This is a genomic window from Bartonella sp. OT172YNZD, from assembly GCF_042193725.1.
In the GTDB taxonomy this organism is placed as follows: Bacteria; Pseudomonadota; Alphaproteobacteria; order Rhizobiales; family Rhizobiaceae; genus Bartonella; species Bartonella grahamii_A.
In genome coordinates, this window is record NZ_JBHILZ010000010.1 from 1 (window position 1) to 91,498 (window position 91,498).

Here is a 91,498-nt window from a genome sequence, read left to right on the forward strand (position 1 = left end):
CATATGTTTTTGTTATCTGATCAATTTTATTGAAAAGTTGCGTGAACACTGTAAAGTTCATGGAATTCCTCTTTAACAAATTTTCAACTTTATATGATTGTTAAGCATTGTTCATTGAGTTTTTTAGGATAGAATTAATTTTCGTAGATCTTTTCAGTTTATGAGAGAGTACTGAATATTATGCATTAACTTTTGCTTTTTACGAGCATAAAGGAAAAATAATACACGAAATATTGTTATAAAAAACCTTATCTAATAAATCTTATGGTAGGCATGTTCGTATTTTTACTATTCAAAATTTTTATGTTATGTTTGTCCTTCTGCTGTTTGATAAGTGTATATTCAGCGTTGCGTAAATGTGTGACCATTTGTAGTTTTGCTGTTTCATTTTGTAGCATAGCGAGCATTCCAATTATATGTGCTTGTAACTCAGCAATACTTTTTAGATCTTTTGTTGTTTTGATTTCGTTTAATAGTTCTTCAATTTTCTGAAAACGATTTTTTGCTTCTTCAAAAGTCTTTAAACTTACGGCTTTATCAGTGATGGCTGTATATCGGATACGCTCGTTGATAAAACTGCTAGATTCATGGACAGAGATAGGAATTTGTTCTTCCTTTAAAATATTTTTAAGTGATGCAGATAGAGCAGAAGATTTATTTCTATTGTAGAGCGTTTCTGGATTTTTGAGAAAAAAACTGCTGTGATCTGTTTGTGCATTTCTAAGTTTTTTAGTGTCGAATTTTTGGCTTCCCGTTATAGACTCGTGTATCTTTTTTGTTTTCTCAAGTTGTTTTTTTAGCGTATCGAGAAGTTGGGCATCAGGTTGTGAAGGTTTTTTAGGCGTTGATGTATTTGAAGATGAACTTCCAAAAAAATTGGGCCACATCGTTGGAACTGATGCTCCCAAATCTGCTGCTCCAGCGCCCCAAACCCAAGCTATTGCTGGGTTTGAAATCCCTAAAGTCATTACAACTACTATTGGAATGACCCTTTTTTTCATGTTTCCCTCCTGTCATTTTTTGCGTGCTGTAAGAAAATTGGTAACCATATTGCCGGATCATCACCAACTTCCGCGATAATGCTTTCGGCTAATTCTGCGTTATCAGGTGTACCTGATAAAACCAAGAGCTCGTCACTAAAGTCGTGTTCGATGGTTTTTCCACCGCTTGTCAGATGGAATTTACTAAGATTCAGTTCTGCAAGCGCAGATTGATCACCCTGCTTAATGAGAAATTGGCGACTAAACTCACCAAGTCCTTTAACGAGTTCAAATTCGGTATCTGTTAATTTAAAGCCTTTTGTATAATCTTCATAGTTTGCTTTGGGATTAGCTAGAAAAATGTAAGTCGCACACTGTTGAATAAGTGTTTTGGCAATATTACTTTCCAAGGCATCGCTAGGCTCTTGTGTTGCGTAAACAAAAATACCATTTTGTTTACGGATAGTCTTTTGTTTATTTTTCGCTAAATCTTCAAAGTACGAATCTTGCAAAGGCTTCCAAAACTCATCAAAGATATACATAAATCGCTGTCCGCTAATCATGCCTTCTGTGCGGTAAAGCAAATACATCATCACTGGGGTGCGAGTTTCAAAATTATCTAAAAATTCCGTAATATCAAAGCCGTAAATTTGATGTGTTGAGAGATCAAGAGCATCATGGGGATTATCAAATAACCATCCATAATCACCACCTTCACACCATTTTAGTAAGCGAGCATGAACAGATGGGTGAGCATTATAATCACTTAAACGTGGATTTGGTAAAAATTGTACCAGAAAGGACAAACGACGGAGTGATTGGTCAATGTTACTGCTCATAACAGACATAACCGCTTTATTAATTTCTTCCTCGTCGTGATGCGTGACCTCACCACCAGTTTCTGCCAATTTTTTAACAAATTGTTTCAGAAAAATCAGATTTTCTTGTGTGGGTGGGAGTTGGAAAGGATTGAAACCACTTTTCCTGCCTGGCTTGAATGTTAAATATTTTCCACCCATCGCTCGAATGGCAATTTCCATGCCACGATCTTTATCAAAAACAACAGTTGTTGGCTTAAATTTTTGTGCTTGTGCTAACAAAAAGCCGAGTAACACGGTTTTACCAGAACCAGATTGTCCGATAAGTGCGGTATTACCAAGCAAACGTTTATCTGTCGAGTCCTCTTCAAGTTTGGAGGCATGAAAATTGAAATAAAGCGGTGTTTTACTGGTTGTTTTAAGAATTGTGACGGCTGGACCCCATGGGTTGCCAGTGGGTTTTCCTGACATAAAATTATGAAAAGATGAAAATGATAAAAAGTTCAATGATGTAATCGGAGCAGGACGTGGTCTCCATTTCCAATTGCCAGGAAGTTGTGCCCAATAGCCAGCTTCTATCGCTAAGTCTACAGGTTTGGGCAGTACCGCAACGTCTAGTAATGCTGCACTTGCTTTGGCCATATGGTCGCGAACTTGTTGAATTGTATCACCATAGATAGTTAATGTGCAGTGATGTTCTCCCATGATAAAATGTCCACTGATAAGCTGGTTTAGTGCTTCGTCAATTTGTTCAATTTGGCTCGTTGCTACATCTCGTGCATCAATAAGATTACGCTGATGCCGTTGTAAATAGTCTTTAGCAGCATGTCGGGAGAGCACCGAAAAGCTCTGCGTCAATACGAACTCAAAGTCACTTTCCAACAAAACATTTAATTGTCCTGGTTTGGTTGTTGCATCATATTCTTTAATTTCCAGCATTCCAAATCGACGCATTCCATTGGTTGTTCGCAGTTCACCAAGAGCACCCCATTTTGAGAAAAAAGGTCGATTGATAGACATATAGTCAGAAAAACGGTCTTGGCAAATTGGCATGGGGCGATATTCACCATTGACAAGCATTCCAAGGAACTCAAGTGCAGAAGAATAAGCATGTCCATTTTTTTCATAAGCACCAAGAAGTTCTGCACCGTAACGGTTTAAAGATTGACCTAAAGTACGATTGATGTCATTGAGTTCTTTGATACATGAGTCTTGTCGCATCTTTTTTTGATCAAGCGTTTCACGTTCATGTTGAGAAAAGAACGACATAATTTTATCCGCTATCGGTTGAAAAATGACAGTCAGATATAAATCATTGACCATCAAATTATAGCCAGTAAAGCTTTGCCGATATTTTTCATCAAGTTGATAGCAAAACATTTGATCAAATGTTGAATCAGGATATTCATAAACACGGCGGCGCACAATATGCGTCCAAAATGATAAATTGGCCGATGCGATACCCCGTAGAGTGTTGTTAAGTTCTTTTATCCATTGAAAAATATCATCTTCTGAAGCACTTTGATGCGAGCGTCCGTCAATCTTCCAAATCGACAGATACTCTGCATTTTTAGTAGAGATAATCGTATCTGTAATGTGATGTGAATAAGGCAGGAACAGACTTACAGGTGTCTCTGATATAAGACGTTTGCTGCTTTCAACAGCTGTCATGCTTATCTCCTTTTATTATAATTAGAGGGACTATAACTTGATGCGCCCCAAAAACCTTTATTGCGATTACGAAATTTGGTATCGATCCATAACCACCAGATACGAAACGCTTTATCATCGTTTTTGGTAATTTGCGCCATAATAAACCATAATGGCGGCGCTATAACCCACAAAAAGATATTTATTGTCATAGCAATAACAGCGACCCCCATAACCATAACGATAAATGGCATCATGGGGACACCCCATATAGTTGGAACACGTGTTGCTCCCTTGAATAAGGGGAATTCTTTTTTTTCTTGTGATTTCATGGGATGTTCTCGTCACTGGAGGTGAAATAATATATGGCTAATATAGAAAGCTGCACCAGCAATAATAACACTGAATGCCCATCGAATAAATGTAGCTCTTGCGATGATGCGAAATATATAAATAAGCAAAAGTAATAAAAGAATGATAGCAGCAGCGATAGGAATAATTATACTTAATCCATATTGCATCCCTATGAAAACATCTAAACTCTTTGTTTCTGTCTGAGCATATGCAGATTGAGTGACTAAGAACATAACTGAAGTGATAACAATAGCACTAATCTTACATATTTTTGATTGAAGCGTATTTAATTGTTTCATATCTTTTATCCCCTTTTAATTCAAGTTGCTATAAATAATATTCCTTTTTTCGTAGTATGAGTGACATTATTACTGGTGCAAATCCATAATCGACGAGTATTAAAAACATTATGTATTATACTAATTCATGCTTGACCTGTAAATAGCATTGTAGAAAGCTGGGTTGCTGAGCCAGCAATGATAACACCGATTGCCCATCGTATAAATGTATCCCTTTCAATGTAGCGTCCTGCGTAACCAATTGCTAAACACAAAAGTATAACAGCAGCAGCAACAGGAATAATATTGGTAGTAAGATCTTTTTTCAGAGCCTCTAAAGCGTTTTTAGCATTATCTATTTTTGCATATGCAGGATGCGTTATAAAAAAAGCAGCTATAGTTGCAGAAATTGCAATGATTCTGTTGTTATTTCTTGATTTAAAGTTGATTAGTTGTTGCATATTTTACTCTTATTATTAGATGAGTTCTTACATTAAAAACATTATGTATTATACTAATTCACGTTTGATCTGTAAATAGCATTTTAGCAAGTTGGGTTGCTGAGCCAGCGATGATAACACCGATTGCCCATCGTATAAATGTATCCCTTTCAATGTAACGTGCTGCGTAACCAATTGCTAAGCATAAAAGTATTACAGCAGCAGCAATAGGAATGATATTAGTAGTAAGATCTGTTTGGAGACTTTCTAAAGCTGTTTTAGCATTATTTAACGCTGCATATGCAGGATTTGTTATAAAAAATGCGGTTATAATTGTAGAAATTGCATTGATTCTGTTGTTATTTTTTAATTTGAGGCTAATTAATTTTTGCATATTTTACTCTTATTAAGTTCTTATGAATGCTTTGTATTTACTATTACAAATGGAATAGCATTTTGCCATGTTAATAATTACTGGATGAATTTTTATCTTAAAAACATTTTGTATTATATTTATTCATGGTTTGAATAGCATTGTAGCAAGTTGGGTTGCTGACCCAGCGATAACGACACCAATTGCCCACCGTACGAATGTATCTTTTTCGATGTAGCGCCCTGCGTAACCAATTGCTAAACATAAAAGTATAACAGCAGCAGCAACAGGAATAATATTATCAATAAGATCTGTTTTCAGAGCCCCTAAAGCTTTACTAGCGTTCTCTATTTTTGCATATGCAGGATGCGTTATAAAAAATGCAATTATAGTTGCAGAAATTGCAGCAACTCTGTTATTATTTTTTGATTTGAGGCTAATTAAATTTTGCATATTTCTCTCATTAAGATTTAAATAATATTTTTATATGTTGCCATAGTTAATTTCAAACTGTACCTGTGAATAATAGCTTAGAAAGTTGGGCTGCTGAACCAGCGATAATAACACCGATTGCCCACCGTATAAATGTATCTTTTCCGATGTAGCGCCCTGCGTAACCAATTGCTAAGCATAAAAGTATAACGGCAGCAGCAATAGGGATAATATTTTGAATGAGGTCGTCCCGTAAAGCCTCTAAAGCAGTTTTTGCATTTGTTAATTTTATTTGAGCATATACAGGATTGGCCATAAAAAATACAATTAAAGCTGCAGAGGTTTTAGTAATTTTATTCCGAATTATTGTTTGAAGAATTTTTGATTGTCTCATATTGTTTATCTCAATTTAGATTTATTCTTTAGAATAAAAAGATATTTTCTACTGCATGACTTTGAATAGCCATTCTCATTACACGCCGTTGAATAACATATTTGCGAGTTCAGCTGCTGAACCTGCGATAACGACTCCAATCGCCCATCGTACAAATGTATCTTTTCCGATGTAGCGCCCCGCATAACCAATTGCTAAGCACAAAAGTATCACGGCAGCAGCAATAGGGATAAGCAGCTTTAAGTCATCTCGGAGTTTTTCTAAAGCAGTTTTTGCAGTTGTTAATTTTTGAGCATATACAGGATTGGCCATAAAAAATAGAGTTAAAGCTGCAGAGGTTTTAGTAGTTTTATTCCGAATTATTGTTTGAAGAATTTTTAATTGTCTCATATTATTTATCTCAATTTAGATTTATCTTTAGAATAAAAAGATATTTTATACAATATGATTTTAACAGTCATTCTCATTTTATGAATAACATATTTGCAAGTTCAGCTGCTGAACCTGCGATAACGACCCCGATAGCCCACCGTATAAATGTATCTTTTCCGATGTAGCGCCCTGCATAACCAATTGCTAAGCACAAAAGTATCACGGCAGCAGCAATAGGGATAATCGCTTTCAAGTCTGTTTGGAGAGCAGTTAAAGCTTTGTTTGCAGGATCTAAAACTACTGCTTGAGCATATACAGGATTGGCCATAAAAAATACAGTTAAAGCTGCAGAGGTTTTAGTAATTTTATTCTGAATTATTGTTTGAAGAATTTTTGATTGTCTCATATTGTTTATCTCAATTTAGATTTTTCTTTAAATAAAAAAATATTTTATACAACATGACTTTGAATAGCCATTCTCATTACGCGCCCTTGAATAACATATTTGCAAGTTCAGCTGCTGAACCAGCAATAACGACCCCGATTGCCCACCGTACGAATGTATCTTTTCCGATGTAGCGCCCTGCATAGCCAATTGCTAAGCATAAAAGTATAACGGCAGCAGCAATAGGGATAATCATTTTTAAGTCTGTTTGGAGTGCTTTTAAAGCTGTATCTGCGTTTTTCAAACCTGTTGCTGCTTGAGCCCATACGGGATTGTTCATAAGAAATGCAATTAAAGCTGCAGAAGTTGCGGTAATTTTATTATTATTGTTCAATTGAAAATTGATTAATTTTCTCATATTGTTTAACCTTATTGAATTGTATTCAGCGTAAATAGTTTTCCCATGAAATAAAGAATAATTTTATTGATGTGCAATAAAAGTAGTGAAACCTAAATTTCTTTTTTACGAAAGAAGCATTTCATGTTTCAAAAGATTTATCAGCTGGGTTTAAATAATAAACTGGCAAGTTCAGCTGCTGAACCAGCGATAATGACACCAATTGCCCATCGTACGAATGTATCTTTTCCGATATAGCGCCCTGCATAACCAATTGCTAAGCACAAAAGTATCACGGCAGCGGCGATAGGGATAATCGTTTTTAAATCTTTTTGGAGTTCCTCTAAAGCCTTTTTTGCAGTACTTAAACCTGCTGCTTGGGGACATACAGGATTGGTCATAAAAAATACAGTTAAAGCCGCAGAAAATGCAGCAATTTTATTACGAGCTGTTGTATGAAGAATATTTAATTTTTTCATGTTCTTTATCCTGATTAAGATTAAAACTCCCACAAATGACCCCTCTTTTATGAAGAAACTTAAAAAGATATTTTGGATCAGCCCAAGTTCTTAGTTTTCCTCTTTGTGTAAGTAATGTATATTTATTTGGTTTTCCGGTGATTGGATCATCAGAAATAAACGTGAAATACCATTCTCTTTCTGAAAGCATTACGACTGTAATCTCACGTGCTGCTTTTTGACTAAATGCTATATCAACGCTGTTTTGTTCTATCATTTTCATTATCTTTGCCCTCAATTAGAAGAGATTTTGTTCAATCTTACTAATTAGAGCTTTAACATTTTCTTATCTACCTTTCATTATAATATCCTATCAAAATTCTAGGGTTTCGTGAAAATGTCAGTCATCACTCTAGCGATCCTCTCGATGAAGAAAAATCTTGAGCTGAAAAAGCATCGAGGGTGCTACTTTCTTTATGTGTAAATGCATCTTCCTCTTCTTTTGAAGAGAGAGGAAGAGAATCTACTTTAGTTGTCTGTTCTGGTTCTTCTTTTTTAAGCTTTACGGGCTCCTGCAAATCTTCATTTCCTCGTACAGCAGCTTTTACTCCAATATATGAAGTAACTTTCTGTAGATATGCGTGGTTTGAGTTTTCTGTGTTGTAAAAATTCAGCACAGACTGCAAAGTCGCTTTTTCAAAGATGCACTTTGATGTTGCTTGTTCATAGCAGTAAGTTAAAGCAATTTGTAAAGCTGTAAGATTTTTGCAAAAATCAAATGCATCAAAAAGAGAAAACAATTTCATATTTCTAACATCAATTTGTCCTAAAATTGTGTTAAAATTATGTTTACCCTGTTTAAACTGTTCAGTTGTTGCGATTGTTTCCTTAAGCTGAGATGATTGATAGAACAAGTTATCTTTATCATCTGTTGCATAGACATTGTCCGGCGCTTCTTGTTCGGCGATAACTGAAAATGTTATAGGAGGCATATTGGATATGTATGCAGCAGCAAAAAATGTGAAATCTGGAACAATCATTAGCAATACACCTTATTATGAAAAATTTTATTAATACAAATGCTAATTCTTTGTAGTGCTTTTTCTCGTTGTCTTTTGACTTTATAAATTTGCAGAACGAGATTATTTAGCTTAGAATGTTCCTTGTGATTATTGCTTTGTTCTCGTCTAAGAATATTTCTAATATATGCGAATATCCAACCAACAAGATAAAAGTGTGGAATAAAATAGAGTACATTACGCCAATCAATATTATTGGAATTACGAAAAAAGACGCCGCTTTTAAAAAATAATAATCTTTGATACTGTATTGAAGTTGCTTGTTTTATATAATTCCCTAGTTGCAAAAATCCTTTCAAAAAATATTTATACGAAGTAAAAAGCCCTTGTGTTTGAGGGAAGGTTTTATTGTTATAATGAAATACACTATCATTATACAGAGAGGGCTTGTTCTTTGTTGCGTATTGCCATAATTTATAGAGTGACGATTTATATTTACTTTTGACTACTGATTCATGAGAGTCAGAGAGGTGTGATGGCGTTTCAGTACTGCATTTAGTCGTTCCAACGAGTGAACTGAAAAAAGATGCAGTGGTGGTAATTGATATACCAATAAACAGCTCTTTGTGGTTCAAAGCACATCTCCGTCAAAGTGATATATGTATCGTAAATTTAATTTCGATAACAAATGGACAGAAATTGTCTATAATTGTGTTTAAAATATGGCAAGAAAAAAATCTTTTTTGCAAGGGGAGTAATTAAGGTGAATGAACTCAAAAATATGAATTTTGATGAACTACAAGAGATGCGTACACAAATCGATGTAGAATTAAAAAAACGGCAAGCAAAGGAAAAGCAAAATGCGCGACGAAAAATTCTTGAAATTGCTAATGCCCATGGAATTGATATCGCTGATCTTGTGAGCAAAGAGCGCCATTATAGAAATCCCAATAACCAATGGGAATTATGGAATGGGCGTGGACGTAGACCTAAGTGGATTAAAGAGTGGTTGGAGAATGGGTATACACTCGATGAACTTGAAGTAACATAACACATGTGCGATCTTTACAAGATAAGAGGGAATACCAAGGAATGTAAATGCAAGAAGTATGCTCTTTTGGGTAATTTGATTGTATAAGCATAACGAATATATTAAAGTATTGAGTGATCAAATAAAATGATAGGGAGCATGAACAAATGTATTTAAATGCAAAAGGTCTTATTGTTATAATCTGGCAATCATAATGACAATGCCAGATTAAAATATTGTAATTGCTTTTGGCATTTGAGAGAGAGGGATACTTCACCTCTTTTTATAGTTTTATTGACGTTGCTCTTTGTAGTCTATGTTAATAAATTAGCATACTTATATTTTTGAAATATTGTTCTGTAGAACAATCCTGATGTTATAGATTTTGTTTGGTCTTTTTTCTGTAGGATTATATATGAGGCATTTACTTTATTTATCGTTCGTTTAGTTAAGATGAGTTAGTGTGTAGGAAATGAAAATTTCTATGGCTGTTATGGCTTTTATAGAATTTATGACATATTTATGAGCGTTTGTGATTAAAATTCATTTATGAGCATTTATGAATAATGAATAAAGAGCGTATTTGAAAATAAAAGGATTGAGTCATTTCTATTGCGGTTTATCTTTTTTTTATGGTGTGAAATAGGGGGTGGTCTATAAGTTTACAATTGTGTGTGATGGTATAGAGTACGGAACACTTTGTTATATATCAGAATATTTTTTTCTAAAATCGTGTGGTATTCCACAATAAGTTAAAGGGTTTTTCTGAGAAACAGAATGCCCCAAATGGAATACATTAGTGTTGCTAATTTAGCGCGCCTTTTTTAAAGGAAAAATTTTTCAATGCAACTAAGCTTATTTTATGGCGCTTCTCGTGAATAGTATAACGTAAAAGTCCCTATGATCATATAAAACCCATTGTACACCACCATTTTACTTCAATAAAAAGTGTAAGCTGGCGCCATTATACACTTTATTCGCCTCCAATGGTGCTAAAGCCCTTAGTACTTGAGAGGGTGAGGCTTTTTATTCCTTTGTATTTATACGACACTCTCGCTTGTGATGTGCAAGCGAATGATTTTGATTGCTTCAACATGAGAGAGATTTGAAATAAAGATATTTTATGATCTTTAGATTTCTTATTCAATATGAGAACAATGAATTTATTATTTATAAATAAAAGTGTTGTGTGCTAAAAAAGTCTTGTTTATTTTGTTTTGTCGCAAGGTGTGGTGATATAAGGCAATCTCTTTGAGACATTAAATGTTTTTTTCAGTGCGTGGTGAATATTCTTAGAATGTAGCTTGCTTGTCGAGTCTTATGTTAAGTGAAATATGGGAGGAGATAGTCAAGAGAAAATTACTCTACAGGAATCCGGTTTATAAACAGATTAGATGAGATAGGAATTTTTTGTTCTTTGAAGGAGGGAGGCAAAGGTTGTAACAAAGTGAAATAGTATGAATTTTTGTTTAAAGTGGGGAGCCGTGTAGAAGACGTGGGGCATTTGGAGTGAGTCCGGCAGCTTCTTGAATGAAATATTTTTTTATTTTTGGCGCTTGATTAACGATTCCCAGGCCGGTATCGCGGAGCATCCGTAAAAGAAGGCTATCATTAGAAAAGAGTTTATTAAGCCAATCATTGCTTAAAGCCATACGGACAATTTCAAAACGTCTCCAGCGTTGATAGCGCTCTAAAGCAGTTAGGGAGCCAATGTCAAGACCTAGTCGTGCTGTTTCAATAATCACTTCAGCGAGGGCAGCGCTGTCGCGTAATCCTAAATTGAGTCCTTGTCCTGCAATGGGGTGGATAGTGTGGGCGGCATCGCCAACGAGAGCAAAACGTGGTTTAATGAATTGACGTGTTAAAGAAAGACTCAAAGGAAAAGCTTGACGTTCGCCATTCCAAGAGAGTTTGCCTAATCGATGGCCAATGCGTCTTTCGAGTTCTGCTTCAAAAATAAGTGCATCAGCTTTGAGATAATATTGCGCAGTTTTATGATCTTCATTCCACACAATAGCGGATCGGTTGCCTTTGAGAGGGAGAAGAGCAAAAGGACCGGCAGGTAAAAAATGTTGAATTGCTTGACCATTATGGGGTTTTTCATGTTCAACTGTGCAGATGATCGCTGTTTGTTTATAGGGATGAGAAAAGTTTTTAAGACCTGCTTTTTGGCGTAATTTCGAATGGGCTCCGTCGGCTGCAATAAGCAATTTTGTTTGCCAAACCTCTTCATTATTTAAGGTGACGGTTGTATGTTGGTCTTCTTGATGAAAATCAATGACAAGCGTGTTTGCAATAACAGGGATATTGAGATCTTTGACACGTTTTTTTAAAGTGTTGATGAGTTCTCTATGCTCTACCATAGCAGCAAAGGGCTCACCGGGGTTAATGTCGCCTTCAAAGGTTAAAAGAGTGGGTTTGACAGGATCACTTGTGCTTGTATCTGTGATGATCATTGAATGAATGGGTTGCGCATAGGGTTTTATAGGTTTCCAACATTGTAATTGTTTTAACATACGAATAGAAGCAGCAGCAAGGGCAATGGTTCGTATGTTAGAAGCAGGAGTATCTCTTTGTGGAGCAGCATCAACAATTTTTATTTTCAGATTAGGAGCTGTTTGCTTGAGTGCTATCGCTAGGGTTAAACCGACAGCTGCCCCCCCTGCAATGAGCAGATCACATTGTTTAGTTTTATGAGATTTAATTTTTTTATTGGGTTGTACGTCTTTATTGCGATTAGAAAACACAATACTTCTTCCATTGTTTACAGTTTGCTTTCTTTTAAAAAGAATATCTTTTTAAATTGTCTAAAATATCTTAACTTTTACTTTTCTTTCTACTTTACAAAAAAGAGGCTTCTTTTTGGCGCTAATCTGATGACAGATTGGTTTTTCAGAGTTCTTCTGCTTAATCATTTCTGTGATTTATTTTACAGATTTATCGGATACGCTTTTTTTGAATATCCTCTTTAATTCTTTTTACACTTGGTTGATGAAAAAGAAAACTAAAAATACACAAAGATGGTCGTGTGTTTTTTAAGTTGTATGAGTTATTTTAGTGTGCCTGTCCTGAAAGGGTATATTTAATTAGTATGATAGATAAAAATTGTGTTCATTCGTGATGGTTAAAACAGTATTCATATTTTGCCGTTATCATGATGTAGCGTAAAAACATCATCTGTTTAGGAAGGTGCTATAGGACCCATGTAAAACTTTATACATGAGGTGTTTTTTGGTTGATTGTGTGATAAATATTCAGGGAGAGCTTTTTGTGCGTCTTATGAAGGATTGTCTCTTAGGGTAGTGATATATGAATAATATGAGGTGGTTAGAAGGTAGAACGTGTTAGATAAGAAGTCGGATTGTTTACAGACTATTTGTTTACAGATCGGCACAGAGTTTAAGCTTCATCCGTTTTTAAGAGAGAGGAAGTTATAACTCTTTAAAATGTGAAAGTTTTGTATTTGGAATTGATAGATGCACCGAAGTTCTTCTCCTTATGATTCATTAAAAGTGCGAAATTCTCAAGGTTCGCGTCTTATTGAGATGTTTTTGCGTCAGATAGGGGTATTTATTGGGCTTGGGCTTTTGGGCTTTATTATTTTTTGTGTGTTTGCTTTGGCGACGTGGAATGTTGCGGACCCATCTTTAACCCATGCAAGTACAAATGAGGTTACAAACCTTATGGGGTGGATGGGGGCAATTTTTTCAGATTTTATTATGCAGTTTTTTGGCTTAGCAAGTCTTGCTGTTTTGTTACCGCCATTATTTTGGTCTTTTCTCTTGTTGGCGCAAAAGAATATCTACAATTTGACTTTGCGCTTTTTTTTATGGTTTCTATCAACGATTTGTTTTTTAATTGCTTTTGCCCTTATGTCACCTGTTGCTTCTTTTACTTATTGGCCATTGCCAACGGGATTGGGAGGGGTTTTAGGAGATAAAGCTTTGAGTTTTGCTTCTTCAGTCTTTCCTCTTTTTCTTTCTCCTCTTTACACAGTGTTTTTCAGTGTTGTTTTTATTCTTTTAGGTTTTTTCACTGCTGCTTTTGCTGGCAATGTGATATGGCGGCGTCGAACAAAGAAAAGAAAAGAAAAAAGCATTCCAAAAGACGAAATCGTTAATTCAGTCTTTGAGTTGGAAGAAAATACGGAATATGCCGCAGAAGATGATCGTGAAAATAATGGTTTTTTTGTGACAACTTGTGGCGCTCTTTTGCATCTTTTTTATTTTTTACAAGCGCGTTTTTTTCATTTATTCTGTTTCAAAAGGCTTTTTCAGAGTAAAGGGCAAGGAAAACCATTTGATCGGATTGAGCCAACTTTTTTGGGTGGAAAAGTAAAGTGTGAGGAAAATCAAAATAAAGCCTATGTTTCTCCTGTTAAAAATCGAAAGTCTTTAACAGCTTCTTCGAATGGTGGTTTTGTTCTTCCTCTTGTAGATTATCTTTCAGTTCCACCATCGTCTGTTAGGGATGCAAAACTTTCTCCTGCTGTTTTAAGAGCAAATTCTCAGGAACTTGAAGGGGTTTTGTTAGATTTTGGGGTCAAAGGAAAAATTATAGATGCTTGTCCTGGACCGGTGGTAACTTTGTATGAATTTGAACCCGCTGCTGGCATTAAGTCTTCCCGTATCATTGGTTTGGCAGATGATATTGCACGCTCGATGCGTGCGATTTCGGCGCGTGTTGCGGTGGTTCCAGGACGTAATGTTATTGGAATAGAATTGCCTAATGCAAAGCGTGAGATGGTTTATTTACGAGAGATATTGCAGGCGCAAGAATTTATTGACAGCAAAGCAAAGCTAGGGCTTGCTTTGGGTAAGACAATCGGGGGGGAAGCCGTTATTACAGATTTAGCAAAAATGCCCCATCTTTTGGTTGCTGGTACAACAGGATCGGGAAAGTCTGTTGCTATCAATACGATGATTTTATCATTGCTTTATCGTATGACACCTGAACAATGTCGTCTCATTATGGTGGACCCGAAAATGCTTGAGCTTTCGGTTTATGATGGCATTCCTCATTTATTAACACCCGTGGTGACAGATCCTAAAAAAGCCGTGATTGCTTTAAAGTGGGCTGTTCGTGAAATGGAAGAGCGCTATAGTAAAATGTCAAAACTAGGCGTTCGTAATATTGATGGGTTTAATGCACGTCTCAAGGAGTCAGAAAGTCAAGGAGAGACAATGGTGCGTACAATTCAAGTGGGCTTTGATCATGAAACTGGTGAGCCTCTTTATGAAACGGAAACACTTGATTTTAGTCCGATGCCCTATATTGTTGTCATTATTGATGAAATGGCTGATTTGATGATGGTTGCTGGTAAAGATATTGAAGGCGCGGTTCAACGTTTAGCACAAATGGCACGTGCTGCCGGTATACATGTAATTATGGCGACACAGCGTCCTTCCGTCGATGTTATTACTGGGACGATCAAAGCCAATTTTCCTACACGTATTTCTTTTTCTGTGAGTTCAAAAATCGATAGCCGAACAATTTTAGGTGAACAGGGGGCCGAGCAATTATTAGGACAAGGAGATATGCTCTTTATGATGGGAGGAGGACGTATTCAGCGTGTGCATGGGCCTTTTGTTGCAGATGATGAAGTGGAGCAGGTTGTTGCGCATCTCAAAGCGCAAGCGCGACCTGATTATTTGGAAACAATTACGCAAGAAGTGGAAGAGGATGGTGCTGATGTTTTTTTGGCTTCTCCTTCTGAAGATGATCCCTATAGTCAAGCTGTTGCTATTGTGCTTCGTGATCGTAAAGCTTCAACCTCTTATATTCAACGTCGTTTAGGCATTGGTTATAACCGTGCTGCGACATTGATTGAGAGGATGGAAGAAGAAGGTATCATTAGCCCAGCAAATCACGCAGGGAAACGAGAAATTTTAGTGCCTGCCGAAGAAGAACGCTTTTGAAAAATCTATATAGTTGTTTTTTTATCATATCTTATAAAATAAGTATTTATCTTACTGCATCGTAGAAAGTCTGCATTTTCATACACTAGTTCTCAATTTGCGATGGCTCCTTGACACTTGAGACTCTTTATAAGGGGCTTCTTTATTTTATATAGCTTTTATCCACACACCAATCTTGCTTGTAACGTGCAAGCAAATGATTTGAGTTGATTCAATATGAGAAAATCTTACTGTATTTGGTGTTATGATTTAAGTTAAAAAGATAATTTATTATAAATCAATATCTTGGTATAAATAATGTCATTGCGAGTGTAGGGGTATAAAAGCATGTAAGGCTTGATATTTAAGTATCTTTTAAAGTGCGCTCTGAGTATTTAGGGCAAGGCTCTGATCTGTCGAGCTTTATATAAATGAATCATATAGGGTGGGAAGCCAAGTGAAATCTGCTAAATTCCAAACTGTTTACAGACTGGTTCAGGTGAAAATTTTTATTCTTTTGGGTTGGAAGGAAGTCAAAAAAGAATTTTTGCTACTTGTAAAGAGTTTTCAGGTTCACGAGTAATATGTTTAGTACTTAATCCGTTATGTATTGACTATAATTTATGTTGCTTCATAGATGAGAGGTGGAAAATAATATATTATGCGTTTAGAAAATCAGCAGAAAAGCAGGAAATTTGGATGATTTTGGAAACTTAAACGCAGACTGATTATTTGGAAACGATACTGCAAGAGATCGCAAGAAATAAAGAAGGATTTTTCTTGAGCAGGTGATCCCTCTTGTCAAGCTGTTGCCATTGTGCTTCGTGATCGTAAGGCTTCACTTCTTATATTCAACATCGTTTAGGCATTAGTTATAACCGTGCTGCAACATTGATTGAAAGGATGGAAGAAGAAGGCACATCATTAGTTCAGCAAATGATATGGGTAAGCGGAAAGTTTTGGGGACTATAGAAGAAGAATACTTTTAAAAATCTTTTGATAGTTTTTTCAAACAGTATCTTATATCTTATAAAGAAGGGTATTTATTCAGCGTTGATCACTTAAGTTATGAATTATAAAGTTAATGAAGTATTGCTTGGGAGCATTTTTTATGAAAACGTCTTTTTTACCGCAAAGAAGAGTCTTTGGGTTGGTGGGAATTATTATCTTTTGGTGTTTAACTTTTCCTGTTTTTTCGCAAGCATCTAATAAAGTGATAAAGGCGCAAAATGTTGTGAATCACTTTGCGGCAATCAAAACAATGACAGGTGATTTTATTCAGTTTAGTCCAAAGGGAAAAATGTCTCAGGGGACATTTTATTTAGAGCGTCCAGGGAAAATTCGTTTCATTTACAAAAAAATGCCTTTACAGATTATTGCAGATGGCCAATTTGTGGGTATTAACAATCGGGCTTTGAATACTTGGAACTTTTCACAACTTTCGCAAACGCCAATGAAGTTTCTGTTAGATGATAAAATTGATGTATCTTCTGGGCGCTTGTTGGCATTTCGCGAAGATCCAGGGGCTGTGACGATTGTTCTGCGTGATAAAACGATTGGGGTAGGGCAAATAAGGATGGTTTTTGATTCTAAAGGCTCTGCTTTGCGCCAGTGGACAATTGTTGACCAACAAAATTTGGAAACTACTGTGCAGGTTATGAATGTGCGGACAGACGTCCGGTTCGCTAATGGAATGTTTACACTTCCTTCGAAGAAATAGAGCGGTGTTGTTTCATTGGGATTGAAATGGATGTTCTTTCGTATTGCAACTTGGAATATTAATTCTATTCGTTTGCGTCTTGCGCAGGTTTTTCAGTATTTGGAACTCTTTTCCGCAGATGTTTTGTGTTTACAGGAAACAAAATGTCCAGATGCTTTATTTCCAGTGGAGGCTTTTGAAGCAGCGGGTTATAAGCATATCGCATTGAGTGGACAAAAATCTTATAACGGGGTGGCTATTATTTCTCGTTTGCCTTTTAAAAAGGTAGAAAAACGTTTCTTTTGCCAAAACCAAGATTGCCGTTATATCTCAGTTATTGTGGAAGCCCATGGGAGAAGCTTGCGGATTCATAATTTTTATGTTCCTGCTGGGGGAGATATTCCTGATGCTGATGTGAATGAAAAATTTCGTCATAAGCTTGATTTTTTAGAAGAAATGTCCTCCATACGTGCGGATCAAGGAGATGGTCTTTCTTCTCTTTTGGTGGGCGATTTGAATATTGCTCCTTTGGCAGAGGATGTTTGGTCTCATCAGCAGTTGTTGAAGGTTGTAAGCCATACTCCTATTGAAACTGAGCGTTTAAAAGCTCTATGCTGTCAAGGTGGATGGGTTGATCTGATGCGGTTGCATATTCCTGTTCCTACCAAGCTTTACACATGGTGGAGTTATCGCGCACGCGATTGGGAGCGCGCTAACCGTGGACGGCGGCTTGATCATGTTTGGTCTTCTCACGATTTAGCACCTTTTGTAGTAGATCTTTCGATTTTTCGTGATGCGCGCGGATGGGAACGCCCTTCAGATCATATTCCTGTGCAAACTGTATTTGATTTTTCACGTCAAGTTTGAAATAAGAGGTAAATAAAGTATTAATACTAAATAATGATTCTGAAAGAATGCGGGAGAGTAGATGTATATCAGAAATTTCAAATGGGGCGCTTCTCGTGGATTACTTTCTAGTGTCTTGTTGTGTTTGCTTTTGTCAGGATGTATGGTTGGTCCTAATTACCAGAAAACATCTTTTCGTGTTCCAGAAGTTTGGGGACAAAAATCTGCACAGGCGTCTGGGCAGCCAGTTGCGCTTGCCGGATGGTGGCGGCGTTTGAATGACCCTGTTTTAGATGCGTTGATGGATTATGCGATTTCTGGAAATAATAATGTTGCTGTTGCCAAAGCACGAGTACGTGAGGCGCGTGCGAGTTTGGGACAAGTTGTGGGAACTTTGTTGCCAAATGTATCCAATTCGATTTCAGGAACCCGTAGTCGTTCTGGGCAGTCTGATGCGTTTTTAAACCAATATCGTAGTGGTTTTGATGCGAGCTGGGAGCTTGATTTTTTTGGTGGGCATAAGCGAGCGGTTGAAGCAGCGCGTTATGGTGTTGAAGCGGTTATAGAAGATATGCGCGCTACCATGGTAACACTGTTGGGAGATGTGGCAACAAATTATGTGCAAATGCGTGGTTGGCAACAAAAGTTGCTTATTGTGCGGGAAATTGCTTCATCGCAGCGTAAAACTTTTGAATTGATGCGTGCTAAATTGGCAGCTGGTGATGTTTCGGAGCTTGATGTGTCAAATGCAGAAGCGCAAATGGCGAATACAGAAGCAGATATATCACAGATGGAAGCGAATTTGGCAATGAGTATTCATCGGCTTTCTGTCTTAACCGGTCGTGTGCCTACGGCATTGAAGGATCTTTTACAAAAAAGTGCTAGGCATGCAAAGATTCCACAACCACGTTGGCCGTTACCAGCCGGAATACCAGCCGATATTTTGTTAACACGTCCCGATTTACGACGGGCAGAGCGTCAATATGCGCAAGCGACAGCGCGGATTGGTCAACGTGAAGCAGATCGCTATCCATCACTTACTTTAACAGGTAATATTTCGACAGCAGCAACGGCAATTGATCAATTATGGAAAAATTCAACGATTGGATGGTCTTTTGGACCAGGTCTCCGTTTACCTCTTTTTAATGGAGGTCAGATTAAGGCTTCTATTGCGGTTGCACGTGCACAGCGAGATCAAGCTTTTATTGCTTATCGAGCTGCTGTTTTGGAAGCTTTAGAAGATGTAGAAAATGCGCTTGTAAGATTAACCAAAGAACATCAACGCCTCGAAAAGCTTATCGTTGCGAATAAGGCTTTTTTTCATTCTTTAAAACTTTCACGGAGCCTTTTTGAAAATGGAAATACCAGTTTTCTTGAATTGTTAAATGCTGATCGCTCCTATTATTCTGCACAAATGGCGCTTAAAGATAGCCGTGTTTCTTTGGTTACGCAATATATTACGTTGATGAAAGCATTGGGAGGGGGCTGGGATGGCGTTGTTGATGTATCACGTCCGGAAGTCGTTGATGGTGCACCTTATTCGCGTGCAAAGGTAGGGAAATGAAAAAAAGCTTACTCAAAAATTTCATTACAAAACACAAAAAACTTTCCTTCTTTTTAACTGCTATATTCCTTCTTCTTTTGTTGTTATGGTTGCGTTCTGTTTTTTTTGGAACATCTAGCCCAACTTATGTAACAGCGGTGGTGAAGCGTGGGGATATTGAGGAAAGTATTTTAGCTTCCGGTCTTGTACGTCCTTACCGATTGGTTGCTGTTGGTGCGCGCGCGACAGGGCGTGTGGTGTCAATGCGTGTTTTTCCTGGAAGTGTTGTGAAAGAAGGGGATCTTTTGGCAGAAATTGATCCTACGGATCAGGAAAATGATCTGAAAAGAAAAAAAGCAGCATTAGCTCATTATTATGCTAGTTTAGTAGAGCAAGAAGCTTATCTTTCTCTTGCCCAGAAAAATTTAGAGCGTCAGAAAGAAATGATCAAATCACGCGCAATTTCACGGGCTAACCTAGATGATGCTGCAACACAAGTGAAAATACGTGAGGCGCAAATTGCTCAACTTCAGCAACAGATTGTGCAGGCACAAATTGATGTGGATAGTGCAGAGGTTAATTTAAGTTATACGCGGATAACTGCTCCTTCAGCGGGAACTGTTTTAGCAACAATTGTGGAAGAAGGGCAGAATGTCAATGCAGTTCAGTCGGCGCCAACAATTGTTATTTTAGGTGATTTGACAAAGATGACTGTCAAAGCACAAATTTCAGAAGCTGATGTTCTTAAAGTTCGTACTGGACAACCTCTTTATTTTACGGTTCTGGGTAATTCACAGCGTCGTTATGAGGGAAATTTAGAAAGGATAGAACCTGCTCCTGAATCAATTCGTGGTGATGTAAGTATTAATCCTAGTGTGGTAGGGGGATCTAGTTCTTTAGTGTCGTCGGCTATCTATTATAACGGGATTGTGCATATTGATAATAAGGACAATTTTCTACGTACTTATATGACTGCACAAGTTCATATTATTTTAGGTCGTGCTCAGAATGTCTTGTTGGTTCCAAGTGATGCTTTACGGGATGAAACAAAAGAGCGTAAAGCGTGGGTTTCTGTTTTGGAGGGGCGAGACAAGGTGGTGACTAAACAGGTGACAGTTGGGCTCAATAACAAGGTGATGGCAGAGATTGTTTCAGGACTTAATGAAGGCGATGTCGTTATCACCGGCTCGTCTGATGGGGTGATGCCGGAGTCTTCTGATATGCATAATGACGAAGAGATTTAAGCCATGAAAACAGAGCAAGCAGATGCTGTCTTCGTCTTGGAAAATATTGTGCGTAAATTTCCTGCAGGCGAAACGTTTGTTACCGTTTTGAAGGACATCAATCTCACTATTAAACGCGGTGAAATGGTGGCGATTGTGGGAGCTTCTGGTTCAGGAAAATCCACCTTGATGAATATTTTAGGGTGCCTTGACCGCCCAAGTTCGGGGAATTATTGGATCTCTGGTAAAAAAACGGCTTCCCTGTCTGCTGATGAATTGTCAGCTTTGCGGCGTAATCATTTTGGTTTTATTTTTCAACGCTATCATTTGTTAAATGAATTGACAGCTCTTGGTAATGTTGAAATTCCAGCTATTTATGCAGGATGTGCTGTGGAAGCAAGGAAAAAGCGTGCACAGGATCTTTTAACACGCTTGGGCATGGGTGATCGGGTGAATCATCGTCCAAATCAGCTTTCCGGTGGTCAGCAACAACGTGTTTCTATTGCTCGTGCGCTCATGAATAATGCTGAGGTTATTCTTGCAGATGAACCAACTGGTGCATTGGATAAACAAAGTGGCCAAGAAGTATTGCGTATTTTGGATGAGCTGCATCAAGAAGGGCGCACTATTATCATTGTAACCCATGATATGCAGGTGGCTGAAAGAGCAGAGCGTATCATCGAAATCAGTGATGGAGAAATTATTGCCGATAAGCAGTCAAAGGTTGCAAAAAAAAGAGCTATGGGGGCAAAAATAAAAACGGATGGTCAATCTTTGCGTGAACAAAAAAATCTAAAAGGCCAACAAAAATTGGGTTTTTTTCGTTCTTTTGTCGAGCGGTTTCGTGAGGCGTTTATCATGGCTTTGTTGGCGATGAATGCACACCGCATGCGGACTTTTTTAACAATGCTTGGAGTGATTATCGGTATTGGGGCGATTATTGCTATGGTGGCTTTGGGAAATGGTACACGAGAAAAAATTCTGGAAAACTTTAAAAGTTTAGGTGCTAATACATTAACAATTTTTCCTGGCAAAAGTTTTTCTGATCCACAAGCAGAGAAAATAACCAGTTTGGTTGAGGCTGATGCAGAAGCCTTGTCTGGGTTATCTTATGTTTCTGGTGTAACACCTCAGATTTCAGCAAGCTCGAAAGTGCGTTTTGGTGCAGTTGAAGTCAATGCTGTCATTGTAGGGGTAGGAGAACAATTTTTTCAGACACAAGGGCTCAAAATTTTCAAGGGACAGTTTTTTGATCAAAAAAGTGTATATAATCGAGCAGTTGATCTCGTGATCGAGAAAGAAGCATTGCCTGTTCTTTTCCCCCATAGTCATGAGAGCCCCCTTGGAAAAGTGGTGCATGTGGGTAATGTTCCAGCACGTATTATTGGTGTTGTTGATTCGCAAAATCACGCAAGTGGAAACACATCAAATACATTACAGCTTTATTTACCCTATACAACAGTGCAAACGCGTTTTCTTGGCACAACAGAAGTTCGTGCAATTACTGTTAGGATTGCTGATGATATTGATTCACATTTAGCGGAGACCATGATAAAACGTCTTCTCATTATGCGGCATGGCGGGGAAGATTTTTTCATTAAAAATTCCGAATTCTTCCGTGAACGTATTATGGAGAGTACACATATTTTAACACTTTTAATTTCTTCAATTGCAGCTATTTCATTGATTGTGGGTGGAATTGGGGTCATGAATATTATGCTGGTCACTGTTTCTGAGCGGATCAATGAAATTGGTGTGCGTATGGCAGTTGGAGCGCGTCAGAGTGATATTTTGCAGCAATTTCTCATTGAAGCGGTTTTGGTTTGTGTGATTGGTGGTGGTTTGGGAATCTTGTTTGGATTTTCTATCGGTGGCTTGTTTCTTTTGTTTAAGGCACCTATCCATCTTATCTATACCATTGAATCTGTCATTATGTCTCTTACTTTTTCAACCCTTATTGGAATATGTTTTGGCTTTTCACCCGCGCGGCAAGCTTCACGGCTTGACCCTGTTGCTGCCCTCTCACGCGATTAAGCACCAATCATTGCAGTGGGTATGTTTGTTGTGTTGCTTTTCACTTAGATGAAGCGTTTAGGAAGTGAAACATGGGTGGAAAAAGTTTAGCATTATTGGTCACTTTTTCCTAGAAAACGCTTTATTCGTTAAGTGGAGGGTGCTTTATTAACGTTAAAGGATGAAGTTTTACGGTACAACGTATCATGAATAAATTTCTATTATATTTTTTAGCTATACAGAATAAGGTGTACGATAACTTTAGGATTTTAACCTAAAAATAGGAAAGAGAAGTGGATAGTGTGTCTGATAGCAAATAAGATAATAAAGAAGCAAGTTTAAACAAAACACAGCTTATATCCAAAAAATGAACTGGTATGCGAGGCGTGTTGGTTTATATAGTTTTTCTTTTCCTTTTGTTTATTCGTACCGGTTCTTTTTTCACAATTTGTATGGCAAAAGGAGGGGCGTTAGTTAGTATTAGCAACGCTTGGTTTAGGATTCCTTATGACTTTATGCAACGGAGATATAGCTTTTCACAAAGCTCCAACTTTGTAGCGAGAACGAGATGAAGACACTTATGGGCTCATGCTGCTGGGAATGTTAATTGCTATATTCATTATTATGTGTATTGGTATAGCTGTTAGTTGGTTTTACGAAATATTTTTATTGCGTTTAGCTCCTCCTGAATATCGGCTTATACTCTATTCAATAGATGAATATCATAAAGAAGTTTACCAAAATAAGATAATGAAACAAATCTTCATATTCTAATGGGTTATTACGTGATATTTATCAGGGATGTGGGGAAGCAGATTCCACTATTTTGCTGATAAGTAAAACTTTATTCATTTGTTTTGCTTAGTACGTATTCTATTATAAATATCGGTTAATTCAGTAAATCGAGTAAGCTAAAGTATTTTGAATTGGGGGGGAAGCATGACGCTGCAATCGCTTTTACAGAAATATCGTGATGAAGTACGTACCGAACGAGACAAAGGTACATATTTTGAGCGTTTTGCTCTTGCTTATCTGACACATGATCCTCTTCAGTTTGATCAGTATGAAAAGATTCAAAACTTTAAAGATTGGGCTCATGAAAATGGTTGGGATGGTCGTGATACTGGTATCGATCTTGTGGCAAAGATTCGTAATGGAGAGGGTTTTGCGGCAATCCAATGTAAATTTTATGATGCAGCATATCGGATTAGAAAAGCAGATATTGATAGTTTTATTTCAGCATCAGGGAAAGCTCCGTTTAAGCGACGTGTTATTATAGACAGCACTGAGAGTGCTTGGAGTGATAACGCTGAAACAATGATACGGGGGCAGGATATTCCCATTATACGGATTAATCTTTCCGATATACAGCAAAGTCCGATCCGTTGGGAGATTTTTGCAGCCCAGGGCAAAGTTGTTTTGGAGGATAAAAAGAAAATCCGTCCACATCAATTGGAGGCATTGCGTGATGTGCGTGCTGGGTTTATGGAAGCAGATCGGGGTAAGCTTATTATGGCTTGTGGTACTGGTAAAACATTTACCAGTCTTAAAATTGCTGAGGATTTGGCAGGTGAAGGCAAGTTTGTTTTGTTTCTTGTACCATCCTTGGCGTTGATGTCACAGACGGTTCGTGAATGGACAACGGATGCAGAAATCGGATTACGATCCTTTGCTGTCTGTTCAGATACACAAGTGGGAAAGCGTCGTAAAAATAGTGATGATGTTGCTGAAATTGATGTGTTTGATCTTGCTTTTCCGGCGACAACCGATGCTGCTAAACTTGCAGAATGTGCGAGCAGTGTTGTTGCTGATAGGATGACCGTTGTGTTTGCAACCTATCAATCCATTCAGGTGGTTTCTGATGCTCAAAAAAAGTATGATTTGCCAATATTTGATCTTATTATTTGTGATGAGGCGCACCGTGCAACAGGGGCAACGCTGGTTGGAGAGGATGAATCCAATTTTGTTAAGGTGCATTCTAATGATGTTATTTGTGCTAAGAAGCGCCTTTATATGACAGCGACACCACGTATTTTTGGTGATAACGCAAAGAGTCGTGCGAATGAAGTTAATGCCGTTCTTGCTTCGATGGATGATGAAAAGCTTTTTGGTAAAACACTTTTTTATCGGGGGTTTTCATGGGCAGTCCAAAATGACCTTTTAACGGATTATAAGGTTATTGTCTTAGCAATGGATGAAAAATTGGTCAGTTCAGCTGTTCAGAAGCGTCTTAGTGATGACCAGTCTTCGCTTGTTCTTGATGATGCAACGAAGATTATTGGCTGTTATAAGGCGCTCACAAAACAAGATATGAAGGCTGATGTTGGGACAGATCCACACCCCATGCATCGTGCTTTGGCGTTTTGTAAAACTATTAAAAGTTCTGAATTGGTACGTGATGAGTTTTCTGCGGTTGTTAGAGAATATCTTGATTATACGAAAGAGGATACGGAAAATGGGTCATTTCTGAAGTGTGAAATTGAGCATGTTGATGGCACGTTCAATGCGAAGGATCGTGGTGCATTACTTGATTGGCTGAAAGCTGATAGTGGTGAGGGTGTTTGTCGTATTTTGACCAATGCACGGTGTTTGTCTGAGGGGGTGGATGTTCCGGCTCTCGATGCGATCATGTTTTTAAATCCACGCAAGAGTCAGATTGATGTTGTGCAAGCGGTTGGGCGGGTGATGCGTCGCTCTGAAGGCAAAAAGATGGGGTATGTCATTTTGCCAATTGGGATTCCTTCTGGGATTCCAGTGGAACAGGCTTTGAACAATAATGATAAATATCGGGTTATCTGGCAAATTTTAAATGCTTTGCGTGCGCATGATGATCGTTTTGATGCGACGATTAATAAGGCATCGCTAGGCCAAGATATCAGCAATGTGATTGAGATTATTGGGGTGACAAAGAGCACTGAGTTACAGGCTGTTACGGCTGTTGTAGACAATCTTCCACTACGCGCACAACCCGCACGATCGGGAATTGGAACACCGGAATATGATTTCACTCGTACAGAGAAAATACAAGGGCAGCTCTCTTTTTGTGTGGATGAACTTTCTCGTGCGATTCTGGCAAAGATCGTTAAGAAATGTGGGACACGTGATTATTGGGAAGATTGGGCGAGCAACATTGCTGAAATTGCTAAGAACCACATTACGCGCTTAACAGGTATTTTAGCAGAGCCAAACACTGAGGCGCGTCAAGCCTTTGACAGGTTTTTGGTAGAACTGCGTGATGATTTAAACGACGCGATTACAGAGGCTGATGCAATTGAAATGTTAGCACAACATATTATCACGCGTCCTGTCTTTCAGGTGTTGTTTGAAGGCTATCAGTTTACACGTGAGAATCCTGTATCGCGTGCGATGCAGTGTATGCTTGATGTGCTTGATGAGGCGAATCTTGAGAAGGAATCCAAAGATCTCGAGAAATTTTACGCAAGTGTAAAATTACGAGCAAGTGGTATTACGGATCCAAAAGCAAAACAAAAGTTGATTGTAGAGCTTTATGATAAGTTTTTTCGTTATGCTTTTCCACGCACTGTAGAAAAACTAGGCATTGTTTATACCCCCGTTGAGGTTGTGGATTTTATTTTGCACTCTGTCAATGATGTCTTAGAGCAAGAATTTGGGCAAACGCTTGGCTCATCTGGTGTGCACATCATGGATCCTTTTACAGGAACGGGGACTTTTATCACGCGGCTTTTACAATCGGGTTTGATTACACCAGAAGAAATAAAACACAAATTTTGTCATGAAATTCATGCCAATGAAATTGTACTTTTAGCGTATTATATTGCAGCCATTAATATTGAGATGACCTATCATGGTCTTGTGGGGGGAGGTTATGTTCCTTTTGAGGGAATTTGTTTAACCGATACATTTCAGCTTTATGAGCAAGAAAAAGACCTGATCAGTGATTTGTTGGTGGATAACAGCACACGTCGGTCACGCCAGAAAGAACTGGATATTCGTGTTATTGTTGGCAATCCCCCTTATTCTTTTGGACAAAAAAGTGAAAACGACAATGCACAAAATATTGGCTATCCTAAATTGGATTGTCGTATCCGTGAAACTTATGCTGCTCAATCCAGTGCAAGCCTTATGCAAATGCTTTATGATAGTTATATTCGTGCCATTCGCTGGGCAAGTGATCGCATCAAAGACTGTGGTGTTATTGGTTTTGTGACTGGTTCTGGTTATGTTGAAAAATTAGCAATGGATGGACTCAGAAAAAAATTGAGTGAAGAATTTTCGAGCATTTATGTTCTCAATTTGCGGGGAGATATTCGCAAAAATATGATGAGCAAAGGAGCTGCTCAAGAAGGGCAAAATGTTTTCGGCAGTGGAAGCATGACAGGAATTGCTGTGACATTGTTTGTTAAAAATCCAAATGTCACGGAACGTTGCAAAATTCACTATTACGATATTGGTGATAATCTCACGACAAAAGAGAAATTACATGAAATTCAGCGATTGGGCAGTGTTGGTGGTATCAAGCGTGAACACGGCTGGCAGATGATTACACCAGATGAGCATGGTGATTGGTTGGATCAGCGCAACAGTGATTTTGAAAAATTTTTAGCCTTAGGTGATAAGAAGGGCAGTGATAAAAAGCTCTTTGAAAATTTCTCTCTTGGCATTGCGACTAATCGTGATGCTTGGGCATATAATTCAAGCCGTGAAGATCTAGCGAAGAATATGAGCAATATGATTGCCTTCTATAACAGTGAAGTCGAGCGTTTTAATAATTCTTATTCACATGCTGATCGTAAGGTGCGTGTGAATGCTGTAAACGATTTTGTCAACACAGATGTCAGAAAGATCAGTTGGAGTCATAATATTAAACAAGAACTGATAAGAGGAAAAGCTTTTAAATTTAAGGAGACATGTTTTATTAAAAGTCTTTATCGTCCTTTCATGCAGCAATGGCTTTATTATAACCGTACTTTCAATGAAAGAGTGTACCAAATGCCGCGTATCTTTCCGATAGGGAAAGCGGTTAAAAATAGGGTCGTACAAATTACAGGGTTGGGAGCAAGAAGCGGTTTTTCTGTTCTAATGACTAAAGATTTACCGGATTTAAATATGATGGATGGTGGTAGCCAATGCTTTCCACGGTATATTTATGAAGATGTTGCGTCCTTGAAAAATAAAAAGGAAGAGCAGGTTCATTTGTTTGCAAGTTTTGTAGAGGAAAGAAAAAAAGCTGGTTTGCAGCGGCGAGATGCACTCACGGATGAAGGGTTGGCTTATTTTAAGGCAGCATATCCTAGTGAAGTGATAACAAAGGATGATTTGTTTTATTATGTTTATGGGATTTTGCATTCTGAAGATTACCGTGCACGTTATGCGCATAATTTGTCTAAACAATTGCCACGTATTCCAACAGTTAAAAAGGTAGAGGATTTTTGGGCTTTTGTAACAGCGGGGCGAAAGCTTGGTGATTTGCATATGAATTATGAAGAGGTTGAACCCTATCCCATTACCTATAAACAGGGTGATCCAAGAACTTGGATGATTTCTGATGAGAAGAGTTTCTACCGTGTTGAAGCGATGAAATTTGCTGGTAAGCGTGGCGCTATTGACAAGAGCACAGTGATTTATAACGCAAATATTACAATGCAAAATATTCCCCTTGAAGCTTATGATTATGTGGTCAATGGCAGGTCTGCTCTTGAATGGGTTATGGAGCGCCAAATTGTCAAAACGGACAAAGCGAGCGGTCTTGTTAATGATGCCAATTGCTATGCTGTTGAAACGGTTGGTAATCCGGCTTATCCATTGGAATTGTTTCAGCGGGTTATTACGGTAAGCTTGGAAACAATGAAAATTGTTCGTAGTCTTCCAAAATTGGAAGTGAGAGAAACTGAAAATGTTGAGTTATCCACTGTGACGTAAAACAGCGCCGTGTTGTAACAAACTAGCACTATCATACACCTTGTCAGCTCGTAGGTATTGCGACAGCCCTTAGTACTTGAGATGGTCCATAAGAGGCATGCCTTTCTTGTACAGTTTTACGCTACGCAGGCTCTCTTCCCTTGTGATGTGCAAGAAAATGGTTTTGATTGATTCAATAGAGAACAGATTTGAAATGAGAGAATCTGATGATATTGAGAGCTTTCATTCAAGTTGTAGCGTATAAACTTTCATTATAAACCAATATGTTACAGGTGATAAAACATCCTAGGCAGTAAGGTCGCTAAAATGATGACGCATGAGCTTTAGCGACAGTGATGAATATTTTTTGGCAGGCTTGTTCGTTGAGACTTATGTGAATAAACCATATAAATGGGGAAGTTGAGAGAGGAACCTGCCCAGAGAAGTAGGATTGTTTACAAACCGTTGCTAATGGGAATCATCGTCTTTTGAGCGGGGGTGATCGGAAGTGAGCAGGGAGAACGCGTTAGAAAAGAAGCTGGATTGTTATTGTTTACAGATCGATAGAGTTGAAAATTTTCGTTCTTTTTTAGGGAGGCTGCTAAAAAAAGTGTTTTTAGAGGGAAATGATTTATGCCAAAAGATATTGCTATAAAAAGTGTGGGATGTTCGTGGCGGTGTGCGTTTTGAGCTTATCCCTATCTGTGATTTAAAATACTCTTATGAAGATGTTTTGTAGAATGAAGAGATTGTTAATAACATATTGATTTATAATGATTGTTTAACGTTCTCTCTGTTGAATAAGAAATTTAAGTATCATAAATTTTCTTATTTTAAATCTATTAAACTTACTTCTTTGCATGTCATACGAGGTTGGTATGTTGGTGTTGAAGAAAGGTGTAAAGCATGTCTCTTACTAATCATCAACCCAAGTGGCTTAAGAACTATCATAATATTGGGGGGTGGAAAAATATAGGATGGGGCAGTTTGTATTTTTTATGAAGCGTAAGATGGTGGTATAAATAGATTTCTATCACAAGATCTTGAGATCTTATAGCTGTTTGGGGGCTCTATTTACAAGAGCTTAATAATTGGGATTGCATGTACAGATCCGTGCTGTGAGATATGTTTGGGATGTAAGAGATGTCTTTGGGTGAATGTGCAATACAGTGATACGTGTATTGGGATGTTCTGCTTTGTATGAGGGTAGCTCTGTCGAGCTTGTATAGAGGCAACTTGTGTGGAAGGGTATGGAAAGAACGGTATGAAGCGGTCAGAAGATGGCAAGGTTTTTAAAAAGTCAGAAGGATAAAGATTAGAATGCGGTTCTGATATAGACGTGGAGCGTTTTAATATATTGGAATATGAGAATGCGGATTTGATTGATCTGTTGTATTGCGCTTTCAGCATCGCTCTTTTTAACAGGGTAAGCAATGAAATGGATATCAGGCATTAAATATTTAAGCTCTCGCATCGAGCGCCACATATGGTAATCATGGGTGACGATATAAAGGGTTTTATAGTGGTGTTTTTTGATCCAAGCAGCACTTTCTTTGGCGTTCCCTCTGGTGTTAATCGCTTGATGCCCAATGTCAATACAACAGGAGATAAGCCGTGGGGTAATATGCATGTTATGCATGAAACCTTTCAGATTGGTTGTGGTGTTTACGCCACTGATAAGGAGTCGTGAACCAAGCCCCTTTTGTAAGAGATGGAGTCCTGTCTCTATTCGGTTTTCTCCGCCTGTAAGCACAATGATGGCATCAGCTTTGGGGAGAGGCTTTGGAGGAGAAAGTCGTTCAGTTTTTTCAGAAAAAATAATAAAACCGCCCCAGAAAATGAAAACAATGATTGCAAGAGTAAGTGTTGTCGGTGGAAAATAGCGAAATAAAAAGCACACAAACCAACTATAGTGGGGCCGTTTTGGAAGAGGACGGTTTAAATTGTTTTGCATCAATGAGTTGGAATGGTAGGAGTGGTGAGTCATAAAATTAAAATAAACCGTTTTCACATTGATCGATTTTTTTCAGTTGCGCTAAAATAGTCATGCGGTTTGTAAGGGTGGTAAGAAAAGAAACGAAAATAATAAGAAGAATGATTTTTCCATAGGGGATGGAACTTATAGAAATATGTCCAAATAAAGCTGTTACTTGGCTAGCTTCCACTCTTCCCAAGTTATAATTCGTCCAGAGACAAAAGGCTAAAAACAGAAATATGCTTGTGAGACCACCATATAAAGCACCACGCAGCGCAGTTTTAAAAAAATGCCAGTCAAATTGGCGGGCAATGAAAAGAGTTTCAGTACCAAGGAAATATAAGACATTGATAATATGTGCATTTTCTACCAATGCATTGCGAGTGGTAAAAATGATGGTAAGAATAAGAGAGCCTAGAACCAATGCTAAAATTGAAAAACCAATGAAAACAGTGGTGTGTGCCATGGTCGCAAAACGATGGACCCAAACACGGTGATCATCAAATTGACCTCCTGGAATTTGGGTTTTAATGGCGTGATTAATGGCTGCAAAATTGATTTTTTCATCCCCATTCAGGGTCACAATGATAAGGCGGGGAAGGGGCAGTTCATTGAAATTGAAGCCTGTTCCAAGCCATGGCTCCAGTAACTTTTCTGTAGCTTTTTGGTCAACAATTTTTGCATCTTGGACACCAGAAAATGTTTTAACCAATTGTACGGCATCACGGAGTGCTTTGTTTATATCAACATTGTCAATGGGGCGTATTTGTATTGTTGCTTCATAGCTAATCTGATTACTCCAATTTTGGGCGGCACGTTGGACTAAATCAACGCCGATTAAGGTAAGGCTTGAAAGAAATGTCATAATAGCAATCACGGCAACCAATGCTTTTCCAGAAATATTACCACTGGGAATAATTGCTGTTGTATTTTTTTTATTGCTTGTAAAAATAGGAAAAGGCTTATTCATGAATCGTCATCCGTCCGTTATGGAGAAGCATACGTCGTGCTGCAACTTGTTCCATTAAGGCAATATCATGGGTAGCAATGATAACAGCTGTTCCAAAACGATTTAATTCAATAAACAAACGGAGTAGGCGTTTTGCCAAGGGCGGATCGACATTTCCGGTGGGTTCATCGGCAAGTAGAATTTCAGGTTGATCAATGAGCGCGCGTGCAATGGCTACCCTTTGTTTTTCTCCGCCGGAAAGAACTGGTGGTAAAACATGAATATGATCTCCCAGACCTACCCAACAGAGAAGATCTTCCACTTCACTGCGATAGGTTGCTTCTTCTTGTCCTTTAATGCGTAAAGGTAAGGAGACATTTTCATAAGTGGTCATGTGGTCGAGTAAACGAAAATCTTGAAAAACGACACCGATACGTTGTCGCAGTGCAGGGAGCTCTTGTCGTTTGAGTAATGCTGTGTCTGTTCCAAATAAATCAATATGACCGCGGGTGGGTTTGAGTGCCAAAAACATAAGACGCATCAACGACGTTTTCCCTGCTCCAGAGGCGCCAGTGAGAAATTGAAATGATCCAGGAGGAATATGAAAGCTAATATCACGAAGGACCTCAGGTCCCATTCCATAGCGTAGACCAACATTTTCAAAATGAATCACTTTTTATTATTACTCCTGATTTTATATTGCATCGTTTATTCTAAGAACTCTTACTTTCATTGCTTTAGATTTTTTTTGTAAGCTTGTTTATTTTAGATTTCATGGTTTTCAATATTTTTTGTACACTCTTGTTATAGATAAATATTTTTGCTCAAGAATATTATCAATTATACTTTCTCTTTTTAGCTTTATTTATAATTTTAGCAGGAATTTCAAAGTGATTCTAGCATAAACATTAGAACTATTTTTCTTTCTTTCTCAGAGGCTGTTTTGTATTGAGTGGGTACTGGGCGATTTTAAAAAGCTATGTTGCTCTTTTTATCTAACTTTCTTATTCTTATTCGCATTCATATTCCAATCTTGGCATCTTCCAATCATGAAGTTTTTTCTTCAATTGTTTTGTATTTGTTATGAAGAAAAGCGTTTGTTGTTAGAGTTGTTTAGCTTCCCATGAATTGTTTTGTTTTTTATTCTCATCGGTGGTTTTTGTAACAATGCTAGGATAATTTTAGCAGAAAAACAAAAACCACCGCATGTTGTATTTCTTCGTGGTTTCTTTAATCTTGTCGGTTAGCAATCAGATCTTCAACAACTTGTGGTTCGGCAAGAGTTGAAATATCTCCGAGAGTATCAAAATTGTTTTCGGCTATTTTTCGTAAAATACGTCTCATAATTTTCCCTGATCGCGTTTTGGGAAGCTGCGGGGCAAATTGAATTTTATCCAATATGGCAATGGAGCCTATTTCCTTTCTCACATGTTTAATAAGTTCTTTTTTTAACTCTTCATTTGGAGTTGTCCCTTCCATTAAGGTGATAAAACTATAAATTCCTTGTCCTTTAATGGGGTGCGGGTAACCCACAATGGCTGCTTCTGATATAGTGGGATGAGAAACAAGGGCTGATTCAATTTCAGCAGTTCCTAACCTGTGTCCCGAGACATTGAGAATGTCATCAACCCGCCCTGTAATCCAGTAATAGCCGTCACTATCGCGCCTACAGCCATCGCCTGTAAAATATTTTCCTTTATAGGGGGAAAAATAAGTTTGAATAAAGCGCTCATGATCGTTATAAAGCGTGCGCATTTGTCCGGGCCATGAATCACTGATACAAAGATTGCCTTCTGCTTCACCTTCTAAAATATTGCCTTGGGCATCAACAATTTGGGGTTGAACACCAAAAAAAGGACGTGTGGCTGATCCTGCTTTGAGGGGGGTTGCACCAGGCAAGGGCGTGATCATATGCCCTCCTGTTTCCGTTTGCCACCATGTATCGAGAATCGGACAACGGTCATTTCCAACTGTATGATAAAACCATTCCCATGCTTCTGGGTTAATAGGTTCTCCTACTGTTCCTAAAAGACGCAACGATGTCCTGTTTGAGTGTTCAACAAACGAATTTCCTGCTCCCATTAAGGCGCGGATAGCTGTTGGTGCAGTATAGAGTGTATTGACTTGATGCTTGTCGACAATTTCCCAAAATCTTCCTTTGTCAGGAAAGGTTGGTGTGCCTTCAAACATTAAAGTGGTCGCACCATTGCATAAAGGTCCATAAACCAAGTAAGAATGACCGGTAATCCAACCAATATCAGCTGTACACCAGTAAATTTCATCAGGGTGATAATCAAAAACATATTGATGTGTCATCGCGGCATAAACAAGATAGCCCGCTGTGGTATGCAAAACACCTTTGGGTTTGCCGGTTGAGCCTGAAGTATAAAGAATAAAAAGCGGATCTTCAGCGTTCATTGGTTCTGGTAGACAATCTGTTTTGGTATGAGCTATCTCTTCGTGGTACCAAAAATCACGCCCCTCTATCCATTGAATGGGTCCACAAGTCCGCCGTATAACCATGACTTGGTTTACATGAACGTTTTGGCGCGCTGCTATCTCAATAGCATGATCAACATTGTCTTTTAAGTTGATCCGTTTGCCACCACGCAAGCCGTGATCAGCGGTAATGATGAAGGTTGATTCGCAGTCAACAAGGCGTCCTGCTATTGCCTCAGCAGAAAAGCCAGCAAAGATAACCGAATGAACAGCACCAATGCGGGCACAGGCGAGCATAGCATAGGCTGCTTCGGGTATCATGGGGAGATAAATGGTTACTTTATCGCCTTTTTTAATGCCACGACTTTTCAAAAGATTAGCAAAACGACAAACATGTGCATAAAGCTCGTTATAGGTTATTTTTTTATCATGATAAGGATTATCCCCTTCCCAAATGAGCGCAATGTGATTTCCATGGGTTTTCAGGTGGCGATCAATGCAATTGTAGGCAACATTTGTTATTCCATCTTCGTACCATTGAATGGAGACATCTCCATTAAAAGAAGTGTTTTTTACTTTTGTAAAAGGTTTAAACCATTCAATGCGTTGACCATGTTTGGCCCAGAAGCTTTCTGGATCATTGATACTTTCTCGATACCATTGTTGATAAGTTTCCTTATCGAGTAAAGTATTTTTTTTGATCTCTTCTGATACTGGATAGATTTTTTCAGTCATGCTTCCCTCTTTTTATTTTTTAGAAAAATCAGCCATTGTATTTTTATATTTGTGGCAGGGTTTTTCCAAAAGCTTTTCATTGTGAGGTTAGACTAAATGACAAAGATTGGAATAGTCAATTTTTAAAATCTGATGTGATGATATTAAAGAGGGTATTCTATGTTTTTAGGATACTCAAATGTGGCAAAGCCTATTGTGGTATAGGGCTTTTTATAAACGCAAAAAGACATTAAAAAATTATCATATAAATAAAGTGAGATGAAGAGTACGTCATAGGCGATCAAATTAAATGTTTTTTGTACTCACTCGTTTTAAAAGAATAAATTTGCTAAGATATTAATATAAACCAAAGTATCTACGCAAAAAATCAGAAATAAAGAACATAATAACTGACGATAATGCAATTATAATAGACAATTACCATCCCACACCACTGAATATTTTAAAAGAAGTGGCAATTATAGGAGTAATTATAATTAGCATGCAAAACATTCTTACGATTTCATAATCAATATCTATTATACAAAAATCCTACTTATATTATATGAGATTAATAGATAGCTCTGAAATTATTTTATCCAGCAATATTTAGTTTGGTATATTGTTTCGAAAACAATTACAAAATGACTAATTTCAGAGATATCTTTGTCGTTATCCTCTATAAATTAGAACCAACATTTATAAGCTTTCTGTCCGAAACCCCAAACAGCACCTCCTATGAATTCCGCTGTGAAACCTGAGATTCCAGCTGGAAATGCACCTGTTGGTCTTCCACTTATATCACCTAGTATTGCTGCACCTGTTCCTGATGGTCTTCCCTATTTGGAAGCTTTGTGTATTCATGTGAGAGGTAAAATCATTAAAGCTACATGCATTTCCATAAACAGGTGTTGAATTTCCATAAAAAGGTCTTGAATTGTATGAAATACCAAAAGAATGACTTCTCACCATATGACCGAATGTGTTGAATGAACCAAACATATCAATTTTCTTTACTTTATTTTTATAATTGTATTACATTTTTATAATTGTATTACGGTAATAAAACTCAAATTGTTTATCACGTATTTTAGATCATTATCAAATATAAATTATTAAAAATAACAATAAAAACACTGTATAAATAATAAATACACTATGTGTTATTTGTATTAGTAAAAATTTACTCTTAATAATATTATTTGTAATATTTTAATATATAATAAATATCTTCTTTTTTATTAATTTAGTTTAAAATTAGAAAACTGTGCTTCTGAAAAGTTGATGTTTTTCTCTTTGTTTACGAGAACGACAAAGAAATATCGTTATGGAAATTAGTTTCATTGCTATTGTTTTGCATGCATGTATTATGCGTATATGCATGGGATTCGTTCTTTTATTTTTCAGGCGAATATTGACCGTATTTTACGCTTTGTAGAGCATAGAAAGTCTCTATGCTCTTTGTTGACCTTATAGGTTGCTATCATGTTGTTTAGCGCGGCTCTTGGTGCTCTATTGAGCATTTGAGATGTTTATTTTTCTAAGTGGCTTACATGAAAGAGTTTTGTTGCTGTATTATGCAGCCATAAGCCTCTTTTTGCCTGCTTTACGCTATTGGCATGTGGGGAAATTGTTTACGCGTGTTGGAGAAGTTAAGAGAATTCGTGGTTTTAAATGGAAATCATTGCAATAATCGCATTGAATATTCTTTTGCAATTATTTATTTCGCGACAGTTTTTTATTTATGCGCAACGTCCCTCTTATCATTTTGCCTTTATATAAGGATTTATTTTTTATGTTGCTTTTGCTGGAGAGGCGTTCAGAGGGAAAGCGAAGTAGAGCCAATGTAGAGAATATGAGAGCTAAATTGCAATGCTATTTTGAAGCTATTGTACGTGTTGTGGATGTGTCGGTGAGAAATTTGAGAAGACCAACTTTTTTGCTTATTTTGCTAACAGGATGAAAGAGGGACTGGAATCTTTTTTGCTAGAATTGCTCTTTTATTGATGTTGAGGAGAATATTTTTTCTCAGTTTTGCTGTTTTTGGCTTTTGGTAGAATTTTCAATGGGAATTTATATTAGAAGAAATTGCTTTACACAGGGCGTTTTCCAAATAAGGCAGAGCCAATGCGAAGGACGTTAGAGCCAAACTGTAGAGCGGTTTTAAAGTCACTGGACATGCCCATGGAAAGCTTTGGAAGACCGGCTTGTTTTGCTAATTTTGCTAAGAGTGCGAAATAGGGTCCGGGGTTTTCGTCGACAGGGGGGATGCCCATAAGACCGATGATATCAAGTCCATAGTTATTTTTGCATTGAAAAACAAAAGGAATTACTTCTTGGGGTGCAATACCACCTTTTTGAGGTTCTAAGCCAATGTTGACTTGAACATAGCAAGGAAGATGCTTTTTTTGTTTTTGCATTTCTTCGGATAAAATTTTGGCTATTTTTTCACGATCAACCGTTTGAATGACATCAAAAATTTTGATAGCTTCGGCGGCTTTATTTGATTGTAAGGGACCGATGAGATGAAGTTTAATATTTTCAAATTGTCGACGTAAATCAGGCCATTTTTGTGCCGCTTCTTGTACGCGGTTTTCTGCAAACAAAGATTGCCCTACTTGCAAAAGGGGACGTATATTAGCGACAGAAACAGTTTTTGAAACAGCGATAAGTTCAATTTCTTCTGCAGGGCGTTGTAGCTCTTGACATGTTTCAGTAATGTCTTTTTGAAGGTTTTGCCATGCTTCAATGGAAGGGGCATCGAGGGGCGTTTGTGTATTCATATTTTTGTGCTTTACCGTTTTTGTTCAAGAGTTGGTCGTTTTTTTAAAAGTTTCATAAAATACTTAGGGAAATATTTCACGAAAATGTTGACGATGAAGTTAATCCATGGTCAAGCATAATAAAACAAGTTTTTGGTTCTATTTTATAAAAAGAGTATAATGGGAATGACGATTGAACATTATAATAATATAGGTGAACGCTATAATCCACGTGCGAGAGAAAAAAAATGGCAAGAAATTTGGGATGAAAAGAAAATTTTCCAAACTGTTCAAGAAGATGCTCGTGAAAAATATTATGTTTTAGAAATGTTTCCTTATCCGTCAGGCCGCATTCACATGGGACATGTGCGCAATTATGCCATGGGGGATGTGGTGGCACGCTATAAGAGGGCAAAGGGTTTTAATGTGCTTCATCCTATGGGCTGGGATGCTTTTGGTATGCCGGCTGAGAATGCTGCTCTGCAAAGTAAAGTGCATCCTAAAACTTGGACCTATCAAAATATTGCAGTTATGCGGGGGCAATTAAAGCAATTAGGGCTCTCACTCGATTGGACGCGTGAATTTGCGACTTGTGATGTGGAATATTACCATCGTCAACAAATGTTGTTCCTTGATTTTTATCAAAAGGGGTTGGTTGCACGTAAAGTAGCTAAGGTGAATTGGGACCCCGTTGATCATACTGTTTTAGCAAATGAGCAGGTTGTTGATGGACGGGGATGGCGTTCTGGTGCGTTGGTGGAACAGCGTGAATTGACGCAGTGGTTTTTCAAAATTAGCGACTTTAGTGAAGATCTCTTGGCTGGGCTTGAGGAGCTGGAGCAGTGGCCGGAAAAAGTTCGCACTATGCAAAAAAATTGGATTGGAAAATCACAAGGTTTGCTGATTCGTTGGGCTTTAAAGGCAAAAAGTGGTGTTGATGATATTTGTGAGACATTTGATGAGGTTATTTGTTATTCAACGCGTCCTGATACACTTTTTGGCGCTTCATTTTTAGCTCTGTCTGTTGACCATCCCATTGCACAAGCTTTGGCAAAGAAAGATAAAGCGTTGAGTGCTTTTATCGAAAACTGTCGGTGTGGTGGAACGACAACGGCAGCACTTGAAACAGCTGAAAAACAAGGATTTCTCACGCCCCTTTTGGCAGTTCATCCTTTTGATTCAACAGTACATATTCCTGTTTATATCGCGAATTTTGTGCTTATAGATTATGGAACAGGGGTTGTTTTTGGTTGTCCGGCTCATGATCAGAGAGATTTCGATTTTGCGCGTAAATATGATCTTCCAATACAACCGGTGGTTTTGCCAAAAGGAGAGCAAGCAGAAGATTTTGTCATTGCTGAAACACCTTATACGGGTGATGGTGTGATGATCAACTCCAGCTTTTTGGATGGTTTGACACCGCAACAAGCTTTTGAAGAAGTAGCCAAAAGGCTTGAAGAACAAATGCTCAATGGGCAACCGCAAGGGAAAAAAACAGTGCAATTTCGTTTGCGTGATTGGGGGATTTCACGTCAACGTTATTGGGGCTGCCCCATTCCGATGATTCATTGTACATCTTGCGGAGTGATTCCGGTGCCGCGCACCGATTTACCGGTTGTGTTGCCTGATGATGTTACTTTTGATCAACCTGGAAATCCTCTTGCACGGCATGAAACATGGCAGAATGTTACTTGTCCTTCCTGTGGTCAACCTGCCAAACGTGAAACCGATACCATGGATACATTTGTTGACTCTTCTTGGTATTATGCACGCTTTACGGCTCCTTTTGCGCAAGAACCTGTTGACAAACAAGCAACAGCTGAATGGTTGCCTGTGCAACAATATATTGGTGGAATTGAGCATGCCATTTTGCATCTTCTTTATGCACGCTTTTTTATGCGTGCTATGAAATTGGTCGGTCATGTGACAGTAGATGAGCCTTTTAAGGGGCTTTTTACGCAAGGAATGGTGGTGCATGAAACCTATCGGGATGATCAAGGGTGGGTTTCTCCAGCAGAAATTTCGATTGTTGAAAAAGATGGAAAGCGACAAGCTTATAAATTAACCGATCAAAGTGAAGTGACGATTGGTTTGATTGAGAAAATGTCAAAATCAAAAAAGAATGTCGTTGATCCTGATGATATCATTGCATCCTATGGCGCTGATACTGTGCGTTGGTTTGTGTTGTCAGATTCTCCTCCTGATCGGGATGTCATCTGGACAGAATCTGGTGTTGAAGGAGCCCATCGCTTTGTACAGCGTATTTGGCGTTGTGTGGCTTTGAGTGCTTCTGTTTTAAAGAATGTGGCGCCTTGTGCAGGGCATCAGGGGATGGCTTTGGAACTTTCAAAGGTCGCACATCGCACGCTTTGCGCTGTAGAAGATGATTTGGAAAAATTTGCTTTTAATCGGGCTATTGCACGTCTTTATGAATTCTTGAATATTATGGCACCGTTGCTCAACAAAATAGCAAGTATTGACGATGAGATGAAAGCTTCTTTACGTCAAGCCATGGATTTTTTTCTTGCCATGATTGCACCGATGATGCCCCATTTAGCAGAAGAATGTCATGCTGCTTTAGGGGGAAAAACTTTAATGTCTGCGCTTGCTTGGCCTGTTTATGATCGCGCGTTAACCGTTACGGAATGCTATACTTTGCCAGTACAAATTAATGGTAAAAAACGCGGTGAGGTAACCGTTTCAGCAACAGCGAATGAAACGATGATTAAAGAAGCGGTTTTGGCTTTAGATTTTGTAAAGGCACAGCTGGTTGAAAAGCCTGTGAAAAAAATCATTATTGTTCCACAAAGGATTGTGAATGTCGTTTTTTAAAAGTTTTATTCTTGTCGTTTTAGCTGGTGTATTCACACTGTTGTGTGGATGCAAAGTTGAACCGCTTTATCGTCAAGAGTTGCAGAGTGCAATGACAATGGATTCTGCTTCTTATGGGAATCCTGTTTCTGGGCAAGTTTCTTTGGGGCTTGCGCAAAAGCTCGCCTCTATTGTTGTGGAAGAGTCTTCGGATCGTTTTGGTCAAATGGTGCGCAATCATCTGCTGTTTCTTTTGTATGGAAATGGTGGTAAACCTTCTCTACCTGCTTATCGATTGGCATTGCAGATATCCGTATTTACAAGAGAATCTATGCAGATAGAGGTTGATTTCGAGAAAAAACGAAAAGGACGACCTTCTGTTGGAACTGTTATGAGCAGAGCTTCTTACACTTTGCAGGATATGAAAAATACTCTTGTTGCAAAAGGAACAGCAATAATGAATGCATCTTTTGACCGACTTCGTCAAGAATATGCAACGATGCAAGCAGAAGAATATGCAAAAAAACGTATTGCTGAAGAATTGGCTGAACAGATTTTTTTGTTACTTTCGAAAGATCTTTCCAATAAAAATTCTAGATATTAAGCAATAGTTTGTCCTGTTTTTTTCCAGTCGTCGAGGAATATTTGCAACCCTTTATCAGTGAGAGGGTGTTGGACCAGTGCTTTTAAGATTGCTGGTGGAACTGTTGCAACGTTAGCACCACTTAGTGCTGCTTCTTTGACATGATTAACGGTGCGGATTGAAGCGGCTAAGATTTGTGTTTCAAAGTTATAGTTATTATAAATTGTGCGAATTTCATGAAGCAGTTTACTTCCATTATTTCCGCAATCATCAAGTCTACCAATAAAAGGCGAAACAAATGTTGCGCCTGCTTTGGCTGCTAATAAGGCTTGATTGGCAGAAAAGCAAAGTGTAAGATTTGTTTTTAGTCCTTCTGCTGTAAGGGCTTTACAGGCTTTTAATCCGTCGAGTGTTAAAGGAAGCTTGATACAAATATTGTCGGCAATTTTTGCTAAAACAGCCGCTTCTTTCATGATGCTTTCAAATTCTGTTGCTGCAACTTCAGCAGAAACAGGTCCGCTAGTGAGAGCACAAATTTCTTTTGTAACATCAAGAATATTGCGTCCTGATTTTAGGATGAGAGAGGGATTGGTGGTGACACCATCAATAAGGCTTAAATTCTGTAATTCTTGGATTTCTTCGATATTGGCGCTATCCACAAAAAACTTCATATCTAACCTCTTCCTTTTAGCTTTTATCCTATTTTTTGTTATGTGCTATTGTTGACTGAAAAAGCAAGAGAAAGAATTAATACCTGTTTAAAGAACAAGAATGCTATGATGTTAATCATGTACCCGTTTTCGGTAAAGAAATATTACTTATTGTTTCCACACCCATTTTATATCGTTGCTTGTGATAAGGCATAGAGCTCATTGCGTACCAACATTTTTGCGTATTGGAATTTTTGCGTAGCGGTATTTTTATACTTATGAAAATAAGCTAGCATTATCATACCTTTGCTCATTTTCTATTTGCGATTGCTTTTGATATTTGAGAGTGCATCATAAGATACTTCAATTTTTCAGAGGGTACGTTTAACCTCATTTTTGATAGAAGCGAATGGATTTATTTTATCGTAAAACACCATTGAAGAAGGCATGTAAAATTTTATACATGAAGTGTTTTTTTATGGTCAATACATTGATTTATTCTGTGTACCCTATTCTTCAACAATACGCTTTTGTGCTGCTTGTATTGTTGCGTATTCTCAATCAAGCTGAAAGATGTACGCACGTGTTTCCACGTTTTGGCAAAAAGCCAAGGTGAATATTGTTACAGTTTCATTTGTAATATTATTCTCTCTGTCATTAAAATCATGGGATGCTCTTTCATCAATAAGGATTTACAAATGTTCCTCGATGGGTTTGAAATGAGAAAAATTCATCGTAAAAAAAATAAAAGTGTGTGTTGGGAAGAAATCACGCTATGGGATAGCTTTGTTGAAGAGTGCACTTACGATATCATGTTGAATGCTTAATAGTGATGATCTTTATTTGCACAGAAGAATGGCGCTAATTTTTTTTGCTATAGAGTTTTTTGTTATAGAGGATGAGATTGGTTCTTTAATATTGGCACTTTGGTGATGGAATGAGTGTTAAAAAGAATTCTTGTGAGAAAAGTGTTATAATAGGAGGGAGAGATTGAATTCTGCAATGAATTTTATAAGAGTGTTTAAAGATAAGGTTTAGACCTGTTGGTGCTTCAGAGGTCGTAGATTGGTTTAAAAGATGAATTCAAACATGATAGAGGAAAGGATTGTATCCGTATTGGTTCCTCTTCCTGTTGCTCACGCTTATAGTTATAAAGTTCCATCTTCTATGGAGGTGAACGTTGGTTCCTTTGTTCGGATTCCGGTGATGGGGCGTGAGCTTTGCGGTTTTATTGTGGAAGTTGGAGAGAAGACAGCAGATGGACAAAGGTCTGGTTCGGTGGCGCGTGAAAAATTACGTTCTCTGCTTCATGTTTTTGATTGCCCTCCATTAAAGGCAGAAATGATCACATTTTTGCGTTTTGTTAGTCGCTATACAATGGCGCCTTTTGGTCTTGTGGCGCGATTGGTTTTGTCTGTACCGGCTGCTTTAGAGCCGGAAGCGCAGATGCTGGGTTTGCGATATTGTGGTGGAAATGTAGAACGTCTCACACCAGCGCGATCACGGGTTTTGGAATTGGTGCGTAATGAGAAGATATGGACACGTTCTGGTCTTGCGCATGCGGCTGGAACTTCGGTTTCTGTTGTTGAAGGTTTAAAAGCGCTAGGGGTTTTTGAAGATGTTATAGTTCCTGCTCCTGATCTTGTGGCAATGCCTGATCCTGACTTTTGTCCCCCTCAGTTGCAGGGAGCGCAAAATGAAGCAGCAACAATGTTGCGAGAAGGTGTTTTATCTTCTCAGTTTCAAGTTTTTTTGCTTGACGGTGTTACGGGATCAGGAAAGACAGAGGTTTATTTTGAAGCGGTTGCTCAAGCTTTTAAAGTGGGCAGGCAGGTTTTAATTTTATTGCCGGAAATTGCTTTAACACAGCAGTTTTTAGATCGTTTTTATGCACGCTTTGGAGCTGCGGCAGCAGAATGGCATTCTGATTTGACGCCACGTCGTAGAGAACGCGTCTGGCGGCAAGTTGCAGAAGGGCGGGTGCGTGTCGTTGCGGGGGCTCGTTCAGCGCTTTTTCTTCCCTTTCATGAGCTTGGCTTGATTGTTGTCGATGAAGAACATGATAGCGCTTATAAACAAGAAGAGCGCATTTTTTATCATGCGCGTGATATGGCTGTTGCACGGGGCTCTTTTGAGCATTTTCCTGTTATTTTATCTTCAGCAACACCGTCGATTGAAAGCCAAGCCAATGTTTTAAAAGGGCGTTATCAAAAGGTGCATTTACCTTCCCGTTTTAAAGAAGTTGCACTTCCACAGTTGCGGGTGGTTGATATGCGCCAAGGAGGGGTGCAAAAGGGGCGCTTTATTTCCTTTACTCTTGAAAAGGCTTTAAAACAAACGCTTGATAAGGGCGAACAAGCACTTCTTTTTCTTAATCGTCGTGGTTATGCACCTTTAACTTTATGCCGAATTTGCGGACATCGTTTTCATTGTACCGATTGTTCGAGTTGGTTGGTGGAACATCGTGCGCAAGGGCAACTGAAATGTCATCATTGTGGATATCATCAACCACTTCCTGAGGCATGTCCTGAATGCGGGACATTAGACCATCTCGTGGCTTGTGGACCGGGTGTGGAAAGAATTGCAGAAGAAACACAAATGCTTTTCCCACAGGCACGATCATTGATTCTTTCAACAGATCTCAAAGGAGGGATTGGGAAGTTGCGAAGCGAATTACAAGCCATTGCAAACGGTGATGTGGACATTATTATTGGAACACAGTTGGTCGCTAAAGGACATCATTTTCCCAAGCTCTCTCTGGTTGGCGTTATTGATGCTGATCTTGGTCTTGCCAATGGCGATTTACGCGCAAGCGAACGTACCTACCAGCTCCTTTCCCAAGTTACCGGAAGAGCAGGGCGTGTGGGATTGGAAAGTTTAGGATTATTGCAAACTTATCAACCAGATCATCCGGTCATCAAAGCCTTACTTTCATGCCAGCCAGAAGATTTTTACACACGTGAGATTGCAGCGCGTCAGCATTATCATTTGCCTCCTTATGGGCGACTTGCCTCTTTGATTGTATCTGCACAACAGCGCCAAGCAGCAGAATATTACGCGCGCGCATTGCGTCAAGCAGCACCACGGGGGAAAAATATCTCGGTTATGGGACCAGCAGAAGCGCCTTTGGCTTTGGTTCGGGGGCGTTATCGTTTTCGGCTTTTGCTGCAAGGACAGCGCTCTTTTGATATACAAGGGTTTATACGTGCAATGCTTAGCTCTACACCCAAAATGCCTAGTTCCGTTCGGGTTCAAATTGATATTGATCCGCAAAGTTTTTTCTAAAATCAGTATCGCATAAAATGAAGGTCTCTTTGCTTAAGGTTCTTTTAATATTATCTTATTCAGAATAAGCATCCAAGCAGCAGAATATGATACATGTGCATTGCATTAAGCAGAGCCACGGGGAAAAATATCTTTGTTATGGAATCAGCAGAAGTGCCTCTCTTATTCGAGTGTGCTATCATTTCGGCTTTTACCCCTTTTTTGTTTTAGGGACAGTATCCTTTTGATAGGCGGATTCTTTTTATAGGGGTGGATTATAGGGACTGAAAAGCTTGCAAATACGCCAAAAATACCCAATTCTATTTGGGTTCAAATTGATATTGATCTATGCTTTTTCTAATTCTAAAATCAGTGCGATATAGTGCCATATAAAGTGAAGCTATGTAGGCTTAATGAAGGTCGTGTTTTAATGTTGTTTGACCTTAAAATCTTATGAAGTAGCGTTAATAAGATGTATTAGTGGTGTATGAGTCGTACCTGCTTTTGTATGCTAGATTAAGGCGAGAGTATTGTATATATCTATTTTATTTATCTTTGACGAGAACACAGACTCATTTTAGAGTGGAAATGTCAAAATGAGCATCCATCGTTGCCGTCCTTATTCATTTGGCTCTAGAATTTTCAGAAGCGCCTATAATTATAATTTTTATAAATAATAACATATTAATTTATAGCGATAATATGCCATTATTCATATTAGAGTCTCAACTATCGTAGGATTCTCTTATTTCAAATCTGTTTATATTGATCCATCAAAACCATTCATTTGCATGTTACAGATGGGGGAGTCTGTGTCGCGTGAAACTATACAAGAAAGGATTAAAATGCCTAATCATCTCAAGTGTTAAGGGCTGTCGTAAAAATGGGAGATGGCAAAGTGTGTTGTGGTGCCGGCTTGTTCTTTCATAAGTGTAAAGATGAGGCTGCTCAATGGGGTTACTATTATAGCATTTATAGGCGCTATCGTGAAATGGAGATTATCCATTGTTTCACGCCTTTGTTACTTTCGTTCTCTAATGGGGACACATTTTTCATGTAAAGCAGAATGCCTAAAACAGAATATTACAGAACATCGATTGTATTACTACATTCATATGCTTGTTTAAGCAAATGTTTCTCGAGTGTAGAATGTAAAAGCTTTCATGAATGAAAAAACTGCGTTAAGACTCCCCCTCTTTATTTCATAAAGGTATAAAATGGCGCCATTTATTATTTAGCTTTTAGTATTTATTACGAAAGCTCTTGGTACTTGAGAGCGTTTAGTAAGAGGTGTTTTTTTCTTTAATCATTTCCTTTTTTGTTTGTGATGGAGCAAGGGAGTGATTTTGATAACAGGATTTGAAAAAAGAGAATCTTTCGATGTTTTGGTCTCATCTGGTATGAAAAATGATACATTATAAATCAATGCGTTGTATACTTAAAGAGTGTGTTTACAAGAAAATATATTTGGTGATTTTTTTAAGGAGTGGGTGTTTGAAGAAAAAAGATCAATTTTTCTTTAATTTTTAGGAGGATATTCATTATTTTTTCTTTTTTATCAGTTTGAAATAATAGACTTTTTTAGTCGCATTCGCATCTCGTTAAAGGTTTTGTGGTGATAAAGGGAGCGTTTTTGAGAGAAGAAGTGTTTTGTTATGGTGGCAAGAGCGTTTGAAGCAAAATCAAAGAGAGTGAAAAAATCGCTCAGAGAATGTCAAAAAGAGGCATAAAACAATGTGATGCCATCCTGTATGTCTAAAAAAATTCTTTTCAAAAATATTTTGAATATTTTATTAAAATTTTTAAAAAGCAGTGATTTGTAGTGTTGCGAGTCGGCTATGTCTATGCTAGAAACCAAATGATTTTTGTTCTAGGTCTTAAGAGGAAGATTCTTAAGATTGAGAATGTCTGTTTCATTTCATCTGATAACTATCAGAGAGTCGCTCAAGGGAAAGAGGCGGTATTTCGTGTCGGGTTCATTTTCTCTCATACCGCTGCCGTTGGTAGATCAACGCTATGCGCAAGCGCTTTTTGATTGCGTTCAAGAAGCCGGAAACGTTGAAAAGGTTGAAAAGGCAGTGGAAGATCTTTTGCTTATTTTGGAGCAAAATAAGGATTTAAAACGCTTTGTGCTCAGTCCATTCTTTTCAGTTAAAGAGCAAATTAAGGTGATGCAATCTGTTTGTGCAAACATCAAATTTGCTGATAAAAACGCAGGGCAGGTTATTGGTGATTTTTTACGCGTTATTGCAATAAATCGTAGGCTTAGTGCCGTATTTGGTATTTTACATGCTTTTCAGCGTTGTGTTGCACGCGCTCGTAGGCAGGTTACTGCGCAAATTGTTTCTGCGCGCTCCTTAAGTTCTCAACAAAGACAAGAGTTGTGTGAGGCTTTGGAAGGTGTCGTTAGAGGAAAAGTTTTGCTACACATCATTGTGGATCCAACAATTCTTGGTGGATTAATCGTTCGTGTGGGGTCGTCTCAAATTGATACGTCTCTTCTCACAAAATTGTCTTCGCTTAAGCTTGCATTGAAAAAAGAGGTCAGCTGATGGATATTAGACCATCTGAAATTTCAAAAATTCTAAAAGAGCAAATCAAAAACTTTGACCAAAAGGCTGAGGTTTCAGAAATTGGTTGGGTTCTCTCTGTAGGGGATGGTATCGCTCGCGTTTATGGTTTGGATAATGTCCAGGCAGGGGAAATGGTCGCCTTTCCAAACGGTGTGCGCGGTATGGCCCTCAATTTGGAAGTTGATAATGTTGGTGTGGTCATTTTTGGCTCAGATCGCGATATTCGTGAAGGTGATTGTGTAAAGCGGTTAGGTGCTATCGTCGATGTTCCTGTGGGGCCCGCTTTGCTTGGGCGTGTGGTTGATGCATTGGGAAACCCTATAGATGGTAAGGGGCCCATTAAAGCAACAGAGCGTCGTCGTGTCGATGTTAAGGCTCCTGGAATTATTCCGCGTCAGTCAGTGCATGAACCGATGTCGACCGGATTGAAAGCGATTGACGCACTCATACCTATTGGACGGGGGCAGCGTGAATTGGTGATTGGTGATCGCCAAACAGGAAAAACAGCAATTTTGCTCGATACATTTTTAAACCAAAAACCTTTCCATGAAAAAGTGGCTGGACGAGAGCAAGACAAAGTTTATTGTATTTATGTGGCTATCGGTCAAAAACGTTCGACAGTGGCACAATTCGTTAAAGTTTTAGAAGAACGTGGGGCGTTGGAGTATTCTATTATTGTTGCAGCGACCGCTTCTGATCCAGCGCCACTGCAATTTATTGCACCTCTTGCTGGATGTGCTATGGGTGAGTATTTTCGTGATAATGGGCAACATGCTTTGATCGGTTATGATGACTTGTCAAAACAGGCGGTGGCGTATCGTCAAATGTCTCTTTTATTGCGTCGTCCTCCAGGTCGTGAAGCTTATCCGGGAGACGTTTTTTATCTGCATTCGCGTCTTTTAGAGAGGGCTGCGAAGTTGAATGCGGAAAATGGATCTGGGTCGTTGACAGCTTTGCCGGTTATTGAAACGCAAGCAAATGATGTTTCTGCCTATATTCCTACAAATGTGATTTCGATTACTGATGGGCAAATTTTTCTAGAGACTAATTTGTTTTATCAAGGAATTCGTCCTGCTGTAAATGTTGGTCTTTCTGTGTCGCGTGTTGGTTCTGCAGCACAAATTAAGGCGATGAAGCAAGTTGCTGGCTCGATTAAAGGTGAATTGGCGCAATATCGTGAAATGGCAGCTTTTGCGCAGTTTGGCTCTGATTTGGATGCGTCAACCCAGCGTCTGTTGAATCGGGGTGCGCGCTTGACAGAGCTGTTGAAGCAGCCACAATTTTCTCCACTTAAAACGGAAGAACAAGTGGTGGTTATTTTCGCGGGTGTGAATGGCTATCTTGATGCTTTGGCGGTTTCTGATGTTGCGCGGTTTGAGCAGGGACTTTTGGTGCTTTTGCGTAGTGATTATCAAGATCTCTTAAAGGCAATTGCTGAGAAAAAGCAAATAACAGACGAGCTGAAAGATAAGTTGATAACTGTTCTTAATACTTATGCAAAAAATTTCTCGTGATGAATTGATGGAATGCTTGAATGTCCTCACTAAAAGATCTTAGAGACCGTATCACTTCGGTTAAAGCAACACAAAAGATCACCAAAGCTATGCAGATGGTTGCAGCGGCAAGGTTGCATCGTGCGCAAGAGGCAGCGCAGTCTGCGCGTCCTTATGCGAAGAAGATGGCTGATGTTTTGACCAGTGTTGCTACTGATGTCGATGGTGTTGATGCGCCTGCTCTTATGCGTGGTACGGGGAGAGATGATGTGCATCTCTTGGTGGTGTGTACTGCTGAGCGCGGTTTGTGTGGTGCTTTTAATGTGCAAATCGCTCGTCGTGCACGTGAACAGATTAAGGTATTGTTGGCGGCTGGTAAAATAGTAAAAATTATCACTGTGGGTAAAAAAGGTGCGGATATTTTATCGCGTGATTACAAAGGCTTGATAATTGATCATATCGATTTGCATGCTGTAAAGCGCATTGGTTTTGCAGAGGCAGTGATGATTAGTCAACGGATTGTTGATTTATTCAATGAAGGCGCTTTCGATGTCTGTACGCTATTTTATTCTGAATTTATTTCTGTGATTAATCAGCGCCCAACAGCTTTTGGCTTGATTCCGATGATTGCTCCAAAAGCAGCTGTTAAGGCAATAGATGTTGAGGGGCAAACTGATCATAGCAAAGGGTCACAATCAATTGTTTATGAGTATGAACCTGATGCGGCTTCTCTTTTAGAGGCGCTTGTGCCACGCAATCTTTCGGTGCAAATCTTTCGGGCTTTGCTAGAAAATATTGCTGGTGAGATGGGCGCTAAGATGACAGCTATGGACAATGCATCGCGCAATGCAGGTGAAATGATTAATAAATTGACAGTCGCTTATAATCGTCAACGTCAGGCACAGATTACGACAGAATTGATCGAAATTATTGCGGGCGCTGAAGCGCTTTAAATGGAAAAGGTAAGGATTGATGGTAAATGCAGTAACCTCAAGCAAAGGAACAGAAAAAGGTGAAAAAAAGAAGCCAGCTGCTCGTTCCGGCGTGAAAAAAGCCGCTTCGAAATCTCAAGTGGATGTAAAGGCTTCAGCGGATGTAAAGGCTTCCTCTGTACCTGCGCGTGATGCAGCTAAAGATACACCTGTAAAAAAAGATACATCCGCAAAAAAAGAAGAGCATGCAAAAGGCGCTGTTGGTGAAATCAAGCAGGTTATAGGTGCTGTCGTTGATGTGCAATTTGAAGGTGAATTGCCAAATATTCTCAACGCTTTGGAAACAGAGAATTTAGGCAATCGCTTGGTATTAGAAGTTGCGCAGCATTTGGGTGAAAATACCGTGCGTACGATTGCTATGGATACGACTGATGGTTTGATGCGGGGTCAAAAGGTTGTGGATACAGGCACACAAATTAGCGTTCCTGTAGGAGAAGCAACATTGGGGCGTATTATGAATGTGATTGGAGAGCCGGTGGATAATGTGGGACCCATTCCTGCAACCAAAATGCGTTCTATTCACCAAGAGGCACCTGAATATGTTGAGCAATCAACCATTTCAGAAATTCTTGTCACCGGTATTAAAGTTGTGGATTTGTTAGCTCCTTATTCTAAAGGAGGTAAAATTGGCTTGTTTGGTGGTGCTGGTGTTGGAAAAACCGTTCTCATTATGGAGCTTATAAACAATATTGCAAAGGCACATGGTGGCTATTCTGTATTTGCTGGTGTAGGAGAACGTACACGTGAAGGAAATGATCTTTATTATGAAATGATCGAAAGCCGCGTGAATGTGAATCCAAAAGAGAATAATGGTTCAACGGAAGGGTCAAAATGTGCCCTTGTTTACGGGCAAATGAATGAACCACCAGGAGCACGTGCGCGTGTGGCTCTTTCAGGATTGACAATTGCAGAAAGTTTTCGTGATGAAGGACAAGATGTTCTCTTCTTTGTGGATAATATTTTCCGTTTCACGCAAGCAGGAGCTGAGGTATCCGCTCTTTTAGGGCGTATTCCTTCTGCTGTGGGGTATCAGCCGACTTTGGCAACGGATATGGGGGCTTTACAAGAACGTATTACCAGTACAAAAACAGGCTCTATTACTTCCGTTCAGGCAATTTATGTTCCTGCTGATGACTTGACGGATCCGGCGCCGGCAACGTCTTTTGCTCATTTGGATGCAACAACTGTTCTTTCGCGCTCTATTGCGGAAAAGGGAATTTATCCGGCGGTTGATCCGCTTGACTCTTTCTCGCGTATGTTGGATCCATTGATTGTGGGGGAAGAGCATTACACTGTTGCTTGCCAAGTGCAAACCATTTTACAACGTTATAGAGCGCTTCAGGATATTATTGCTATTCTTGGAATGGATGAACTTTCTGAAGATGACAAATTGCTGGTGGGACGGGCGCGTAAAATTGAACGCTTCCTTTCGCAACCTTTTCATGTTGCGGAAGCCTTTACTGGTTCACCGGGGAAACTCGTTCCTTTAGAAGAGACAATCAAAGGCTTTAAAGGTCTTTGTGCTGGCGATTATGATGATTTGCCAGAAGCTGCTTTTTATATGGTTGGTTCGATTGATGAAGCACTTGAAAAAGGAAAGCGTCTCATGGCAGAGGCTTCTTAGTAAGAAGCTTCTTTATTCAAAAGAAAACTGTTATGAATATTTTTCGTTAAAGAGGGCAAGTCGTTGAAGAAAACAGAGAGTCCTTGTATCGGGTGTTGTGGAGATTTTTGTGGAAAACAATAGAGAAGAGCATTTTTTATTTGAGCTTGTATCGCCTGAAAAAATTGTGTTTTCAGAGCAGGTTGTGTCTGTTGTTCTTCCTTCAGCCTCAGGTTCTTTGACAGTTATGGCACATCATGCGCCATTGATGGCAAGTATTGTGTTGGGTAGTGTGCGTGTTCGCACCTCTTTAGGTGAAAAATTATTTGCTGTATGCGGGGGCGTTGCAAATATTACCTTTTCGGGCTGCTCTTTATTGGTAGAGCACGTTGTGGCTGTAGAGCATCTTTCTTTTGATGTATTAGAACAGCAGATTTTGCAGGTTCAAGCGACGTTGGAAGGAGGAACAAGAGATGAGGATAATCATAAAATAGAGGCTTTTTTCCAGCAATTGTCAGCTGATGGTGCTGTGTTGATAGAGGCGTAGCAGCGTATACAGGAAAAAGGTGACATGAGCGGAAAAAAGAGTACGGTTGTGTTTGCTAAAAGGAGTGGCAAACCTTTTCCTCGTCCTGGTCGTATTTTTGCAGGACCTTTGCCAAAATGTTTTGTTTATATTTTTGCTTCTCTTATTTTGCAATGGGCTTATGGTTTAGGGGCTAATATTGTTCAGTCTAACATTGTCCATCTTACGGGTGATTTTCACGCAACTTTGACCGAGACAACATGGTTGGTAGCGGCCTATATGGCGCCAAATGTGAGTGTAGCGATTATGTTGATCAAAATTCGCTATCAATTTGGTTTGCGTGCTTTTGCTGAATTATCAATCCTTGGCTTCGTTTTGGTTTGCGTGTTGCAACTCTTTGTTACGGATTTGCGTTCTGCATTGATTATTCGCTTTTTTGCTGGGATTGCGGCTGCTCCTTTGGCTTCGCTTGCGCTGCTTTATATGATGGAGGCTTTTTCTCCAGCAAAGAAGTTTACTGTTGGTCTTAGTTTGAATTATATGAATGCGGCTTTAGCGGCACCTTTATCACGTTTGATTTCTCCTGATTTGCTAGAAAATGGTGGTTTTTCCAGTCTTTCCGCTCTGGAAATGGGGTTGGTTCTCATTAGCTTGGTCTGTATCTATACTTTGCCTCTAACGCCTGTTGTCCGCAGTAAGGTTATTCAAAAGTTAGATTGGATAAGTTATGGTTTAATTGCTTTTGGTCTTGGATTAAATGCCGTGATTATGTCTGTTGGCATATTGTATTGGTGGTATGAAGCACCATGGATTGGTTGGGGGCTTGCACTTGCTATTTTCTCGTTGGCTATTGCTATTATTATTGAGCTTAATAGAGAAAAACCGTTGATTGATCTCCGTTGGATTTTCAGTAAAGAAATGGTTCAATCTGTTTTGATTTTATTGATCTTTCATGTTTTTTTGTTGGAGCGGTCAAATTTGCCTGTAGGTTTTTTTAATCTTTTTGGTTTACTTAATCGTGAAATGGCGCCCATGTATCTTGCGGTGACATTGGGTATTCTGTTAGGGGGGGCTGTTTGTGTCTTTTTTTTACGGGCGGGGCGTGAAGATTATTTTTATTTGTTATCTTTAGGTTGTTTGGCGCTGGGAGCTTATTTAGACAGTCGTGTAAACTATTTAACGCGTCCGAAAGATATGATGTTGAGCCAAGGGTTGGTGAGTTTTAGTTATGCACTTTTTTTGCCTCCTGCTCTTTTCAAAGGGTTTGTGATCGCTGGTGAGCGAGGACCGCGTTATGTTTTGAGTTTTATTGCGGTTTTTTTGCTAACGCAAGTGACAGGGGGATTAATGGGATCGGCTTTTTTTGGCAGTTTACAGTTTTATTTTGCCCATAAAAACTTTGAGTCCTTAACACAAAATATTGTTGTGACTGATCCGCTTATTTCTGGTGAGATGAATACTTTGTTTTCGCCTTCTTATGGTGCCTCTGTTCCTCATGGTTTTGGGAGTGAACAGGGTACTTCTATGTTGATAGAAAAATTTAAGTTAACAGCAAATATTTTTGCTTATGATGACGTTTTTCGGCTTTATTTTTATATTTCAATGATTGTATTCATTATCTTTCTTGTCACAATGGTTATTAAGTCATGCTCTTTGCGTACGTTAGAAAAGTAGAATGATATCATAGAAGAGGGGTGCAAAAAATGATAAAAGCATTACGGTCAAAAGCTACGATTGTTGCATTCCTGTCAGGCATTACGGGTGTTTTGCTAATTTTGTGGGCTTGGAGACTTCCTCCTTTTGTAAATAACATTCAAATAACGGATAATGCTTCCATTAAAGGCAATGTTACTCTGGTTAGTTCACAGATCTCTGGGGTGATTGCACGGATTTATGTGCAAGATTATCAACGTGTTGAAAAAGGAATGCTGCTCTTTGAGCTTGATGATTCTCTTTTTCGTCAGCAGCTTGCACGGGCACAGGCTGTTCTCGATTCAAAAAATGCAAAACTGGCAAGTATTGAATTGCAAGCTCAGATTTTACAGGGAGAAGTTAATGCTGCAGAAGCGGAATTAGCGCGTTCACGAGCATTCTCCAATGTTGTTCCTGATAGTAAAAAGTTAGGCTTTGGTGATGCGGCAATTTCTGATTCTCGTCCTCTTTCACAACTCTTGGCAGCCCTAGAAACAAAACGGCAATTGCAAAAACAATTAAATCTTGAAAAACAGAGTTTACAGTCAGAAGTTTCGGGAGCAAAGGTAAGTGTTGAATTGGCAAAACTTAATCTCGATCATACAAAGATTTTATCTCCTAGAACAGGCTATATTGGATTGGTTGGCGCTAGGGTAGGGCAATATGTTATGCCGGGTACGCAATTGGTCTCTGTTATTTCTGATGATATTTGGATTATTGCTAATTATAAGGAAACACAACTTTCGCAGATGCGTGTGGGACAACCGGTTGTTTTTTCTGTTGATGCATTGAACAACAAAAAATTAACAGGGCGTGTGGTTCGTTTTGCTCCAGCGACAGGATCGGAGTTTTCATTGTTAAAAACAGATACGACAATTGGTAATTTTATCAAAATTGCGCAACGTATTTCAGTACGGATTGCTTTAGATCCTGGGCAGGAAGGGATTGAAAAGCTCATTCCTGGTATGTCCGTGGTTACGTATGTGGATACTTCGCAGCAGGTTGATTCTGGAGGATAAAATTTTGGGTTTTTTCAGTTTAATTTTTGCTTCATTTACTTATAGCAAATGGGTATTTACATTGGAAGATTTCATTTGGTTTGTTATACTGCATCTTTTAAAGCTCTTAAAATTCTTATATGTCATGCTGTGAAATAATGTTCCTTAGAATATTAAAGCGCATACATCTTTATTCTGTTCTATTTCCTTTGAAATTACTCAGTAAAAGAGGGGGATGCAATGTTGAAAGCTTTTCTTGTAGTTTCTCACAACGCTGTTCTTTGAGGTGCGGTGCCACCGCGTGTTTTGAGGATAGGGGTAGGGGACTGCCAGATAAAAAATTGAATGATAGACTGGCGAGATGGATGGAAAACTTACCTTTTGGAGAAAAGCGTAAAGTTAGGGGGGAGACGTAAAGTTTATATTTTGTAAACTATAAAAATGCCCGCTTTGAGTCGGGCATTAAAAGGGAAGGTTGTTGGTTGTGTTGTTAATTTTTACGGATCAGCAAGAAGCTTACTAAAACGACTCCTGCTGCTAATGCGAGGGTTTTTTTAGGATTTTCTTTCGCTTTTTTCTTTAATTCTGTAGCATGTTTGTTGAGATGATAAAGTGCGTGACGGCTTTTTTGTTTCCATGTGTTAAACAGCTCAGAAATGTTTTCAAAGCTATCATTTTGAGAACTCCAATGATTTACGGGGACCAGCTCTCTTTTTAATTGTGCTATACGTTTTTTAATTTTAGCATTTTTGTTATGGGGTGAAAATAGGCACATTTATTGACTCCTTCATGTGTTAAATTGTTGCGTGAAGTTGGAATTGTGTTTGGGGTTTTGCTATAACGGCTTGAAAATTGAAAGGTTGCATTGGTAATGTCGCGCGTGGGTGAGATGGGAATTAAGAGTTTGGGTTTAATGAGGCATTTCTTAATGTGCTCGAGTCCATTTCATGATGGTGTTTGTTAAGGATATAAGGTAAAAATTTTTACAAAATGGTATAAGATTCATTCATAAAGATGGTGGGCGATGTCTTCATTTTTTTGTTTGTTTAAAGTGTTGGGATAGCTTTTGGCACTTGAAATAGTTTATAAGGAGTTTTTATTCCTTATTTATAGTTTTTATCTATATGTTCTCTTGTGGCTGTAGGGAGTGGTATTGATTGATTCAATTAAGAAGATTTAAAATGATAAAATCTTACGATATTTGGTTTGCCATTCAAATTTGTAAAAAATAGATTATTATAAATCAATATGTTGGATTAATTGGGCAGTGCCTTTCATGCATTTTAAAAATTTGAGGACTTGATGAGTACGACCTATTGTTTATCTAAACCATTTGAGCGTCGTCGGTCTATTGGTGTTGCTGTTGGTGATGTGATCATTGGGGGGCAGAGCCCGATAGTTGTACAGTCAATGACCAATACAGATACAGCTGATGTTGATGCAACTGTTGCTCAAGTAGCTGCTCTTTGGCAAGCTGGTTCACAATTGGTTCGAATTACTGTTGATCGCGATGAAGCGGCAGCAGCTGTACCCAAAATACGGGAGCGATTGGAGAGGTTAGGATTTTTTGTACCATTGGTTGGGGATTTTCATTATATTGGCCATAAGCTTTTATCTGAGCATCCTGCGTGTGCTGAGGCGCTTGCAAAATATCGCATCAATCCTGGAAATGTTGGTTTTGGCAAAAAAAAAGATCGTCAATTTGCAGAAATTATTGAGATTGCTTGTCGGTATCATAAACCTATTCGCATTGGCGTGAATTGGGGTTCTCTTGATAACGCATTGTTAACACGGCTTATGGATGAAAATGCACAGCAAGAAAATCCTTTATCGGTTGCTGAAGTGATGCGGGAAACTGTTGTGCAATCTGCTCTGCAATCGGCTTTTTGCGCTGAGGAGATGGGATTGGGACGTGATAAAATTATTCTTTCTGCTAAAGTGAGTGATGTCCAAGATCTTATTGCTATTTATACTACCTTGGCAGTGCGTTGTGATTATGCTCTTCATTTGGGATTAACGGAAGCTGGGATGGGAACAAAGGGGGTTGTTGCTTCTTCGGTGGCTTTGGGCATTTTATTACAGCAAGGGATTGGCGATACGATACGAGTTTCCTTAACACCAAAACCTGGTGGTGATCGGACACGAGAAGTAAAAGTGGGGCAAGAACTTTTGCAAGTGATGGGGTTTCGGCAATTTTTGCCCGTGGTTGCGGCTTGTCCTGGTTGTGGGCGCACAACCTCAACGGTCTTTCAACAATTGGCGCAAAAAATTGAAGCAGATTTATACAAAAATATGCCTGTTTGGCGTGAAAAATACCCTGGCGTTGAAAGTTTGAAGGTTGCCGTGATGGGATGTATCGTCAATGGACCGGGGGAGTCAAAACATGCGGATATTGGAATCTCTTTGCCTGGAGTGGGGGAAAGTCCTGCGGCACCTGTTTTTATTGAGGGACAAAAGGTAAAAACTTTGCGGGGTGATCACATTGCTGAAGAATTTGAAGCGCTTTTGAGTGATTATATTCATACACGCTTTGGGCAGAGTTGAAATAAATTCTTTGAGTGCATTTTTTCTTCATTAAAGGCTGTATTTTTGCTTGTAAATCAATATTCAGTCCTCATTGTGGTTGCATGTTGAGAAATAAGATGATCGTTTATAAATTGATGCGCTTCTTCATTGTTTTCAAGCATTTTTCCTTAATAATACTGTCTTCAAACAGATCCAATAGAAAACTAAACGTGACATTATTTCCAGCAATTTTATGGGTTTCCATGAAAAGCTGGATAGTGCTGTTAGAATTTTTCCCAATTAATAGGATAATTTGAACTCTTTTCAAAATTTTATTGTTTAATTTTTTTACAAAAGCTTTATTGCTTGCAGATCGTGGGGTCCTGTACTTTTTTTCAAATACTTCAATACCTCAAAAAAGCTTTGTATTGCTATAACAGCCTTCTATGCAAGTTCATAAAAGTACAAAAAATCATAAACTGCGCAGATGGTTGGAAGTACTTATCTTCGAAAAATAAAAATCCATTTCGAACAAATATTACAGACTTGAGACGCTATAAAAAATATGGCTTGAGCGATTTTGTAACGGAATAAGTTATTCCAAATTATTAATTGACATAATTAATATAAATGCAAAATTAAAATAGGGAGAGATCATTCTTCCGAATATTATTTTAAACAAGAAGGTTAAAATGAAAGTAGAATCAAATAGTAAAGTGGTACTAGGAACGAAGATCAAGTCTTATTCTTCTACATCTGCTAAAGTAAAATCTTTGATTTGCGATTCTGCATTATCATAATTGAAAATATTGGAAGGGGTTGTATGACCCCTTCTATTTACGGTTGGGGGTGATATGTATTTACAAAATGAAGAGGCGCTATTATTGGCTCGCGATATGAGAGAAAGTAGAGTCAATTTGAATGTCCTTGGTTTAGGAAAGAGATCTCCGTATATTGGTCGCGAAGAAATGATAAGAACAGCGATGGTTTCTTTGTTTTGCGCTTATAAGAAAAGTATTGTTATTTCTGGTCCTGCTGGATGTGGGAAGACTTCTTTTGTGCGTGAGTTAGCTTTTAGGCTTAATCAGTTTAAGCCTATGTTGAATGGATATGTCATACTAGAGGTTAATTTAGGAAGCGTGATATCTGATACGGGATTACGGGGGGAGTTTGAACGAAAAATCGGAACTTTAATAGAAACTGTGTCTCCATATGAGAATGTCGCCCTTTTTATTGATGAAGGGCATTCAATCGCTAATACCAGAAGTGATGGAGGTATCGGTGCCATGGATTTATTCAAACCTTTTATGCTAGAACAGAATTTAAAGTTAATTATAGCGGCAACTTCTGCAGAATTAGCACATATTCAAGGGGATGCAGCATTTTTTCGTAGATTTCATCATGTACGCTTAGGTGAGCTCTCAATAGATGAAAAAATGAATGCTATAAGGCTACATATAAAATATCTTGAAGAGTATCATGGGCGTAAATTTTGTTTCGATAATTTTAATTTTGATAACACAAGTGATTTGCACGATTTGTTGAGTCATGTAGATCTTCAGCTTGCTAGGGGGAGATTTGAAAATGAATTTGCTATATAAAAACAAGTATGTTTATTCGTATACCATATCAGCGAGGCAAGAAGGTGATGAGGTTTTGATAGGGGCGGATCTGCAAAATGTTATAGCTCTTGATATGAGTGGTACGTCACCGAATGTTATAAAGGCTTTGGCGTGTTTTGATGCAGAGAATACCATAGGTGATATAATATTGAAATGTAACCTAGATACTGCAGAAAGCGAAGATTTTTTGTATTTAGCAAAATATATGCTTGATAATAGAATAATAGAACCACCCTTTTCAAAGGAGGATTCTATTAGAAAAGCTAGGCTTAGTGAGAGCGAGTATAATAGATTTGATAGGCAAATTAACTTATTCAAGCATGTATCAGGTAGTTTTGACAATGCCCTTTTAGCTAACTCCAAATTGAAAGATGCTAAGATAACTATAGTTGGTTTGGGTGGATGTGGAAGCTATGTTTTTTATACATTATCTGCTATGGGGGCAGGACATATTAAAAGCTATGATTTTGATATTGTCGAAGAATCAAATTTATCTAGACAGATACTCTATAATTATAGTGACTTAGGTAAAAAAAAGGTTGATGTTGCTAGAGATAAAGCTCCATAATTAGTCTTTCGACTCAATATGAGTTCTATGATGAAAAAATAGATAATATAGAAAAGGCATGCCGTCTATTCGAAAGAGCTGATCTTGTTATATGCGCAGCAGATAATCCAAGGCCAGCTTTTTTCCATTTAATGAACGAAGCTGCTTTTAATATGGGTGGCGCGCTGTTGTATGCTGCTTCGGCCATGGTAAATGCTATTGTTGGCCCGTTGATTATTCCAGGTAAAACAAGATGTTATGCATGTGTGAATCAGAATCATATGAAGGATGTTAATGAGTTTGAGTTTGTTAAGACTATTAAGCAAAACTATATGAATACTTTGATAGATCCGTATAATGCGGTTGCTGGTTCTTTGGCTGCTCTTGAGGCAGTAAAATATTTAACGGATTTTGACAAATGTCAAATTATAGAAAAAACATTATTTATTAATTTTTCCAGCTATAAAATTGATAGGACTGAAGATCCTTATAGCGGTTATTGCCCTATTTGTCGTAAAATATAAGTTTTTATCTTTATATAAATGATGTATATGGTGCCCTTTTTTGGCGTTATTGGGGGGGATGGATGACAAGTATATTAGCATTTGGATTTTTATTTAACGGTATAAGAATTTTAACAGGTGCCTTTATTGTATTTTATATGCTTGAAAAAGGGCTAACTCTTATTGATATCGGGATCATTAAGTCGTTTCAGGCTTTTATTATGATGGTTACAGATATTCCTCTGGGATATTTTGCCGATAGAAAAAGTTATAAAATATCGATCGTTTTGGCAGCGGCTTTTGCTGCTACATGGCTCTTTCTCATGGGATTTTCTACAAGCTTTTATGGATTTCTTTTGGCAGAATCTTTTAATGCCTTATCGCTGACATTGATTGCTGGCGCCTATAATGCTTTACTTGTTCAATATGCAAAAGCAAAATTGACATCGACTAAAAAAGTGCTGGGAGCGAGCTCTCAATATAATTACATCGGCATGTTTATATTCAGTTTGATCGGTGCTTATTTTGCTGATTATTCTAGCCAATATATATGGTATATCGCGGCGTTTTTAATGTTGATGACGACACTATTTGGTTTGTTTTTTCTTGATGACCTGAAAGGAGAGAAAAAACCAAATAAAGCGAATTCTCTCATTTATGACGCTAAAGAGATGTTGTCTATTTTTATTAGAGTTCCTTATATCTCTTTATGCTTTTATTTTTCACTGATCTTTTTCAATATATTCTCGCAGTATTGGCAGTGGATATTTAAAGATCATCATATTAATGTCACTTATTTTGATCTTGGTGTGACATTTTCATTGATATTGCTTTCTCAGCTCTTGGCTAGTTTTCTCTTTACAAAACTAAGTGAAAGAGTGAATTTTATTTTACTGTTGTTTCTTTCAGCTTCACTGATTTTACAATGGTTTTCTTTGAGCCGAAAAAAGAAATTGCTGTTATTTTAGTCTTTATGATTTTTTACTTAATTAAGTATACATATCTGCGTGTAGAAGTTGTTTTGCACGATAGTATTAGTGATCATTTCAGGGCTACATATGAATCTTTCTTGTCAACTGTTGGGAGATTTAGCTTATTGGTATTTTTTTACATGAGTGCGTATATGGTCAATATATTTGGCTTTTTCTCTCTCGTTTATATTTTGGGTATCTATTTATTGGTTTATCTGTTGGCAATGTTTTTTTAGAAGGAGCCCTAAAGAAATCTCAGTGAAAATAGTAACGTATTTCACGTGTGTTTCATGGGGTTTATAGTGGATCGAGGCTTTTATTTATTAAGGCACATCGTTGTTTTGTATGTTGAATGAGAAAGCTGAATAGTGTCAGTTATTCTTATTTAAAACTATGTATGTTGAAGCAATCAAAGTCATCTGCTTATACGTTATAAGTGGGCATGGCATAACAATCATTAAAAAGGAAATAAAAATGCTTCTCATGAATATTGCGCCAAGAGTTGCTGACAAAAGATTGGACGCTGATAAAGAGAATGATTGTGCTGGATCATATGCTTATTAAGGAATGGTGATGGAGCAGTTTTCCCATTTTCATTGGTTTCTTGCTGGTAACACTTTATCGCATTAGAGCTAATTAAGCAGTTGGACAATTTATAGCCTGTTCAAATAGACTTTTCTCATGACCGATTTTATTGTTGATATATCTAACACGTTTTATTCCTGTTTCCTTTAAAAGATGAATCATCTTGTTGAGATAACGACATCTTTTATTCTTATTTTAAGTATTTTCTCTTTGGTTGTGGCGCTAGCTCTGTATTTGTATTGTTGTGGGATGTACTCGCGTGGATAGTCTAGAGCAGTACAATAAGCTTTACGAAGAATACATAAATGAAAAATACGAGGCTTTTGAACATTTTCAAAAATAAGAGCAAGCAAGAAACTTCGTATATAGCCATGGTTATGAGAATATAGCGCCCAAATTTGATATTATATGGCATCGTTCCATACTTATTGTTTTATGTGGACGCTTTGTTAATTTATTGCGCGGTGATCATAATGAGGAGAGGTCATGGGCTTACTTTATGTCATAAGCAGTTTGCGTTATGACTATAATTGGAGAAAAAACAATTTTATTTGGGCATATAATATGTCTATGAACTCTACGGATTCCATGATTGATTATGCGAAAAAATTTCTTAATCCTTCAAGTGGAAATGGCATTAGCTCAACAACACAACTTATTGACCTTATGTCTAGTATGGGAGCTGGTCATGGTGACAACACTAAACAAATAGTGCGTTGTTGCATAGAGCTCAATACGATATATGACATGATGAAACTAAGAAAAATTTACAAATAACATTTAATGGGTAATGGGCAAAATTCTCTCGAAGGATATTAAATGACTATAATACTCTATTGATCAACGCGGCATTTTCTTATTTATGTTGCATGTTTTTTTATGATGCCTTCAAAAGGTGGACATATTTTTCTGCTTTGGCAACAGGCATAGGTTCACTTACAATGATGCTCTTCATCTTAATAATAAAATTTCACTTAAAGGAGGAAATTTGCACTTAGCTTGAAAAAAGTACTTATCATAAATTAAATTGCGATATTATATATAATAATAAGGACTTTTTTATTTTTCTGTTTCAATGATCATTCTCTGTTTAATCTTATCAATTCTCTTTTTATGCGATGAATTGAATAAACAAGATAAAGAGCGTGACGAATTAAAGTGGTACAGTGATCGTAATTATTATTAAATTGAAGTTATTACATACTTTTGTAAAAATGTTTCTACGCTTGAAGGAGCATGCGGACACTATCACGCACTTTGCTATAACCCCCAATGTTTGCTGCAGCCTTTGACTCTTGAGGCGATCCATAAGAGGTATGTTTTAGTCCTTTCTTTGATGTTTTTTCCTCACGCGGCTCTCCCCTTTTGTGAGGTGAAAGCGAATGATTTTGATTGATTCAATATACACAGATTGAAATGAAAAAATCCTACGGTATTCAGAGTTCTAATTCAATATGAATAACGCTGAATTATCATTATAAATAAATTATTTGTAGCTTTCTTGCGAAGAAAAGAGAGATCGGTAATAATACTGCTTTGGTCGTTCGTTCTATTGAAATTGATGACTTTATTTATCCTGTTTATGCCGTAAAACACTGTCATTTGAGGGGTGTGAAGGTAGTCTGTTTAACACATTGAGTATTTTAAAAGTGCATGGTGAATACTCTTAAGTCTTGTTTATCGAGTCTTTAATTTAAGTGAATCGCATGCGTGGAAAGCTAGAGGAACCTATTCGGTAAGAATCTAGACTGTTTACAGAGCAGATTGGGTTAAAAACTTTGTTCTTTAAGGGGGGCATGAAAATCAAAATAGCAATTATGTTCATTTTTTTCTGATATTTTAAATACGGACTTCAAAAAAATGATGCTTGAACTAAATAATGAGCACTTTTGTAAAAGTGTTTTTAGAGAGCAAGCAATACACGAGTGAATTTACAGAATGTAACCATATTTGATCTTCTACAACAAGATAGCGTGGAAAGGCATAAAAATTACGACTCTCTACTGAAGGCATTGTACTTCTTTTATTGTTTTTTGCGGGTTTATAAAATGCCTTGTTGTGTACTTATTCCGTTTATTTTTTGCCCTATCGTTAGAAGATTAAAGACAATGAAGGAGAAAACGAGCTTTCCTCTTTCCGGTCGTTTTTATTCGGCTTTAAAGCATCTACGGTAATATCTTTTAAAGCATGGTGATTACGCATTGTTTCACATTTTGTTTCTTTTATTCTTTAATGGAGGGCATTTTTCATGCAAAATAGGATACCCAGAATGCACTTGTGTTATAAATTCACGCGCTTGGTTTAATGAAATCCATCTCAAGATTTGTTGCACCCATTTCATGATAAGGACTATAATGGGAAGTTTAATTTTTGCGTATTGCACTAAAGTGTGCTGCTTGTTGGAGGGGGAGTGCTTTAGCGCCAAAAGGGTGTAAGAATGCTTCTGCTTTACTGATGAGTGTATCTCGCTTTTTTTGGGTTTCTTCAATACCATAAAGATGAACAAAAGTTGCTTTTTGTGCCGTTTCATCTTTCCCAGCAGTTTTTCCTAGGGTTTGCGTGTTGGCGGTGACATCAAGAAGGTCATCGGTTAATTGAAAGGCTAAACCAAGATAGGTACCAAAATCAGTAAGATTTTCGGTTAATTCTTTAGATGCATTGCCAATGATGGCGCCTGCTTGGCAAGCAAAGCTTATCAGGGCTGCTGTTTTCATGTGTTGTAGAGTGATGATGTCAGTATTTTCTTGCGGTCTTTTTTCAGCTTCAAGGTCCAGCATTTGTCCACCTAACATTCCGCCAAGTCCTGCCGATTGTGCAAGAGACGTGATCAGCTTGATTCTAATGTCTGTAGATAGAGTACTGGCTTTATGGGCAATGAGTTCAAAGGCAAATGTTAAGAGAGCATTGCCTGCTAGAATTGCGGTTGCTTCATCAAATGCTATATGGACGGTGGGTTTTCCACGTCGGAGTATATCGTTATCCATAGCGGGAAGATCATCATGAATGAGCGAATAACAATGGATACATTCTAAGGCACATGCAACATCAAGAGAATGTTCTACAGGGATATCAAAAAGTGCGGCACTTTGAATCACAAGAAAAGGACGCAGGCGTTTTCCACCGTTCAGCACACCATAGCGCATGGCTTTGATTAAGTTTTTAGGGCGTGAAATTTCACCATTTTGGATTTGATCACTTAACAGGGTATCAAGCCGCTTTTCAACGGTGTGTCCATGTTTTGCAAGAAGGGTGGTAAATTCGTGCATTCTTGCTTCCTTTGTTTTTACAAAAATGAAATTATGAAGTTTTAAAGAGAAAGGTTGTCACTTTTTCTTGTTTTCATAAATTGGCGTCGTTTTTTATTAAAAATCAATTTCTCTTTTTATCCGTATCTCTACTGTATGCGCAAATCCCTTTCTAAGCCAAATAAAAATTGAATGAAGGTCTTATGAAAATGCTTTTATTGGTGTATAGAATTTTCAAATTTTGCGGTGTTTTTGATATTCATTTGATCATTGTGACACCATTTTTGATAAAAGAAGGTCATTTTTGGTAAGAAGAGGATCATTTTGACATTGCCTCTTCTTTTTTATCAGTGTATAATATCTCCAAATTTATGGTGTTTTTAAATGAAGCATTGTCATTTTTGACATTGCTTTTTCTGTTTTAATGGATTTGGAGTGTCTTTTTATGGCTGTACCTAAACGAAAAACCTCTCCAGCGAAGAGGGGCATGCGCCGTTCGGCTGATGCTCTGAAGGCGCCGACTTATATCGAAGATAAAAATTCTGGTGAATTACGTCGTCCTCATCACATTGATTTGAAAACAGGAATGTATCGCGGGCGTTCCGTTTTAGTGGTTAAAGACTGAGGGTTTTATCTCATTTCCAGTGGTAAGCTTCCTTTGATTCATTAGTGAATGCACGTTTGGGACGTGCATTTTCGCTTTAATATGGGTATTGAGGTGCCCTTGCGTCGCCCTCATCATATTGATTTATAAAAATCATTTGTTGTTTTGCGCCTTGAATGAAAGGTCTATCGTAGGATTTTCTCATTTCAAATTTCTCTCATATTCAATCAATGACAATCACTTGCTTTTCGGTCATGAGTGCGGCTGGCATGTGGGTAAAAACTCTATAAGAAAGAAAAAAAATGTCTCTAATGAATACTTTCAAATGTAAGGATTATTGCAACATTGGGGGTTAAGTGTATCCTGATGCCAGCTTGCTTTCTTATGAGCAGAAAAGAGAAAACCGTTACAAGACAGAAGGTGTACACATTTAATAATCTTTAGTGCTTTTGATGATAAAGGCAATATAAGACTTTTCTATGAATATCATGTTTTCTTTTCATATTTTTGAACTAAGAATTGTCCATGTATTTTTTCTTATTTTTATGAATATAAGGGATTTTTTACGAACAGCTTGTAAAAATAAGTAAGCTTAAAACCAGATGTGTTATGTATGGGGTTGAGTAAAGTATTTTATCAAAGCCGGTATGACTCTCCAGTTCATAGCTGGTTTATGAATGATTTTATGGTGTTGCTTACCTGAGTATATGATTTTTTTGTTATCTGTTCATCAATATCCAATCTTCAGCGGTCTGTTTAAAACAGAGATTGAGACTTTTAGAGTTTTATGAATCATTCTAGATTTTGTGTATCCGATTGGAGTAAGAATATTGCTTATATCTTGTAATCTCTGAAATGAGAAGATAACCTCATTTTGGAAAAATATGAAGTTGCAAAGGGCAATGCTAACGTTCATTTTTATTGTTATTTTTTAAGTTAGTTTTACAACTTTCAAAAGTATTTGGAATGCCTTTTACAGAATGGAGATGATGGTTTAGTTCATACTTTTGTTTATCGCATTCTGTAATGGGGCAATGCTTCTCATGTAAAATAAAGCGCCCAAGACAAAATACGCTTATGCTTATACAAAATACGCTTATGCTTATATTGTATCGTCACGCGTTTTTTTAAAAGGAATATTTTTCAATATTTGTTGCATCCATTTTATAACGGCGTTTTTGAATGTTATAATGGTTTTGTAGAAGGGTAAAAGGTAAAGTTTCGGTGCAGTGTATAAACGGCACTATGATCTTTATGCTTAATAAAAAAGCAAGCCCCACACCCTTACACATTTTGCCAGATTCCAATGTTGCTATATCTTTTGGTACTTGAGACGGTTCTAGCTCTTTTTGTACAATTTTTACCCACGGATCAGCTCCGCTTGTGACCGAAAAGCAAGTGATTTTGATTGATTCAACATGAGAGAAATTTGAAATGAGAAAATCCTACGATATTCAAGATTCTAATTTAATATGAATAACGCTAGATTATGATGATTAATCAGTTTGTTATCTATGAAGCAAGAAAATGAGGAGGAGAAATTTGTCGAAAAGTTAGATTGTTTATAGATTGGCGCTAATTAAGAAACTTTGTCCTTAAGGGCAGAGAGGATGTAAAAAAATAAAACCAGCGAAAAGCTGGTTTTATCAAAATATCTCATTATGATGAAAGAGTGTATTATGCAGCGTAGACAGCTTTACTGTTTTCATCTGTTTCTTCTCTCTCAGTTTTAAATTCGCGTTCCGGCTTATTGGAGAGATGCATCTCTATGAGATTGATAGCTTCTGTTTCAGAAAGACTATTAATAACCGCAATTTCGCGGGCCATTCTTTCAAGAGCAGCTGTATAAAGTTGGCGCTCAGAGTAAGATTGTTCAGGCTGTAGATTAGAGCGGAAAAGATCACGAACCACTTCGGCAATACAAATAAGATCTCCTGAGTTGATTTTAGCATCATATTCTTGTGCACGACGTGACCACATGGTTCGTTTAACGCGTGCTTTTCCGCGTAAAACCTTTAAGGCGCGTTCGACAGAATCACTAGCAGATAATTTACGCATTCCAACGGAAAGGGCTTTTGTAATGGGGACTTTGACATCCATCTTATCTTTCGCGAAATGAATGACAAAAAGTTTTAATTTATGTCCTGCAACTTCTTGATCTTCAATCGCTATAATTTGTCCTACTCCATGCGTAGGGTAGACGATATATTCAGAGGTTGCAAATTCTTTAGTCTTAGAGGACGTTCCATGTTGGGATGCCATATTTTAGTTTACTCCCTTATGATCAACAAATGTATCGGAAAACAGGTTATAAACCTGAGGGTTGAGTTTTCTTTAACCAAGTATATTGTACCAATTAAGTGAGCATAAAAGCCGAGTACTTTTAAATCCAAAAAAAATACATCGCCTTACTATAAAAAGCAAAGAAAAATACTTAGAAAGATGATCATGTTAAAATAACACTAACATCAAACTTCTAAAGAATCAATAATTTCGCTTAAGGATTTTTTTATTTTTACAAGAGAAGTCCTTCAATTGTTGAAGGAGGAGGGTGTACACTGTATCGTTACTCTTCGCCACTTCCTGGATTTTCTGAAAAATACTTTTCTAATTTATTTAGAACGCCATCCATTTCTTTTGCTTGAAGAAGAGGATCTTTTCGGGTGGTTATATTAGGCCATTTGTTTGCATAATGAAGATTAAGTTCTAACCACTTTTCTAATCCTGGTTCTGTATCAGGTACAATCGCTTCTGCGGGGCATTCTGGCACACAGACACCACAATCGATGCATTCATCGGGGTGAATAACAAGCATGTTTTCCCCTTCATAAAAACAGTCGACAGGGCAGACTTCAACGCAATCCGTATATTTGCAGTGAATGCAGTTGTCGGTTACTACGTGGGTCAAGATCAAACTCCATTTGTTATTTTAATTCTCTTTAGAGGAAAGTGTGTGCGTGTTTTTATGATTGGTGAGTTGATCCCGTAGTATAGCTAGTTTCGCAAAAGGTGAATCAGGATTAAGGCGCTTTTCTTTTTGAAAAGGTCTACGATTTGCGTGTTTGCTTTGGGATTTGTGGAACTTATGAGAGCGTTTTGTTTGTGATGGCACTTCTTGAGGAGAATTTTCATTTGTGTGTTCCCCTTTTTTTACAGCGCTCTTCGATTTATTTTGCCACTTATTTCCTAATTTATCACGTTTTTTTTGTGCGTTGTGGTGAAATTGATGCCTATAATGCCATAATAAAATAACTTTACCTTCTTCTGTAGGGAGAGGAGATTTGGCAAAATTTCCAACAGGTTCAGCTGCTGGTAAACGATTGGTTTTATGGGGATGTTTTTCAATATCAAAGGATAACGTGTTTGGGTATGAGATATTTTTTTCTTCTCGTGTTGTTGCTGAATCGCTTATTGTTTTCCATTGACTGCCAACGCATTCTGCTGCAGGAACATCTTGTATTGTCCCATTGACAGGGGAAGAGGTTTGGTGTGCAAAGAGATTTTGTTCAAAAACAGTATTGCTTATGCTGTACGATTGATAACCAAGTCCTTTGAGGATTTCTTCCATATCGTTTCCATTAGCTCCAAGAATGGACATCATGGCCGGTGTAACAAAAAAACTTTTGCCATCATAGGCGCCATCGGGTTTGGGATCACTTCCTTGTTTCCAACGCAGTGCGGGGCGGATGAGATTGCCAAGACGTTCTAAAATATCAATCCGTACAGCACGTTGTCCTAGGATTTGGTAGCCGGCTAATTGATAAAATTGGCGGTTATAGGTAGGGTCAACAATCAAAGAGGTTCGACCAGCGGATAATGCTGAAAAAATTTCACCCAAACCAGTTTGATCTTGTTCCGCATTTTGAAGATTCCACAGGAGAGTAATGGCTTGAACCGGAGCAGGTTTAAGCATTCCGGCAACATAGATATGAAAAGCGCCAAAACGCACACCTAGACGCCGAAGCACGGCACGTGATTCTTGCGCAAGTTTTTTGACAATGTCTAAGACTTCGCGGCGTGGTAAAATCCCTAAAGAATTAAAAAGTTGTAAAGCAAGACTGTTTGTTGAATCCGTTAAATTATCAGCATTGCGCAAATCAAACAGGGGTTTTAAAGCCGTTTCAAAATGAAAGGTGACAAAGCGTTCTAATCGTTTCACAACGTTATTGCGAGATTCTCCTGTGAGTTGTGAATCTGCTAAAACAATCAGTTTTGGTTTGAAAAAATCTTCTGTTGCCACAAGTTGCCCTACGGGTTGACCAATCCAGCGCACAATTCCATCAGAACTGAGGGTAAAATCTCCATTTGCACAAGCACAAAAGCGTGTTGCGCGTTTGGAAAAAGCAAGAATCAAATTTTCATTCTCCGTTGAAATTTGCTTCTCATCTATTTGATTGGCACTGTTTTTGTTGGCATAAAAACGAAAACCTTCAAATTTACCCCTTCCGTGTTTTTCAATGAGAATATCATCTTGAAGAATTTCATTCTGTTGAACAATCTTGCTATCCATGATCAGTTTCTTTCTCAGTGCGAAATTGGTTCAAAGCTTTTTGCGACAATTTCATAATGGTTCTCTTTCTTTAACACGTTTGTTGCGTTTGCTTCAATCGCTCTTGTCGTTTTTTGATGTTTCTTTTTGCACCTTTAAAACTTGGATGATTCTTTTTTATTCAGTTTTCATTCAGTTTGGATGCTTTATATTTGCAAATTACACTTATTGGTTGTATTGTAAAGCTGAAAGCATGAATAAATTCTTCAATTTCAAAGGAAATGGAACCGGTTATTAAAGAACAGTATTTGTTTTGCGTGATCATTTTGTTTTTTGCTGTTTTGTCATGAAAAGTGAAGAGAAAGTTTTTTCGAAAATTTCATAGGCTAAAAGGCATATTGTAAAGGCATTTTGCAGGTGAAATTGTGTCTTATGACAAGAAGTTTTACCATGACAGTAAAAAAAACAATTGCGATTATAAAAATACACGTTAAAGTAGCAAGTGCAGAAGTGAACAACTTTTGCGTTCTTTAAGCAAAGAATAATGATGTCGTTGCCAAATCAATTTTGATAATTTTAATCGCAAGGGGTTATTATGGGTAATCTTTCAAATGCTGTTTATAAAAGCAGCAAAAATTATAGCGATGCAGACAAAAGCTTAGGACGTAATATGATGCGTTCTGCTATGCAAGCACCTTATCTTGAACGACAAAAAGAGCATGATTTGGCTCTGCGGTGGAAAGACAAACGTGATGATGATGCCATGCATCAAATTGCAGCGGCTCATATGCGTTTAGTGATTGCTATTGCTAACCGCTTTAAACGTTTCAAAATGCCATTGGGGGATTTGGTACAAGAAGGGTATGTGGGACTCTTGGAAGCAGCTGCACGTTTTGAACCTGATCGGGAAGTGCGTTTTTCAACCTATGCAACGTGGTGGATACGTGCTTCTATTCAAGATTATATTTTGCGAAATTGGTCAATCGTTCGAGGGGGAACTAGTTCTTCGCAAAAAGCACTTTTCTTTAATCTTCGGCGTTTGCGTGCAAAACTGATACAAGATGATAGTGCTTTGTCGAAACAGGATATTTTTCGCACAATCGCTGAAAAGCTTGGTGTTTCCGTGCGCGATGTTGAAACGATGGATTTTCGTTTTTCCAGTTCTGATAATTCCTTGAGTGTTTCTGTTTCTGAGAACAGTGATAATTCCATTGCTAAGATGGATGTTTTGGTGGATGATAGTCCTCTTCCTGATGCTTTAATTGAGCAAGTAATTGATGGTCAACGGCGTACACAATGGCTTTACGATGCGTTGCAAATTCTCAATGAACGGGAGTTGGAAATTATTCGCTTTCGTCGCTTAAATGAAGAGGGTGCGACTCTTGAAGTTTTGGGGGAAAAGTTAGGGATTTCGAAAGAGCGCGTGCGTCAAATTGAAGCTCGGGCTTTGCAGAAATTGCGTTCTGCTCTCCTTACGGTTCATTCAGAAGATGCTTACGATATATAAAGCAGCGAAAGGCTTTGTGGGAGGAAAAGAGAGAAAATATAAGTGGGGGGGATATGAGAGTATGATGAAGTTGGATTTAGGGGATTGCTAGATTTGTCTAGGGATATGCCTCCTTGGGGAGGTGTTTGGTGCTATTGATGAACAGAGGAAGATTGGGGGTGATATTAGTTCGAGGCAGTATCTATCAAACGGAGGCGTATGAAGGTATGATGAAATTGGTTTTTTAAAGTGTCCTTCTTCATTTGTGAATATGCTTTAAGGGGGAAGGGCGTGATACAGATAGAAAAGAATCAAAACTGTAGCAGATGAGAAAAAGGCTTATTCTGTAATAATTTTTACTTTTGTACCTGCGGGTAAAGTTTGTGTTGGCGAGAGGGCGTTGAGGATGCGAAAGAGTTTTTCTTTATCTGGTGTGTGTTGCATTTTATTGGCTAGGTTTGCAACGTTTTCTCCTTGTTTAACGCGGACAACACGGATTTTTAAGGGCTTTAGTTTTTTTAACTGTGAAGATGAAAGAGAATGAAAGCTTTGTAGCGTTTTTTGGGCAACCTCTACAAAATTTTGAGAATTATGTGGAGCGGCTGTTAGAAAACGAAAGATGTGGTTGTTGAATGGAATGACAACTACATCAAATTGCCATTGCTCATTGGTAGCATGGGCTCGTGCTCCGAGTAAGCTTTGGCTTTGGAATCCTTGACTGGGGAGCCCCTGAATTGTGATGGGGCGGATAGATGATTGGTCTAGCCCGATAATCCAGCCGCTTTTCAAATAATCATTCGCAGATATTCCAGCAAGATGCGGAATAGCATCAAAACGAATCGCAATTTTATCTGGTCCACTGGCCCAAACAGTGTGTGCTGAATGTTCTATTGTAAAATTTTTTGGAACAGAAAAAGCTATGCGCAATTGTGGGTGAATAAATTGGTTGCCTCGTATAAAACCTGTATAAAAGCCTCCTCCAAAAATCATGCCATCAATGCTTTTGAGAAAAGAATCGCGATCGGTTGTTTTACTATTCCCTTTACTGATTTTACGCGCTTTTTCTATCGCAAGCCGAATGCGTTGAGGGGTGGTTGGGTGAGAGGCTAGAAAATCTAGAGAGGCATTTTGGGTGTCGGAGATATTATGCAAAGCACTATAGGCTTCCATTGTTTGAAGAAAGCGCGGTGAAGCAAATGGATCATATCCTGCTTGTTGGAGCATTTCGAGTGCTAGGGAATCAGCCTCCAGCTCTTGATTGCGGGAAAATTGCGCGAGTTGTTGCTTGTTTTGCATAGGGTTATGAAGTTTTTTGCCAATAGAAGAAAGAAGACGTGAAGATATGTGATTTGTCATCTTTAATTGGGCTTCTTTTTGCAGGCGTAAAATACCATGATTGGCTCTGATATGTGCTATCTCATGGGCTAAAATGGCTGCAACTTCTGAAGAATCATTGGCTAGTGCCAGCATACCACGAGTGATGTAGATCGCGCCATTGGGGAGCGCAAATGCGTTAACACTCTCTGAGTTTAAAATTGTTATAGAATAGCTTTGATGAGAACTATGTGATGAAACTGTCAGTTTACCGACAATCTTTGCTAAAAGGTGTTCAAGTTTTGCATCATAATAAGCGCCACCATACATTTGCAAAATACGTGGGTGTTGCAGAACGCTTAATGTGACATAGATATTGTGATTGTTGGTATGTTTGATTGTTTTAGAAGAATTGGAAGAAAACCTATCATTTTGAGAGAGGGGCGTATGACAAGCCGAAAGGAGAAACGTTAAACTTATGAAAGTTGCTTTATATAGGCGCGAGCGAAAAAGAGAATTGCGTTGAAAAATGGGGTGCGTTGGACCATGGTGCACATTGTTTCTGTGGAGTAATTTGGCAAATTGCATTTGTATCTTTGTATCGTATGTTTCTTCAAGAGAGTCATTAGGGATAAGGATTCGTTTGGCTATATCACGCTTTTTGTTTATAAAAAATGACTCTCACCTATAAAAGGGTGCGCTATAAAGGAAAATTTGTGAAAGGCAAAGTATGGCATGACAACATTTACGATATTGTTAAATGGAGATATTTGTATCACTGATCGCTTGCTTAATCAAATTCAAAACAGTCGGGTAATTGCTGCTGATGGTGGTATGCGTCATGCGGCAGCGCTTAATGTGTCGCCTGAATTGTGGTTAGGCGATTTTGATTCATCAGATGAGAATTTAATACGCAAATATAGTCATGTTCCGTGTGAGGTTTTTCCCTCTGATAAAGATATGACAGATAGTGCTCTGGCTTGTGAAAGAGCGCTGCAAAATGGTGCTAAAAAGCTTATTTTGTGCGGTGCTTTGGGAGGTGAAAGAAGTGATCATAGCCTTTCTCATATGACGCAAGCATTGGTGCTGGCTGAAGGGGGCATTTCAGTGTTGTTGACAAGCGGTTTGGAAGAAGGATGGCCGGTTTTGTCAAAACCTTGTTCGTATGATTTGCCTAAGGGATGTTTATTTAGTATTATCGGTTTTTCTGATTTAAAAGGCTTAACTCTTGCAGGGGTAAAATGGCCAATTTGCGACATAAATGTGTCATTTGGCTCTTCTTTAACACTTTCTAACCGTATTTGTGGAACCTTTTCTTGCCATTTAGGTTCTGGAAAAGCTATCTTGTTAGCGTCTGTGCCTATTCCATAAAGCTCTTCCAATATATTTTGAATAAGGCAGGGGGGCTTAGTGATTAAGTGCCGACATAAACGATATATTATGTATTGATCTTAAGAAGGAAAGGTTTTGATATGTTAAAATCAATTTTTAAAGTGGCCGTTGTTTCAGCCATTGGTTTCAGTTCAGTTGCTTGTACCACAAACGATGAACGTGTTGCACGTTACGGCGTAGGAGGCGCAGCAATCGGTGCTTTGGCTGGAACTGCTATTGCTGGAAGTACGCCTGGAGCAGCACTTACCGGTGCAGCATTTGGTGCTTTGGCTGGAACAGTAACAGGTGCGGCTGCAAATCAAAGAAAACAACAAAGACAGGCATCACAATTGTGCACGTATCGTGGTCGTAGAGGGCATGTTTACCAAGCGCCTTGTGCACAAAGAGTGCCTGTACGACAATTGTGTTCTTACCGTGATGTAAGAGGGATGATGTATAAAGCACCTTGTCCGCACCGCGTTCGTTAATGACGGTGCCGCTCCTGCGGCTTGACCGCATTTTCTTAAATTTTGGAAAAATACCTTTACTCAATCAAGTTTGTTTATCGGTTGAGCAGGGGGCGCGTATCGCGCTGGTCGGCCGTAATGGTTGTGGAAAATCGACCCTGTTAAAAATTGCTGCAGGAATATTAGAGCCTCATGGTGGCGAAATTTTTCGCCACCCGCGAGTGACGCTCCGTTATGTCTCACAAAATCCGGATTGTTCAGGATTTGAAGATATTAACGCTTATGTGGAAGCGGGGCTGGACGATACCTCTGATGTCCAGTGGATCAATACGCTTCGCACAAATTTAGGGTTTTCGGGGGCGGAAAAATTGGAAACGCTTTCGGGAGGCGAAAAGCGGCGTGTTTCACTGTTACGGGCCATTGCTGCAAAACCCGATATTTTGTTCTTAGATGAACCAACCAATCATCTTGATTTACCAACTATTGAATGGCTGGAAGCTATTTTGTCTTCTTTGCGTTCAGCAATTGTGGTGATTTCCCATGATCGGCGATTTTTAGAAAATGTTACACGGTCAACGGTATGGCTTGATCGTGGCACAACCAAAAGACTGGAAAAGCGTTTTTCAGAATTTGAAAGTTGGCGTGATAAGGCGTTACAAGAAGAAGCCATCGAACAGCATAAATTGGGGCGCCAAATTGCCCGTGAAGAACAATGGTTGCGTTATGGCGTGAGCGCACGGCGTAAGCGTAATGTACGGCGCTTGGGGGAATTAAAAAACTTAAGACAGCGTCATCAAACCTATAAAGGGCAGCCGGGAAATGCACTTTTGACAGCAGCGAAAAGTCATGATTCTGGGCAATTGGTGCTTGAAGCAAAGAAAATTTCAAAATTCTATGGTGATCGCATTATCGTGAAAGATTTTTCTTTGCGCATTCAGCGTGGTGATCGAATCGGTTTGGTAGGACCCAATGGTATCGGAAAGACAACGCTCCTTTCTGCATTAATTGGACAAGAAGCCGTGGATAGTGGAACGGTGAGGCATGGCTATAATCTCTCTATGGCGTTGCTTGATCAGCAACGTATTTTAAACGAAGAAGAAACTTTAGCACATTATTTAACGGGAGGAAGAGGTGATACTCTCGTAATCAATGGGCTGGAGCGGCATGTGATTTCTTATATGAAAGACTTTTTATTTTTGCCTGAACAAGCACGCACTCCCCTTAAAGAATTTTCAGGGGGAGAAAGAGCGCGCCTCATGCTTGCACGACTTCTTTCACGTCCTGCAAATTTTTTGATTCTTGACGAACCGACCAATGATTTGGATATGGAAACTTTGGATTTGTTGCAAGAATTTATTGCTGATTTTGCGGGAACAGTATTGTTGGTCAGCCATGACAGAGACTTTTTAGATCGTACTGTAACGCATATGTTGGCACCTCAAGGTGATGGTCATTGGGTTTTATATGCGGGCGGTTATAGTGATATGATGGCGCAAAATCAGCAAGCTCTGAGTTTACAACGCAAAAAAACAGAATTATCGCAGCGTAAAGCACCTTTAAAATCTCATGCGGGAGAGCTTTCAAAGCAAGACTCATCAACAGATCATAGCTTGATAGTGCGGGAGAAAAAAACACGAAGTAAATTGTCTTATAAGCAGGTTTATGCATTGGAAAGATTGCCTGAAGAAATTGCTGTTTTGCAAAATGAAATCAAAAAAATTGAACAAGAGCTCTCTGATCCAGCCCTTTATTGCAGTGATAAAGAGCGTTTTGAGCGTTTATCAACAGCGTTGGAAAAAAAGAAAAATATATGCACACAAAAAGAAGAAGAATGGTTAGAACTTGAAATTTTACGCGAAGAAATGGAAACGTGTTCACGGTAATATCTAAAACATTTTAAGAGATTTGTATCGCATTATCACGTTTTCTTGGATTTGTTACAAGATCTTAAGGCTGATTTTCGGGAACAATGTTGTCGATGAGTCATGGCAGAAACTTTTTAGATCGCATTGTAATATATAGCACCTTAAGGTGAGGGTTATTGGGTTTTGTATACGAGTGCAGTGATATGATAGCGCAAAAAAAGTATGCTCTGAGCTTACAAGGCAAAGATAGTTTTGTTTCTTTGCCATGAGTTTTTTCAAAATTTCGTATATGGAAGTACGCCAGTCCCCAATGCTGCTACAGCCCCCTTGGAACTTGAGAGCATTCATAAGAAACATTCCCTTGTCTTTACCTTATACCCTAAATACACCAACCTCGCTTATGATGGAAAAGCAAATAATCCTCATTGATTCTAACGTGAGAGGTGTTGTGATGAAGAAAGCTTACTGTATTCGACGTTATGATTTAAGTTTAAAAATGATGATTTGTTAGATAAATCAACGTGTTATTGTAACGTTTTTAGGAGGAGAAAATGATGGCAATTAAAACAAAGCACACAATTTCCACATTGATCAGTTTAGAAGATGCAGCTGAACTGTCTTCTTATTCCCTCCGTAATTCGAATCATCTTCGTTCTTTTGAACTGTTAAGATCTGATGGTTACTACAGCCTAACAGCTTGGGAAATACGAGCTAATGCATTTGCTTATGAGAGTGCACAAGGACAAGCATAGCGATATGTCGTACGATTAAAAAATGAAAACACAGTCATTGGTGTTGTGAATTTTACAAATGTTGTTCGGGTTGTTTTTCAAGCTTGTCATCTTGGTTTTTCTCTTGAGGAAAAACAAAAAAGGCAAAGCTCTCATGTTTGAGAGTTTATCGGCTCTAATGCGGCATATCTTTCATGTTTATCATCTGCATAGAGTGATGGCAAATTATAGACCTGTGAACATAAAAAGCCCGACTTTATATTAAAGCATCTTCATTTCGAAAAAGAAGGCTATGCCAAAGACTATTTGATGATTTCTGGAAAAAGGAGAGATCACTTTCTAACCTCTCGAATCAAAGATCTGTGTGAGTCTGTCAATAGGTTCGAATAAAGTTTTATTAAAAGTTCTATTAAGGGGCTTTTTATCAAATGTGTAAATATGCCGAATTTCTTTCTATCCTAAAAGACGAAGATTCTTCACGTCTTCTTTTGTAAACATTTCAGACTCTTGTTTAGCGGATTTCAACTGCTGACCACTCTATATGTTTCTTTTCGTAGATAATGAATTGATTTATCATCATCATTCATTTTTTCAATTTGAAGGAAGAGAATCCTAAATATCGTAAGACTTTTTCATTTCAAATCTAGTGATGTTTAATCATAAAAATCATCTCTCTTGCACATCATAAAATGGATTGACGTACAAGTGAGGGTTTGTGTGGATAAAAATGATTGGAAGACAAGGATAAAAATGCTCTGTATAAATCCTTTTAAATGTGAGGGCTGTTGCAATATTGTGTATTCTGTGACCGATAGTCTTGTTACAGGTTACACAAACTGCTTATTGTTGGGTGAAATTTTTATACATTCATTTGTTTTTTGCATTTTCTTTTCGTAAGAAAATTTCCAATGTTATCAATGGTTTTAATTCATACCAAGTGCATTTTTATAAAGCTCAATGATTGCTTCTTCTTCTATTCGTTCATGCTCTTCTTTTTTACGCAACCGTATAATGCTCCGAACAGCTTTGCTATCAAAACCAGAGCCTTTAAGTTCAGTGTAAACGTCTTTAATATCATCAGAAATGGTTTTTTTCTCTTCTTCTAGCCGTTCAATACGTTCGATAAAAGAGCGTAATTGGTTTACGGATATAGCGTGTGTTTGGTCGGTTACTGTATCGTTCATTGTATTTTTCTCCAAGTTATATATTTTAAGTTGTTTTTCGACGACGAATTTATGTTGAAAAAGCTTGAAAAACAAAAAGAAAATCAAGCTACACAGTTTTTTTACAAATTGACTTTAAATATTTTGTAAAATTTTTAAGATATATGCATTGATAAAAGGGCTATAAAAAGAAAAATATAAAAATAGACATTTTAGACTTGAAAAGCTTTTGAAAAAAGAAATGTGTCATTTGTTTTGAGAGCTTGACATTATAAAGGAAGTTTTGTGATTTTAAAAAAACGATATTGGGTGTTTCATAAAGGGTTAAAGGTTTTTCTCTTGAGCATTTTGCTCTTGTTTCCTCTTGTTGTTTTTGCAAAAGCTGATTTTAGGGTTTGTAATACAACCCAACAGTCTGTAGGGGTTGCTCTTGGATATCGTACATTTTCAGGGTGGGTGAGCGAAGGCTGGTGGACGGTACCAGTGACAGAGTGTAAAACCTTAATTGAGGGGCCTCTTGCTTCACGGTTTTATTATTTTTATGCGGAAGGGGCACAAAAAAAAGGGAACTGGGCAGGCTCTGTAACCATGTGTGTGCAAGATAGCCAATTTACCATTCAAGGGGTTCATGATTGTTTCCCTCGAGGATATCAAAAGGCTGAATTTAAAGAAATCGATACCGGAAATCAAACCAGTTGGATGGTACAGTTGACCGATGAGTCTTTGTTAAACAATTCAGTTATACCTTCTCTTTCAGGAAATTCTCCACCGTGAAACGTGCACGTAAAGTGAAAATTATTGCGACTCTTGGTCCTTCTTCTTTTTCTCGTTTGATGATTGAGAAGCTTTTTAGGGCAGGAGCAGACGTTTTTCGTCTTAATATGAGCCATACTGATCGTGATATGATGAGTAATTTGGTCAAGTCTATACGAGAAGTTGAAAAAACAGTTCGGCGACCCATTGGTATTTTAGTGGATCTTCAGGGGCCAAAACTGCGTGTGGGTCGTTTTACTAAGGGTCAAGAAGATTTGCGTGTTGGGCAAAGCTTTACGTTAGATAATCGCGATGTTCTTGGTGATGCACAGCGTGTTTTTTTTCCTCATGAGGATGTATTTTCGGCTGTTAAACCAGGGGATCGGTTGTTGATTGATGATGGAAAACTGGAACTGCGTGCGCAAGTTTGTGATGGTCATTATGTACAGTGTCGCGTGGTTGCTGGAACCCGTATTTCTGATCGAAAGGGTGTCAGTTTTCCCGATACAATTTTGCCTTTTGATTCGATGACGTCAAAAGATAAGGAGGATCTTCAGGCTCTTTTACAGCAGCCTGTTGATTGGGTTGCTCTTTCTTTTATTCAACGTCCAGAAGATATTATGGCGGTGCGTCGGTTGACGAAAAGAAAGGTGTCTTTGATGGCTAAAATCGAAAAGCCTCAAGCCTTAGAGCATATAGAGAAAATTATTGATGTATCCGATGGTATTATGATTGCACGGGGTGATCTCGGAGTGGAAATGCCTTTGGAAAGAGTCCCTGCACTTCAGATGGAGCTCATAAAAGCTTGTCGTTTAGCAGGAAAGCCTGTGGTGGTGGCAACACAAATGCTCGAATCAATGATCACATCTCCTGTTCCGACACGCGCAGAAGTGTCGGATGTTGCTACAGCAGTTTATGCAGGAACAGATGCGGTGATGTTGTCTGCTGAATCTGCTTCTGGTCGTTATCCTGAAGAAGCCGTGCTTATGATGGATCGAATCGCGCGGCAAATCGAACAAGATCACACTTATGCAGCTCAGGTTGGGGCACAACATCCAGCACCAGAATCAACAGGAACAGATGCGATTTCTCTTGCAGCGCGTCAGATTGCTGAAACACTTGCATTAGCAGCTATTGTTGCCTATACGGCTTCAGGAAAAACGGGGGTGCGTGCCTCTCGTGAACGTCCCAATAGACCAATTATTGCTTTATCTCCTATTGTGGAAACAGCACGGCGTTTAGCTTTAGTTTGGGGGCTTCATTGTGTAGTGACCGAGGATGCACGGAATTTAGAGGATATGGTTGATCGTGCAGCAGCTATTGCATTTCAGGAAGGTTTTTGCAAAGGGGGAGATCGCTTCCTTGTGACAGCTGGTGTTCCCCTTGGAACGCCTGGTGCGACAAATCTCTTGCGTATTGCTTCTGTCTCCCAAGATGGAACGAAAGGGATTTGAGCCCATGTACGTATAGTGTTTTTTCATGCGCCTTTGAACAGCTTTTAAAAACAATGGGTGTGCGCTTCTTGTGAATGCCTCCATAGACTCACTATTCTTTTATCTCCTATCGTAAGATAGCAAGGTGTTGCGTTAAGTCGTCCGGTTTGGAGATGGGAGCAGATGCGGTGATATTGTCTGTTGATTTTGTTTTAGTTCTGAGGAAGCTGCTTTTATGGTAGGGCATTTAATGGGAGAAACCCTTTTATTTCATTGAGGCATATTGGGGATTGCTTTGTTGATGTTTATACGAGCGAGATGTTTATTGATAATGAGAGTTCATTCTTTTGCTTTTTGAATGAGAGCCTTGAAATTTTTCTCATTTTAAACTTTTGCAAATAGAATTGAATAAAATTAAAATTATGTGCCTAAAAAGTCATGCTGGTATGTCATGAAAAAAGTGTTGGGTGAATGTGTTTTAAGAATATGCTTTGTCAGCGCATTTGCAACATATTGATTTATAATGATAATATAGCGTTCTTTATATTGAATTAAAACCCCGAATACCGTAAGGTTCTCTTATTTTGAATTTGTTTATGATTTTGTCAATCATAACTATTTGCTTGTACGTCACAGGTGGGGGTCTTGTAGGTAAAAACTGTATAAGAAAGGCGTACTTCTTATGAATCGTTTAAGAGCCAAGGAGGCTGTTGCGATATTGGAGGCTGGTTATAATGATGGTGCCGGTTTGCTCTTTTATTACGCTTGAAGGCTTTGAGATCTGGGGAGGGAAATATGGATGGATTGTTTGTTATAAGGATAAAATGTCGGTAGAGAATGTTTTCAAGAGCTATTATTGTAGTTTATGATGTTTGAAGTTGTCTCAGATTAACATAATCTCGGGTTTGGCTTTTTTTTTGCTCTAAATGATGAAAATACTTAATTAACACTGGGTTATAAACGATACGGTGCTCTTCGGTGGGTTCCATCTGACGGATATTTCAGGTGCAAAGACTCTATAGTGCTTATATTATCAAATGGCGGTGTTTTACGGTATAATAGATAAGGAAATATATATTGAATTTGCTTAATATTATCTAAGGACAAGGACTTTTGGTATGCAGTTATAGGGAACATGAATATAGTTCTTGTTCTTGGAGAATGTTTTATTTGTTTGTTTCTATTGTCATTTATATGATTTTTTTTACAATGATGTCGGTTTTGTTATCTTGTTGCGCTGTTAAAAGACATCTCATTTGAAGTGTGGTGATATAAGGTTGCCTCCTTGATATAAGAAGTGTTTGTGCGGAGGTGAAAGATTCAGGGTAGGACTTTCTTATTGAGTTTTAAGTTAATCCCATAAGTAGTGAGTAGCTGGAATCCTCTCTATAAAAAACCGGACTATTTACAGACAGGTGTAGGTTTTAGAATTTTTATCCTGTGAGGTGTGGCGGACAAGTCAAATCACTGATTTATTATGCGCTGATGTATTTTTAGAAATCTTCCTGTTCTTGTTCTTGAATGTTTGTGCGGTTTTGATCATCTTTGAGCAATTGGTTGGTGAGATTTTCAATGCGTTGTGTAGTGTCACGCATAATTTTCCCCATGGTGCGATCTCTTTCGTTGTGGAGTCGTAAAAGAGCATCGTAGTCTTCTTGTAATTTTTTATTTTCTCGTTTTATTTCTTCCATTTCATCGATAATCATTATGCCAGCCATAACCGATAAACGATGGTCTCCAATCTCACCAAAATTGTTCTTTAAATGTGTGATATATTGATCCAATTGAGCAGCAAGCGCAATAAGACGACGTTCTTGTCCTTTATCACAAGCCATGCGATAAATTTTACCATCAATGGTAACGGAAACAGTTTCCATACATATAAACCTTTATCTATCAATGACGACACGAATTGTTTCCATTGCTTTAATAAGACGTTTGGAAACTTCTTTATTTACGGACTCTAAGCGTTCAATTTGGGCTTCAGCTTTGTCAAGCGCTTGGGCAAGATGGCTGCGGTCAGCATTCATTCGTTGAATTTCTTCTTCCCATTCGTTATTTTTATCAATAACGGCATTGCGGTTTACTATGGTGATCTCTAAAGTTCTAAGTGCTTTTTCTAGGTGCTCTAGAGCGTCTTGTAGAACCGTAGTCTCTTGGTTCATTGCTTCTATCCTTTGGGTAATTGTATCCTTTATCAATGCGTTATGCAAAAACGAATCACTTTCACTCTTGTATTGTGTGCATTTTATTTTTAAGTATGTAGGATATTTTAGCAAGCAAAGCAGGGGATAGATATAAATTAAAAGCTGGATTTTTTGCGCGTATTGGCATAAATGACATGGATATACAGGACGCGTGAGGGGAATGTTATTAATGTTATTGAAGTGGTGGCAAAAAGTTTCACGCTAATGGTTGAAAAATAGTATTTCTTGAGAATTTTAAGAGAATACATAAAAAGCAACAGAATAACGTATTTAACGAAATGGTCGATTATTCATGACAAACACCCACCAACAGAATCAGATGGCCAATGCTATCCGTTTTCTTGCTATTGATGCGATTGAAAAAGCAAATTCTGGTCATCCGGGCTTGCCAATGGGGGCAGCCGATATTGCTACGGTTCTTTATACACAATTCCTTGCTCATGATCCTAAAAATCCTCGCTGGCCTAACCGTGATCGTTTTGTGTTATCAGCAGGACATGGGTCTATGTTGCTTTATGCTCTCTTGTATCTTTCTGGTTATGAAGATTTCTCTCTTGAGGATCTCAAAAATTTTCGCCAATTAGGGGCAAAGCTTGCTGGGCACCCAGAATATGGGTATGTGGCGGGAATCGAAACAACCACTGGACCACTTGGACAAGGATTGGCTAATGCCGTGGGGATGGCTCTTGGTGAGCGTTTGCAAAATGCTCGTTTTGGTGATCTTATCAACCATTACACTTACGCGTTGGTGGGCGATGGATGCCTTATGGAAGGGATTTCTCAAGAAGCACTTTCCCTTGCTGGTCATTTGAAACTCAATAAGCTTATTGTGTTGTGGGACGATAATAATATTTCTATCGATGGAGAGATTTCACTTGCTGACAGTACAGATCAGATTGCGCGTTTTAAAGCTTCTGGTTGGGAGACACATAAAGTCAATGGGCATGATCAAGCAGCAATTGCACGGGCTATTGAGGCAGCACAAAATTCTGATAAACCAACTTTGATCGCTTGTAAAACAACAATTGGTTTTGGAGCACCAAATAAAGCGGGTACCAATAAAGTTCATGGAGCCCCTTTAGGTGCACGAGAAATCGCTGAAACCCGTATCGCTTTAGGGTGGGATGCTGAGCCTTTCGTTATTCCAGCCAATATTCTCGATAATTGGCGCTTGGCTAGTCTCAATGCTGCTAAAAAACGCCAAAAATGGGAAGAAAAATTTGCTGATCTTCCTGTCTCAGAACGTGTGGAGTTTGAAAGATTGATGCGCGGCGATCTCGTGGGCGGATTTGATGGCGTTATTGATACTTATAAACAGAAATTGGTTGAAGAGCGTCCCGTTGTTGCTACGCGTAAAGCTTCGGAAATGGCTCTTGAAGTTATCAATGGAGTCGTTACTGAGACCATTGGTGGTTCGGCTGATTTAACCGGATCTAATAATACAAAAAGCAGTCAGATGAAAAGTATCTTTGCTAAAGATTTTTCAGGGCGCTATTTGCATTATGGAATTCGCGAACATGCAATGGGAGCCGTGATGAATGGTCTTGCCCTTTATGGCGGCTTTATTCCTTATGGGGGAACCTTTTTATGTTTTTCTGACTATATGCGTCCTGCTATGCGGCTCTCTTCTTTGATGGGATTGCGGGTGATTTATGTCATGACTCATGATTCCATTGGTCTTGGTGAGGATGGTCCTACGCATCAACCCGTGGAGCATTTGTCTTCCTTGCGCGCAATGCCTAATCATCTTGTGTTCCGCCCTGCTGATGCTATGGAGACAGTCGAGTGTTGGCAATTGGCTTTGAAAGCACGCGGGACGCCTTCTACTTTGGCTTTGAGTCGACAAAATCTACCGCTTTTGCGTCAAGAGTATGAAGAAGAAAATCTCTGTATGCTCGGTGCTTATGAATTCCTAACAGCTAGCGATGATGCACAAGTGACGCTATTTGCTTCTGGTTCAGAATTGCAAATTGCAGTAAAAGCGCATCAAGTCTTAGAAGAAAAAGGCATCCCAACGCGTGTGGTTTCTGTGCCTTGTTTTGAACTCTTTTCTCAACAGTCTTGCTCCTATCAGCGTGCTCTCATTGGAGATGCGCCGATTAAAATTGCCATTGAAGCTGCCATCCGGCAAGGATGGGACCGTTTTATTGGCTGTGATGGTGTGTTTATTGGTATGGAGGGCTTTGGGGCAAGTGGAACAATTGATGCCCTTTATACGCATTTCGGTATTACTTGTGAGAATGTGGTCGCCACCGTTGAAAAAGAGCGTGGAAAGATCAAAGAGGAAAAGACAAAATGACAGCTTGTGTTGTTATGAATGAGGTGGTTGTAGTGCATCATATTCTGTGCAGTGTTGTAGATGATTTTGTGCATTATTGTGGATAAGTGAGTGAGTGATCAAGATATTGATATTGTGGGAATTAATGATTTGGGATTGCTGAAATACCCATTTATTGTGTTTTAAATGTTGTGCTTAAAAAAATTGATGAGGAAACATGTGAAATGACAGTTCGTGTTGCAATTAATGGGTTTGGTCGTATTGGTCGCAATATTTTACGTGCACTTGTGGAAAGTGGACGACAAGATATTGAAGTGGTTGCAATTAATGATTTGGGATCGGTGGAAACAAATGCCCATTTATTACGCTATGATTCAGTTCATGGGCGTTTCCCTGGAAGCGTTAAGGTGGTAGGGGATGCCATTGATGTGGGGGGGGGGGTAATAAAGGTGTGCGCAGAGCGAGATCCTGCTCAATTGCCTTGGAAAGATTTGGATATCGATATTGCTTTGGAATGTACGGGCGTTTTTACTGCGCGTGATAAAGCAAGTGTTCATTTGGATGCGGGGGCAAGGCGTGTTCTTGTTTCTGCGCCTTCTGAAGGAGCAGATCTTACGGTCGTCTATGGGGTTAATCATCAATCTTTAAGCAGCGAGCATCGCGTTGTTTCAAATGCTTCTTGTACAACCAATTGTTTGGCGCCTGTTGCACAAGTCTTGCACAACACGGTGGGCATTGAAAAGGGCTTCATGACAACAATCCATTCTTATACGGGTGATCAACCTGTGTTGGATACAATGCATCGTGACCTTTATCGTGCACGTGCGGCAGCTCTTTCTATGATTCCTACCTCAACAGGGGCGGCAAAAGCTGTGGGGTTGGTCTTGCCAGAATTAAGGGGATTGCTTGATGGTGTATCGATTCGTGTTCCGACCCCTAATGTTTCTGTGGTTGATTTGACATTTACCGCTAAGCGTTCCACAACAATCGAAGAAATTAATACAGCCATTGCTACTGCTGCACAAGGTCCTTTGAAGGGCGTTTTGGATTATACAGAAGAAAAACTCGTGAGTTGTGATTTTAATCATAATCCTCATTCAGCTATTTTCCACAATGATCAAACCAAAGTGATTGATGGTAAGCTCTGTCGTGTTCTGGTTTGGTATGATAATGAATGGGGCTTTTCTAACCGTATGAGTGATACGGCTGTGGCTTTTGCTAAGACAATATAAGAGGACCTCAGGGTTCTCTTTTTATAGGAAAAAGTCTCATTTTTGTACAATTTTGAGAAAAACAGATAGAGGCTGTTGTTCTCATGCGCTAGAGAGAAGAGACTATTGAAAAATTGATGATGTATTTTGTTTTAATACTGGGTCAATATGTGCTTTTAAAAGCTGCATGAAAGAGTAAATTTTGAAAAAGTAAGATCTGAACGAGACACCCTTTGAGAAAACGTTAGAAAATAGGAAATGTAAACTCTTTTGCCTAGAAGTAAAATGAAGCTTTAATGGAGATCAAGTTGAGTTAATGCATTTGTTTGTCACAATGGGATATGAAGATTAAGAGCAATGGTGGGCTTTTGTACATTTGACGATGAAAGCTTTGGCTTTTCAAGCAGAAGGTGAGAGATAGGCTGTCGTGGATCTCTTGTAAAAGCAAAGAGGGTGATAAGTGGAAAGAAAAGTGGGCAGGGTTGTTGGATGCGTTTTTATTTGAAACAATGGAAAGTGAAGAGGAAGCAGTGATGGGGTTTCGTACACTTGATGATGTTGATGTCACTGGGAAACGCGTTCTTGTGCGGGTGGATTTTAATGTGCCAATGGCGCAGGGCAAGGTCTGTGATACAACGCGCTTAGAGCGACATAAAGAGACAATCGTTGAGCTACAAAAGCGTGGTGCTAAAGTTATTCTGCTTTCTCATTGTGGTCGCCCCAAAGGAAAGGTAGAGTCAGAGTTTTCACTCCGTCCTGTTGTGCAAGTGCTAGAAAAGATCATTAATCAGCCTGTTTCTTTTGCTCCTGACTGTATTGGTTCGGTGGTGCAGGTTGCGATTGAGTCATTACAAAATGGTAGTGTTTTACTGCTTGAAAATGTTCGTTTTTATGCTGGTGAAGAAAAAAACGATTGTTCTTTTGCAGAAGCTTTGGCTCATAATGGGGATCTCTATGTTAATGATGCTTTTTCAGTTTCTCATCGTGCCCATGCTTCGGTGGAGGGAATAACGCATTTATTACCTTCTTATGCAGGGCGCTCTTTGCAAGGTGAGATGCAGGCGTTAGAAAAAGGACTTGGCAATCCAACACACCCTGTGGTTGCCATTGTGGGAGGAGCGAAAGTTTCCAGTAAGCTTTTTGTGCTCAATCATTTGGTGGAAAAAGTTGACTCCTTGATTATTGGTGGGGGGATGGCTAACAGTTTTTTAGCAGTGCAAGGTATCCATGTAGGGAAATCACTGTGTGAACATGCATTGATGGAAACGGTAAGAAAAATTATTCAAAAAGCGCAAGAGTGTCAATGTACGCTTCTTCTCCCTGTGGATGTTGTCGTTGGATTTCGCTTTGAAAAAGATGCACCGCATCGTCTTTATGACATTGAAGATATTCCACAAGATGGCATGATATTGGATATTGGGACGCGCTCTATTGCGCATATCAATACCGTGATAGATAAAGCTGCTACTCTTGTGTGGAATGGACCCCTTGGTGTTTTTGAGATGTCTCCTTTTGATAAGGGAACCATTGCTGTTGCATGCCATGTAGCAGAACGTAGTTTGACGGGAAAGTTGGTTTCAATTGCGGGAGGAGGCGATACAGTTTTTGCCCTTAATCATGCCGGTGTTGCCAATGATTTTACTTATCTCTCGACTGCTGGAGGGGCTTTTTTAGAATGGATGGAAGGTAAGGTTCTGCCTGGCATTCTTGCCCTTATGCAGGTTTAAAGAGTTTATTGAAAGAGCAGGCTTTAAAAAAGAGCTGTGTGTCGTTGTGTAGGCTGTGTTTAACGTGTTGCGCACTTTTGGAAGTTTTAAGACAAAATAAAGAGGAATTTTTTATGAATGAACAGCTTGAAGATATTGCACTTGCTTTGGTGCATGCGGGTAAAGGTATTTTGGCGGCAGATGAAAGTACGGCGACCATTGGAAAGCGTTTTGAAAGCATTGGTATTGAATCCAATGAAGATAGGCGCTGTGCTTATCGTGAAATGCTTTTTAGTACAAAAGAAGCAATGGAAAATGCCATCTCAGGGGTTATTTTATTTGATGAAACCATTCGGCAAAAAGCATCAAATGGGAAAATGTTGACGGATCTTATTCGGAATGCAGGCGCTTTGCCAGGGATTAAAGTTGATACCGGTGCAAAACCTTTGGCCGCTTTTCCTCAAGAGACAATTACCGAAGGGTTGGATGGTCTTCGTGAGCGATTAAAAGACTATTATGCTTTGGGAGCACGTTTTGCTAAATGGCGTGCGGTGATTGCTATTGATGAACACACTTTGCCAACAAGAGGAGCAATAAGACAAAACGCACAAGCTCTTGCACGTTATGCTGCTTTGTGTCAAGAGTTCAAGATTGTGCCGATTGTTGAGCCCGAAGTGTTGATGGATGGACCATCGTGTGGGCATTCAATTACACGTTGCTTTGAGGTGACAAAAGCTGTCTTACAGACCGTTTTTAAAGAATTGTTTGAAGCTCGTGTTCTTTTTGAGGGGATGATTTTAAAGCCTAATATGGTGATTGATGGAAAGGATGCTCGCAAGGCTGGTGTTGAAGAAATTGCTGAAAAGACCGTTTGTGTGCTTAAACAGACTGTTCCTGCTGCTGTTCCAGGAATTGCTTTTCTTTCTGGAGGGCAGTCTGATAAGGAAGCAACGGCGCATTTATCTGCCATGAATTCTTTGGACGCACTGCCTTGGAAATTGACCTTTTCCTATGGACGAGCATTGCAAGCAGCTGCCTTAAAAGCATGGGCTGGAAAAGATGAGAATATTCCTGTTGCACAGAAGGCATTTAGTCATCGGGCTCGGATGAACCATCTTGCTGCTTTGGGACAATGGACAAAAGAACAAGAAAAAGCGTGCGCTTGAAGCACAAGCTCTGTGCCTAAATGCGGGGAGATTTTGCATGTTTCTGCGTGATTTTTGGTGCCCTCATCATGATAAAAATAGCGGGGGCGTTTTAGGCTTGAAAGCTTTCTCAGAGAGTTTTCTCCTTGGACATTTCAAAAGTCTTTAATGGGTGCTATCGAGAGATAAGATTGCGGGAGAGGTGCGATTTCGGGAAGGGGGGGATGGTGCTTTAAAGGAAACTTGTGAATGCGCAGCATCTTAGTGTGTTGTAGTTTATGAGGTGGCACTTACTTTTTGAGTGACAATCATAAAGCTAATACTGTATTAAAGAGTTTAATTTATGATATTTTTTTTTCATGTTATCATTGATTGTCATCAGCAGAATCCATTTTATTGCAGTTTCAAAGGTAGATAAGCGGGTAGATTGGAGAGTTGCGATTTCTGAGTGGATTAGATATACAGCTTATGAAGTTTTTGTGTGTCAGGCTAGCTTCCTCTTCAATGGGGGGTAATCTTCCTATTGACGAACGGATTGAATAACTCTTGTGAAAGAAAATAGGTTTGCACCTCAATAAAACACCTATTGTTTCGTTAAAATGAATAAATCTTTCTTGTATTTTGTGATGATATAATTACAAATGACTAACTTCGTAGCATTTTGGTTTAAAAAAGGGGGAGTTGTGGATGGCATATCTTCTAAGAATACAAGCACCAAAGAAAAAATCGATACGCAGAATAGAGCTTTTCTGCAATTATGATGCCAAAATTGTGCAATATAGTGCGTGGGGTATTAGCTGAGATATTTGGACTGTTTATTTCCATAATTTTTATTATCCTTTTCAACATGCGTGGATTGGTTTATACCGCACTAAACTTCTTTGTGGGTGCGAGTGGAATAGCGTGCTTTTTCTTTTTTTCGGATACCTCTTAGAACGCCGCGAAGCAACAGCAGATGAGGCCGGTATATCGCACACATTACTCTTAGCAATTGATGAAGGGGTTTTTTTGTTTACTGCATGTATGCTATGTGGGGTCACGACGCTCTCTTATTTCGTTTAGAACCTTCTGGGTATGAATTTATTCTCTTTGAATAAATAGAGTGCACTTCGTTTGTGTACAAATCAAAATGAGAGGCTGTCTGCCTCTCAAATTCTTAATAATCGCTCTCCAAAATCATGACGTCAGACCCGCGTTTAATGAGAGGACTAACAAGCCTTATTCTTTAAGATCAATGCAACACTTTAAAGGTTGCGCCTAACGGCATCCTTAATCTAAGACACCCAAACGGCTTATTTTGTTCTTCTCATGTGGTTCTGAAATCATAATATAAGGGGAAAGCTTCTCATGGTGCTTAAATGGTACCTTATCGTGTGTTAAATGGAAAAATGAGAAAAAGCATCTTTATGCAATATAATTCAATTATGATTTGTTGATTTAAACATGAAGGGTTTAAAGTCTTCTACAAGACTGATACGATAAAGGGGAAAAAATCGCCTATACTTAACAACTAAAGCGTATTTTAGGTGCTCTTGATAGAGCTATATCACCAAATGATTTTGAATAACTCATCCTTTTAGCTCTATTCGCTAAAAGGTCATTTTGAGGGCTATTGGTTAATGATTGTAAAGGAAAATTAGCACGTAATATTTCGCTTTGCTGGTATAGATGCCGAATTAGTTGATTATCTAGAGGATTATTGAAGAGGGAGCGCTAAAAAATGATGGAAAATCCTCTGCACATCGGTGAACTCGTGGTTGAAGATATAATCGTAGAATTTGGCTTATCTGTTACTGAAACAGCTGAACGGTTTGAAATGGTTAGGGTTCAGTTCTGCATACGCTTGGCTAGCTATGCAAAAAAATATGATTTAGTGCAAGCTTTAAAACTTAAATACCCTAAAGATATATCCTTTTTGTACACGTTCCTATCATCGTTAAAATGCTTTCTTAAAGCACGATAGGGGATGCTATAAAGTATGAGAGCTTTAAATATAAATGATGGAGTTGGTGGTGGTGTGAGAAGATGGTGTCCAATCAAAGCACTCTATCCTTATTTTTATAGGCTATGACTGGAAGAGAGAGCTGGAGGGACGATTTGTGAGCAAAGAGAAAGTGTTTTGAGGCTGCCTGTCTGCAAGAGCAGAACAGTAGTCGTAGTGGTGATATTTACAAACAATAAATTTGATAAAATTTTACGATTTTTCCAACAGCTGGTTTATTATAAAAGCTTGTTGCTTATATGCGCTCACACAAAAGTTATAAGAAGCCCAAAAGCGCTAAAAGAGTTGTTGCTCTTTTTCAGTAATACGGATCTGCAAACAATGTTCAAAAAGTGTTCATTTTTTTGAAAGAGAATAAAAGGATACTCTTGCAGATGAGAGGAGCGTATTTGTGAATTACAATTTGTCATGATTTTTGGTAAACACTATTGTTTAGGGCGGTGATAGAGGGCGTGAAAAATTTTTCATATTAAGTTTTTAGAGAGCGTGGTAAGTCTTTAGGATAGAGCTATGTATCCATAGAGCCTATCAAGTGAGCTGCATAAGGGCCTCAGCAAGCTAGCACGATTATTACTCTTTGTCAGCGTATCCTCTTCCAGTGCCCCAATGTTGTAACAGTCCTTAGAATTTAAAGGGGCAAGGGAGGTATTTTCCTTCTTTCTTGTACAGTTTTCACTCCACATGCCGACTCTGCTTGTGATGTGCAAGAAAGAGGTTTTGTTTGATTCACTATGATGGTTTGACATGAGACAATCCTATGGTATTCATGATCTCTCATGGAAAATAATGA

Annotated in this window: 68 protein-coding genes and 2 pseudogenes; 40 read left to right on the plus strand and 30 right to left on the minus strand. The window is 38.5% G+C overall.

The annotated features are described in order from the left end of the window. Positions 1-248: 248 nt before the first annotated feature. The 14 genes from ACFIJS_RS05675 to ACFIJS_RS05740 form a co-directional block, all read right to left on the minus strand. Positions 249-1,001, minus strand: coding sequence for a type IV secretion system protein (locus ACFIJS_RS05675; protein ID WP_375650560.1), 753 nt, complete (start codon positions 999-1,001; stop codon positions 249-251). Continuing rightward, positions 998-3,469, minus strand: coding sequence for a VirB4 family type IV secretion/conjugal transfer ATPase (locus tag ACFIJS_RS05680; protein WP_375650561.1), 2,472 nt, complete (start codon positions 3,467-3,469; stop codon positions 998-1,000). Before ACFIJS_RS05680 ends, ACFIJS_RS05675 begins: the two co-directional genes overlap by 4 nt. Positions 3,470-3,471: 2 nt before the next feature. Continuing rightward, entirely contained in the window at positions 3,472-3,780 is a 309-nt protein-coding gene (locus ACFIJS_RS05685; RefSeq protein WP_375650563.1) for a type IV secretion system protein VirB3, read from the minus strand. Positions 3,781-3,792: 12 nt separating this feature from the next. After that, the gene (locus ACFIJS_RS05690) at positions 3,793-4,101 is read right to left on the minus strand and encodes a conjugal transfer protein (protein ID WP_375650564.1); all 309 of its coding nucleotides are present in this window, start codon (positions 4,099-4,101) and stop codon (positions 3,793-3,795) included. A gap of 125 nt (positions 4,102-4,226) precedes the next feature. Beyond that, on the minus strand, positions 4,227-4,541 hold the full coding sequence (gene trwL / locus ACFIJS_RS05695) for a VirB2 family type IV secretion system major pilin TrwL (RefSeq protein ID WP_375650565.1): 315 nt from the start codon (positions 4,539-4,541) through the stop codon (positions 4,227-4,229). A gap of 58 nt (positions 4,542-4,599) precedes the next feature. Beyond that, on the minus strand, positions 4,600-4,914 hold the full coding sequence (gene trwL, locus ACFIJS_RS05700; protein ID WP_375650567.1) for a VirB2 family type IV secretion system major pilin TrwL: 315 nt from the start codon (positions 4,912-4,914) through the stop codon (positions 4,600-4,602). Between the two features lie 123 nt (positions 4,915-5,037). Continuing rightward, entirely contained in the window at positions 5,038-5,346 is a 309-nt protein-coding gene (gene trwL / locus ACFIJS_RS05705; protein WP_375650568.1) for a VirB2 family type IV secretion system major pilin TrwL, read from the minus strand. 52 nt (positions 5,347-5,398) lie between these two features. Next, positions 5,399-5,719, minus strand: coding sequence for a VirB2 family type IV secretion system major pilin TrwL (gene trwL / locus ACFIJS_RS05710; protein ID WP_375650569.1), 321 nt, complete (start codon positions 5,717-5,719; stop codon positions 5,399-5,401). Between the two features lie 78 nt (positions 5,720-5,797). Continuing rightward, the gene (trwL, locus tag ACFIJS_RS05715; protein ID WP_375650571.1) at positions 5,798-6,109 is read right to left on the minus strand and encodes a VirB2 family type IV secretion system major pilin TrwL; all 312 of its coding nucleotides are present in this window, start codon (positions 6,107-6,109) and stop codon (positions 5,798-5,800) included. 73 nt (positions 6,110-6,182) lie between these two features. Further along, complete coding sequence (trwL, locus tag ACFIJS_RS05720; RefSeq protein ID WP_375650572.1) at positions 6,183-6,497, minus strand: VirB2 family type IV secretion system major pilin TrwL; 315 nt, start codon at positions 6,495-6,497, stop codon at positions 6,183-6,185. Between the two features lie 76 nt (positions 6,498-6,573). Next, positions 6,574-6,894, minus strand: coding sequence for a VirB2 family type IV secretion system major pilin TrwL (gene trwL / locus ACFIJS_RS05725; protein WP_375650573.1), 321 nt, complete (start codon positions 6,892-6,894; stop codon positions 6,574-6,576). A 140-nt stretch (positions 6,895-7,034) separates the two neighbouring features. Next, on the minus strand, positions 7,035-7,352 hold the full coding sequence (gene trwL / locus ACFIJS_RS05730; RefSeq protein ID WP_375650575.1) for a VirB2 family type IV secretion system major pilin TrwL: 318 nt from the start codon (positions 7,350-7,352) through the stop codon (positions 7,035-7,037). Next, the gene (gene korA, locus ACFIJS_RS05735) at positions 7,315-7,614 is read right to left on the minus strand and encodes a KorA family transcriptional regulator (RefSeq protein WP_375650576.1); all 300 of its coding nucleotides are present in this window, start codon (positions 7,612-7,614) and stop codon (positions 7,315-7,317) included. The genes trwL (ACFIJS_RS05730) and korA overlap by 38 nt, the downstream gene beginning before the upstream one ends. Positions 7,615-7,738: 124 nt before the next feature. Further along, complete coding sequence (locus ACFIJS_RS05740; RefSeq protein ID WP_375650578.1) at positions 7,739-8,371, minus strand: TrwN protein; 633 nt, start codon at positions 8,369-8,371, stop codon at positions 7,739-7,741. A gap of 742 nt (positions 8,372-9,113) precedes the next feature. Between ACFIJS_RS05740 and ACFIJS_RS05745 the strand changes: the two genes are divergently transcribed. Next, complete coding sequence (locus ACFIJS_RS05745) at positions 9,114-9,401, plus strand: H-NS family nucleoid-associated regulatory protein (RefSeq protein ID WP_375624400.1); 288 nt, start codon at positions 9,114-9,116, stop codon at positions 9,399-9,401. A 1,448-nt stretch (positions 9,402-10,849) separates the two neighbouring features. On the opposite strand, the gene ACFIJS_RS05750 is transcribed toward ACFIJS_RS05745, so the two are convergent. Further along, entirely contained in the window at positions 10,850-12,127 is a 1,278-nt protein-coding gene (locus ACFIJS_RS05750; RefSeq protein ID WP_375650580.1) for a ubiquinone biosynthesis hydroxylase, read from the minus strand. A gap of 729 nt (positions 12,128-12,856) precedes the next feature. On the opposite strand from ACFIJS_RS05750, the gene ACFIJS_RS05755 reads away from it, so the two are divergent. The 8 genes and pseudogenes from ACFIJS_RS05755 to ACFIJS_RS05790 all read left to right on the plus strand — a co-directional run bounded on the left by ACFIJS_RS05755 (position 12,857) and on the right by ACFIJS_RS05790 (position 28,502). Next, on the plus strand, positions 12,857-15,298 hold the full coding sequence (locus ACFIJS_RS05755) for a DNA translocase FtsK 4TM domain-containing protein (protein WP_375650582.1): 2,442 nt from the start codon (positions 12,857-12,859) through the stop codon (positions 15,296-15,298). A gap of 705 nt (positions 15,299-16,003) precedes the next feature. Beyond that, positions 16,004-16,266, plus strand: a pseudogene (locus tag ACFIJS_RS05760) (DNA translocase FtsK); the annotation flags it as partial. A gap of 122 nt (positions 16,267-16,388) precedes the next feature. After that, entirely contained in the window at positions 16,389-16,997 is a 609-nt protein-coding gene (locus ACFIJS_RS05765; RefSeq protein ID WP_375650583.1) for an outer membrane lipoprotein carrier protein LolA, read from the plus strand. Between the two features lie 30 nt (positions 16,998-17,027). Beyond that, positions 17,028-17,843: an exodeoxyribonuclease III gene (locus ACFIJS_RS05770; RefSeq protein ID WP_375650584.1), complete on the plus strand. Its 816-nt coding sequence runs from the start codon at positions 17,028-17,030 to the stop codon at positions 17,841-17,843. Positions 17,844-17,904: 61 nt separating this feature from the next. Next, on the plus strand, positions 17,905-19,386 hold the full coding sequence (locus ACFIJS_RS05775) for an efflux transporter outer membrane subunit (protein ID WP_375650586.1): 1,482 nt from the start codon (positions 17,905-17,907) through the stop codon (positions 19,384-19,386). Next, the gene (locus ACFIJS_RS05780; protein WP_375650587.1) at positions 19,383-20,609 is read left to right on the plus strand and encodes an efflux RND transporter periplasmic adaptor subunit; all 1,227 of its coding nucleotides are present in this window, start codon (positions 19,383-19,385) and stop codon (positions 20,607-20,609) included. Before ACFIJS_RS05775 ends, ACFIJS_RS05780 begins: the two co-directional genes overlap by 4 nt. A 3-nt stretch (positions 20,610-20,612) precedes the next feature. Further along, complete coding sequence (locus tag ACFIJS_RS05785; protein WP_375650588.1) at positions 20,613-22,622, plus strand: MacB family efflux pump subunit; 2,010 nt, start codon at positions 20,613-20,615, stop codon at positions 22,620-22,622. Between the two features lie 918 nt (positions 22,623-23,540). Beyond that, positions 23,541-28,502, plus strand: coding sequence for a DEAD/DEAH box helicase (locus tag ACFIJS_RS05790; protein WP_375650590.1), 4,962 nt, complete (start codon positions 23,541-23,543; stop codon positions 28,500-28,502). Between the two features lie 1,294 nt (positions 28,503-29,796). On the opposite strand, the gene ACFIJS_RS05795 is transcribed toward ACFIJS_RS05790, so the two are convergent. The 4 genes from ACFIJS_RS05795 to acs all read right to left on the minus strand — a co-directional run bounded on the left by ACFIJS_RS05795 (position 29,797) and on the right by acs (position 34,579). After that, on the minus strand, positions 29,797-30,468 hold the full coding sequence (locus tag ACFIJS_RS05795) for a YdcF family protein (RefSeq protein ID WP_375650591.1): 672 nt from the start codon (positions 30,466-30,468) through the stop codon (positions 29,797-29,799). Positions 30,469-30,472: 4 nt separating this feature from the next. After that, a complete protein-coding gene (locus tag ACFIJS_RS05800) occupies positions 30,473-31,426 on the minus strand; it encodes a cell division protein FtsX (RefSeq protein WP_375650592.1) in 954 nt (317 codons plus the stop codon). Beyond that, positions 31,419-32,078, minus strand: coding sequence for a cell division ATP-binding protein FtsE (gene ftsE, locus ACFIJS_RS05805; RefSeq protein ID WP_273723097.1), 660 nt, complete (start codon positions 32,076-32,078; stop codon positions 31,419-31,421). Before ftsE ends, ACFIJS_RS05800 begins: the two co-directional genes overlap by 8 nt. A gap of 557 nt (positions 32,079-32,635) precedes the next feature. After that, entirely contained in the window at positions 32,636-34,579 is a 1,944-nt protein-coding gene (gene acs, locus ACFIJS_RS05810) for an acetate--CoA ligase (RefSeq protein WP_375650593.1), read from the minus strand. Between the two features lie 717 nt (positions 34,580-35,296). Here acs and ACFIJS_RS05815 point away from each other — a divergent pair. After that, complete coding sequence (locus ACFIJS_RS05815) at positions 35,297-35,473, plus strand: hypothetical protein (protein ID WP_375650595.1); 177 nt, start codon at positions 35,297-35,299, stop codon at positions 35,471-35,473. Between the two features lie 613 nt (positions 35,474-36,086). Continuing rightward, on the plus strand, positions 36,087-36,251 hold the full coding sequence (locus ACFIJS_RS05820; RefSeq protein WP_375650596.1) for a hypothetical protein: 165 nt from the start codon (positions 36,087-36,089) through the stop codon (positions 36,249-36,251). A gap of 400 nt (positions 36,252-36,651) precedes the next feature. Here the strand turns inward: ACFIJS_RS05820 and ACFIJS_RS05825 are convergent, their stop codons facing one another. Then, on the minus strand, positions 36,652-37,341 hold the full coding sequence (locus tag ACFIJS_RS05825) for a YggS family pyridoxal phosphate-dependent enzyme (protein WP_375650597.1): 690 nt from the start codon (positions 37,339-37,341) through the stop codon (positions 36,652-36,654). Positions 37,342-37,506: 165 nt separating this feature from the next. Here ACFIJS_RS05825 and leuS point away from each other — a divergent pair, with 165 nt between their 5' ends. Together leuS and ACFIJS_RS05835 are read left to right on the plus strand one after the other, a co-directional pair. After that, entirely contained in the window at positions 37,507-40,152 is a 2,646-nt protein-coding gene (leuS, locus tag ACFIJS_RS05830) for a leucine--tRNA ligase (RefSeq protein WP_375650598.1), read from the plus strand. Then, positions 40,139-40,735 (plus strand): hypothetical protein, encoded by a 597-nt coding sequence (locus ACFIJS_RS05835; protein WP_375650599.1) that lies wholly within the window; start codon positions 40,139-40,141, stop codon positions 40,733-40,735. Before leuS ends, ACFIJS_RS05835 begins: the two co-directional genes overlap by 14 nt. Here the strand turns inward: ACFIJS_RS05835 and fsa are convergent. Continuing rightward, complete coding sequence (gene fsa, locus ACFIJS_RS05840) at positions 40,732-41,385, minus strand: fructose-6-phosphate aldolase (RefSeq protein ID WP_375650600.1); 654 nt, start codon at positions 41,383-41,385, stop codon at positions 40,732-40,734. The genes ACFIJS_RS05835 and fsa overlap by 4 nt on opposite strands. A 1,068-nt stretch (positions 41,386-42,453) precedes the next feature. Between fsa and ACFIJS_RS05845 the strand changes: the two genes are divergently transcribed. The 8 genes from ACFIJS_RS05845 (at position 42,454) to ACFIJS_RS05880 (ending at position 54,526) form a co-directional block, all read left to right on the plus strand. Next, entirely contained in the window at positions 42,454-44,649 is a 2,196-nt protein-coding gene (locus tag ACFIJS_RS05845; RefSeq protein WP_375650602.1) for a primosomal protein N', read from the plus strand. 1,946 nt (positions 44,650-46,595) lie between these two features. Next, positions 46,596-47,180 carry an ATP synthase F1 subunit delta gene (gene atpH, locus ACFIJS_RS05850; protein ID WP_375650603.1) on the plus strand — a complete coding sequence of 195 codons (585 nt, stop codon included), beginning with the start codon at positions 46,596-46,598 and terminating at the stop codon, positions 47,178-47,180. After that, positions 47,180-48,715, plus strand: coding sequence for a F0F1 ATP synthase subunit alpha (gene atpA, locus ACFIJS_RS05855; protein ID WP_375650605.1), 1,536 nt, complete (start codon positions 47,180-47,182; stop codon positions 48,713-48,715). Before atpH ends, atpA begins: the two co-directional genes overlap by 1 nt. Before the next feature lie 20 nt (positions 48,716-48,735). After that, positions 48,736-49,647: a F0F1 ATP synthase subunit gamma gene (locus ACFIJS_RS05860; protein WP_375650606.1), complete on the plus strand. Its 912-nt coding sequence runs from the start codon at positions 48,736-48,738 to the stop codon at positions 49,645-49,647. Between the two features lie 19 nt (positions 49,648-49,666). Continuing rightward, positions 49,667-51,310 (plus strand): F0F1 ATP synthase subunit beta, encoded by a 1,644-nt coding sequence (atpD, locus tag ACFIJS_RS05865; protein ID WP_375650607.1) that lies wholly within the window; start codon positions 49,667-49,669, stop codon positions 51,308-51,310. Positions 51,311-51,419: 109 nt separating this feature from the next. After that, positions 51,420-51,836, plus strand: coding sequence for an ATP synthase F1 subunit epsilon (gene atpC / locus ACFIJS_RS05870; protein ID WP_375650609.1), 417 nt, complete (start codon positions 51,420-51,422; stop codon positions 51,834-51,836). 24 nt (positions 51,837-51,860) lie between these two features. Further along, complete coding sequence (locus ACFIJS_RS05875; protein ID WP_375650610.1) at positions 51,861-53,489, plus strand: MFS transporter; 1,629 nt, start codon at positions 51,861-51,863, stop codon at positions 53,487-53,489. 29 nt (positions 53,490-53,518) lie between these two features. After that, the gene (locus tag ACFIJS_RS05880; protein ID WP_375650611.1) at positions 53,519-54,526 is read left to right on the plus strand and encodes an HlyD family secretion protein; all 1,008 of its coding nucleotides are present in this window, start codon (positions 53,519-53,521) and stop codon (positions 54,524-54,526) included. A 469-nt stretch (positions 54,527-54,995) separates the two neighbouring features. On the opposite strand, the gene ACFIJS_RS05885 is transcribed toward ACFIJS_RS05880, so the two are convergent. Then, positions 54,996-55,280, minus strand: coding sequence for a hypothetical protein (locus tag ACFIJS_RS05885; RefSeq protein WP_375650613.1), 285 nt, complete (start codon positions 55,278-55,280; stop codon positions 54,996-54,998). A 527-nt stretch (positions 55,281-55,807) separates the two neighbouring features. Between ACFIJS_RS05885 and ispG the strand changes: the two genes are divergently transcribed. The 6 genes from ispG to ACFIJS_RS05915 all read left to right on the plus strand — a co-directional run bounded on the left by ispG (position 55,808) and on the right by ACFIJS_RS05915 (position 62,015). Next, positions 55,808-57,049, plus strand: a complete 1,242-nt coding sequence (ispG, locus tag ACFIJS_RS05890) for a flavodoxin-dependent (E)-4-hydroxy-3-methylbut-2-enyl-diphosphate synthase (protein WP_375650614.1) — start codon at positions 55,808-55,810, stop codon at positions 57,047-57,049. An 815-nt stretch (positions 57,050-57,864) separates the two neighbouring features. Then, positions 57,865-58,611, plus strand: coding sequence for an AAA family ATPase (locus tag ACFIJS_RS05895; protein WP_375650615.1), 747 nt, complete (start codon positions 57,865-57,867; stop codon positions 58,609-58,611). After that, a complete protein-coding gene (locus ACFIJS_RS05900) occupies positions 58,595-59,200 on the plus strand; it encodes a ThiF family adenylyltransferase (protein WP_375650617.1) in 606 nt (201 codons plus the stop codon). The genes ACFIJS_RS05895 and ACFIJS_RS05900 overlap by 17 nt, the downstream gene beginning before the upstream one ends. A 47-nt stretch (positions 59,201-59,247) precedes the next feature. Further along, positions 59,248-59,703, plus strand: coding sequence for a ThiF family adenylyltransferase (locus tag ACFIJS_RS05905; protein WP_375650638.1), 456 nt, complete (start codon positions 59,248-59,250; stop codon positions 59,701-59,703). 62 nt (positions 59,704-59,765) lie between these two features. Continuing rightward, positions 59,766-60,650 (plus strand): MFS transporter, encoded by an 885-nt coding sequence (locus ACFIJS_RS05910; RefSeq protein WP_375650618.1) that lies wholly within the window; start codon positions 59,766-59,768, stop codon positions 60,648-60,650. 1,074 nt (positions 60,651-61,724) lie between these two features. After that, positions 61,725-62,015 carry a hypothetical protein gene (locus tag ACFIJS_RS05915; protein ID WP_375650619.1) on the plus strand — a complete coding sequence of 97 codons (291 nt, stop codon included), beginning with the start codon at positions 61,725-61,727 and terminating at the stop codon, positions 62,013-62,015. A 1,586-nt stretch (positions 62,016-63,601) separates the two neighbouring features. On the opposite strand, the gene ACFIJS_RS05920 is transcribed toward ACFIJS_RS05915, so the two are convergent. Then, on the minus strand, positions 63,602-64,504 hold the full coding sequence (locus ACFIJS_RS05920; protein ID WP_375650621.1) for a polyprenyl synthetase family protein: 903 nt from the start codon (positions 64,502-64,504) through the stop codon (positions 63,602-63,604). Between the two features lie 424 nt (positions 64,505-64,928). Between ACFIJS_RS05920 and rpmF the strand changes: the two genes are divergently transcribed. After that, positions 64,929-65,108, plus strand: coding sequence for a 50S ribosomal protein L32 (gene rpmF, locus ACFIJS_RS05925; RefSeq protein ID WP_005774555.1), 180 nt, complete (start codon positions 64,929-64,931; stop codon positions 65,106-65,108). Between the two features lie 1,656 nt (positions 65,109-66,764). Here the strand turns inward: rpmF and ACFIJS_RS05930 are convergent. The 3 genes from ACFIJS_RS05930 to ACFIJS_RS05940 form a co-directional block, all read right to left on the minus strand. Continuing rightward, the gene (locus ACFIJS_RS05930; protein WP_375650622.1) at positions 66,765-67,349 is read right to left on the minus strand and encodes a CarD family transcriptional regulator; all 585 of its coding nucleotides are present in this window, start codon (positions 67,347-67,349) and stop codon (positions 66,765-66,767) included. Between the two features lie 304 nt (positions 67,350-67,653). Continuing rightward, the gene (fdxA, locus tag ACFIJS_RS05935; protein WP_375650623.1) at positions 67,654-67,995 is read right to left on the minus strand and encodes a ferredoxin FdxA; all 342 of its coding nucleotides are present in this window, start codon (positions 67,993-67,995) and stop codon (positions 67,654-67,656) included. A 21-nt stretch (positions 67,996-68,016) separates the two neighbouring features. Next, positions 68,017-69,597 (minus strand): hypothetical protein, encoded by a 1,581-nt coding sequence (locus ACFIJS_RS05940; RefSeq protein WP_375650625.1) that lies wholly within the window; start codon positions 69,595-69,597, stop codon positions 68,017-68,019. Positions 69,598-70,171: 574 nt separating this feature from the next. Between ACFIJS_RS05940 and ACFIJS_RS05945 the strand changes: the two genes are divergently transcribed. Next, positions 70,172-71,083: an RNA polymerase factor sigma-32 gene (locus tag ACFIJS_RS05945; protein WP_375624337.1), complete on the plus strand. Its 912-nt coding sequence runs from the start codon at positions 70,172-70,174 to the stop codon at positions 71,081-71,083. Positions 71,084-71,401: 318 nt separating this feature from the next. Here ACFIJS_RS05945 and ACFIJS_RS05950 read toward each other — a convergent pair whose 3' ends face one another. Then, positions 71,402-72,964: a M48 family metalloprotease gene (locus ACFIJS_RS05950; RefSeq protein ID WP_375650626.1), complete on the minus strand. Its 1,563-nt coding sequence runs from the start codon at positions 72,962-72,964 to the stop codon at positions 71,402-71,404. 147 nt (positions 72,965-73,111) lie between these two features. Here ACFIJS_RS05950 and ACFIJS_RS05955 point away from each other — a divergent pair, with 147 nt between their 5' ends. The 4 genes and pseudogenes from ACFIJS_RS05955 to ACFIJS_RS05970 all read left to right on the plus strand — a co-directional run bounded on the left by ACFIJS_RS05955 (position 73,112) and on the right by ACFIJS_RS05970 (position 77,200). After that, on the plus strand, positions 73,112-73,747 hold the full coding sequence (locus ACFIJS_RS05955; RefSeq protein ID WP_375650627.1) for a thiamine diphosphokinase: 636 nt from the start codon (positions 73,112-73,114) through the stop codon (positions 73,745-73,747). A 101-nt stretch (positions 73,748-73,848) separates the two neighbouring features. Then, positions 73,849-74,235: a hypothetical protein gene (locus ACFIJS_RS05960; RefSeq protein ID WP_375650628.1), complete on the plus strand. Its 387-nt coding sequence runs from the start codon at positions 73,849-73,851 to the stop codon at positions 74,233-74,235. After that, the gene (locus ACFIJS_RS05965; protein ID WP_375650629.1) at positions 74,235-76,097 is read left to right on the plus strand and encodes an ABC-F family ATP-binding cassette domain-containing protein; all 1,863 of its coding nucleotides are present in this window, start codon (positions 74,235-74,237) and stop codon (positions 76,095-76,097) included. The genes ACFIJS_RS05960 and ACFIJS_RS05965 overlap by 1 nt, the downstream gene beginning before the upstream one ends. A 536-nt stretch (positions 76,098-76,633) precedes the next feature. Continuing rightward, positions 76,634-77,200: pseudogene (locus ACFIJS_RS05970) on the plus strand (GNAT family N-acetyltransferase). Positions 77,201-77,733: 533 nt separating this feature from the next. On the opposite strand, the gene ACFIJS_RS05975 reads toward ACFIJS_RS05970, so the two are convergent. Then, positions 77,734-77,994: a DUF2312 domain-containing protein gene (locus ACFIJS_RS05975; protein WP_375624330.1), complete on the minus strand. Its 261-nt coding sequence runs from the start codon at positions 77,992-77,994 to the stop codon at positions 77,734-77,736. 264 nt (positions 77,995-78,258) lie between these two features. Between ACFIJS_RS05975 and ACFIJS_RS05980 the strand changes: the two genes are divergently transcribed. Both ACFIJS_RS05980 and pyk read left to right on the plus strand, forming a co-directional pair. Further along, positions 78,259-78,747: a DUF1036 domain-containing protein gene (locus ACFIJS_RS05980; RefSeq protein WP_375624328.1), complete on the plus strand. Its 489-nt coding sequence runs from the start codon at positions 78,259-78,261 to the stop codon at positions 78,745-78,747. Then, positions 78,744-80,180: a pyruvate kinase gene (gene pyk / locus ACFIJS_RS05985; protein ID WP_375650630.1), complete on the plus strand. Its 1,437-nt coding sequence runs from the start codon at positions 78,744-78,746 to the stop codon at positions 80,178-80,180. Before ACFIJS_RS05980 ends, pyk begins: the two co-directional genes overlap by 4 nt. A 1,472-nt stretch (positions 80,181-81,652) precedes the next feature. On the opposite strand, the gene ACFIJS_RS05990 is transcribed toward pyk, so the two are convergent. Continuing rightward, positions 81,653-82,036 (minus strand): cell division protein ZapA, encoded by a 384-nt coding sequence (locus ACFIJS_RS05990; protein ID WP_375650631.1) that lies wholly within the window; start codon positions 82,034-82,036, stop codon positions 81,653-81,655. Positions 82,037-82,048: 12 nt separating this feature from the next. Then, positions 82,049-82,324: a DUF4164 domain-containing protein gene (locus ACFIJS_RS05995; RefSeq protein ID WP_375624320.1), complete on the minus strand. Its 276-nt coding sequence runs from the start codon at positions 82,322-82,324 to the stop codon at positions 82,049-82,051. 334 nt (positions 82,325-82,658) lie between these two features. Between ACFIJS_RS05995 and tkt the strand changes: the two genes are divergently transcribed. The 5 genes from tkt (at position 82,659) to ACFIJS_RS06020 (ending at position 90,669) form a co-directional block, all read left to right on the plus strand. Further along, on the plus strand, positions 82,659-84,665 hold the full coding sequence (tkt, locus tag ACFIJS_RS06000) for a transketolase (protein ID WP_375650633.1): 2,007 nt from the start codon (positions 82,659-82,661) through the stop codon (positions 84,663-84,665). A 203-nt stretch (positions 84,666-84,868) separates the two neighbouring features. Beyond that, positions 84,869-85,876: a type I glyceraldehyde-3-phosphate dehydrogenase gene (gap, locus tag ACFIJS_RS06005; protein ID WP_375650634.1), complete on the plus strand. Its 1,008-nt coding sequence runs from the start codon at positions 84,869-84,871 to the stop codon at positions 85,874-85,876. Between the two features lie 512 nt (positions 85,877-86,388). Then, the gene (locus ACFIJS_RS06010) at positions 86,389-87,582 is read left to right on the plus strand and encodes a phosphoglycerate kinase (RefSeq protein ID WP_375650639.1); all 1,194 of its coding nucleotides are present in this window, start codon (positions 86,389-86,391) and stop codon (positions 87,580-87,582) included. 113 nt (positions 87,583-87,695) lie between these two features. Continuing rightward, positions 87,696-88,727, plus strand: a complete 1,032-nt coding sequence (locus ACFIJS_RS06015; RefSeq protein ID WP_375650635.1) for a class I fructose-bisphosphate aldolase — start codon at positions 87,696-87,698, stop codon at positions 88,725-88,727. A 1,699-nt stretch (positions 88,728-90,426) separates the two neighbouring features. Then, positions 90,427-90,669: a hypothetical protein gene (locus ACFIJS_RS06020; protein ID WP_375650636.1), complete on the plus strand. Its 243-nt coding sequence runs from the start codon at positions 90,427-90,429 to the stop codon at positions 90,667-90,669. The last annotated feature ends 829 nt before the right edge of the window (positions 90,670-91,498 follow it).

What these genes read in the sequence shown, in the direction of transcription:
- acs (WP_375650593.1), bottom strand. Translation starts at nt 34,579, where the DNA reads ATGACTGAAAAAATCTATCCAGTATCAGAAGAGATCAAAAAAAATACT.
- ACFIJS_RS05765 (WP_375650583.1), top strand. Translation starts at nt 16,389, where the DNA reads ATGAAAACGTCTTTTTTACCGCAAAGAAGAGTCTTTGGGTTGGTGGGA.
- ACFIJS_RS05955 (WP_375650627.1), top strand. Translation starts at nt 73,112, where the DNA reads ATGACAACATTTACGATATTGTTAAATGGAGATATTTGTATCACTGAT.
- ACFIJS_RS05885 (WP_375650613.1), bottom strand. Translation starts at nt 55,280, where the DNA reads ATGTGCCTATTTTCACCCCATAACAAAAATGCTAAAATTAAAAAACGT.
- ACFIJS_RS05900 (WP_375650617.1), top strand. Translation starts at nt 58,595, where the DNA reads ATGAATTTGCTATATAAAAACAAGTATGTTTATTCGTATACCATATCA.
- ACFIJS_RS05950 (WP_375650626.1), bottom strand. Translation starts at nt 72,964, where the DNA reads ATGCAATTTGCCAAATTACTCCACAGAAACAATGTGCACCATGGTCCA.
- ispG (WP_375650614.1), top strand. Translation starts at nt 55,808, where the DNA reads ATGAGTACGACCTATTGTTTATCTAAACCATTTGAGCGTCGTCGGTCT.
- ACFIJS_RS05995 (WP_375624320.1), bottom strand. Translation starts at nt 82,324, where the DNA reads ATGAACCAAGAGACTACGGTTCTACAAGACGCTCTAGAGCACCTAGAA.
- korA (WP_375650576.1), bottom strand. Translation starts at nt 7,614, where the DNA reads ATGAAAATGATAGAACAAAACAGCGTTGATATAGCATTTAGTCAAAAA.
- atpD (WP_375650607.1), top strand. Translation starts at nt 49,667, where the DNA reads ATGGTAAATGCAGTAACCTCAAGCAAAGGAACAGAAAAAGGTGAAAAA.
- ACFIJS_RS05835 (WP_375650599.1), top strand. Translation starts at nt 40,139, where the DNA reads ATGTCGTTTTTTAAAAGTTTTATTCTTGTCGTTTTAGCTGGTGTATTC.
- ACFIJS_RS05820 (WP_375650596.1), top strand. Translation starts at nt 36,087, where the DNA reads ATGTTTATTTTTCTAAGTGGCTTACATGAAAGAGTTTTGTTGCTGTAT.
- trwL (WP_375650569.1), bottom strand. Translation starts at nt 5,719, where the DNA reads ATGAGACAATCAAAAATTCTTCAAACAATAATTCGGAATAAAATTACT.
- ACFIJS_RS06010 (WP_375650639.1), top strand. Translation starts at nt 86,389, where the DNA reads ATGGGGTTTCGTACACTTGATGATGTTGATGTCACTGGGAAACGCGTT.
- gap (WP_375650634.1), top strand. Translation starts at nt 84,869, where the DNA reads ATGACAGTTCGTGTTGCAATTAATGGGTTTGGTCGTATTGGTCGCAAT.
- leuS (WP_375650598.1), top strand. Translation starts at nt 37,507, where the DNA reads ATGACGATTGAACATTATAATAATATAGGTGAACGCTATAATCCACGT.
- ACFIJS_RS05690 (WP_375650564.1), bottom strand. Translation starts at nt 4,101, where the DNA reads ATGAAACAATTAAATACGCTTCAATCAAAAATATGTAAGATTAGTGCT.
- rpmF (WP_005774555.1), top strand. Translation starts at nt 64,929, where the DNA reads ATGGCTGTACCTAAACGAAAAACCTCTCCAGCGAAGAGGGGCATGCGC.
- atpA (WP_375650605.1), top strand. Translation starts at nt 47,180, where the DNA reads ATGGATATTAGACCATCTGAAATTTCAAAAATTCTAAAAGAGCAAATC.
- ACFIJS_RS05920 (WP_375650621.1), bottom strand. Translation starts at nt 64,504, where the DNA reads ATGCACGAATTTACCACCCTTCTTGCAAAACATGGACACACCGTTGAA.
- ACFIJS_RS05785 (WP_375650588.1), top strand. Translation starts at nt 20,613, where the DNA reads ATGAAAACAGAGCAAGCAGATGCTGTCTTCGTCTTGGAAAATATTGTG.
- trwL (WP_375650571.1), bottom strand. Translation starts at nt 6,109, where the DNA reads ATGAGACAATTAAAAATTCTTCAAACAATAATTCGGAATAAAACTACT.
- trwL (WP_375650565.1), bottom strand. Translation starts at nt 4,541, where the DNA reads ATGCAACAACTAATCAACTTTAAATCAAGAAATAACAACAGAATCATT.
- ACFIJS_RS05800 (WP_375650592.1), bottom strand. Translation starts at nt 31,426, where the DNA reads ATGAATAAGCCTTTTCCTATTTTTACAAGCAATAAAAAAAATACAACA.
- ACFIJS_RS05795 (WP_375650591.1), bottom strand. Translation starts at nt 30,468, where the DNA reads ATGACTCACCACTCCTACCATTCCAACTCATTGATGCAAAACAATTTA.
- ACFIJS_RS05930 (WP_375650622.1), bottom strand. Translation starts at nt 67,349, where the DNA reads ATGGCATCCCAACATGGAACGTCCTCTAAGACTAAAGAATTTGCAACC.
- trwL (WP_375650572.1), bottom strand. Translation starts at nt 6,497, where the DNA reads ATGAGACAATCAAAAATTCTTCAAACAATAATTCAGAATAAAATTACT.
- ACFIJS_RS05775 (WP_375650586.1), top strand. Translation starts at nt 17,905, where the DNA reads ATGTATATCAGAAATTTCAAATGGGGCGCTTCTCGTGGATTACTTTCT.
- ACFIJS_RS05990 (WP_375650631.1), bottom strand. Translation starts at nt 82,036, where the DNA reads ATGGAAACTGTTTCCGTTACCATTGATGGTAAAATTTATCGCATGGCT.
- trwL (WP_375650567.1), bottom strand. Translation starts at nt 4,914, where the DNA reads ATGCAAAAATTAATTAGCCTCAAATTAAAAAATAACAACAGAATCAAT.
- fsa (WP_375650600.1), bottom strand. Translation starts at nt 41,385, where the DNA reads ATGAAGTTTTTTGTGGATAGCGCCAATATCGAAGAAATCCAAGAATTA.
- ACFIJS_RS05960 (WP_375650628.1), top strand. Translation starts at nt 73,849, where the DNA reads ATGTTAAAATCAATTTTTAAAGTGGCCGTTGTTTCAGCCATTGGTTTC.
- ACFIJS_RS06015 (WP_375650635.1), top strand. Translation starts at nt 87,696, where the DNA reads ATGAATGAACAGCTTGAAGATATTGCACTTGCTTTGGTGCATGCGGGT.
- ACFIJS_RS06020 (WP_375650636.1), top strand. Translation starts at nt 90,427, where the DNA reads ATGATGGAAAATCCTCTGCACATCGGTGAACTCGTGGTTGAAGATATA.
- ACFIJS_RS05780 (WP_375650587.1), top strand. Translation starts at nt 19,383, where the DNA reads ATGAAAAAAAGCTTACTCAAAAATTTCATTACAAAACACAAAAAACTT.
- ACFIJS_RS05965 (WP_375650629.1), top strand. Translation starts at nt 74,235, where the DNA reads ATGACGGTGCCGCTCCTGCGGCTTGACCGCATTTTCTTAAATTTTGGA.
- tkt (WP_375650633.1), top strand. Translation starts at nt 82,659, where the DNA reads ATGACAAACACCCACCAACAGAATCAGATGGCCAATGCTATCCGTTTT.
- ACFIJS_RS05860 (WP_375650606.1), top strand. Translation starts at nt 48,736, where the DNA reads ATGTCCTCACTAAAAGATCTTAGAGACCGTATCACTTCGGTTAAAGCA.
- ACFIJS_RS05685 (WP_375650563.1), bottom strand. Translation starts at nt 3,780, where the DNA reads ATGAAATCACAAGAAAAAAAAGAATTCCCCTTATTCAAGGGAGCAACA.
- ACFIJS_RS05895 (WP_375650615.1), top strand. Translation starts at nt 57,865, where the DNA reads ATGTATTTACAAAATGAAGAGGCGCTATTATTGGCTCGCGATATGAGA.
- ACFIJS_RS05755 (WP_375650582.1), top strand. Translation starts at nt 12,857, where the DNA reads ATGCACCGAAGTTCTTCTCCTTATGATTCATTAAAAGTGCGAAATTCT.
- ACFIJS_RS05975 (WP_375624330.1), bottom strand. Translation starts at nt 77,994, where the DNA reads ATGAACGATACAGTAACCGACCAAACACACGCTATATCCGTAAACCAA.
- ACFIJS_RS05915 (WP_375650619.1), top strand. Translation starts at nt 61,725, where the DNA reads ATGGGCTTACTTTATGTCATAAGCAGTTTGCGTTATGACTATAATTGG.
- ACFIJS_RS05675 (WP_375650560.1), bottom strand. Translation starts at nt 1,001, where the DNA reads ATGAAAAAAAGGGTCATTCCAATAGTAGTTGTAATGACTTTAGGGATT.
- trwL (WP_375650573.1), bottom strand. Translation starts at nt 6,894, where the DNA reads ATGAGAAAATTAATCAATTTTCAATTGAACAATAATAATAAAATTACC.
- ACFIJS_RS05815 (WP_375650595.1), top strand. Translation starts at nt 35,297, where the DNA reads ATGAATTCCGCTGTGAAACCTGAGATTCCAGCTGGAAATGCACCTGTT.
- ACFIJS_RS05825 (WP_375650597.1), bottom strand. Translation starts at nt 37,341, where the DNA reads ATGAATACACAAACGCCCCTCGATGCCCCTTCCATTGAAGCATGGCAA.
- ACFIJS_RS05680 (WP_375650561.1), bottom strand. Translation starts at nt 3,469, where the DNA reads ATGACAGCTGTTGAAAGCAGCAAACGTCTTATATCAGAGACACCTGTA.
- ACFIJS_RS05740 (WP_375650578.1), bottom strand. Translation starts at nt 8,371, where the DNA reads ATGATTGTTCCAGATTTCACATTTTTTGCTGCTGCATACATATCCAAT.
- ACFIJS_RS05945 (WP_375624337.1), top strand. Translation starts at nt 70,172, where the DNA reads ATGGGTAATCTTTCAAATGCTGTTTATAAAAGCAGCAAAAATTATAGC.
- ACFIJS_RS05790 (WP_375650590.1), top strand. Translation starts at nt 23,541, where the DNA reads ATGACGCTGCAATCGCTTTTACAGAAATATCGTGATGAAGTACGTACC.
- ACFIJS_RS05770 (WP_375650584.1), top strand. Translation starts at nt 17,028, where the DNA reads ATGTTCTTTCGTATTGCAACTTGGAATATTAATTCTATTCGTTTGCGT.
- trwL (WP_375650575.1), bottom strand. Translation starts at nt 7,352, where the DNA reads ATGAAAAAATTAAATATTCTTCATACAACAGCTCGTAATAAAATTGCT.
- trwL (WP_375650568.1), bottom strand. Translation starts at nt 5,346, where the DNA reads ATGCAAAATTTAATTAGCCTCAAATCAAAAAATAATAACAGAGTTGCT.
- ACFIJS_RS05845 (WP_375650602.1), top strand. Translation starts at nt 42,454, where the DNA reads ATGATAGAGGAAAGGATTGTATCCGTATTGGTTCCTCTTCCTGTTGCT.
- ACFIJS_RS05875 (WP_375650610.1), top strand. Translation starts at nt 51,861, where the DNA reads ATGAGCGGAAAAAAGAGTACGGTTGTGTTTGCTAAAAGGAGTGGCAAA.
- ACFIJS_RS05880 (WP_375650611.1), top strand. Translation starts at nt 53,519, where the DNA reads ATGATAAAAGCATTACGGTCAAAAGCTACGATTGTTGCATTCCTGTCA.
- ACFIJS_RS05910 (WP_375650618.1), top strand. Translation starts at nt 59,766, where the DNA reads ATGACAAGTATATTAGCATTTGGATTTTTATTTAACGGTATAAGAATT.
- ACFIJS_RS05940 (WP_375650625.1), bottom strand. Translation starts at nt 69,597, where the DNA reads ATGGATAGCAAGATTGTTCAACAGAATGAAATTCTTCAAGATGATATT.